The 112320-nt window shown below is 70.7% G+C and carries 103 protein-coding genes (2 of these 103 only partly in view); 39 read left to right on the forward strand and 64 right to left on the reverse strand.

What is annotated here, in order from left to right; translation table 11 throughout:
* A protein-coding gene (locus ACEZHJ_RS07955) for an XdhC family protein (protein WP_018719607.1) crosses the window boundary here: on the forward strand, positions 1–620 show its 3' portion. Its footprint begins 163 nt before the window's first position; 620 of the gene's 783 nt are visible here — the last part of the coding sequence; the start codon falls outside the window, past its left edge; its stop codon occupies positions 618–620.
* A 249-nt stretch (positions 621–869) separates the two neighbouring features.
* Here the strand turns inward: ACEZHJ_RS07955 and purL are convergent, their stop codons facing one another.
* The 3 genes from purL to dapA form a co-directional block, all read right to left on the reverse strand.
* Positions 870–4766 (reverse strand): phosphoribosylformylglycinamidine synthase, encoded by a 3897-nt coding sequence (gene purL, locus ACEZHJ_RS07960; protein ID WP_375036409.1) that lies wholly within the window; start codon positions 4764–4766, stop codon positions 870–872.
* Between the two features lie 114 nt (positions 4767–4880).
* Complete coding sequence (bamC, locus tag ACEZHJ_RS07965; protein ID WP_163140323.1) at positions 4881–5933, reverse strand: outer membrane protein assembly factor BamC; 1053 nt, start codon at positions 5931–5933, stop codon at positions 4881–4883.
* Positions 5934–5938: 5 nt separating this feature from the next.
* Positions 5939–6814 carry a 4-hydroxy-tetrahydrodipicolinate synthase gene (gene dapA / locus ACEZHJ_RS07970; protein ID WP_018719413.1) on the reverse strand — a complete coding sequence of 292 codons (876 nt, stop codon included), beginning with the start codon at positions 6812–6814 and terminating at the stop codon, positions 5939–5941.
* Between the two features lie 132 nt (positions 6815–6946).
* Here dapA and ACEZHJ_RS07975 point away from each other — a divergent pair, with 132 nt between their 5' ends.
* The 3 genes from ACEZHJ_RS07975 to ACEZHJ_RS07985 all read left to right on the forward strand — a co-directional run bounded on the left by ACEZHJ_RS07975 (position 6947) and on the right by ACEZHJ_RS07985 (position 9354).
* Positions 6947–7480, forward strand: coding sequence for a glycine cleavage system protein R (locus ACEZHJ_RS07975; protein WP_018719412.1), 534 nt, complete (start codon positions 6947–6949; stop codon positions 7478–7480).
* A 91-nt stretch (positions 7481–7571) separates the two neighbouring features.
* Positions 7572–8051, forward strand: a complete 480-nt coding sequence (locus ACEZHJ_RS07980; RefSeq protein WP_163140327.1) for a peroxiredoxin — start codon at positions 7572–7574, stop codon at positions 8049–8051.
* On the forward strand, positions 8038–9354 hold the full coding sequence (locus tag ACEZHJ_RS07985) for a PhoH family protein (RefSeq protein ID WP_163140328.1): 1317 nt from the start codon (positions 8038–8040) through the stop codon (positions 9352–9354). The genes ACEZHJ_RS07980 and ACEZHJ_RS07985 overlap by 14 nt, the downstream gene beginning before the upstream one ends.
* A gap of 376 nt (positions 9355–9730) precedes the next feature.
* On the opposite strand, the gene ACEZHJ_RS07990 is transcribed toward ACEZHJ_RS07985, so the two are convergent.
* Positions 9731–10603 carry an ATP-binding protein gene (locus ACEZHJ_RS07990; RefSeq protein ID WP_018719409.1) on the reverse strand — a complete coding sequence of 291 codons (873 nt, stop codon included), beginning with the start codon at positions 10601–10603 and terminating at the stop codon, positions 9731–9733.
* 97 nt (positions 10604–10700) lie between these two features.
* Between ACEZHJ_RS07990 and ACEZHJ_RS07995 the strand changes: the two genes are divergently transcribed.
* Both ACEZHJ_RS07995 and ACEZHJ_RS08000 read left to right on the forward strand, forming a co-directional pair.
* Positions 10701–11261: a gamma-glutamylcyclotransferase family protein gene (locus ACEZHJ_RS07995; protein WP_018719408.1), complete on the forward strand. Its 561-nt coding sequence runs from the start codon at positions 10701–10703 to the stop codon at positions 11259–11261.
* A 6-nt stretch (positions 11262–11267) separates the two neighbouring features.
* Positions 11268–11579: a DUF2007 domain-containing protein gene (locus tag ACEZHJ_RS08000; protein WP_018719407.1), complete on the forward strand. Its 312-nt coding sequence runs from the start codon at positions 11268–11270 to the stop codon at positions 11577–11579.
* Between the two features lie 18 nt (positions 11580–11597).
* On the opposite strand, the gene ACEZHJ_RS08005 is transcribed toward ACEZHJ_RS08000, so the two are convergent.
* Positions 11598–12470, reverse strand: coding sequence for a glycine betaine ABC transporter substrate-binding protein (locus ACEZHJ_RS08005; protein ID WP_018719406.1), 873 nt, complete (start codon positions 12468–12470; stop codon positions 11598–11600).
* Between the two features lie 145 nt (positions 12471–12615).
* On the opposite strand from ACEZHJ_RS08005, the gene ACEZHJ_RS08010 reads away from it, so the two are divergent.
* Together ACEZHJ_RS08010 and ACEZHJ_RS08015 are read left to right on the forward strand one after the other, a co-directional pair.
* Positions 12616–14523 (forward strand): ATP-binding cassette domain-containing protein, encoded by a 1908-nt coding sequence (locus ACEZHJ_RS08010; protein WP_018719405.1) that lies wholly within the window; start codon positions 12616–12618, stop codon positions 14521–14523.
* A complete protein-coding gene (locus ACEZHJ_RS08015) occupies positions 14520–15308 on the forward strand; it encodes a pseudouridine synthase (protein WP_375036410.1) in 789 nt (262 codons plus the stop codon). Before ACEZHJ_RS08010 ends, ACEZHJ_RS08015 begins: the two co-directional genes overlap by 4 nt.
* On the opposite strand, the gene ACEZHJ_RS08020 is transcribed toward ACEZHJ_RS08015, so the two are convergent.
* The 4 genes from ACEZHJ_RS08020 to ACEZHJ_RS08035 are packed head-to-tail and all read right to left on the reverse strand — an operon-like array spanning position 15272 to position 19657.
* Entirely contained in the window at positions 15272–16288 is a 1017-nt protein-coding gene (locus tag ACEZHJ_RS08020; RefSeq protein WP_375036411.1) for an ABC transporter ATP-binding protein, read from the reverse strand. The two genes, ACEZHJ_RS08015 and ACEZHJ_RS08020, sit on opposite strands and share 37 nt — an antisense overlap.
* Positions 16288–17808, reverse strand: a complete 1521-nt coding sequence (locus ACEZHJ_RS08025) for an iron ABC transporter permease (protein WP_375036412.1) — start codon at positions 17806–17808, stop codon at positions 16288–16290. Before ACEZHJ_RS08025 ends, ACEZHJ_RS08020 begins: the two co-directional genes overlap by 1 nt.
* On the reverse strand, positions 17805–18854 hold the full coding sequence (locus ACEZHJ_RS08030) for an ABC transporter substrate-binding protein (protein WP_375036413.1): 1050 nt from the start codon (positions 18852–18854) through the stop codon (positions 17805–17807). The genes ACEZHJ_RS08025 and ACEZHJ_RS08030 overlap by 4 nt, the downstream gene beginning before the upstream one ends.
* 2 nt (positions 18855–18856) lie before the next feature.
* Entirely contained in the window at positions 18857–19657 is an 801-nt protein-coding gene (locus ACEZHJ_RS08035) for a hypothetical protein (protein ID WP_163142931.1), read from the reverse strand.
* 156 nt (positions 19658–19813) lie between these two features.
* Here ACEZHJ_RS08035 and ACEZHJ_RS08040 point away from each other — a divergent pair, with 156 nt between their 5' ends.
* Positions 19814–20719 carry a CHAD domain-containing protein gene (locus ACEZHJ_RS08040; protein ID WP_163142935.1) on the forward strand — a complete coding sequence of 302 codons (906 nt, stop codon included), beginning with the start codon at positions 19814–19816 and terminating at the stop codon, positions 20717–20719.
* 152 nt (positions 20720–20871) lie between these two features.
* Entirely contained in the window at positions 20872–21618 is a 747-nt protein-coding gene (locus ACEZHJ_RS08045; protein ID WP_375036414.1) for a ParA family protein, read from the forward strand.
* Positions 21619–21634: 16 nt separating this feature from the next.
* On the opposite strand, the gene ACEZHJ_RS08050 is transcribed toward ACEZHJ_RS08045, so the two are convergent.
* Entirely contained in the window at positions 21635–24013 is a 2379-nt protein-coding gene (locus ACEZHJ_RS08050) for a YbcC family protein (RefSeq protein WP_375036415.1), read from the reverse strand.
* On the reverse strand, positions 24010–25566 hold the full coding sequence (locus ACEZHJ_RS08055) for an NADH-quinone oxidoreductase subunit L (RefSeq protein WP_375036416.1): 1557 nt from the start codon (positions 25564–25566) through the stop codon (positions 24010–24012). The genes ACEZHJ_RS08050 and ACEZHJ_RS08055 overlap by 4 nt, the downstream gene beginning before the upstream one ends.
* Before the next feature lie 99 nt (positions 25567–25665).
* On the opposite strand from ACEZHJ_RS08055, the gene ACEZHJ_RS08060 reads away from it, so the two are divergent.
* The 4 genes from ACEZHJ_RS08060 (at position 25666) to ACEZHJ_RS08075 (ending at position 28355) form a co-directional block, all read left to right on the forward strand.
* Positions 25666–26559 (forward strand): LysR family transcriptional regulator, encoded by an 894-nt coding sequence (locus ACEZHJ_RS08060; RefSeq protein ID WP_259201347.1) that lies wholly within the window; start codon positions 25666–25668, stop codon positions 26557–26559.
* 63 nt (positions 26560–26622) lie between these two features.
* The gene (gene can / locus ACEZHJ_RS08065) at positions 26623–27264 is read left to right on the forward strand and encodes a carbonate dehydratase (protein WP_163143671.1); all 642 of its coding nucleotides are present in this window, start codon (positions 26623–26625) and stop codon (positions 27262–27264) included.
* A gap of 90 nt (positions 27265–27354) precedes the next feature.
* On the forward strand, positions 27355–27867 hold the full coding sequence (locus ACEZHJ_RS08070; protein WP_259201357.1) for a Slp family lipoprotein: 513 nt from the start codon (positions 27355–27357) through the stop codon (positions 27865–27867).
* Positions 27828–28355, forward strand: coding sequence for a Slp/YeaY family lipoprotein (locus ACEZHJ_RS08075; RefSeq protein WP_163143432.1), 528 nt, complete (start codon positions 27828–27830; stop codon positions 28353–28355). Before ACEZHJ_RS08070 ends, ACEZHJ_RS08075 begins: the two co-directional genes overlap by 40 nt.
* Positions 28356–28579: 224 nt before the next feature.
* Here the strand turns inward: ACEZHJ_RS08075 and ACEZHJ_RS08080 are convergent, their stop codons facing one another.
* Together ACEZHJ_RS08080 and ACEZHJ_RS08085 are read right to left on the reverse strand one after the other, a co-directional pair.
* A complete protein-coding gene (locus ACEZHJ_RS08080; RefSeq protein ID WP_259201364.1) occupies positions 28580–29173 on the reverse strand; it encodes a LysE family translocator in 594 nt (197 codons plus the stop codon).
* Positions 29170–29892: an alanyl-tRNA editing protein gene (locus tag ACEZHJ_RS08085; protein ID WP_163143450.1), complete on the reverse strand. Its 723-nt coding sequence runs from the start codon at positions 29890–29892 to the stop codon at positions 29170–29172. The genes ACEZHJ_RS08080 and ACEZHJ_RS08085 overlap by 4 nt, the downstream gene beginning before the upstream one ends.
* A 118-nt stretch (positions 29893–30010) precedes the next feature.
* Between ACEZHJ_RS08085 and ACEZHJ_RS08090 the strand changes: the two genes are divergently transcribed.
* The 4 genes from ACEZHJ_RS08090 (at position 30011) to ACEZHJ_RS08105 (ending at position 36279) form a co-directional block, all read left to right on the forward strand.
* A complete protein-coding gene (locus ACEZHJ_RS08090) occupies positions 30011–31408 on the forward strand; it encodes a PLP-dependent aminotransferase family protein (protein WP_375036417.1) in 1398 nt (465 codons plus the stop codon).
* A 79-nt stretch (positions 31409–31487) separates the two neighbouring features.
* The gene (gene fadI, locus ACEZHJ_RS08095; RefSeq protein WP_018719388.1) at positions 31488–32804 is read left to right on the forward strand and encodes an acetyl-CoA C-acyltransferase FadI; all 1317 of its coding nucleotides are present in this window, start codon (positions 31488–31490) and stop codon (positions 32802–32804) included.
* Positions 32801–34954 (forward strand): fatty acid oxidation complex subunit alpha FadJ, encoded by a 2154-nt coding sequence (gene fadJ, locus ACEZHJ_RS08100; RefSeq protein ID WP_375036418.1) that lies wholly within the window; start codon positions 32801–32803, stop codon positions 34952–34954. The genes fadI and fadJ overlap by 4 nt, the downstream gene beginning before the upstream one ends.
* A gap of 110 nt (positions 34955–35064) precedes the next feature.
* A complete protein-coding gene (locus tag ACEZHJ_RS08105; RefSeq protein ID WP_163143258.1) occupies positions 35065–36279 on the forward strand; it encodes an ABC transporter substrate-binding protein in 1215 nt (404 codons plus the stop codon).
* A gap of 696 nt (positions 36280–36975) precedes the next feature.
* Here the strand turns inward: ACEZHJ_RS08105 and ACEZHJ_RS08110 are convergent.
* From ACEZHJ_RS08110 to ACEZHJ_RS08135, 6 genes are all read right to left on the reverse strand, one after another.
* Positions 36976–37302, reverse strand: coding sequence for a DUF190 domain-containing protein (locus ACEZHJ_RS08110; RefSeq protein ID WP_018719385.1), 327 nt, complete (start codon positions 37300–37302; stop codon positions 36976–36978).
* Positions 37303–37319: 17 nt separating this feature from the next.
* Positions 37320–37712 (reverse strand): fluoride efflux transporter CrcB, encoded by a 393-nt coding sequence (gene crcB, locus ACEZHJ_RS08115; protein ID WP_163142785.1) that lies wholly within the window; start codon positions 37710–37712, stop codon positions 37320–37322.
* 854 nt (positions 37713–38566) lie between these two features.
* The gene (locus ACEZHJ_RS08120; protein WP_163143710.1) at positions 38567–39520 is read right to left on the reverse strand and encodes a branched-chain amino acid ABC transporter permease; all 954 of its coding nucleotides are present in this window, start codon (positions 39518–39520) and stop codon (positions 38567–38569) included.
* Entirely contained in the window at positions 39520–40389 is an 870-nt protein-coding gene (locus ACEZHJ_RS08125; RefSeq protein ID WP_163141993.1) for a branched-chain amino acid ABC transporter permease, read from the reverse strand. Before ACEZHJ_RS08125 ends, ACEZHJ_RS08120 begins: the two co-directional genes overlap by 1 nt.
* 5 nt (positions 40390–40394) lie before the next feature.
* Positions 40395–41102 carry an ABC transporter ATP-binding protein gene (locus ACEZHJ_RS08130; protein WP_163141996.1) on the reverse strand — a complete coding sequence of 236 codons (708 nt, stop codon included), beginning with the start codon at positions 41100–41102 and terminating at the stop codon, positions 40395–40397.
* Positions 41102–41878: an ABC transporter ATP-binding protein gene (locus tag ACEZHJ_RS08135; protein WP_018719380.1), complete on the reverse strand. Its 777-nt coding sequence runs from the start codon at positions 41876–41878 to the stop codon at positions 41102–41104. The genes ACEZHJ_RS08130 and ACEZHJ_RS08135 overlap by 1 nt, the downstream gene beginning before the upstream one ends.
* A gap of 409 nt (positions 41879–42287) precedes the next feature.
* On the opposite strand from ACEZHJ_RS08135, the gene ACEZHJ_RS08140 reads away from it, so the two are divergent.
* On the forward strand, positions 42288–43340 hold the full coding sequence (locus ACEZHJ_RS08140) for an IS110 family transposase (protein WP_375036419.1): 1053 nt from the start codon (positions 42288–42290) through the stop codon (positions 43338–43340).
* 621 nt (positions 43341–43961) lie between these two features.
* Positions 43962–45101 carry a DcaP family trimeric outer membrane transporter gene (locus ACEZHJ_RS08145; RefSeq protein WP_163143142.1) on the forward strand — a complete coding sequence of 380 codons (1140 nt, stop codon included), beginning with the start codon at positions 43962–43964 and terminating at the stop codon, positions 45099–45101.
* Between the two features lie 1170 nt (positions 45102–46271).
* On the opposite strand, the gene ACEZHJ_RS08150 is transcribed toward ACEZHJ_RS08145, so the two are convergent.
* The gene (locus ACEZHJ_RS08150; protein WP_163142237.1) at positions 46272–47066 is read right to left on the reverse strand and encodes a DUF2189 domain-containing protein; all 795 of its coding nucleotides are present in this window, start codon (positions 47064–47066) and stop codon (positions 46272–46274) included.
* Between the two features lie 82 nt (positions 47067–47148).
* On the opposite strand from ACEZHJ_RS08150, the gene ACEZHJ_RS08155 reads away from it, so the two are divergent.
* From ACEZHJ_RS08155 to ACEZHJ_RS08175, 5 genes are all read left to right on the forward strand, one after another.
* The gene (locus ACEZHJ_RS08155; protein ID WP_163142234.1) at positions 47149–47568 is read left to right on the forward strand and encodes a PaaI family thioesterase; all 420 of its coding nucleotides are present in this window, start codon (positions 47149–47151) and stop codon (positions 47566–47568) included.
* Positions 47565–47804 (forward strand): DUF3565 domain-containing protein, encoded by a 240-nt coding sequence (locus tag ACEZHJ_RS08160; protein WP_163142231.1) that lies wholly within the window; start codon positions 47565–47567, stop codon positions 47802–47804. The genes ACEZHJ_RS08155 and ACEZHJ_RS08160 overlap by 4 nt, the downstream gene beginning before the upstream one ends.
* The gene (locus tag ACEZHJ_RS08165) at positions 47798–48343 is read left to right on the forward strand and encodes a hydrolase (RefSeq protein ID WP_163142228.1); all 546 of its coding nucleotides are present in this window, start codon (positions 47798–47800) and stop codon (positions 48341–48343) included. Before ACEZHJ_RS08160 ends, ACEZHJ_RS08165 begins: the two co-directional genes overlap by 7 nt.
* Positions 48340–48756 (forward strand): CBS domain-containing protein, encoded by a 417-nt coding sequence (locus ACEZHJ_RS08170; RefSeq protein WP_163142225.1) that lies wholly within the window; start codon positions 48340–48342, stop codon positions 48754–48756. Before ACEZHJ_RS08165 ends, ACEZHJ_RS08170 begins: the two co-directional genes overlap by 4 nt.
* Positions 48757–49156: 400 nt before the next feature.
* Entirely contained in the window at positions 49157–50365 is a 1209-nt protein-coding gene (locus ACEZHJ_RS08175; RefSeq protein ID WP_375036420.1) for an IS256 family transposase, read from the forward strand.
* A gap of 414 nt (positions 50366–50779) precedes the next feature.
* On the opposite strand, the gene ACEZHJ_RS08180 is transcribed toward ACEZHJ_RS08175, so the two are convergent.
* Both ACEZHJ_RS08180 and ACEZHJ_RS08185 read right to left on the reverse strand, forming a co-directional pair.
* Entirely contained in the window at positions 50780–51247 is a 468-nt protein-coding gene (locus ACEZHJ_RS08180) for a peptidylprolyl isomerase (protein WP_163143234.1), read from the reverse strand.
* A gap of 119 nt (positions 51248–51366) precedes the next feature.
* A complete protein-coding gene (locus ACEZHJ_RS08185; protein ID WP_163143237.1) occupies positions 51367–51711 on the reverse strand; it encodes a PilZ domain-containing protein in 345 nt (114 codons plus the stop codon).
* Positions 51712–51908: 197 nt separating this feature from the next.
* Here ACEZHJ_RS08185 and ACEZHJ_RS08190 point away from each other — a divergent pair, with 197 nt between their 5' ends.
* From ACEZHJ_RS08190 to ACEZHJ_RS08200, 3 genes are read left to right on the forward strand one after another with little or no spacing between them, the layout of a single operon-like run.
* The gene (locus ACEZHJ_RS08190) at positions 51909–53987 is read left to right on the forward strand and encodes a S9 family peptidase (protein ID WP_375036421.1); all 2079 of its coding nucleotides are present in this window, start codon (positions 51909–51911) and stop codon (positions 53985–53987) included.
* A gap of 6 nt (positions 53988–53993) precedes the next feature.
* On the forward strand, positions 53994–55466 hold the full coding sequence (locus ACEZHJ_RS08195; protein ID WP_375036422.1) for a GTPase: 1473 nt from the start codon (positions 53994–53996) through the stop codon (positions 55464–55466).
* 34 nt (positions 55467–55500) lie between these two features.
* On the forward strand, positions 55501–56793 hold the full coding sequence (locus ACEZHJ_RS08200; RefSeq protein ID WP_375036423.1) for a DUF697 domain-containing protein: 1293 nt from the start codon (positions 55501–55503) through the stop codon (positions 56791–56793).
* Between the two features lie 266 nt (positions 56794–57059).
* On the opposite strand, the gene ACEZHJ_RS08205 is transcribed toward ACEZHJ_RS08200, so the two are convergent.
* Complete coding sequence (locus ACEZHJ_RS08205) at positions 57060–59783, reverse strand: GNAT family N-acetyltransferase (protein WP_375036424.1); 2724 nt, start codon at positions 59781–59783, stop codon at positions 57060–57062.
* A 91-nt stretch (positions 59784–59874) separates the two neighbouring features.
* Between ACEZHJ_RS08205 and ACEZHJ_RS08210 the strand changes: the two genes are divergently transcribed.
* A complete protein-coding gene (locus ACEZHJ_RS08210) occupies positions 59875–61344 on the forward strand; it encodes an MFS transporter (RefSeq protein ID WP_205599822.1) in 1470 nt (489 codons plus the stop codon).
* Between the two features lie 11 nt (positions 61345–61355).
* Here the strand turns inward: ACEZHJ_RS08210 and ACEZHJ_RS08215 are convergent, their stop codons facing one another.
* Positions 61356–62288, reverse strand: a complete 933-nt coding sequence (locus ACEZHJ_RS08215; RefSeq protein ID WP_205599821.1) for an AEC family transporter — start codon at positions 62286–62288, stop codon at positions 61356–61358.
* Positions 62289–62500: 212 nt separating this feature from the next.
* Here ACEZHJ_RS08215 and ACEZHJ_RS08220 point away from each other — a divergent pair, with 212 nt between their 5' ends.
* On the forward strand, positions 62501–63511 hold the full coding sequence (locus tag ACEZHJ_RS08220) for a histone deacetylase family protein (RefSeq protein WP_018719250.1): 1011 nt from the start codon (positions 62501–62503) through the stop codon (positions 63509–63511).
* Between the two features lie 44 nt (positions 63512–63555).
* Here ACEZHJ_RS08220 and ACEZHJ_RS08225 read toward each other — a convergent pair whose 3' ends face one another.
* The 7 genes from ACEZHJ_RS08225 to ACEZHJ_RS08255 form a co-directional block, all read right to left on the reverse strand.
* Positions 63556–64938 carry a TRAP transporter large permease gene (locus ACEZHJ_RS08225; RefSeq protein WP_018719251.1) on the reverse strand — a complete coding sequence of 461 codons (1383 nt, stop codon included), beginning with the start codon at positions 64936–64938 and terminating at the stop codon, positions 63556–63558.
* Positions 64935–65486 carry a TRAP transporter small permease gene (locus ACEZHJ_RS08230; protein WP_163140313.1) on the reverse strand — a complete coding sequence of 184 codons (552 nt, stop codon included), beginning with the start codon at positions 65484–65486 and terminating at the stop codon, positions 64935–64937. The genes ACEZHJ_RS08225 and ACEZHJ_RS08230 overlap by 4 nt, the downstream gene beginning before the upstream one ends.
* A 13-nt stretch (positions 65487–65499) precedes the next feature.
* Entirely contained in the window at positions 65500–66480 is a 981-nt protein-coding gene (locus tag ACEZHJ_RS08235; protein WP_018719253.1) for a TRAP transporter substrate-binding protein, read from the reverse strand.
* A 359-nt stretch (positions 66481–66839) separates the two neighbouring features.
* Entirely contained in the window at positions 66840–68213 is a 1374-nt protein-coding gene (locus ACEZHJ_RS08240) for a sigma-54 dependent transcriptional regulator (protein WP_163140311.1), read from the reverse strand.
* On the reverse strand, positions 68206–70461 hold the full coding sequence (locus ACEZHJ_RS08245; protein ID WP_163140309.1) for an ATP-binding protein: 2256 nt from the start codon (positions 70459–70461) through the stop codon (positions 68206–68208). The genes ACEZHJ_RS08240 and ACEZHJ_RS08245 overlap by 8 nt, the downstream gene beginning before the upstream one ends.
* A gap of 94 nt (positions 70462–70555) precedes the next feature.
* Complete coding sequence (locus tag ACEZHJ_RS08250) at positions 70556–71893, reverse strand: ferric reductase-like transmembrane domain-containing protein (protein ID WP_375036425.1); 1338 nt, start codon at positions 71891–71893, stop codon at positions 70556–70558.
* Between the two features lie 117 nt (positions 71894–72010).
* Complete coding sequence (locus tag ACEZHJ_RS08255) at positions 72011–72553, reverse strand: cytochrome b (RefSeq protein ID WP_018719261.1); 543 nt, start codon at positions 72551–72553, stop codon at positions 72011–72013.
* A 182-nt stretch (positions 72554–72735) separates the two neighbouring features.
* Between ACEZHJ_RS08255 and ACEZHJ_RS08260 the strand changes: the two genes are divergently transcribed.
* The 3 genes from ACEZHJ_RS08260 (at position 72736) to ACEZHJ_RS08270 (ending at position 75603) form a co-directional block, all read left to right on the forward strand.
* Complete coding sequence (locus tag ACEZHJ_RS08260; RefSeq protein ID WP_375036426.1) at positions 72736–74259, forward strand: ATP-binding protein; 1524 nt, start codon at positions 72736–72738, stop codon at positions 74257–74259.
* Between the two features lie 37 nt (positions 74260–74296).
* Entirely contained in the window at positions 74297–74974 is a 678-nt protein-coding gene (locus ACEZHJ_RS08265; RefSeq protein WP_163142966.1) for a response regulator, read from the forward strand.
* A 134-nt stretch (positions 74975–75108) separates the two neighbouring features.
* Positions 75109–75603, forward strand: a complete 495-nt coding sequence (locus ACEZHJ_RS08270; protein ID WP_163142969.1) for an EF-hand domain-containing protein — start codon at positions 75109–75111, stop codon at positions 75601–75603.
* Positions 75604–75711: 108 nt separating this feature from the next.
* Here ACEZHJ_RS08270 and ACEZHJ_RS08275 read toward each other — a convergent pair whose 3' ends face one another.
* On the reverse strand, positions 75712–76038 hold the full coding sequence (locus ACEZHJ_RS08275) for a multidrug efflux SMR transporter (protein ID WP_163139884.1): 327 nt from the start codon (positions 76036–76038) through the stop codon (positions 75712–75714).
* Positions 76035–76586, reverse strand: coding sequence for a TetR/AcrR family transcriptional regulator (locus tag ACEZHJ_RS08280; protein WP_163139882.1), 552 nt, complete (start codon positions 76584–76586; stop codon positions 76035–76037). The genes ACEZHJ_RS08275 and ACEZHJ_RS08280 overlap by 4 nt, the downstream gene beginning before the upstream one ends.
* Positions 76587–76761: 175 nt before the next feature.
* Here ACEZHJ_RS08280 and ACEZHJ_RS08285 point away from each other — a divergent pair, with 175 nt between their 5' ends.
* Together ACEZHJ_RS08285 and ACEZHJ_RS08290 are read left to right on the forward strand one after the other, a co-directional pair.
* Complete coding sequence (locus ACEZHJ_RS08285; protein ID WP_163139880.1) at positions 76762–78417, forward strand: acyl-CoA dehydrogenase family protein; 1656 nt, start codon at positions 76762–76764, stop codon at positions 78415–78417.
* A 79-nt stretch (positions 78418–78496) separates the two neighbouring features.
* Positions 78497–79378 (forward strand): DMT family transporter, encoded by an 882-nt coding sequence (locus ACEZHJ_RS08290; protein WP_163139879.1) that lies wholly within the window; start codon positions 78497–78499, stop codon positions 79376–79378.
* Here the strand turns inward: ACEZHJ_RS08290 and ACEZHJ_RS08295 are convergent.
* Positions 79368–79919 carry a DUF2058 domain-containing protein gene (locus tag ACEZHJ_RS08295; protein ID WP_163139877.1) on the reverse strand — a complete coding sequence of 184 codons (552 nt, stop codon included), beginning with the start codon at positions 79917–79919 and terminating at the stop codon, positions 79368–79370. The two genes, ACEZHJ_RS08290 and ACEZHJ_RS08295, sit on opposite strands and share 11 nt — an antisense overlap.
* Positions 79920–80037: 118 nt before the next feature.
* Positions 80038–81492, reverse strand: coding sequence for a glyceraldehyde-3-phosphate dehydrogenase (locus ACEZHJ_RS08300; RefSeq protein WP_163139875.1), 1455 nt, complete (start codon positions 81490–81492; stop codon positions 80038–80040).
* 331 nt (positions 81493–81823) lie between these two features.
* Here ACEZHJ_RS08300 and rarD point away from each other — a divergent pair, with 331 nt between their 5' ends.
* On the forward strand, positions 81824–82750 hold the full coding sequence (gene rarD / locus ACEZHJ_RS08305; RefSeq protein ID WP_163139873.1) for an EamA family transporter RarD: 927 nt from the start codon (positions 81824–81826) through the stop codon (positions 82748–82750).
* On the opposite strand, the gene ACEZHJ_RS08310 is transcribed toward rarD, so the two are convergent.
* The 8 genes from ACEZHJ_RS08310 to ACEZHJ_RS08345 all read right to left on the reverse strand — a co-directional run bounded on the left by ACEZHJ_RS08310 (position 82723) and on the right by ACEZHJ_RS08345 (position 89987).
* Positions 82723–83976, reverse strand: a complete 1254-nt coding sequence (locus ACEZHJ_RS08310) for an inorganic phosphate transporter (RefSeq protein WP_018719274.1) — start codon at positions 83974–83976, stop codon at positions 82723–82725. The two genes, rarD and ACEZHJ_RS08310, sit on opposite strands and share 28 nt — an antisense overlap.
* Positions 83977–84020: 44 nt before the next feature.
* Entirely contained in the window at positions 84021–84698 is a 678-nt protein-coding gene (locus ACEZHJ_RS08315) for a TIGR00153 family protein (protein ID WP_018719275.1), read from the reverse strand.
* A 102-nt stretch (positions 84699–84800) separates the two neighbouring features.
* A complete protein-coding gene (locus tag ACEZHJ_RS08320; protein WP_018719276.1) occupies positions 84801–85430 on the reverse strand; it encodes an invasion associated locus B family protein in 630 nt (209 codons plus the stop codon).
* Between the two features lie 75 nt (positions 85431–85505).
* Positions 85506–85976: a hypothetical protein gene (locus tag ACEZHJ_RS08325; RefSeq protein WP_163139871.1), complete on the reverse strand. Its 471-nt coding sequence runs from the start codon at positions 85974–85976 to the stop codon at positions 85506–85508.
* A gap of 74 nt (positions 85977–86050) precedes the next feature.
* The gene (locus tag ACEZHJ_RS08330; protein WP_375036427.1) at positions 86051–87532 is read right to left on the reverse strand and encodes a YdiU family protein; all 1482 of its coding nucleotides are present in this window, start codon (positions 87530–87532) and stop codon (positions 86051–86053) included.
* A gap of 20 nt (positions 87533–87552) precedes the next feature.
* Entirely contained in the window at positions 87553–88185 is a 633-nt protein-coding gene (locus ACEZHJ_RS08335; RefSeq protein ID WP_018719279.1) for an ACP phosphodiesterase, read from the reverse strand.
* Positions 88182–88610, reverse strand: a complete 429-nt coding sequence (locus tag ACEZHJ_RS08340) for a thioesterase family protein (RefSeq protein ID WP_018719280.1) — start codon at positions 88608–88610, stop codon at positions 88182–88184. The genes ACEZHJ_RS08335 and ACEZHJ_RS08340 overlap by 4 nt, the downstream gene beginning before the upstream one ends.
* A gap of 90 nt (positions 88611–88700) precedes the next feature.
* Positions 88701–89987 carry a DEAD/DEAH box helicase gene (locus tag ACEZHJ_RS08345; protein ID WP_375036428.1) on the reverse strand — a complete coding sequence of 429 codons (1287 nt, stop codon included), beginning with the start codon at positions 89985–89987 and terminating at the stop codon, positions 88701–88703.
* 156 nt (positions 89988–90143) lie between these two features.
* On the opposite strand from ACEZHJ_RS08345, the gene grxD reads away from it, so the two are divergent.
* The gene (gene grxD, locus ACEZHJ_RS08350) at positions 90144–90470 is read left to right on the forward strand and encodes a Grx4 family monothiol glutaredoxin (protein WP_163139861.1); all 327 of its coding nucleotides are present in this window, start codon (positions 90144–90146) and stop codon (positions 90468–90470) included.
* Between the two features lie 75 nt (positions 90471–90545).
* Here the strand turns inward: grxD and ACEZHJ_RS08355 are convergent, their stop codons facing one another.
* The 3 genes from ACEZHJ_RS08355 to pyrC form a co-directional block, all read right to left on the reverse strand.
* Entirely contained in the window at positions 90546–91136 is a 591-nt protein-coding gene (locus tag ACEZHJ_RS08355; RefSeq protein ID WP_375036429.1) for an EF-hand domain-containing protein, read from the reverse strand.
* A 157-nt stretch (positions 91137–91293) separates the two neighbouring features.
* Complete coding sequence (gene rnt / locus ACEZHJ_RS08360) at positions 91294–91956, reverse strand: ribonuclease T (RefSeq protein WP_018719284.1); 663 nt, start codon at positions 91954–91956, stop codon at positions 91294–91296.
* 121 nt (positions 91957–92077) lie between these two features.
* Entirely contained in the window at positions 92078–93127 is a 1050-nt protein-coding gene (pyrC, locus tag ACEZHJ_RS08365; protein WP_375036430.1) for a dihydroorotase, read from the reverse strand.
* 98 nt (positions 93128–93225) lie between these two features.
* Here pyrC and ACEZHJ_RS08370 point away from each other — a divergent pair, with 98 nt between their 5' ends.
* Complete coding sequence (locus tag ACEZHJ_RS08370) at positions 93226–94524, forward strand: argininosuccinate synthase (protein WP_163139857.1); 1299 nt, start codon at positions 93226–93228, stop codon at positions 94522–94524.
* 61 nt (positions 94525–94585) lie between these two features.
* On the opposite strand, the gene ACEZHJ_RS08375 is transcribed toward ACEZHJ_RS08370, so the two are convergent.
* From ACEZHJ_RS08375 to ACEZHJ_RS08460, 18 genes are all read right to left on the reverse strand, one after another.
* The gene (locus ACEZHJ_RS08375) at positions 94586–96235 is read right to left on the reverse strand and encodes a methyl-accepting chemotaxis protein (protein ID WP_375036431.1); all 1650 of its coding nucleotides are present in this window, start codon (positions 96233–96235) and stop codon (positions 94586–94588) included.
* Positions 96236–96407: 172 nt separating this feature from the next.
* Positions 96408–96926 carry a DUF2478 domain-containing protein gene (locus ACEZHJ_RS08380; RefSeq protein WP_375036432.1) on the reverse strand — a complete coding sequence of 173 codons (519 nt, stop codon included), beginning with the start codon at positions 96924–96926 and terminating at the stop codon, positions 96408–96410.
* Positions 96927–96999: 73 nt separating this feature from the next.
* Entirely contained in the window at positions 97000–97446 is a 447-nt protein-coding gene (locus ACEZHJ_RS08385) for a DUF1841 family protein (protein ID WP_018719289.1), read from the reverse strand.
* Positions 97447–97483: 37 nt separating this feature from the next.
* Positions 97484–98128: an endonuclease III gene (gene nth, locus ACEZHJ_RS08390; protein ID WP_163142886.1), complete on the reverse strand. Its 645-nt coding sequence runs from the start codon at positions 98126–98128 to the stop codon at positions 97484–97486.
* Positions 98125–98817 carry an electron transport complex subunit E gene (locus tag ACEZHJ_RS08395; RefSeq protein WP_018719291.1) on the reverse strand — a complete coding sequence of 231 codons (693 nt, stop codon included), beginning with the start codon at positions 98815–98817 and terminating at the stop codon, positions 98125–98127. The genes nth and ACEZHJ_RS08395 overlap by 4 nt, the downstream gene beginning before the upstream one ends.
* A gap of 8 nt (positions 98818–98825) precedes the next feature.
* On the reverse strand, positions 98826–99455 hold the full coding sequence (gene rsxG / locus ACEZHJ_RS08400) for an electron transport complex subunit RsxG (RefSeq protein ID WP_240466337.1): 630 nt from the start codon (positions 99453–99455) through the stop codon (positions 98826–98828).
* Entirely contained in the window at positions 99448–100476 is a 1029-nt protein-coding gene (locus tag ACEZHJ_RS08405; RefSeq protein ID WP_018719293.1) for an RnfABCDGE type electron transport complex subunit D, read from the reverse strand. The genes rsxG and ACEZHJ_RS08405 overlap by 8 nt, the downstream gene beginning before the upstream one ends.
* On the reverse strand, positions 100473–102002 hold the full coding sequence (gene rsxC / locus ACEZHJ_RS08410) for an electron transport complex subunit RsxC (RefSeq protein ID WP_375036433.1): 1530 nt from the start codon (positions 102000–102002) through the stop codon (positions 100473–100475). The genes ACEZHJ_RS08405 and rsxC overlap by 4 nt, the downstream gene beginning before the upstream one ends.
* On the reverse strand, positions 101999–102553 hold the full coding sequence (gene rsxB, locus ACEZHJ_RS08415) for an electron transport complex subunit RsxB (protein WP_163144273.1): 555 nt from the start codon (positions 102551–102553) through the stop codon (positions 101999–102001). The genes rsxC and rsxB overlap by 4 nt, the downstream gene beginning before the upstream one ends.
* Positions 102550–103137 (reverse strand): electron transport complex subunit RsxA, encoded by a 588-nt coding sequence (gene rsxA / locus ACEZHJ_RS08420; RefSeq protein WP_259201446.1) that lies wholly within the window; start codon positions 103135–103137, stop codon positions 102550–102552. Before rsxA ends, rsxB begins: the two co-directional genes overlap by 4 nt.
* A 16-nt stretch (positions 103138–103153) precedes the next feature.
* On the reverse strand, positions 103154–105178 hold the full coding sequence (gene metG, locus ACEZHJ_RS08425; protein WP_374759151.1) for a methionine--tRNA ligase: 2025 nt from the start codon (positions 105176–105178) through the stop codon (positions 103154–103156).
* A 300-nt stretch (positions 105179–105478) separates the two neighbouring features.
* Entirely contained in the window at positions 105479–106282 is an 804-nt protein-coding gene (locus ACEZHJ_RS08430; protein WP_018719298.1) for an alpha/beta fold hydrolase, read from the reverse strand.
* 6 nt (positions 106283–106288) lie between these two features.
* Complete coding sequence (locus ACEZHJ_RS08435) at positions 106289–106933, reverse strand: glutathione S-transferase family protein (RefSeq protein ID WP_018719299.1); 645 nt, start codon at positions 106931–106933, stop codon at positions 106289–106291.
* Positions 106930–107382 carry a PaaI family thioesterase gene (locus tag ACEZHJ_RS08440; protein WP_018719300.1) on the reverse strand — a complete coding sequence of 151 codons (453 nt, stop codon included), beginning with the start codon at positions 107380–107382 and terminating at the stop codon, positions 106930–106932. Before ACEZHJ_RS08440 ends, ACEZHJ_RS08435 begins: the two co-directional genes overlap by 4 nt.
* A gap of 85 nt (positions 107383–107467) precedes the next feature.
* Complete coding sequence (locus ACEZHJ_RS08445; RefSeq protein WP_163140066.1) at positions 107468–107992, reverse strand: shikimate kinase; 525 nt, start codon at positions 107990–107992, stop codon at positions 107468–107470.
* Positions 107989–108504 (reverse strand): GNAT family N-acetyltransferase, encoded by a 516-nt coding sequence (locus ACEZHJ_RS08450; protein WP_163140068.1) that lies wholly within the window; start codon positions 108502–108504, stop codon positions 107989–107991. Before ACEZHJ_RS08450 ends, ACEZHJ_RS08445 begins: the two co-directional genes overlap by 4 nt.
* A 131-nt stretch (positions 108505–108635) precedes the next feature.
* Positions 108636–110126: a RimK family protein gene (locus ACEZHJ_RS08455; RefSeq protein ID WP_163140070.1), complete on the reverse strand. Its 1491-nt coding sequence runs from the start codon at positions 110124–110126 to the stop codon at positions 108636–108638.
* A complete protein-coding gene (locus tag ACEZHJ_RS08460) occupies positions 110123–111250 on the reverse strand; it encodes a peptidase C39 family protein (RefSeq protein ID WP_163140073.1) in 1128 nt (375 codons plus the stop codon). Before ACEZHJ_RS08460 ends, ACEZHJ_RS08455 begins: the two co-directional genes overlap by 4 nt.
* 131 nt (positions 111251–111381) lie before the next feature.
* On the opposite strand from ACEZHJ_RS08460, the gene apbC reads away from it, so the two are divergent.
* Positions 111382–112320 carry the 5' portion of an iron-sulfur cluster carrier protein ApbC gene (gene apbC / locus ACEZHJ_RS08465; RefSeq protein ID WP_163140075.1) on the forward strand. 153 nt of this gene lie beyond the right edge of the window, so 939 of the gene's 1092 nt are visible here — the first part of the coding sequence; it begins with the start codon at positions 111382–111384; its stop codon lies off the right edge, out of view.

Consider the following 112320-nt stretch of genomic DNA (forward strand, 5'->3'; position numbering starts at 1 on the left):
GCTGTGCCGAGTCCACCGTCTGCCAGACCGCCGTGGCCGCCCTGCGCGAGGGCGAGGGCCGGGTGGTGGACGTCAATCTCGACGACGAGGTCCTGGGCGTGGGCATGCCCTGCGGCGGGCACATGCGCGTGTTCGTGGAGCCGGTGCTGCCGCGTCCCGGGCTGTGGATCGTCGGCCACGGCCGGGTCGCCGAGACCCTGTGCGCCTTCGGCGACCGCTTGGGTCTGGCCGTGCGGGTGAGCGACCCTGGCGCCACCGCCGAGCATTTCCCCGAGGCCGCCGAGCGCATTACCGATGACGCGGGTTACCAGCGCCTGCGCCCGGCACCGGGAGACTTCGTCGTCATCGCCACCCAGCACAAGGGGGATCACCTCTCCCTGGACCGGGTGCTCGAGTCCGATGCCGGCTACATCGCCCTCATCGCCAGCCGCAAGCGTGCCGGACTGGTGATGGACTACCTCCGCGAGCGCGGCCGGGGCGAGGAGGACATCGCCCGCGTGCGCTCGCCGGCGGGCCTCGATATTGGCGCCCGCACCCCCGAGGAGATCGCCCTGAGCGTCATCGCCGAGATCGTGCAGCACCGCCGCGGCGGCTCCGGCGAGTCTCTGGCGTCGCCGTAGCGGAGACGTCGGCTGCCGGGAGCCGCCGATCTGCGATCGCGCCACGCCGATCTCCCCTTGCGGGACAGGGTTACCCCCGCGGCCGGCGGGCCTTGCGCAACCACGATGCAGGATGGGGGCATCACGTAGGTTGGCTGCTCCTGGCAGCCAACATCCCGGTGCCGTTACACCGGAGTGAAAACGTCGACTGCCGGGAGCAACCGATCTGCGATCGCGACAGGCACCTCCCCCATTGCGGGGGAAGGCACGCTATCCCAGCGCCCGGCGGGCGTTGCGGAACAGCCGCATCCAGGGGCCGTCCTCGCCCCAGCTCGTGGGGTGCCAGGCGTGCTGCACCGTCCGGAAGACCCGTTCGGGGTGGGGCATCATCACGGTCACCCGGCCGTCCCGGGTGGTGAAACCGGTGAGCCCCAGGGCGGAGCCGTTGGGGTTGACGGGGTAGGCCTCGGTGGTCTCGCCGTGGTTATCCACGTAGCGCAGCCCCGCGAGGCCGGCGCTCATCACCTTGCGCGGTCCGGAATCCGCGGCGTAGACGGTGCGCCCCTCGCCGTGGGCGACCGCGATGGGCAGCCGGGAGCCGGCCATGCCGGCGAGCACCAGCGATGGCGAGTCCATCACCTCCACCAGCGCCAGCCGGGCCTCGTACTGCTCCGAGCGGTTGCGCACGAACCGCGGCCAAAGCTCGCTGCCGGGGATGAGCTCGCGTAGCGCGGAGAGCATCTGGCAGCCGTTGCACACGCCCAGGGAGAGGGTGTCCGGGCGCTCGAAGAACGCCGCGAATGCCTCGCGCAGCTGCTCATTGAAGAGCACGGACTTGGCCCAGCCGCCGCCGGCACCGAGCACGTCGCCGTAGGAGAAGCCGCCGCAGGCGGCGAGGGCCTGGAAGGCCGCGAGGCGGTGGCGTCCGGCCATGAGGTCGCTCATGTGCACGTCGACGGCCTCGAAGCCGGCGCGGTCGAAGGCGGCGGCCATCTCGGTATGGCTGTTCACCCCCTGCTCGCGGAGCACCGCTACCCGGGGCCGGGTGCCCTCGTTGATATACGGCGCGGCGATGTCGTCCGCGGGGGCGAACGAGAGGCTGGCGTTCAGGCCCGGGTCGGTGTCGTCGTCCACCGTAGCGAGGGCCTCATCGGCGCAGGCCGGGTTGTCCCGCAGGCGCTGGATCTGGTGGCTGGTCTCCCGCCAGAGCCGTTCCAGCGTGGCCCGGGGCTCGTCGAGCAGCGTCTGGTCACCGGCGGTGACGCGCAGGTGCTGGTCATCGCGCAGGCGGCCCACGCGGTGGAGGTGGTGTCCCAGACCGGCCTCGTGGAAGGCGGCCTCAACGGCCTCGATCTCGCCGGCGGAGACCTGGAGCACCGCGCCGAGCTCCTCGCTGAACAGCGCCGCGAGCGGGTCCCGGTCGAGGCCGGCGACGTCGAGGTCCACACCGGTGCGCCCGGCGAAGGCCATCTCTGCGATGGTGGTGAAGAGCCCGCCGTCGGAGCGGTCGTGGTAGGCCAGCAGCCGGCCGTCCGTATTCAGGCGCTGGATGGTGGCGAAGAAGGCGGCCAGCCCGCGGGGATCGTCAAGGTCCGGGGTCTCATCACCGATACGGCCATAGACCTGGGCCAGCGCGGAGCCGCCGAGGCGGTTACGACCCTTGCCCAGGTCGACGAGCAGCAGCTCGCTGCCGTCCTCGTCCCGCCGCAGCTCGGGGGTGAGGGTCCGCCGTGCGTCGCCCACCGGGGCGAACGCGGAGATCACCAGCGTGAGCGGGGCGGTCACGCTGTGTTCGCCGTCCCGGTCGCTCCAGACGGTGCGCATGGACAGGGAGTCCTTGCCCACCGGAATGGTGACGCCGAGGCTGGTGCACAGCCGGCCGACGGCGCGGACGGTATCGTACAGCCGGGCGTCCTCGCCGGGGTGGCCGGCCGCGGCCATCCAGTTGGCGGAGAGATTGACGTCACGAAGGTCGTCGACCGGTGCGGCCGCGAGGTTGGTGAGGGCCTCGCCGACGGCGAGTCGGCCCGAGGCCGGCGCGTCCAGCACCGCCACCGGCGGGCGCTCACCCATGGCCATGGCCTCGCCGCTGTAGCCGTCGTAGTCGGCGAGGGTCACCGCGACGTCGGCCACCGGTACCTGCCAGGGCCCGACCATCTGGTCTCGCGCCACCAGGCCGGTGACGGAGCGGTCGCCGATGGTGATCAGAAACTCCTTGGAGGCTACCGTGGGCAGGCGCAGGAGCCGGGTCACGGCCTCGGCGACGTCGACGCCCTCGAGGCCGAGGGCGGGCTTCGCGAAGGGGTGGTGATGGACGTCGCGGAGCATCTTCGGCGGCTTACCGAGGAGCAGCTCCATGGGGATGTCCACCGGGGTGTTGTCGAAGTGGCCGTCGCCGACCACCAGCTGTGCGTCGTCGGTGGCCTCGCCCACCACTGCGAAGGGCGCGCGCTCGCGCTCGCAGATCGCCTCGAAGGCGGCCAGACGGTCCGGGTCCAGGGCCAGGACGTAGCGTTCCTGGGCCTCGTTGCACCACAGCTCCATGGGCGACATGCCGGGTTCGTCGTTGGGGACGGTGCGCAGCTCGATGCGCCCGCCGCGCCCGGAGTCGTCGAGGAGCTCGGGCAGGGCGTTGGACAGTCCGCCGGCGCCCACGTCGTGGATGGCGACGACGGGGTTGTCCCGGCCCAGGGCCCAGCAGGCGTCGATCACCTGCTGGCAGCGGCGCTCGACCTCGGGGTTGCTTCGCTGCACGGAGGCGAAGTCCAGCGCCTCTTCGCTCTCGCCGCTGGCCACCGACGAGGCGGCGCCGCCGCCGAGGCCGATGAGCATGGCGGGCCCGCCGAGCACCACCACCGGAGCGCCGGCCACGGCACGGCCCTTGTCGACGTGCATCCCGCGGATGTTGCCCATGCCGCCGGCGATCATTACCGGTTTGTGGTAGCCGCGGACCTCCTCGCCGTCCGGGCCGGGCACGCGCTGCTCGAAGCTGCGGAAGTAGCCGGCGAGCTGGGGGCGGCCGAACTCGTTGGCGTAGCTCGCCGCGCCGACCGGGCCGTCGATCATGATCGACAGCGCCGAGGCGATGCGCCCGGGCCGCGCGGGATCGTTCTCCCACGGGCGGGGGGCGTCTGGGAGGTGGAGATTGGAAACGGTGAAGCCGGCGAGCCCCGCCTTGGGCCGGGCACCGCGGCCGGTGGCGCCCTCGTCACGGATCTCGCCGCCCACGCCGGTCGCGGCGCCGGCATGGGGCGAGATCGCGGTGGGGTGGTTGTGGGTCTCCACCTTCATGACCAGATGGGCCGCCTCCTCGTGGCGGGCGTACGCGCCGGTCTCCGGGTCTGCGAAGAACCGTTGCGCCGGGTGTCCGGCAGCGACCGCGGCGTTGTCGCTGTAGGCGGAGAGTACGCCCTCGGGGCGGGCCTCGTGGGTCGCCCGGATCATGCTGAACAGCGACTGCGGCTGGCGCCGGCCGTCGATGACCCAGTCCGCGTTGAAGATCTTGTGGCGGCAGTGCTCCGAGTTCGCCTGGGCGAACATCATGAGCTCCATGTCCGTGGGGTTGCGGCCGAGCGCACCGTAGCTCTCCACGAGGTAGTCGATCTCGTCCTCGGCCAGGGCCAGGCCCAGCTCGGCGTCCGCGTGCACCAGCGCCTCCCGGCCGCCGCCGAGCAGGTCCACGGTGACCACGGGGCGCGGCTCGTGCCGGGTGAACAGCGCCGCCGCCTCGTCCGGGCCGGGGAGCACGGACTCGGTCATGCGGTCATGCAGCGCGGCGAGCAGCCGGGCGCGGGCGCCGGCGTCCAGCGTGGCGCCGTCGGCGAGCTGGATGTTCCAGAGCACGCCGCGCTCGATCCGCCGGATCCCGGTGAGCCCGCAGTTGTGGGCGATATCGGTCGCCTTGCTGGCCCATGGCGAGATGGTGCCCAGGCGCGGCACGACCAGCAGGATCTCGTCCGCCCGGGCGGTATCCGGGCCGGGCTCGCCGTAGTCGAGCAGCGCCTCCAGGACCGCGCGCTCCTGCTCGTCCAGTGCCGAATCGGTGTCGACGAAGTGCACGTGGCGTGCGGACAGGCCCGTAAGGGCTGGGGTCCCTGGAGCGAGGTCGCCGAGGAGGCGCTCGATGCGGAACTCGGAGAGGGCGGGGTTACCGGTAATTTGCAGCATGGGTGTGGCCCTGCAGGCGACAAAAGGGGGCACGATGGCCCCCCGGCTGTTGATCGGCTTGTCCTGCGCCGGGGCGTACCGGAAGGGTACGCCCCGGCGACGCGGGGCGCCGCGCTAGCGCAGCTGCTCCGCGATCAGGGAGAGCATCCGCTCGACGATCTCCGGATCAGCGGTGGTGTCCGCTTTGTCCGCCTCGACCCGCACCCGGGTCTCGCCGTCGGCGCTGTCGAGGACGACGCGGTAGGTCCGCACGGTATCCGGCACCGGCTCGTCCCGCCAGAAGGCGAAGGATTCCAGGAAGCCCTCCTCCGGCGGTTCCGCCCCGGTCTCCGCCTTGGTGTCGTAGCGGACGTAGTAGATGCCATCGCTGCGGTTGCGGTCGCTCACGGTGAAGCCGGCCCGATCGAGGGCGAGGCCGACGCGGCGCCATGCATTGAAGAAGTCATTGCCGAGCACCAGGCGCGGCTCGCCGTCGACGCGGGTCACGTTGGCCTGGGGCTGGGTCGCGCTCGCCGCGGCGACCGCCTCGTGGCTGCGTTCCTGCGCGTAACCGAAGTAGACGAGCATGCTGCGCAGGAACTCCGCTTCGAGGAACGGGTCGTTGCCGGCCAGCGTCCAGCCGTCGCCTTCGCGCCGTACCCGGCGGTGGGCGACGAATACCTCTGCGGAGTCCGCCTCGCGGCCGGGCTCGACGCGGATGAGGTAGCGATCCGCCACGGTGGCGTCCTCGGGGCCGGGCAGGGTCGGCGCGAATACGCCGCCGGTCACCGGCTTATTGGTGAACAGCCACTCGGTCTCGGCGATGCCGACGGCGGGCTGGCTGCGGGCCTTCTTCACGCCCTGGTGGTCGAGGAAGTCGGACACCCACTGCCAGACCTTCTTCGGCGGTGCGCTGACGTTGAGCCAGCGGTCGTCGCCGGCGCGCTGGACGGTGACCGAGTCCGGCTGGGGCAGGACGGCGTTGTTGCCGCCCCGGGCGGTCGCCACGCCGTCTTCGGGGATCAGCATGCTTCCGGAAGCCTGATCCCTGGTGAGATCCGGCGGCAGCTGGAGCTGCTCGATCCGGGACTGCGACGACGGGGCGTCATCGCCCCAGCCGAACCAGCTGCAGCCGGACAGGGTGACCGTCAGGGCAACGGCGGCGGTGAGGGCGAGGGAACGATTCATGTATTTCACAGGCAGCCCGCGAGCTTCATCGCTTGCAGCACCGTCTCGTGGTGCTGCTCGGAAAGCGGCGTCATGGGCAGACGGATGCCGGGCCCGATGAACCCGAGCTGCTGTACCGCCCACTTCACCGGAATGGGGTTGGTCTCGACGAACAGCGCCTTGTGCAGCGCCGCCAGCCGCGCGTCGATGCGCTCGGCCTCCTCGCGGTCGCCGCGCAGCGCCGCTGCGCACATCTCGTGCATCTGGCGCGGGGCGACGTTGGCCGTCACCGAGATCGCGCCCTTGGCGCCCACGAGCATGAGCGCGAGGTTCTTGGCGTCCTCGCCGCAGAACACGTCGATGCGGTCGCCACAGCGCTCCACCAGTTCCTGGGCGCGCTCGACGCTGCCGGTGGCCTCCTTGATGCCGACGATGTTGGAGATATCGGCCAGGCGGTCGACGGTGTCCGGCAGGATGTCGCAGGCGGTGCGCCCGGGGACGTTGTAGATGAGCTGCGGGATCGGGACGTCCTCGGCGACGGTGCGGAAGTGCTGGTAGAGCCCTTCCTGCGTCGGCTTGTTGTAGTACGGGGTCACCAGCAGGGCCGCGTCGCAGCCGCCCTCCATGGCGCAGCGGGTGAGCTTGACCGCCTCCCAGGTGGAGTTGGCGCCGGTGCCACCGATGACCACGGTGCGCCCCTGAACCATCTCCACCACCCGGCGCATCACGTAACAGTGCTCGTCGTAGTCGAGGGTGGCGGACTCACCGGTGGTGCCGACGGCGACGATTGCGTCGGTGCCGTTGGCGATATGAAACTCCACCAGCCGCTCCAGCGCCGCCTCGTCCACCGAGCCGTCGTCGTGCATCGGCGTGACCAGAGCCACCATGCTGCCGCGGAACATTTGCGCGATCTCCCCGCTGGAACCCGATAAAGGCCGCATAGTAGCGACGGTGCCGGGGTGTGACAAGCAAGCACCGGGCGCGTGCTACACTCGGACGCCGTTGTTCCACCGCGCACGGAAAATCCCAGCATCATGCACAACAGTCTCCTGGTTATCTCGGCGCTCGGTGAGGACCGTCCCGGCCTGGTGGATGAGCTGACCCGGCTGGTGGCGGACGCGGGCTGCAATATCGAGGACAGCCGCATGACCGTGCTCGGTGGCGAGTTCGCCGCGATCGTGCTGGTCTCGGGGCGCTGGAACCAGCTCGCCAAGCTGGAGGCGACGCTGCCGAGCCTCGAGCGGCGCCTGTCGCTGACCGTGCAGACGCGGCGCACCGCGCGCAGCCGCCGCGGCGGCGAGCTCCTGCCCTATGCGGTGGAGGTGGTGTGCATGGATCAGGGCGGGGTGGTGCACCAGCTCTCGAACTTCTTCTCGGTGCGCGAGATCGATATCCGCGATCTGGCGACGACGACCTACACCGCAGTGTATACCGGCACCCCCATGTTCTCCGTGCGCATGACCGTCGATGTGCCGGCACGCATGCAGATCGCGCGGCTGCGTGAGGAGTTCATGGACTTCTGTGACGAGCTCAACCTGGACGCGATCATCGAGCCGGCCAAGGCCTGAGCGGCGGCCGGTGGGCCGCCGGCGTGCTCCCCGCGGCGCGATTCCCTATGATCGGGATGGACGTGATAGCCAGGCGAAAGGAGGTTCCCGGATGTCCGAGATCGAGATTGACCGTCCCGTCCCCGACTTCGAGCGCCCGGCCACGGGCGACACAGCCTTCCGCCTGGCCGACTGCCGCGGCCGGCAGGTGCTGCTGTTCTTCTATCCCAAGGCCAACACTCCGGGCTGTACCCAGGAGGGCAAGGACTTCCGCGACCTTCACGATGCGTTCGCCGCGGCGAATACGCTGGTGGTCGGCGTCTCACGCGACGGCCCGAAGGCGCAGCAGAACTTCAGCGACAAGTACGACTTCCCCTTCCCGCTGCTCTCGGACAAGGACGAGGGCGTGTGCACCCTCTTCGGCGTGATCAAGGAGAAGAACATGTACGGCCGCCGGGTGATGGGCGTGGAGCGCAGCACCTTCCTCATCGACGCCGACGGCGTGCTCCGCCGCGAATGGCGCGGTGTGAAGGTGAAGGGGCACGCCGAGGAGGCACTGGCGGCGGCGAAGGCGCTCCATGACGGCGAGTGATCAGCCCCGGGCCTACGTGCTCGACACCTCGGTGCTGATGCACGACCCGGCGGCGCTGTTCCGTTTCGAGGAGCATGACCTCTACCTGCCGGTGGCGGTGCTGAGCGAACTGGACGACGCCAAGCGCGGGGTCTCGGAGGAGGCGCGCAACGTCCGCCAGGTCAGCCGTTTCCTGGACACGCTGCTCGCCGACGCCGGCCCCGCGGAGCTGGCCGAGGGGCTGGTGCTGGCGCAGGCCGCGGTGGGCGCGGCCCCGGCCGGGCGGCTGTTCTTCCTGCGCGACGGCACCGAGTCCGGCGACGAGGGCATCCTCGCCGCCGCGCTGGCGTTGCGCGAGCGCCTGGCCGGCCATACCGTCGTGCTGGTCAGCAAGGACATCAACCTGCGCATTCGCGCGACCGTCGCCGGCCTGCGCGCCGAGGACTATCACAGCGACCAGGTCCTGGACGACGTCGACCTGCTCTACACCGGCGTGCGCGGCCTCGACGAGTGGCCCGGCGAGGGCGGCACGGCGGTGGCGCCTTCCGGCGAGCCGCCGCTGGCGCCGCGGGAGTGCGTCCACACCGGCGAGCGCGAGGCGGTGGTCAGCACCGTGGACGAGGCCGGCCGCGCCACGCTGGCGCCGCTGAAGGACTACCGTGCCGGGGGTGAATCGGTGTGGGGCGTGCACGCCCGCAACCGCGAGCAGAACTTCGCCCTCAACCTGCTGCTCGATCCGGCAGTGGACTTCGTCACCCTGCTCGGGCCGGCGGGCACGGGCAAGACCCTGCTGGCGCTCGCCGCGGGCCTGGCTCAGACCTTCGACGATGCGCGCTACCGCGAGATCGTGATGACCCGCGCGACCGTGTCCATCGGCGAGGACATCGGCCACCTGCCGGGCACCGAGGAGGAGAAGATGACCCCCTGGATGGGGGCGCTGATGGACAACCTGGAGGTGCTCTCCGGGCCCGACGGCGGTGGCTGGCAGCAGGCCGCGACCCGGGACGTGCTCCAGAGCCGCATCCGCATCCGCTCGCTCAACTTCATGCGCGGGCGGACGTTCATCGACCGGTACCTGATCCTCGACGAGGCCCAGAATCTCACCGCCAAGCAGATGAAGACCCTGATCACCCGTGCCGGGCCGGGCACGAAGGTCGTCTGCCTGGGCAACATCGCCCAGATCGATACCCCTTACCTTACCGGCACCACCTCGGGGCTGACCTACGTGGTCGACCGCTTCCGCGGCTGGCCCCACGCCGGCCACATCACCCTGCAGCGCGGCGAGCGCTCGCGGCTGGCGGACTACGCGAGCGAGATGCTCTGAGTCCGGCAACCCTCGTCGTGGCAATGCGTGCCGGCTTGACGACGGTCCAGGGCTGACGCCGCCCCCTGCTCCCCGGGGCAGCGGCGCTGTCGCACACGGCCTGCGGCCGTGCACGACCTACCTGAAGGCGCGGGTAGGTCGTGCGCCGAAGGCGTGCGACGTCTCTGCCAGGAGCAGCCAGCCTACATGATCCGCCGCCGTGTCCCCCGCCACATGCAGCTGATGTCCCGCCATGACCGTGCAGGCGTGCGAGAGTTCGGGTAGGTCGTGCGCCGAAGGCGTGCGACGTCTCGCCGGCCGGTTCGTGCGCGCCTGAGACGCATTCAGCCGGACGGCGCACCGTAGTGAGAACTGCTGCCCTGAATCCGGGGTGCCTTCACTCGCCGCCGAGCGCCGTGCGCCCGGCGTGGTCGCGGGCGAACTGCCAGGCGACACGGCCGCTGCGTGAGCCACGGGCGAGGGCATAGCGCAGTGCCTCGGCGCGCACCGCCTCCTCGTCGCGGGTGTCGGCGCCCAGCGTCTCCAGCCAGGCGAAGCAGATGTCCAGGTAGCGCTGCTGGTCGAAGGGGTAGAACGACAGCCACAGGCCGAAGCGCTCGGACAGCGAGATGCGCTCCTCGACCGCCTCGCCGTGGTGAATCTCGCCGTCGACGTTGCGCGCCTGCTCGTTGTCGGCCATGTACTCCGGCAGCAGGTGGCGGCGGTTGGAGGTCGCGTACACCAGCACGTTCGCCGGGGCGGCGGCCAGCGAGCCGTCGAGCACCGCCTTGAGCGCCTTGTAGCTGGCGTCGTCCGCCTCGAAGGAGAGGTCGTCGCAGAAGATCACGAACCGCTCCGGGCGGTCGTGGAGCAGGGCCACGATGTCCGGCAGGTCCACCAGGTGGTGGGCGTCGACCTCGATCACCCGCAGCCCCTCGCCGGCGTGCTCGGTGAGCAGCGCCTTGACCAGCGACGACTTGCCCGTGCCCCGCGAGCCCCAGAGCAGGGCGTTATTGGCCGGCAGGCCGGCCAGGAACTGCCGCGTGTTGCGCTGGAGCTCGTCGCGCTGGCGGTCGATGTTGCGCAGGTTCCCCAGGCGCAGCTCCTGCGGATGGTCGATCGGCTCGAGGTAGCCGTGGCTATTGCGGTGACGCCAGCGGAACGCGACGCTCGCGTCCCAGTCGGGTGCCGCGGTGGCGGGCGGGAGGACGGGGTCGAGGCGTTCGAGCAGCTGCTCCAGGGCGTCGGCGAGGCGGGCGGTGGGGTCCATGTGGCTGCGTTCCTCGTGTTCTGTCAGACTCGACGGGCGATCCATTCTGGCACATCACGGCGGCCCTGGCGGCGGGCCTCCGGCATCCGGAGAGGGCATGAGCGAGCGCGGCACCAATCTTTACTTCGCCTACGGGTCGAACCTGCATCCCCTGCGCCTGGGGCTGCGCACGCCGCAGTGCCGGCAGCTCGGCACCGCGACCCTGTCCGGCTATCGCCTGCGCTTCCACAAGCGCAGCGACGGTGACGGCTCCGCCAAGGCGGACGCGCACCGCACCGGCGAGGCGGCGGATCGTGTGCACGGCGTGGTCTACGCCATGGCCGACGACGAGATCCCGGTGCTCGACGACATCGAGGGCCTGGGCCCCGGGGGCTACGAGGTCCGCACGGAGACGCTCACCCTGGGCGGCGAGCCCCGCATGGTCTTCCTCTACACCGCCGTGACCAGCCATGTCGATCCCCATGGCCGGCCGTTCGCCTGGTACCGCGACCTCGTCTGGCACGGGGCGCGATGGCAGGGCTTCCCCGGCGACTACGTCGCGGCGATCGGGGCCGTTGCCGCCGGCGACGACCCGGACCCGGCACGCCGGGCGAAAAACGAGCGCCTGCTCGAGGCGATGCCCGGGTGGCATCCGGATCATGGCTACCACCTGCCCTGAGTCGCCATGCAACGCGTCTATACCGACAGCGACCCGCTGATCGTCGGCCACCTTGCGGAGGTGCTCCGTGGGCGCGGCATCGTGTGCATGGTGCGCAACTATTACCTCGGCGGCGGGGTGGGCGACCTGCCGCCTACGGAGGTCTGGCCCCAGCTCTGGGTGGAGCGGGACGAGGACGAGGCCGTGGCCCGGCGGCTCATCGACGAGGTGCTGTCCAACCACGACTCGGACGGGCCGGCGTGGGTGTGTCCGGGCTGCGGTGAGCGTGTCGAGGGACAGTTCGCGGCGTGCTGGCGCTGCGGGAGCCCGGCCCCGTGACGGGGCCGGGCGCGCGGATCACTCCATCCGGCCGGTGATCCAGTAGTTCACCCGTTTGGGGTGGTTCTCCACGTACTTGGCGGCGGCTTCCTCGTAGGAGGTCTGGCGCGCCTCGTACATGGCGCTCTGCAGATCGTCGATGGGCATCCACACCCGCGCGAGCATCGAGGCGACCTCGGGGTTGTCCTGGTAGAAGCCCTTGCGCGCGATCTTGTGCACGCGCTCGTAGGAGCCGAGCACACCCTTCGGATCGTCGATGTAGCGGATGTCGAAGGCGCCGAACATCCAGTGCGGGCTCCAGCCGGTAGCCACGATCCACTCCTTGCGGTCGATGGCGCGCTTGAGCGCGGCGGTCATGCCGGCGCCGCTGGAGAGCTGGAGGTTGTAGTCGTCGAGGCCGTAGTCCTTGATCGCCTTCTTGGACAGGCGGGTGAGGCCGGCGCCCGGATCGATGCCCGTGATGGTGCCGTCGAGCTTGTCGCGCACCTCGGGGTCGGAGAGGTCGTCGATGGAGTCGATCTTGTCCTCCGGGACGTAGCTCGGCACGACCCAGCCCAGCTTGGCGTGGTCGTAGATGAACCCGAGGTTGACCACGTCATCGCGGACCTTGTCCATGTAGTCCGAGTGGGTGGAGGGCAGCCACACGACGGTCATCACGTCCACGTCGCCGTTGGCCACGCCCTGGTAGAGCGGCGCGATGTCGGTCTGCACCAGCTCCACGTCCTGGTCCATCTTCTCTTCGAGCACGTGAGCGATGATCTTGGTGGTCATCTCGTTGCTCGACCACGCGGCCCAGCCGATGGTGACCGGCTCGTCGGCGGCCGTCGCCGGTGCGGCGATCCCCGCGGCCATGGCCGTTGCGGCGGCAATGCCGGCAAGACGCTTCCACATGGTTTGGCTCCTTTCTAATGGGTTGTTATTGACGCCGTGGACGCCAATGCCCGGGAACCTAGCACGGGTTGCGCATCGCCCCGGTTTTCAGGTGTCATGTCCGGTTACTTTGAATCCGCGCCCAGCCCGGGTACATTGCCGCGCCATGATCAGCCTGCGTGACATCACCCTGCGTCGCGGCCCCGAGCCGCTGCTCGAGTACACCGGTGTGACCATCCACGCCGGCCACAAGATCGGGCTCGTCGGTGCCAACGGCACCGGCAAGTCCACGCTGTTCTCGCTGCTTCGTGGCGAGATGGGGCTGGACGCCGGCGAGATGTCGGTGCCGCGGGACTGGGTGATCGCCCACATGGCCCAGGAGACCCCGGCGCTGGAACGTCCGGCGCTGGAGTTCGTGCTCGACGGCGATACGGCCTTCCGGGCGGCGGAGCGTGCCGTGGCCGAGGCGGAGGTCGGTGACGACGGCGAGGCCATCGCACGCGCCCATGCGCGCTACGAGAACGCCTCCGGCTACACCGCCCACGCCCGCGCGGGCGAGCTGCTGGACGGCCTCGGCTTCCCCGCCGAGCAGCACGGCTGGCCCGTCGCGCGGTTCTCCGGCGGCTGGCGGGTGAGGCTCAACCTTGCCCAGGCGCTGATGAGCCGCAGCGACCTGCTGCTCCTCGACGAGCCCACCAACCACCTCGACCTGGAGGCGGTGCTGTGGCTGGAGCAGTGGCTGCGCGCCTACCCGGGCACGCTCATGCTCATCTCCCACGACCGCGATTTCCTCGACGCCGTCGTCGACGAGATCGTGCACATCGAGCACCGCCAGCTCACGCTCTACCGCGGCGGCTACAGCGATTTCGAGACCCAGCGCGCCGAGCGGCTGGCCCAGCAGCAGGCGCTCTACGAGAAGCAGCAGCGCGAGATCGCCCACCTCCAGCGTTTCATCGACCGCTTCCGCGCCCAGGCCAACAAGGCCCGCGCCGCCCAGAGCCGGGTCAAGGCGCTTGAGCGCATGGAGCGCATCGCGCCGGCCCACGTGGACTCGCCGTTCCATTTCGACTTCCCGGAGCCGCCGGCGGCGGCGAATCCTTTGCTGAGCATGGACGGCGTGAGCCTGGGCTACGGCGGGGCGCCGTTGCTCTCCGGTATCGACCTCGGCCTGCGTCCGGGCGGACGCATCGGTCTGCTCGGGCCCAACGGGGCGGGCAAGTCCACCCTGATCCGCGCCCTTGCCGGCGAGATGGCGCCCCTCGCCGGCCGCATGACCCGGGCGCGCAACCTCCGCGTGGGCTACTTCGCCCAGCACCAGCTCGAGCAGCTGGACCCGGAGGCCAGCCCGGTGCTGCACCTGGCTCGGCTGGCGCCGGATGCCCTGGAGCAGACCCTGCGGGACTTCCTCGGCGGGTTCGGCTTCCACGGCGACCAGGCCACCGAGCCGGTGGCGCCGCTCTCCGGTGGCGAGAAGGCGCGGCTGGTGCTGGCGCTGCTGGTTTGGCAGGCCCCGAACCTGCTGCTCCTCGACGAGCCCACCAACCACCTGGACCTGGAGATGCGCCACGCCCTGACCCTGGCACTCCAGGGCTTCGACGGCGCCGTGGTGACGGTTTCCCACGACCGCCACCTGCTCAACAGCACGGTGGACGACTTCCTCCTCGTCGCCGACGGCGGCGTGCGGCCCTTCGACGGCGGCCTCCAGGCCTACCAGGGCTGGCTGGCGGAGCGCCGCCGCGGCGGGCGGAGCCTCGCCGAGGAAACCCCGGCCGGCGGGCGCAGCGCCGCGGACCGCAAGGCCGAGCGCCAGCGTGCCGCCGAGCGCCGCCGCGCGATGAAGCCGCTGCGGGATCGCGTCCAGCGCCTGGTTCGGGAGATCGAGCGCGCCTCCGCGCGTCTCGCCGAGCTGGAGACGGCGCTGGCGGACCCGGCCCTCTACGAGGCGGATGGCAAGGAGCGGCTCAACGAGCTGCTGCGCGAGCAGGGGGATCTCCGCCGTCGCCACGACGAGCTCGAGGCCGAGTGGATGGAGGCCGAGTCCGAGCTGGAGGCCGCGGAAGCGGACGCGGGGTGAGCCTCGCCACCGCGGAGGCGTCCCGCGCCGTGACCATCCTCTACCGTGACGAGTCGCTGGTCGCGGTCAGCAAGCCCTCGGGCCTGCTGGTGCACCGCACCGAGCTCGACCGCGAGCGCGATGTCGCGCTCCAGCGCGTGCGCGATGCCCTCGGCCAGCGGGTCTACCCGGTGCACCGCCTGGACCGGGCGACCTCCGGGGTGCTGGTGTTCGCGTTGACCCCGGCGGTGGCGGGGTGTCTCGCGGCGTCGTTCCGCGGCCGCGACGTCGCCAAGGACTACCTCGCCGTGGTCCGCGGCTGGGCGCCGGAGGTCGGCGAGGTCGACCGGCCGGTCCCCCGGGAGAAGGGCGGCGAGAAGCGCCCGGCGCTGACCCGCTTCCGGCGCCTCGCCACTGTCGAGCTGCCCATTCCGGTGGACCGCTATCCCGCCGCGCGCTACTCGCTGGTGCGCGTCGTCCCGCTCACCGGGCGGCGGCACCAGATCCGTCGTCACATGGAGCGGGCGAACCACCCGCTGGTCGGCGACACCACCTACGGCCACGGGCCGCACAACCGGCTGTTCCGTGACCACCTGGACAGCCACCGCCTGCTCCTGCACGCGTGGCGTATCGCCTTCCCGCACCCGGTGGACGGCACGCCGTGCCAGATCACCGCGTCGCCGGCCGCGGACTTCGCGGACGTCTGTGCCGCGCTCGGCTGGCCGCTGTCCGGATTGCTGGCGGATACCGGCCCGGTGGGCGGCGGGGCTCAGGCGGACTCGCGGGGAAACGCGGCCAGGGGGTGACCGGCGGTGATCCGTGCGCTGACCCGCTCCCCCGGGGCCAGGTGGGTCTCGTGGTTGGTGCGGACCTTGAGCAGCGGGCCGTCGTCCAGGCGCGCCGCGTACAGCCGCGTGCCGCCCTCGTAGCGGGACCACTCGACCGCGGCATTGGTGTCGCCGTCGGCCGCCAGGGTGACGTCGTCGGGGCGCAGGAGTACGTCCACCGGGCCGTCCCCGCTGTCCCCGGCCCGGGCAGTGCCGGCGCCGAGCAGGGTCCGCAGCTCGTCGCCGCGGCGCTCGCCGGGCAGGAACACCGCCTCGCCGAGGAACTGCGCGACGAAACGGCTGGCGGGGGCGCTGAAGCACTGTTCCGGCGGGCCGAGCTGCTCCAGCCGGCCGGTGCGCATGATGCCCACGCGGTCGCCGATGGACAGGGCCTCGTCCTGGTCGTGGGTGACCCAAAGCGCCCCCACGCCGGCCTCCTTGAGTGCCGCCCGGATCTCCCAGCGCAGCTCCGCCTTCAGCGCCGCGTCGAGGTTGGAGAGGGGCTCGTCGAGGAGGATCAGCGACGGCTCGTGGGCGAGCGAGCGCGCCAGCGCGACGCGCTGCTTCTGCCCGCCCGAGAGGGTGTCCGGATAGGCGTCGGCGAGTGTCTCGATGCCGAGCACCCGCATCCAGTGCGTCACCCGGGCGCGGTCGCGCACGCGAAAGCCGATGTTCTCGGCCACGGACAGGTGGGGGAACAGCGCGAAGTCCTGGAACACCAGGCCGGTGCGGCGCTTCTCCGGGGGCACGAAGCGGTCGCGGTCGACGTGCACCCCGTCGATCTCCAGCGTCCCGGCACTTGGGCGCTCGAGCCCCGCGACCACGCGCAGCGTGGTGGTCTTGCCGCAGCCCGTGGGGCCGACCAGGGTGAGGATCTCGCCGTCATCGAGCTCGAAGCTCACGTCGTCGAGGACGGTGGTCCGCCCGTAGCGGACACACAGATTGCGAACCGCCAGCATCAGCGTTGCCTGTCTCTTGCCGGTGCGTTGTCGATGCGTTGCTCGCCCGCCGTCATGACCAGCAGCGCCAGCCCGGAGACCAGGACCAGCAGCAGCCCGGGCACCGCGGCGCGACCGAAGTAGCCGGCCTCGTAGACCCGCCACAGCTCCGTGGCGAGGGATTCGAACCCGGTGGGTCGCAGCAGGAGGGTGGCGGGGAGCTCACGCATGACCTCCAGGAACACCAGCGCCGCACCGGCGATGATTCCCCGCAGCGTCAGCGGCAGGGTGACGCGCCGGAACGCCTCCGCCGGCGTGGCGCCGAGGCTGCGCGCCGCGCCCACCAGGTTGCGGTCCAGGCGTTCGTTGGTCGAGCGCACGGCGCCGACCGCGAGCGGCAGGAATCGTAGCATATACGCGAGGATCAGCAGGGCCAGGGTCTGGTAGAGGAAGGGCACGCGCAGGCCGACGTAGACCAGCGCCGTGCCCATGACGATTCCGGGGATGCCGAAGCCCAGGTACGTGACCCGTTCGAGGCCGCGGCCGACGCGGCCGGCGGAGGCGGCGTAGGCGACCGGGAGGGCGATGATGACCGTCCCGGCGGCGGCCAGCGCGGCCGTGTAGGCGGAATTCAGGGCGATCGCCGGGTCGAAGCCGGCAGTGCCCTCGCGTGCGAGCCACGCCCCGAAGACCGCCAGCGGCAGACCGATGGCGGCGGCGAGCACCAGCGCGGCGGGTACCAGGACCGCCGTCGTGGGTAGCGCCCGCAGACGCAGGCTGAGCGCTCGACCCGGGCGCTCGCGCTCGCTGCCCACGCGGGATTCGAGGAACAGCACCACCGCGACCAGGGTCAGCAGCTGCAGTGACAGCAGGGCCGCGCGGGAGAGGCCGAAGGCGTTGTACTCGATGAAGATGACCCGGGTGAAGGTGTCGACCTGCATGATCGCCGGCGTGGCGAAGTCCGAGAGGGTGTACAGCGCCGAGAGCAGCGCCCCTGCGGCGATGCCGTTGCGCACCCGCGGCAGCACCACGCGCAGCAGTGCCATGGGCAGGGACAGGCCCAGGGTCCGGGCGGCGTCCACGAGCCCGGCGTCGAGCCCCCGCAGCGAGGCCCGCGTGGTCAGCAGCACGAACGGGTAGGTGTAGAGCGCCATGACCAGCGCCGCGCCCCACAGGCCCCGTACCGGCGGGGTGGTGAGACCCAGCAGGTGCTCGATCTCGCCCCCCGGGCCGAACGCGGCGAACAGCGCGAACGCGCCGATATAGCTCGGCATCGCCAGCGGGGCCGTGAGGGCGACGAGCCAGAACCGGCGCAGCGGCAGCTCGACGCAGGCGCTCGCCACCGCCAGCGGCACGCCGATGAGCACCGCGCCGGCGACGCTCAGACCGGTGAGCAGGGCGGTCTCGCCGAGGATGCCCAGCGCGCGGGGGCTCAGCGCCGGGCCGGCCCCCACGCCCAGATAGAGCAGTACCGCCACCGGCAGCAGCGCCGCCGCGGCGACCACTGCCGCCAGGGGATAGGAGAGTGGCGCCCGCCTCACAGCACCCCGACGTCACGCATCAGGGCGAGGGTGGGCTGGAGCTCCGAGAGCCGGGTGAGGTCCATGTCCGGCGGCTGGATCCGCGAGAGCGGCGGCAGGCCCTCGGGCATGTCCACGCCGGAGACCAGCGGGATCTCGTAGGCCTCGCGGGCGAGGTAGCCCTGGACCTCGCGTGTGAGCAGGTAGCGCACGAAGTTGAAGGCCGTCTCCCCGGGGTTCAGCACCATGGCGCCCGCGGCATTGAGCAGCGAGCCGGCGTCGCCGCGGGTGAACGCCAGCGCCACCGAGGCCTCCGGCATGCCCGCCTTCAGCCGCAGGGTGTAGTAGTGGTTGGCGAGCCCCAGGTCCACCTCGCCGCGCTCGGTGGCCATGACCACGCCGAGCTCGCCGGCGTAGCTGCTGGCCCTGGCCTGCATCCCCCGCAGCCATTCCCGGGTGCGGGCATCGCCCTCGGTCAGGCGCATGGCGGTGACGAACGACTGGAACGAGCCGTACGCCGGTGCCCAGCCAATGCGCAGGTCGGTCTCCGGCAGTGCCATGATGTCCTCGGGGATGGCGGCCGGGTCCACCCGCTCGGTGTTGTAGGGCAGGGTGCGGACCCGCCCGGTGACCGGGGCCCAGCCCGGATAGCGGAACGACGGGCGCAGGAAGGCGTGGATATCGTCGGGGATCGGACGGGCGGCGCCGGTATCCGCCACCAGTCCGAGTGAGCCCGAATCCACCGCCCAGAACACGTCGGCACGCTGGATGCCGGCCTCGTGCTCGGCGGTGATCGTGTTGGCGAGCGCCGCCGAGGGGCCGCGCCGGAGGTTCAGCGTCAGTGACGGGTTCCGTTTGCGGATGGCGTCCATCACGTTCTCGTAGAGCCCGCCCTCGCCGCGGCCGAGGTAGACGGTGAGCTCGCCCTCCAGCGGGGGCAGCTCGTCCACCGACACGGCGGTGCGGGCGGCACTGCCGGCCCCCGGCGTGGTGGCGGCGAGGGCCCGCAGGGGCCCGCCCATCACGCCCAGTGCCGTCAGGGCCTGGAGGAATCGCCGCCGCTGCATGCTCAGAACACCTTTTCCTTGTCGTCGCCCGCCTTGGCCGCGAGGCCCTCCGCGCGCTCGAGCTTCTCCTTCATCGCGTCCACCGCCCCACGGAGCTCGGAGAGCTCGGCGCCCTGGTCGATCAGCCGGGGCAGCGTCACGTTGAAGGCCTTCTCCAGCGCCTCGACGAGCTCGGCGTCCTGCTCGATGAGCAGTCCCTCGATGCCCTCGAAGCGCTCCATGTACGTGCTGTGCACGAGTTCCCTGGCCTCCTTCGTCTCGCCCTCGGCATACTCGGCGACAACGCGGTCGAGATTGTGTTCGATCTCCCCGATCGTTGCCACCGGCCCGGACGCGCCGTGCCCGTGTTCCTCCTGCCCGCCGCGCTTCTGCTGCATCGCGGCCAGGCGTACGGCGCCCACGCCCTGCCAGAGCGCGTGATCCAGTGCGTCCACCTGCTCGCGGACGGCCTCGTCCGGGCGCTCCTTCTCGATGGCCTCCTTGACGCCGTAGATGCCCTGCCAGATCGATGAGTAGATCGTGGCGGCGGTGGTCTCGACGGCGGCGTGCAGCTTCACGGACTCCCATTTGTCGATCAGGGCCTGGGGATCCGCTGCTTCGCCCCTGGCGTAGGCATCGGCGAGGCCGCTGGCGGTCTCGGTCATGGCGCGGGCGTCCGAGACATAGGTGTCGATGTGCTCGTGCATCGCCTTGACGTGTTCGCCGGCTTCACCGTCGGCCTGGACGGCGCTGCTGAACAGGGCGCCGGCGGCCAGCGCCGCGGTCGCGATGGTGCAGAGCGTGCGGCCGGTTCGGTTGGTCATCGGGGCGTCCTCCGTCAGTGGATCGTTAATCGCGTGATTGAGGATGATAACGATTCTGTTTCTCTGGAAGAAGCCCCCAGCGCTGCGCTGTAACAGTGCGCGCCACGTAAATGGTTAGAATGTGACGAGACGCATGACCGGAATGACGTACAGGCCATGAGCAGCGGATATCGCATCGATCCACGCCGCGGTGCCGACGACGAGGTCCGGCGGGTCGTCGCGGACCGAATCGAGCGTGCCGACGAGGCGCTTGCCCTGCCCGGGGACCGGCGCGCCGAGGGCGTGCACGAGGCGCGCAAGCGGCTGAAGGAGATACGCGCCGTTGTCCGCCTGCTGCGTCCGCATCTGGGCAGGCGTTTCCGTGGCGAAAACACCCGCTACCGTGACATCGCCCGGGGGCTGTCGGGCATGCGCGACGCCGCCGCCCTGGTGGAATGCTGGGACGCCCTCGCCGCCGACGAGCCCCGCCGGTTCTCCAGTACGGCGATGCAGCGCGTGCGCGAGCGGCTGGCGGCGCGCGCCGACGAGGCGGGGCAGGGCGCGGACGCCGACGCGATCGCCGCCGCCCGGCAATCCCTCGGCGATGCGCGCGCCGCGCTGACTGATTGGCCGTTGCCGCGGGGCGGCTTCGCGCTGTTTCGCGGCGGCCTTGCCCGGACCTTCGGCGACGGCGCACGCGCGCTGGCGGCGGTGGAGAAGGGGGTTACCGACGAGCGGCTGCACGAGTGGCGCAAGCGGGTGAAGGACCACTGGTACCACACCTGCCTGTTCGAGCGCTGCTGGCCGGAGATGCTCGAGGCCCGGCGCCGGTGCCTCAAGGGACTGTCCGACGCCCTTGGCGACGACCACGACCTCGCCGTGATGCATGCGCTGATGGCCGAGGAGCCGGCGCTGTTCGGTGCCGCCGCTACCCGTGCCGCCATCGTCCGGGCCGTCTCGCGGCGCCGTACCCGGCTGACGCGTCGGGCCGTGGCGTCCGGGCGGCGCCTCTACGCCGAGGAGAGCAATGTGCTGGTGGCGCGCTGGCGCGCCTACTGGCGTTTGACCCGCAAGGGCCGATGAATGTCCGCCTCCCGCGGGGTATTCGCCCGGAGGAGAGGGCGGCATGACCGGGGAACGCATGACCCGGGCATCGTTGCCGACAGGCCGCGACGCCCCGCCCGGGACGGTCGCGGGCACCCTGAACACACTCGTACGGGACGCCGCGGAGTGACATGAACATCCTGGCACTGCACAACCTCAAGGGCGGCGTCGGCAAGACCGCCGCCGCCGTCAATCTCGCCTGGGAGGCCGGGCGCGCCGGCTGGCCGACGCTGGTCTGGGACCTGGACGCCCAGGGCGCGGCGAGCTGGTATCTCGGTGCCGACGGCGGCTTCGAGCGCAAGGCCAAGAAGCTGCTCGGCGGCAAGTCGCCGCTGGGCCGGGAGGTGCGGCCCACCCCGCACGACAACGTGGACGTGCTGCCCGCCGACCAGGCGCTCCACGAGCTCGACGACCTGCTGCGCCGGACCGCGGATTCCCGCAAGCATCTGGGCACGCTGCTGGAGCCGTTCGCCGAGCAGTACGCGCTCGTGGTGCTGGACTGCCCGCCGGGGCTGTCCCGCTTCGCCGAGCAGGTCGCGCGGGCCGCGGACCGGGTGCTGGTGCCGGTGGTGCCGAGCCCGCTGTCGCTGCGGGCGTGGACGCAGATGCGCGAGCACCTGGGCGGCAAGAAGGCGGTGCGCCGGCGGCTCTCCCCGTTCTTCAGCCTGGTGGACCGTCGCCGCCGCCTGCACCGGGACTGGCTGGCGGAGCCGCCCGCGGCCTTCGAGGGCCTGATGGCCGGTTGGATCCCCTACGCCAGCGTGGTCGAGCGCATGGGCCTGGAGCAGGCCCCGGTGGGGACGTTCGCCCCGCGCAGCGCCGCCGCCAGGGCGTATGCCGGTCTCTGGACCGAGGTCGCCGCCGGGTTCGGACGCTGATCCCCGCCCGCGGGGATCAGCCGGCGGCCGCGACCGGTGCAGCGTCCCGCTCGCCCGTCCAGGGCGTCCAGTGTCCGGCGCGGTGGTAACGCCACGCGAGCTGTCCGGACTCGTCCAGTGCCAGCAGGTGTGCCCAGCGGTTGTCGAACATCGCGCGGACGTCGTCATGGCGCCGCAGGACCCGGTCTATGGCCTCCGTCGGGGCCTCGATGACCACCGTCAGCCTCAGGGGGTGGTGGGCGGGTCGGTCGCCGTCGTGTACCGACTGCCAGGGCAGTCCGGTACGCAGCGCACCACCGTTGCCCTCGACCACGCCGATACCCCCGGTGACGTTGTGCAGGACCTTGCTGCCCCCGCCGAACGTCTCCGGCGCCACCGTCGAGCCGTAATACTGCAGGTTGATCCAGCTCGCCACGACGACCGGTGCCGTCAGGATCTGCTCGAGGACGCGGAAGCCCTCGTCATCGCGCCATTCGTAGCTGTGCAGAAAGGCCCGGCCGCCGAGGTCACGGCCACGGGTGCGGTGCCTCGGCGCCACGATGAAGGCGCTGCAGCCGGCCAGGCCCCACTCCGGGCGCAGCTCGGCCCAGTTGCGGCCCCGGGCGGCCACGTCCGACCCGTGCCTGGCCCGGGGCAGCCGCCGCGCGCGTTCGTCGCGGGCGAGTTCGCCGGCGGTGTCGAACCGCTGCGCGAGCCTCGCCAGGTCATCCCGGTGCGCGGATGACGGGGCGTCACCGTCGAAGAGCATGACCCGGTCCGAGGTGGTGTCGTGGAGCGCGCCCACGAAGAGCGTGTCCGCGGGAACCGGTATGCCGCGCCCGGCCAGCCGCGCCCTGACATCCGGGTCGTTGAGCAGGCCGGCGAGCGCCCTGGCGTTGACGTCCCCGGCGTGTCCGCCGCAGGCGCCGCACTGCAGCGTGCCGGCGTGCGGATTGTTGGTGACCCCGGCGCCATGGCCGACGAAGACCACCAGTCGGGAGAAGTTGTTCGTGAGCGACATCGTCCGCAGGACGGACTCGGCGGTCTCCGCGCGTTCCTCCGGGCCGAGACCCGGAATGTCCGGGGCGGGGGCTGCGCTGCCCTGGTGGCGCCGGTGCAGACCGAGGCTGTCGCCCAGCAGCTTGCCGGCGTAGACGGGGCCCATCGACTCCACGAACGCGAAGGACGATACGGCTGCGAGCTTGAAGCGCTTCCACGCCCGTGACGCGCGCGCCCTGATCCAGTGCCCGGCGGTCCCGCCCGTCTCCGGTGTGCGGCTCTCCAGTGCCGGGGGCACGAGCCCCGGGCAGCGTGCCTCGCAGAGGTGCGAGCCGGCCTCCCGGTGTGCCAGCGGCAGACCGAAGAATCCCGCGAAGCCCAGCGTCTGTACCGACGGCGCGACCCGTTCCAGGCAGCGCCGGAAGACCTCCGAGCGGACATCGATGCAGAATACGGCCTGGGTGTCCGGCCGGTCGTCGTCGGCCTGACTGTCCGGCGTGAGCTGTTCGGGCAGCCGGCGCTGGGCACTGCGCTCCGCGGCGTCCTGCAGCAGCGCGTCGACGATGTGCCGTTCCTGCGGGGAAACCGGCCGGGCATGGCTGGCGCAGACGTCCCGCCAGTCGGCCTCGATCGCCTCGCGGTGGTGCCGGAACAGGGCCTGCTCCCACGCCATTCGTACCGCCAGCAGCCCCACCGCGGTGCGGTCCGTGTCGTCGTTCAGCTCGGCGCGCCAGAGGCGGTAACGTGCCAGCTGCGCCCATCCGCCGAGGTCCATGAGCAGCCGGTGGTAATAGGAGGTCACCGCCTGCTCCGGTACGGCGAGGTATTGTGTGGCCGCCGTGAGGAGGGTCTCCGCGGTCGCCGGACCTTCCGCGATCTCCCGTGCGAAGCCCTGCAGCCCCGCGATCTCCGGGGTGAGGTCGCGCGTGGCCGTCTCCCGCCAGGAGACGAACGGGTCCCGGGCCGGCGGCATGGGCCACAGCGCCTGTCCCTCGTCGAAGTAGGCGGACGCCCAGGCACCGACACGCTCCTCGATGAGGGCCGGCCAGTCCGTGCCGGAGGCCCTGGCGGCCAGCTCCGCAACGCTCGGCAGCGGCCGCGGCCGCGGCTGCTCGGTCGCGGCCTTCAGGAATTCGACCGTGACGGAGCGCCAGTGCGGCGGGGCCGCTGCGAGCGCGGCCTCGAGATCCCCGTTGGTGATGCGGCCGTCGCGGATCGCCTCCAGGTGCCACGACCTCGGGGGCGTGACCGCACAGCCCGCCACCCGTTCCAGCCGCGCTATGGCGGTGGCGAGGTCGTCCCCGGTGTGACCGGCGAAGGGGTTGACGGCGATCCACCCGGTCAGCGGCCAGGATGGCGGGACGGCCCTGACCGCGTCTTCCGCGGCGCGGTTGATGCTGCCGCTGTCCAGGTTCATGACGTCGTTCTCCGGTGTGCGTGGATGTCGTCGTTCACGCGCCAGGCGCCGAGCAGCCGGTCGAGCAGGGCATTGGCGTACAGGCCGTTGGCGAGGTGGACGCGCAGGCCGGTTGCGGCCGGGTGGCAGGCCCAGAGGGGGAACAGCGTCTGCGCCACCGCCACGGCGGCGAAGCTCATCAACGCCAGGGCCATGAGCGCCCACGCGAGCGGGCCGGGCGCGGGCGGCGGTGGCAGAGTGGTCCCGGTCGCCGCGGTGGTCAGCGCGTGCAGGGCGAAGTAACCCAGCGTGGTCGCCAGGGCGTAGAGCGATGTGCGCCGGGTGAGTGCCCGGGGTGCGTGATCGGCGAAGCCCTGCGCCAGCAGGTAGGCGACGCCGAGGATCAGGATCAGTCCGAGGGCGATCACCTGGGGTGGCTTGGATTCGAGTCCGAACAGCAGGCCAACACCGATGTAGGTCGCGAGCGCCGTGGCGAAGGCGCCGCCGACCGCAGTCAGTCCCGGTACCGCCACGGGGCCCGGCCGGCGCGCCGCGGTGACCTGATCGACGCCCGAGCCGGAGGCGAGGAACGCGTGCGCCTTGTACAGCGAGTGGGCGATCAGGTGCAGCAGGGCGAGGGGGAAGAGGCCCAGGCCGCACTGCATGACCATGAAGCCCATCTGTCCCACGGTGGACCAGGCGAGCGAGGTCTTCACCGCCGGCTGGGTGAGCATCACCATCGCCCCGAACAGGGCGGTGAAGCCCCCGAGGGCCACCAGTGCCGCCATGACCAGCGGCGCCTGCAGGATGACGTCGGCGAAGCGGATCAGCAGGAAGCCGCCGGCGTTGATCACCCCCGCATGCAGCAGCGCCGAGACCGGGGTAGGGGCCTCCATGACCTCCGTGAGCCAGCCGTGGGTCGGGAACTGGGCGGATTTGAGCGCGGCGGCGAGGGCGAGCAGGAGTGCCGCCCAGCGCATGGCCGTGGTGGCGGACTCAGTGCCTGCGGCGGCCAGGATCGCGGCGATGTCGCCGCTGCCGCAGGCGACAGCCAGGATCACGGCCGCCCCGCAGAGGGCGGCGTCCCCGAGACGGGCCATCACGAACTTCTTGCGTGCCGCCAGCCGGGCCCGGCGCCGTTGCGGATAGAACAGCAGCAGCCGGTGCAGGCAGACGCTGGTGGCGATCCACGCCGCCACGAGCAGGAGCAGGTGCCCGGAGATCACCAGCAGCATCACCGACGACAGCGTGGCGCAAAGCCACCCCGTGAACGCGCCCTCGCGGGCCTCGCCGTCCATGTAGCTCGCCGTGTAGCGCAGCACCACCCAGCCGACCAAGGTAACGAGGGCGAGGAGGGAGGCGCTCACCGCATCCAGCCGGATGCCGGTGACTGTCGTCGGCCCGGACCACGCGAGGACCCCGACGGCGACCGCCGCCGCGGCAACGGCGAGCAGTGCCGCCACCTGCGCGGCGCGCGCCACCCCGAGCGGGCGCCGGCCGGGGCGCAGCAGGCCGAAAGCGGCGGCGACGGCCAGGGCTATGGGGGCCAGGGCGGGCAGGGCTTGAATGGGCATGATGGACTCTCTCGCGTGAATGCCTGGGTGTTGTACCAAGCTCCGGGAGAGATAAAAAATTCATTGTTTGCCCGTTTTAGTTAAATAAAATAGAACGGTATGCAGCAGCTCAACTATCACCACCTGCGCTATTTCTGGGCGGTGGCACACGAGGGCAGCGTCGCGGCGGCCGCGTCGCGGCTCCATGTGTCGCAGTCGGCGCTGTCGGTGCAGATCCGACGGCTGGAGGAACAGCTCGGTCACGCCCTGTTCGAACGTGCGGGCAGGCGGCTCCAGCTGACGGAGGCCGGGCGCATCGCGCTCGACTACGCGGACACCGTCTTCGCGGCGGGTGCCGAGCTCGTGAGCACGCTGCGGGGTGGCGCCGGGACCCGCCGGCGTATCCTGCGGGTCGGCGCGCTGACGACGCTGTCACGCAACTTCCAGCTGGAGCTGCTCCGCCCGCTCATCCACCGGGACGACATCGAGCTCGTGATCCGCTCGGCGGGGCGCGACGAGCTGCTTGCCGGGCTGCAGACGCACGCCCTCGACCTGGTCCTGTCCAACGAGCCCGTGCCCCGCGATGCAGGGTCGGACTGGTACAGCCAGCTGGTGGACAGCCAGCCCATCAGCATCGTCGGTCCCGCCGCTTCGGGGACGGCGCAGCTGCGTTTCCCGGACGATCTGGACGGCCTGCCGCTGGTACTGCCGAGCCTCGAGAGCGGGGTCCGGGCAAGCTTCGACCGGCTGCTGGAGTTCGCGGGCGTGCGGCCCGTGGTGCTCGCCGAGGTGGACGACATGGCCATGCTGCGCCTGGTCGCCCGTGAGGGCACCGGCTATGCGCTGGTCCCGCCGGTGGTGATACGTGACGAGCTGAATTCGGGCAGGCTGGTCGAGCGTTGCCGTGTGCCGGAGGTGCGCGAGCGCTTTTACGCGATCTTCCAGCGCCGGCAGTTCCCGAACCCGCTCGTGCGCGAGCTGCTCGACACGCTTGCAACCCCTTCCGATCAATGAATACCCCGGTCCCCGGTCTGTTATCTTGCCGTAAATGACCGTGTCGTCACCGGAGCGGGTGCTTTGAGCGACATCCTCGATCTTCTCGAGAACAACCGACGCTGGTCGGAGCGGCTGTCCAGCGAGCGGCCGGACTTCTTCTCCCGGCTGGCGCGCCAGCAGAATCCGGACTACCTCTGGATCGGCTGTTCGGACAGCCGGGTGCCCGCCAACGACATCGTCGACCTGATGCCCGGGGAGCTGTTCGTGCACCGCAACGTCGGGAACGTGGTGGTCCACAGCGACATGAATGCCATGTCGGTGCTGCAGTTCGCCGTTGAGGTGCTGCACGTGCGCCACATCATCGTCACAGGCCATTACGGCTGTGGCGGGGTCCGTGTCGCCATGGGGCACCGTCAGTTCGGGCTGATCGACAACTGGCTGCGGCACATCAGGGACGTCTATCACCTCCACGAGACGGAGCTCGACGCGATCGAGGACGAGGAGCGGCGTACCGACCGGCTCTGCGAGCTCAATGTCGTCGAGCAGGTGCGCAACGTCTGCTACACGACCATCGTGCAGAATGCCTGGGCGCGCGGGCAGACCCTGGCGGTGCACGGCTGGGTCTACGGTCTTGTAGACGGGCGGGTGAACGACCTGTCGGTGAGCGTGCGCGGGCCGGGCGAGATCGACCGCATCTACCGCATGGATCCCATCGGCGACTGAGTCCGCCGCGGCGGCGCTATACTCGGGGAACGCGCCTGTTTCGTCCCGGGTCGAAGAGGACACAGGCGCCACTCAGGGAGGGGCGGGATCATGCGCCAGCTGTTCGCCATAGTCGTCGTATCCGCCGTCATGCTCGGTGGCTGCGCCAGTGTGCCGGAGTCCCTGCAGAGCGCGCCCGCCGCCTCGCCTACGCCGGCGGATGTCCGTGCGGAGGCCGGGCGGTATACCGGCACGCGGGTGCTCTGGGGCGGGGAGGTTGCGGAGGTGATCAACGGCGAGGATGCCACCCTCCTTGCGGTGGTCGAGCACCCGCTGGACGGCAGCGCCCGGCCGAAACCGGGGGCCGCGAGCCGCGGGCGTTTCCTCGCGCGTTTCGACGGCTTCCTCGACCCGGTGGTCTACGCCCCGGGCGAGGAGATTACCGTCACCGGCCGCGTCACGGGCATCGAGGTGCGCACGGTGGGGGACTATCCCTATCGTTATCCAGTGGTTGAGGTCGGCGGCCACGAGCTCTGGCCCGAGCGGCCGCCGCCGGCGCCGCCGCCGGGGTGGTACCCCGGCTGGTGGGACTGCCATTACCCCTGGGGCTGCCCTGCGTGGTGAAACGCGCGGCCGCCGCGGCCCTGCTCGCCGGCATGCTGGCGGGCTGCGCGGCGGGGCCGGTGCGCGAGACGGGGGCGACCCGTGAGCCGCTGCCCGCCGCACTGGTCGCCGGCGGTGACGCCGTCGGCCGCGATGTGGTCTGGGGCGGACGTGTCGTCGACCGGCGCCCGGACGGGGCAGGGACCCGCCTGGAGGTCCTCGCCTTTCCGCTCCGCGGCCGTCAGCAGCCCAACGTCTACTGGGGCGAGGCCGGCGGCCGTTTCCTGGCCGTCAGCGAGCGCGTCCTGTCCACCGATGCCTATGCACCGGGGCGGCGCGTGACCGTGCGCGGCACGGTCACCGGCCTCGTGGACGTGCGCATCGGCAACTGGCGGACCCGCTGGCCCCGGTTGGCCGCCGAGGCCGTCTACGCCTGGCCCCGGGAGCGCGATCCGCAGCGCGAGCCGATACAGTTCCACCTGCCCGGGCGACCCATGTTCAGCGACTGAGCCCCGTGGGGCACGCCCGCCCTGGATATGGCCTTCCGGCAGGTTGTGCACTCGGCACCTACCCCGAAGACTGGAGGTGTGAGCCGGACCACCCCGCCAGGAGAACCGGGTGACCAACCAGGTCTGTTGATCCGGGTCCCGGGCAGAGAATGGCGGCTCGGGTAGCTCGTGCGCCGCAGGCGTGCCCGACCTACCCGAGCCGATCTTCCGCGCGCCGCGCCGCGCTAGAACGCCACCAGCCCGACACAGGCGGCGGTCAGCCCGCCCATCACCCACTGGAACCGCCGGCGCGCGCGCAGGCTGCCGAGCCAGCGGCCGATCGCGGTACCGAAGCAGGCCCAAAGGGACACGCACGGCAGGTTGATCGCCATGCAGATGGCGATCACCACCGCCGCGGAGAGCGCGTAGCCGTCGCCCGGGGCGGTGAACAGCGCCACCGCGGTCATGCCCATCACCCATACCTTGGGGTTGGCGAACTGGAACGCGAACGCCTCCGTGAACCGGATCGGGCGGGCACGCGTGCTATCGCCGGCCGGGTCCGCCGTGGCGATGCGCCAGGCGAGGTAGAGCAGGTAGCCCGCGCCGATCCAGCGCAATGCCGTGTGCACGGCGGGGTAGTGCTCGAACAGCCCGCCCAGCCCCAGCGCCACCGCCGCGGTGAGCGCACCGAAGCCCGCGGTCACGCCGAGCAGGTGCGGCACCGTCCGGCGCAGGCCGAAGCGCGCGCCGGAGGCGGTGAGCATGACGTTGTTCGGCCCCGGCGTGGCGGACAGGGCGAAGGCGAACAGCGCAGCGGCGAGGGCGTTCTCCGGGGTCATTCCACCGCCTCCGGCGCGGTCTCGTCGATCAGCACCACGCGCCGGGCACGCCGGCTCTTCTTGTGGATCCGGGCGATGCGGATGCCCGCGAGCTCGCCGGTGGCCCGCACGTGGGTGCCGCCGCAGGGCTGGCGGTCGAGCCCGTCGATGGTCACCACGCGCAGCGTCTCCCCCTCGCCCGGGGCGGCGCGGAGCGTATATTCGCCGCCCCGCGCGCCGTCCTCCTCGCCGGCATGGACGGCGCGGTTATCGCCGATCACGCGCTGGAGAGCGGCGTCGAGGTCCTCCCGGCGCAGGCCTGATTCCGGCAGATCGAAGTCGATGCGCCCGCGCCCGGCATGGATAGCGCAGCCGGTGACCGGCGCGTCGACCAGGGCGCAGAGCACGTGCAGTGCGGTGTGCATGCGCATGTGCCGGTAGCGGCGGGGCCAGTCGATGGCGAGCGTGACCGTGTCCCCGGCCTGCAGGCCGCCCGGGTCCGGGACCTGGTGACCGATGCGCAGGCGGCCGGGGAGGTAGCGGGTGTCCGTCACCCATAGGGTCGCGCCCGTGGCGGTATGCAGGGCGCCGGTGTCACCCGGCTGGCCACCGCCCTCGGCGTAGAAGCAGGTCTCGTCCAGCACGATGCCCCGTTCGGTGACCGCGACGACCCGTGCCTGTCCGTCGCGGCGATAGGCGTTCTGCTCGAAGCGTCGGCGTGTCGGGGTCGGCGTGTTCATCCCGGTTCTCCTGCGCGAAATGGTGACAATTTCAAGAACAATGAATACAATTGCATCAATCTGATCGGTATAAACAGAGAATAATTGCCAACATTCTGATGTAAAGAAGATTTTTGTAATGGATACAATCTGGGTTCCCGATCTTTCCGTTCACGCCGGCCCCCGCTACCGGGCCATCGCCGAGGCCGTTGCCCGGGCAGTCGCGGCCGGCGAGCTGGCCGTCGGCGACCGGCTGCCCACCCATCGCGCGCTGGCCGATGCCCTTGGCGTGACCGTCGGCACGGTCACGCGGGGCTATGCGGAGGCGGAGCGGCGCGGACTGGTCAGTGCGCGGGTGGGCAGCGGGACGTACGTCCGCTCGCCGCAGGACGGCTCCGGGCAGGGGTTCAGCGTCGCCCCGGCGGCGGAGGACGGTGACATCGACTTCGGTCTCGCCTTCCCTGTGCCCATGGGCCGCACGCCGGCGCTGGCCGACGCCCTGCGCGACCTGGCCGGTGACGACGCGGCGCTCGCCGAGTGTCTCGGCTATCACCCGGAGGCCGGGCTGCCGCGTCACCGAACCGAGCTGGCCCGCTGGCTGCGGGGCTGGGGCTACGGCATCGATGCCGGGCACAGCCTGATCTGCCTCGGCGCGCTGCACGGGCTCAACATGGCGCTGCAGGCTGTCGCCCGGCCCGGCGAGACGGTGGCCTCGGCGGGCCTGGTCTATCCCGGGATGATCGCCGCCGCCCGCGGGCTGGGGCTGCGGCACCTGCCGCTGGCGAGCGATGGCGAGGGTGTACAGCCGGGCGCGCTGGAGGCCGCCTGCCGCCAGCACGCTGTGCGCGCGGTCTATCTCACGCCGGATCAGAACAACCCGACCGCCGAGGTGATCCCGGGGCACCGGCGTGACGAGCTGCTGGCGGTGGCCGGGCGCCACGACGTCGCCGTGATCGAGGACGCCGTGCACCTGGTGGCCGCGGCGGAGCGCCCGAGCGCGCTGGTGGACCGGGCGCCGGAGCGGGTCATCCATATCACCGGGGTCTCCAAGGTCCTCGCCGGCGGCCTGCGGGTGGGGCTGGTGCAGGCGCCGCCGCGCTGGTTCGACGACGTCGCCCAGGCCCTGCGGGGCAACTGCTGGATGGCGCCGCCGCTGAACGCGGAGGCGGCGTGCCGCTGGATCGACTCGGGCGCGGCCGACGAGCTGGCCCGGCGGCAGCGCGAGGAGATCGCCGCCCGCCAGGCCCTGGTCGCCGAGCACTTCCAGGGTCTGGCGTTTGCCGCGCAGCCGTATGGATTCAATGTCTGGCTCCACCTGCCCGAGCCCTGGCGGGCCGACGAGTTCGCCCGCGCGTGTGCTGCCGAGGGCGTGCGCCTGAAGACCGGTGAACCCTTCGCCGTGGGTCGCCATCCGGTACCGCAGGCGGTACGGTTGGCGATCAGTGCACCGGCCGCGCGCGAGCGGGTGGCCGAGGGGCTCGCCCGGGTGCGCCGCGTGCTCGAGCGCGGGCCCGGGCGGGGCGGCGCGACCCTGTAAGGCGGGGCGGAGTTGACACGCCGCCGGTGGGCGGCGAAGCTTTCCATACGCAAGCGTATGGGCGAATCGGGAGGCCAGTGTGGCAGCGAGCAGCAGTACGCGCAGACGCCGGCGCCGGGACGACCGCGTCGCCGTGGTGGACGGCTTGCGCACCCCCTTCGCGCGGCAGCTCACCGCGTATGCCGATACCGACGCCGTGGCCCTGGGGACGATGGTCGTCAACGAGCTGGTCACCCGCATGGACCTGGATCCGGCGGTGGTGGAGCGGCTGGTCTTCGGCCAGGTGATCATCCGCCCGGAGGCGCCGAACATCGCCCGCGAGGTGGTCCTCGGCGCAGGTCTGCCCGTGACCACGGACGCCTACAGCGTCTCCCGCGCCTGTGCCACCAGCTTCCAGACCACCGCCGACGTGGCCGCGGCCATCGCCCGCGGCGAGATCGAGGCCGGTATCGCCGGCGGGGCGGACTCGGCCTCGGTGCTGCCCATCGGCGTCAGCCGACGGCTCGCCGCGGCGCTGCTCCGCGCCTCGCGGGCGAAGGACTGGCGTGGCCGGCTCGGGGCCTTCTCGGGCGTGCGCCCGCGGGATCTGGCGCCGAAGCCGCCCGCCGTGCGGGACTACACCACCGGTCTCGGCATGGGCGAGATCGCCGAGCAGATGGCCAAGACCCATCGCGTCGGTCGCGAGGCCCAGGATGCCTTCGCGGTGCGCTCACACCAGCGCGCCCACGCCGCCTGGGAGGCCGGCAGGCTGGACGGCGAGGTCATGCACGCCTTCGCCGGGCGGGAGCAGGCGCATATCCACCGGGACAACACCATCCGCGCCGACGCCTCGGAGGCGAGCCTCGCCGGGCTGCGACCGGCCTTCGATCGCCGCCACGGTACGGTGACCGCCGGCAACTCGACCCCGCTCACCGACGGTGCCGCGGCGCTGGTGCTCATGCGTGCCGACCGCGCCCGGGCGCTCGGCTATGAGCCGCTGGGCTTCATCCGCACCTCCGCCTTCTGTGCCGTGGACCCGTTCCGCGACGCCCTCATCGGCCCGAGCCACGTGACGCCCCTGGCCCTGGACCGCGCCGGCCTGACGCTCGCGGACATGGACCTCGTCGACATCCACGAGGCCTTCGCCGCGCAGACCCTGGCGAACCTGCAGTACTGGGACGACCCGGATTTCGCCCGGGACTGGCTCGGGCGCGACGCCCCCATCGGCGAGGTGGACTGGGAGCGGGTCAACGTCAACGGCGGCTCCATCGCCTTCGGCCACCCCTTCGCCGCGACCGGGGCGCGAATGATCGTCCAGACCCTGCGGGAGCTGCGCCGCCGCGGCGGCGGCACCGCACTGACCACGGCCTGCGCCGCCGGCGGACTGGCGGCGGCGATGGTGCTGGAGGCGGCATGACGGAGACGATGGAACAGGCAACGGACACACCCGCCCCCCTGCGCCTGGAGCGCCGGGACGACGGTATCGCCCGGGTGTGGATCGACTGCCCCGGGCAGAGCCAGAACACCCTCGGCGGCGATGCCGTGAACGCCGCCGGGCATATCCTCGACGAGATCGCCGCCGACGGCGGCCTGCGCGGGCTGATCTTCATCAGCGCCAAGCCGGGCTCGTTCATCGCCGGCGCGGACATCGGCATGATCCGCGCCTGCGAGAGCGCCGAGGAGGCCACGGCGGTCTCGCACACCGCCCAGCGGGTGTTCGACCGGCTCGCCGGGCTGCGGGTGCCGGTGGTGGCGGCGATCGACGGCGTCTGCCTCGGTGGCGGGCTGGAGCTCGCCATGGCCTGCGATGCCCGCATCTGCACCGACGCCGGCCATACCCGGCTCGGCCTGCCCGAGGTCCAGCTCGGGCTGTTGCCGGGGGGCGGTGGCACCCAGCGGCTGCCGCGGCTGGTGGGGCTGCCGCTGGCGCTGGACATGATGCTCACCGGCCGCCAGGTGAGTGCGCGCTCCGCCGCCCGCAGCGGCCTGGTGGACGAGGCAGTGCCCGCCGACATCCTGGAGGACGTCGCCGTCGAGCGCATCGAGGCGCTGCATGCCGGCCGTGGCCGACGGCGCGCCGGGTGGCGCGCCCGGCTCCTGCATGCGGTGCAGGCGCGCAACCCCCTCGGGCGCGCCGTCGTCTGCTCCCGGGCGCAGGAGAGTGTCCGCCGGCGTACCCACGGCAACTATCCCGCGCCGCCGCGCATCATCGAGTGCGTGCGCACCGGTCTGGCCCGGGGCATGGCCGAGGGGCTGGCGGCGGAGGCGAGCGCCTTCGGCGAGCTGGCGATGACCCCCGAGGCCGGCGAGCTCGCCGGGATCCACTTCGCCACCACGGCGATGAAGAAGGACACCGGTGCCGAGGGGGAGCCACGCACCGTGGAGCGGACCGCCGTGCTCGGCGCCGGCCTGATGGGGGCGGGGATCGCGTTCGTGACCGCCTCCCGGGCCCGGCTGCCGGTGCGTCTCTACGACGTCTCCACCGAGGGGCTCGCCCGGGGCCTGCGCCACGTGCACGAGGAGGTCCGCCGGCGCCGCGGCCGCCTGAGCGCCTACGAGGCGGGACAGGTGGGCCGCCGGGTGACCGCGACCCCCGCGCTCACCGGCTTCGGCGGTGTGGGCCTGGTGGTGGAGGCGGTGCCGGAGGAACTCGCCATCAAGCACCGCACGGTGGAGGCGGTGGAGGCCGTGACCCCGCCGGAGACGATCATCGCGAGCAACACCTCGTCGCTGCCCATCGCCCGCATCGCCGAGGCGGCGCAGCGGCCCGGCAACGTCATCGGCATGCACTATTTCTCGCCGGTGGAGCGCATGCCGCTGCTGGAGGTGATCCCCCACGCCGGCACGGATGCGGCGGTCGTCGCCACCGCCGTCGCCGTCGGCCGGGCCCAGGGCAAGACGCCGGTGGTGGTCGGCGATACCCCGGGGTTCTACGTCAACCGCATCCTCGCGCCCTACATCAACGAGGCCATCCACCTGGTCACCGAGGGCGTGGCCATCCACCACGTGGACGGCGCGCTGGTGCGTTTCGGCTTCCCGGTGGGGCCGTTCAAGCTCCTCGACGAGGTGGGCCTGGACGTCAGCGCCCACGTCGCCACGGTGCTCCACGAGGCCTACGGCGAGCGCATGCGCCCCACCGACGCGGCGCAGCGGATGATCGACGACGGCCGGCTCGGGCGCAAGTCCGGGCGCGGCTTCTACCGCTACGGCGGCCGGCGCAGCGGCAGCGAGGTCGACGAGGACGTCTACGAGCTGCTCGGCGTGCACCGTCAGCGCCTCGCCGGCGACGACGAGATCGTCCAGCGCACCGTGGGCATGCTGCTCAACGAGGCCGTGCGCTGCCTCGACGAGGGGGTGCTCCGCAATGCGCGCGACGGTGACATCGCGGCGGTGTACGGAATCGGCTTTCCGCCTTTTCGCGGCGGCCCTTTCCGCTATATTGATAGTCTGGGGGCCGGCGGGGTGCACTGGTGGCTTGAGCGCTACCGCCCGCACGGGGCACGCTTCGAGCCGGCTCCGGGGCTGGAGGGCCGTGCCTCTCGGCAGCGGCCCTTCCACGCCGCGTAGGGCGTTTTGCACGCCCCCAGGTGCGTGGGTATGCTCCATAAAGGCCTCGCGCCGGGGCTACGGGCGGGGATCACAACGAAGACCGGCAGAAAAACAGGAGAGCTGTTGCCATGACGCTCAAGAAACAGATAATCGGCGCGGTCTCGGCGCTGGCACTCGTCGCGAGTGCCACGGCCATGGCCCAGCCGCTGAAGATCGGTGCGCTGGTGCCGCTGACCGGCGACCTGCAGTCCTACGGCGGGCCGTCGCTGAACGGCATCAAGCTGGCCGCCAAGGAGATCAACGCCGCCGGGGGCGTGCTCGGGGAGGACGTCGAGATCAAGTCGGGCGACACCCAGACCAGGCCGCAGGCCGGCGTGGATGCCGCCCAGAAGCTGGCCAGCATCGAGGGCGTGAGCGCCTTCGTCGGTGCGCTCTCCAGCGGCGTCACCATCCCGGTGGCCCAGAGCGTGTCCAAGTCGAACAAGATCCCGCAGATCAGCGGTGCGTCCACCTCGCCGGTGATCACCACCCTCGATGACGGCGACTACCTCTTCCGCACGGTACCCTCGGATGCCTTCCAGGGTGTTGCCCTCGCGCAGATCGCCCACGAGAAGGATTACGGCAGCGTCGGCGTCATCTACATCAACAACGACTACGGCAAGGGCCTGGCGGAGAACTTCAAGTCCGCGTTCGAGGACGGCGGCGGCAGCGTCACCGGGATGGTGGCCTACGAGCAGGGCCAGCCCGCCTACCGTGGTGAGCTCCAGCAGGCGGCCGCGGGTGGTGCCGATGCGCTGGTGCTGATCGGTTACCCGCAGAACGGCCAGACCATCCTGCGCCAGGCGCTGGAGGGCGGCTACTTCCAGAACTTCGTGTTCTCCGACGGCCTCAAGGCACCGGAGCTGGTCGAGAACCTCGGTGCGCAGTATCTCAACGGCGCCATCGGCACGGCGCCGCAGGCGCGCGAGGATGCCCCGGGGGCGAAGCACTTCGACTCCGCCTACCAGGAGGAGTTCGGCGAGCGTCCGCCCAAGCCGTACATGGACACCGCCTATGACGCGGTCTATGCCATTGCCCTGGCCGCCCAGAAGGCCGGTTCCGTGGACGGCACGGCGATTCGGGACAGCCTCCGCGACGTCGCCAACCCGCCCGGCGAGAAGGTCTATCCGGGTGAGTTCGACAAGGCCGTGAAGCTCCTGGAGCAGGGCAAGGAGATCGACTACGAGGGCGCCTCCGGGTCGATCAACTTCGACAAGAACGGCGATGTCCCCGGCACCTTCGCCCACTGGGCGTTCGAGGACGGCGAGATCGTGACCAAGAAGGTCTTCGAGCCCTCGATGTAATACACGCGCCGCCGCTGTGGCGGCCCGTGTCAGGGCTGGATCCGCACCGACAGACCCCGGCACATCGCCGGGGTCTTTTTCGTTCACGCCCCGATGTCATCGTAGATAAAGGCGAGCGTCCTGTCCGCGGACACCGGGTGGGAGCCCTCTCCCCAAACCCCTCTCCCGTGAAGGGAGAGGGGCTTAGCGAGCATCTGCCGGTGATGCGCGGTGCAATGGCGTGGTTTCGCGGGTTAGCCGGGACGGAGGAGTAGGCGCGGCCTTCCGTTCCCCTCTCCCCTTGCGGGAGAGGGGGCAGGGGAGAGGGGGAGCCCGCAGCAGATCCCGGCCCTCGCCAAGTAATGCGTCCAGCGCCTCGCCGCCCGCAGTAGCCTTTCGAGTGTGAGTGACCATGGCTTCGCCCTCCCAAGGGGATTCAGGTGGTCGGTTAACCAACCCGAATACCATGGCCGCTCACCTCGCTCTAGCGTCTGCACATAATTCCGCACACTACTTATCTGCCGGTGGTGAGCGGTGCAATGGCGTGGTTTCGCGGGGTAGCCGGGACGGAGGAGTAGGCGCGGCCTTCCGTTCCCCTCTCCCCTTGCGGGAGAGGGGGCAGGGGAGAGGGGGAAGCCCGCCGGGATCCCTGTCAGGCATCGGTCTGCCTGGTCCGGGCCGCGGGCCGCGGTGTGCCCCGGTCCCGTTCGTCCGGCGTTAGCCCTTGCCGCCGTTGATCACCCCGTACTCAGCGGGCGTGCGCATGTAGAACAGCGGCACGCCTTCGTCGGAGACCCGCGAAAGCAGGGCGTCGACCTGATCGGTGGACAGCGCGAACATCACCGCCACCGGCACGTCGCCGGCGAGTTCCAGGAAGTGCTGCTCATGCTGCACGCCGTGCCGGCCGAAGCCGGCGATTGCCCGGAATGCCGAGCCGCCGTGCAGCCCCATATCCTGCGCGGTGTCGAGGAGCCAGCGGTATAGCAGCTTGCCGTGAAGCCGGCGGTTTTCGTGCACAAAGAAGGTCAGTCGTTCACCGTTCATGGTTCCCTCCGTCGGATTCACGCGTTCACCCGGAACAGCCAGAAGACCAGCGCCATACCCATCGCGGTGACCAGCAGGCTGCCCAGCACATGGAGGCCCACCGCGGCGGAGGCCCAGAGATAATCGGCGCGGCGCAGCGCCGTGACCACTTCCGCAGAGAACGTCGAAAACGTGGTCAGCGCCCCAAGAAAGCCGGTCACCACCATCAGTCGGAACTCCGGTGGCACGGCCGTCGTGCGCGAGAACAGCTCCAGTGCCAGGCCGATGAGTAGGCCGCCGCACAGGTTCGCGGCGAGGGTGCCCAGGGGCAGCGAGGGGAAGTAGGGGTTGAGCCAGGCCCCGAGTGCCCAGCGGCACCACGCACCCAGCGCGGCGCCGCCGCCCACGGCGGCCATCGAAATCCACGGCATGAACAGGACCTCCTGTCGGCGACCCGGGACGGACGTGTGCCGTCACGGGGATTAACAGTGTTCAGGTCCCATCAGCTCCGCTGGAGCGGTTCGGGGAGGGGAGCCATCTCCGCGTGTGTCGTCGGAGGACAAGGATACCGTCGCGTGTGCGCCGGGGGAATCCCCGTCGCGGCGGGGCCCTCTCCCCAACCCCTCTCCCGTGAAGGGAGAGGGGCCCGGACGGGCGTTTGCCGGCGACAAACGATGTCACGGCGCTGTTCCGCCGGGTGCAGGGTGGGTCCCGTAGGTCGGCTGCTCCCGGCAGCCGACACGTGTCGTGGGGCCGGTGTTCTGCGTCTCCCGCCCCCCGCTCGAAAGCGGACGGACGTGGACGGGCATGGTCACGGCCCTTGGCGCGCGATGCCCCCGACGTTGTGGGCGGCCGTCGCACACGGCCTGCGGCCGTGCACGACCTACCCGAGGGGGCGTTGGCCGGCAGGAAGGTTGGGCGCGGAAGGCCTGCAACGTCCCCGGGCCGAACCGGGGAGGGGCCGGCGCAGTGAGCCGGGCCGCGGATGCGGTGTCACGGGGCCCTCTCACGTGAAGCCGGAGAAGCGTGGTGCGTGCCGGTCGGAGGACTCTTTGCGAATTGAATCGGGCGGTTCCGGGGATGTCGCACACGGCCCGTGGCCGTGCACGACCTACCCGCGTTCGCGCCTTGCGAGGGGGTGGCGACTCCCTGGTAGGTTGTGCGCCGAAGGCGTGCAACGTCCACGTGAGCCGAACGCCGGCTCAGCCTGAACCCATAGGGGCCGGGGGGTGCCGTCCGTGGCATTGTACGCCCCGCCCTCGGCCGCCTAACACGGCCCCCGCCTTTACTGTTTATCCCGCCGACGTGCAATGAGCCGTGGGGCCTTCTCCGGGAGGATGCCTTCCGGGCGGGTGACCAGGATCACCTGGAGCAGTGCCCCGATGAGCAGCACGCGCAGCGCCGCGGCCTGGGTCGAGTACTCGGAGGGCAGCATGCCCGTGAGCATCTCGGTGCCGGACCACAGGCCCCAGACGATGACCGCGCCGAGGATCGCGCCGCGGTTGTTGCCGCTGCCGCCGGCGATGAGCATGACCCAGATGAGGAAGGTCCCGTACAGCGGCCGGAACGCCTCGGGGCTGACGAAGCCGAAGAAGTGGGCGTACAGCCCGCCGCCGAGGCCCATGATCGCGGAGCCGGCCACGAAGGCCTGCAGCCGGAAGCGGGCGATGTCCTTGCCCGCCGCGGCGGAGGCCGGCTCGTTCTCGCGGATCGCGCGGAGCACCCGCCCCCAGGGGGAGACGTAGGCCCGCTCGACGAGGAAGTACACGCCCACCACGAACAGCGCCACGACCAGCAGGTAGGTCAGCGGCGAGTCCAGCGCCGTGCCGGCGAACGGCCGCTGCACCGCGGCGATGCCGCGCACGCCGTTGGTCAGCCAGTCCTCGTTCTTGAGGAACAGCCGGATGATCTCGGCGATACCGATGGTGGCGATGGCGAGGTAGTCCGTTCGCAGCCTCGCGGTGATCAGCCCGATGATGACGCCGATGATGCTGGAGGTGATCACCGCCCCCGCGAGACCCACCAGGAAGGGCATGCCGAAGCCGCCGAGATACGCCGGGCTGCCGGGGGTGGTGAGGATCGCCGTGGTGTAGGCGCCTACGGCGAAGAAGCCGGCGACACCGATGTTGAACTGCCCGGTGAACCCCCACTGCATGTTCAGGCCCAGCGCGAGCACCGCGTAGATGCCCGCGAAGGTGAGGAAGGAAACCAGATAGGCGGAAAGGCCGGAGAGTTCCATCACAGCGTCCCCTTGAACAGGCCCTGCGGGCGGAAGACGAGCATCACCACCATGATCGCGAAGGCGACGGCAGGCTTGTAGGCGGCGGGGATCACCAGCGTCGACATCTCCATGGCGATGCCGATGACCATGCCACCGGCGATGGCGCCGTAGGGCCGGCCGATGCCGCCGAGGATGGCAGCGGCGAACACCGGCAGCAGTGCCGTCCAGCCCATCACCGGGTAGAGCCGCGTGTCGATGCCGAGGAACACGCCCGCCGCCGCGGCGAGCCCGCCGCCGATGACCCACGTCCAGGTGATCACGCGCTCCGCCGGGATGCCGGTGATCAGCGCGAGGTCCATGTTGTCGGACATCGCGCGCATCGCCTTGCCCATCTTCGTGCGCGTGAGGAACAGGTGCACCGCCACCACCAGCGCGAAGGCGATGAGCACGATCCAGACGTGGTCCGGCTTGATCCGCAGCCCGCCGAGGATGTCCAGCCGCCAGGGGAACTGGATGCCCTGGGCGTAGGACTGGTTGTCCGAGCCCCAGATGAGCTGGACCGCGGCGCGGATCACCAGCGCCATGCCGAACGAGGAGATCAGCAGGATCACCGGCTGGGTGCGCCGTATGCGCTGGTAGAGGACCTTGTCGATGAGCACGGCCACGGCGGCCATGCCGATCATCCCCGAGGGCAGCGCCCACCAGGGCGAGAGCCCGAAGGCGGAAATGAACGCCAGGCCGATGTAGGCGCCCAGGGTCATGAAGTCGCCATGGGCGAAGTGGGCGAAGCGCAGGATGCCGAAGATCATGGACACGCCGATGGCACCCATGGTCAGGACGCTGCCCAGCACCACGCCGTAGATGAGCAGTTGGGCGATCTCGTTCATCGGGGTCAGCCTCCCAGGAACATCTCGGCCACTTCCTGGTTCGCCACGAGGTTCGGGCCGGTATCCTCGTAGCGATTGCGGCCGGTGGCCAGCACGTAGCCGCGGTCGGCGATGGCGAGCGCCTGCTTGGCGTTCTGCTCCACCATCAGCACCCCGATGCCGAGATCGCGGATCTCGCGGATCCGCTCGAAGGTCTCGTCGATGAGCAGCGGCGAGAGGCCCGCGGTGGGCTCGTCGAGCATCAGCAGGCTCGGCTCGATCATCAGCGCCCGGCCCATGGCGACCATCTGGCGCTCACCGCCGGACATCAGTCCCGCCTGCTGGTGGCGCCGCTCCTTGAGCTTGGGGAAGAGGGCGAAGACCCGCTCCATGCGCGCGCTGATATCGCCGGACATGAGGTAGGCCCCCATCTCCAGGTTCTCGCGCACGCTCATCGACGGGAAGACATTGTGTTCCTGGGGCACATAGGCGATGCCCCGGCGCACCATCTGCTCCGGGCGGGCGTTGGTGATGTCCTCGCCCCGGTAGCGCACATGCCCCTGGCGGACATGAAGCAGGCCGAAGACCGCCTTCATGGCCGTGGATTTGCCGGCCCCGTTGGGCCCGACGATCACCACGATCTCGTCGTCGCCGACGGTGAGGTTCGTCCCGTTGAGGATGTCGACACCGCCGTAGCCGCCGTACAGCCCGCTTGCCTCGAGAAGCATAGTCATTACTCGCCTGCCCTCCCGCTCACGCCGCCGCCGAGGTAGGCCTCGCGGACCTGTTCGTTCTGGCGCAGCTCCGCCATCGGCCCGGAGGCGATCAGCTCGCCGTTGGCCATGACGTGCACCGGCTCGCAGAGTGTGGAGATCAGGTCCATGTCGTGCTCGATGACGCAGAAGGTATAGCCGCGCTCGGTATTCAGTCGCTGGATCGCGGCGGAGATGCGCCCGAGCAGCGTGCGGTTGACGCCGGCGCCGGGCTCGTCGAGGAGCACCGCCTTGGCGTCGGTCATCATCGCCCGGCCCAGGTCCAGGAGCTTCTTCTGGCCGCCGGAGAGGTTGCCGGCGAGCTCGTCGGCGACGTGGCCGATCTCGAGGAAGTCCAGCACCTCCTCGACCTGCTCGAGCACCCGGCTGTCCTCGCGCCGCACCCGGGCCCAGCGGAACCAGGCGTTGAACAGGTTCTCCCCGGACTGGCCCGCCGGGACCACCATGAGGTTCTCGCGCACGGTCATGCGGGAGAACTCGTGGGGGATCTGGAAGGTGCGAACCAGCCCCATGTGGAAGAGGCGGTGCGGGGGGATGCCGGTGATGTCCGTGCCTTCGAGGGTGATCCGGCCGCTGTCCGGCGGGATGAGGCCGGCGACGATATTGAAGAGTGTGCTCTTGCCGGCGCCGTTCGGGCCTATCAGGCCGGTGATACTGCCGCGCTCGACCTCGAACGAGACATTCTGCACCGCCTTCAGGCCGCCGAAGGCCTTCGAGACGTTGTCGATGGTAATCAAGGGCGGAACCCCTCTAACACTGCCGTCTTAATCGTTATAGCCCATGGCCCCGCGCGCCATGCCTGGCGCCCGCCGGTCCGTGACGGTCCCGCCGGTCCTGGCCCCCGCGTGCCGCGGCACGCGCTCCCCCCGGCCGGAGCCAAACCCGTGATTCTAAACCCTGACGCCGATATCGCAATCCGTCCCGGCGGGAGGCAGCGATTCTCATTATGGCGCGCCGTCGGGTTGAATCGGTCGCAGGCCCGCATGAAACGGTCGAGACGTCGCACGCCTGCGGCGCACGACCTACCCACGTGTGCAGCCGAAGGTAATCACATGGACTCGCCCCCCTTCGAGGCGTCGAGGCGCCGGGGTGGCGGGTGTACCGTCCACTGAGAGACCGTGCAGGTCGAGAAAGGAGGGCGAGTCCGTGGAACAGGTTACGACATTGGCGGTGGATTTGGCCAAAGAGGTTTTCTTTGCGGTGGGCGAGGATGCGACGGGGCGAGTGTGCTTTGAACGCGAGTTTCGCTCGCGGCGAGCCTTTGAGCGTTTTCTCGAGGGGCTCTCGGGGCCGCTGGAGGTGGTGCTGGAGACGGGCTCGGGGGCGCACTACTGGGCGCGACGTCTGCATGCTCAGGGGGTGGAGGCGCGGTTGTTGCCGGCGCAACGCGTGTGCGAGCACCGCAGCGGCCACAAGAATGACCGCAAAGACGCGCGGGCGCTGCTGCGGGCGCGGCGCGATGAGGCGATTCACCCTGTGCCGGTGAAAAGCGCTGCGGCGCTCGAGCTCCAGGCCGTGCACCGGGTGCGCTCGGGGTGGTTGCAGCGGCGCACTGCGGTGGCGAACCAGCTGCGCGGTTTGCTTGCCGAGCACGGCGTGGTGATTGCCCGCGGCGAGGCGGCGCTGCGCCGGCGCCTGGAGGCGCTACTGGGCAGCCCGCCGGAGTGGCTCAATGGCGACTTCCATGCGCTGCTCGCCGAGCTGGAGGCGGAGTATCGGGCGCTGGGGGATCGGCTCGCGCGCGCGGATGCGCGACTCAAACGCCTCGCCGCCGAGGACCCGCAGTCAAGACGGCTGGCGACGCTCCGTGGGGTGGGGCCGATTGGCGCCACCGCCCTGGCCTGCAAGGCGCAACAGGCCAAGCGCTTTGCCAATGCGCGGCAATTCGCTGCCTACTTCGGGGTGGTGCCGCGCCAGCACAGCACCGGCGGAAAGACGCGCCTGGGGCGCATGAGCCGTCAGGGCGATGGCTATGTCCGCCGGGTGCTGGTCAGCGGCGCCCAGGCGGTGCTGCAGAAGCTGCCGGCCGAGCCGGGCGAGGCAGCGGACACGCGCCGACTGCAGCGCTGGCGCGCGCGCCATGGCACCAAGGGCGCGGCGGTGCGCCTGGCCAACCGCAATCTGCGCATCGCCTGGGTGCTGCTCACGCGCGGGGGCAGCTACGAGCCCGAGCCGCGCCGCGCATTGCCGGGCGGCTGAGCACTGAGAAGGTAACGGCTGGAGGGACAGCACCCATGTAGCGAGCACCCCATCCCCTGGCGCCTGCGGCGCCGACCCGCTGCTGACTGGCATGAACCATCAGGTAAGACCGTCGCGGATCCGATGCCCAACGACCTACCGGCCCCCGAGGCCTTTTTGTAATCGGCACTCCGCGAGCTCATTCGATGCCGGCCCGTGGTGCAGCGAAGTGCGCCACCTCGCTGAGGCCTGATACATAAGTGCAGCCGGGGTTCCTTCCACCAGCCAGCGGTTGACACGGGGGGCGAGTCCATACATAGGTCGTGCACGGCCGCAAGGCCGTGTGCGACATTGCTGCTGGCCGGGAGACAACGCCCGGAGCCCGGCACGGGCGTTGCGTTTTTGCAACAGGTGCCCAGGCGTCCGCCGCCAGCGCCCCGTGTAACGCGAGGTAACACTATTTGCCATTGTGGCAGGCGCACAACACGGGGCGATAAAGATTTGAAAAAAGATGTTGCAAAAAGGTGAACCTCTTAGTCTATACTCCCCTCTGTCGGGTGACGGACCTGGCGTGTTGCACGCAAACAACAGCAACACATCCGAACGGTTTTTGAACGCAATCCGCAGCAGGAGGGAGTCAGCATGGCTCGTCATATCATCAAGGGTGCCGCGATCGGTACCGTCTCCGCCCTGGCGCTGGCCGCCGCCGGCCAGGCCGCGGCCGTGGACTTCCAGGCCGGGGACACCACCGTGTCCATCTACGGCTACATGATCGGCAAGATGTCCTACGACATGGACGAGAACATGGGTAGTGCCACTGCCGGTAGCTTCGGTAATCTGGTCGACGACGAGCAGGTCGACGGCTACACCGACCTCGACGCGAACCAGAGCCGCATCGGCTTCCAGACCACCACTGACATGGGCGGCAGCGACCTGGTGACCCGTATGGAGGGAGACTTCCTCGGCGGCGGCGGTGGTCAGTTCCGCATGCGTCACGCCTACGGGTCCTGGAACGGCATCCTCGCCGGCCAGACTTGGTCGAACTGGAACAGCTTCGTCGGCACGACCCCGACGGTGGACTTCAACGGTCTCGCCGGCAACACCGGCTATCAGACCCGTGTGGCGCAGTTCCGTTACACCGTCGGCGACTTCTCCGTCGCGCTCGAGGATCCGAAGGCCCGTATTCTTGACGAGGGGGGCGAGAACGACGACGTCGCCAAGGATTCTCTCCCGGCCCTGAGCGCCCGTTACGAGGGATCCTCGGGGCCGATGGGTTACTCCGTCGCGGGTATCGTCCACCAGCTGGAGACCGCCGACGAGTCCGAGAGCGACGCCGGTTACGGCGCGTTCGCGGCGGCCTCGTATAACTTCGGTGCCGTCACCGTTCGCGGTGCCCTGGACTACACCGACGGCGCGACCAGCTACCTCTACCAGTCCGGTTTCGAGCACTTCTTCGCTGCCGACGGCTACATCGACGCCAACGGCGACCTCGAGACCGTAAAGGCCTGGGGTGGCACCATCGGCATCAGCGTCGATGCGGGCCCGGGTACGATGAACGTCTCCTATGGCCGCACCGATATTGACGAGGACGATGCCACGGCCCTCAACGGCTTTGAGACCCAGAGCGCGGTCAACCAGAATGTCTTCGTGAACTACATGTGGCAGCCGGTCGAGCGCGTCACCTACGGTATCGAGTACTCCTACTGGAAGGCCGAGAACGACGAGGCGGATTTCGATGCGGATGCCAACCGCGTCTCCGTGGCCGCGCAGTATGTCTTCTAAGACGGTCTAAGAACGACAATATCATTGTCGCTTTTCGCCCCGGCCTCGTGCCGGGGCGTTTTCATTGGGCACCAAGAAAATTGGCCGGGTGCCCATGGGGCTTCCCCGTGGCCGTCGTCGTCACCGGCAGCGCCTCCGCCGTATCATTCCCACCCGGCCCTTCGCCGATACCCGCCCCTGCGTGCCGGTTTGTCATCGCAGTCGAGTAGGTCGTGCATGGCCGCAGGCCGTGTGCGACATGGCTCCCCTCGACGCCCACCGGTACACATCGAAGACGTCGCACGCCTGCGGCGCCCGACCTACCCGCCGGCAACAGCCCCGATCCGGTAGGTCGTGCACGGCCGCAGGCCGTGTGCGACATGGCTCGCCCCGGCGCCCCACCGGCATACCGCCGAAGACGTCGCACGCCTGCGGCGCACGACCGACGCGAGCGCTCCGGCCGGCGGTGGGTGCGGTACGGGCGGCCACTGGGTGGCATCCCGTTGACCTGGATCAAGGCGGCGGTATCCCGGGGATGTTTCCATAATTCCCGGGAAGAGATCGGGGATTGGTGGCAGTTCGCCTCGACTCATCCCGCGCGCCCGCTGCTGACCTGGGTGGGTGTCCTTGCAGCGGGCGCGTCTCCTACTTCCCCGTAGCTCTCGTGCTGCCGGCCCTCACGGGCCGGCATTTTTTTGTCTGGCCTGTTTGTCCCTCTCCCCCGGGTTCCTCCCGTAAAGGGGCGGGGCTCGGTGATAGCGGTCACTCCCTTGGCATCCACCAGTGTGCCGGGTTCGCGGTCGTTCGGCCCGGGTTGTCGCACGCCCGCGGCGCACGAACTGCCCGTAGGTCGGCTGCTCCTGCCCACCGCCATTCCCGGTGCCGCAAGGCGGGGTGTTGGCGGCCAGGAGCAGCCAACCTGCAATACCGGCTCCCTTCTCGGGCATCCCGCAAGGGGTGCCTGCCGGGAAACCCGCTAACGCTGCAACGCCCGTAGGTCGGCTGCTCCTGGCAGCCGACAATCCGGTTGCCGGTGGGCAACGGACCTTCCCGTGACATCGAAACGCTGCAGGCCGTGTGCGTGTGCGACGTCGTCCGTGTTCTGTATCGGCATGGCCGACGCCCTTGGTGCTGTCTGCGGTGGCCCCGTCAGATGCCGGATATGTCCAGAGGGCGTTAACCGTGGCGCCGCTACGGCAGCGTTGCGCGATAGCCGTGCCATGTGGCATAGCCGAGCACCGGCACCGTCACCGCGAGTCCCACGAACGCGGTGGCAAAGCCGATCACCGTGCCGGCGACTATCAGGGCTGCCCAGACCGCCATCGTGGCGCGATTGGACAGCACCGCCCGAAAACTGGTGATCACTGCGCTGATCACGTCCGTGCCGCGGTCCATCATCATCGGCAGCGAGAACGCCGAGCCGGCGAACGCCAGTGCGGCGAATACCGCGCCCACGGCACTGCCGATGCCCAGGAACGGCACCCAGGAGCGCCAGCCGGGCTCGGCCATGGCGGGAAAGAACACGTGAACCATGGCCGCGGCGCGGGCCCAGAGCAGGAAGAGCACCAGCAGCACCAGCGCGAAGATCACGTGGTTGCTCAGGTTCGCCCGCATGCTGCGCAGGCAGGTGCGTACCGACGGGGGCCGGCCCTGCTCGAGCGCCCGGCTGGTGGCATACAGCGCGAAGGCGATCAGCGGGCCCACGAGCAGGAACCCCCCGGCAGTCACGTACAGGATCAGCAGGTTGCCGCTGATCCAGCTCCCTGCGGCGATGATCACCCCGATCAGGGTGACGATCAGGCCGAACGTCAGGCTCTCGAAGGGTGCGGCGCGGAAGTCGCGCCACCCGAGGCACACCCAGGTCAGCGGCGCGGTGGCCGCGAGCCGGTGCGGCTCCGGGATCCAGTCCTCGGTGGTGCCGGTGTCGTTATCGGTATGCTCGTCCATGGCGGGCTCCTCCTCCCGTCGTTGTTGTAGTGTTGTCATAGCACTCTCCGGCACGGCAGCGGAAGGCCTCGCGCGTGGCCGCGTCGGCGTCGTAACATGCCGGCAGAAGGAGGTGTAGACGATGGAGATGGACTTGCCGGCCGTGCAGGCCTTTCTCGCGGAGCATTTCCCCCAGGGATACGGTCGGGTGGAGGCGGTGGGGCCGCTTACGGCCCGGCTGCGCCTCGCCGTCGGCGACGAGCATCTGCGCCCCGGGGGGACGGTCTCCGGGCCGACCATGATGGGCCTGGCCGACACGGCGCTGTACGTGGCGATCCTGGCCAACCTGGGGCCGGTCGCCCAGGCGGTGACGACCAATCTCAACGCGAATTTCCTGCGCCGGCCGCCGGTACGCGATCTCATCGCCGAGGCGCGCATGCTCAAGCTCGGCAAGCGTCTGGCGGTGGGGGAGGTGACCGTATTCTCGGATGGTGACGATCAGGCCGTGGCCCACGTAACCGCCACCTACTCGATACCGCCGCGGGAGACGGCCACGGCATGAATCCCATGACCACGGTGCGCGGCTTCCGCCGGGACGCCGAGGGCCATTGGGTGATGGAGCTGGCCTGCGGTCATACCCAGCACGTGCGGCACCTGCCGCCGTGGCAGAACCGGCCGTGGGTGACGACCGGGACCGGCCGGCGCGCGATGCTCGGGCGCCGGGTCGAATGTGGCTGGTGCGCGCGGGCGAGGGCGCATGACGCCCGCGGCGAACGGGAGGAGAGAGGACGATGCTGATACACGCCCCCGAATCGGTGCTCCTGGTGGTCGACGTCCAGGAGCGCCTCGTGCCCGCCATCCATGACCACGGCAACGTGGTGGACGGGATCGAGTGGCTCATCGGCGTGGCCGGCGCGGTCGGTGTGCCGGTGCTGGCGACAGAGCAGTATCCCAGGGGGCTGGGGCGGACCGTCCCCCAGCTCGGGCGTTATTTCTCCCCGGAAGCGGTGGCGGAGAAGACCGCCTTCTCCGCGGCGGACGAGCCCGCCTGCCGCGATCTCGTCTCCGGCGCCGGCCGTAAGCAGGTGGTGATCTGCGGTATCGAGGCGCACGTTTGCGTACTGCAGACCGCCCTCGGCCTGCACGAGGCGGGCTACGAGGTCTTCGTGGCGGGGGACGCGGCGGGCTCGCGTAATCCGTGGGACCGCGACCTCGCCCTCGATCGCATCCGCGCCCTGGGGGTGCAGGTGGTCAGTCGGGAGATGGTTGCCTTCGAGTGGCTCCAGCGCGCGGGGACCGACGTCTTCCGCGAGGTCAGCCGCAATTTCCTGCGATGAGCGTTACCGCTGCCGACATCATGACCCGGCGCGTTTTCACGCTGACCGGCGACGATAGCGTCGAGCTCGCCCGGGATCTCTGCCAGGACCACCGCGTGCGGCATATCCCCGTTGTGGACCAGGACCACCGTCTGGTCGGGCTGGTCTCCGACGGTGACGTGCTGCGCAGCCTGAGCCCGTTCATGCACACGGCCGCCGAGCGGGATCGCGACCGTTTCACCCTGCGCCGGCCGATCCACCAGATCATGACCCGTGCGCCGGAGACGGTTACCGGTGCCGTCGACGTGCGCGAGTGCGCGCGGCGCATGAGCGCACACGGGGTGGGCAGCCTGCCGGTGCTGGATGACGAGGCGCTGGTGGGGATCCTGACCTGGCAGGACGTGCTCGCGGCGGTGGCGGACAGCCGGATCTGACGTCCCCCTTGCGAGTAGGCCGGCATCCGGATGGAGCGTTAGCGGGCTTGCCGGCAGGCACCCCTTGCAAGATGCCCGTGAAGGGGAGCCGGTGCTGTAGGTTGGCTGCTCCTGGCAGCCAACACCCCGCCTTGCGGCACCGTAAATGTCGGCTGCCCTGAGCAGCCGACCTACGGGAGTTACAGCGCTAGCGGGTTTCCCGGCCGGCACCCCTTGCGGGATGCCCGGGAAGGGAGCTGGTGCTGTAGGTTGGCTGCTCCTGGCAGCCAACATCCCGCCTTGCGGCACCGGCAATGTCGAGTAGTGTGCGGAATTATGTGCACAAGCTAGAGCGAGGTGAGCGGCCATGGTATTCGGGTTGGTTGACCGACCACCTGAATCCCCTTGGGAGGGCGAAGCCATGGCCACTCACACTCGAAAGGCTACTGCGAGCGGCGAGGCGCTGGAAGCATTACTTGGCGAGGATCGGGATCTGCTGCGGGCGCTGGTGCACGAGACGGTGCAGCAGGCGCTGGAGGCGCAGATGCAGGAGTGTCTCAAGGCCGCGCCTGGCGAGCGTACCGAGGCGCGCGAGGGCTACCGAGCCGGCTACTACGCGAGGACGCTGGTCACGCGGGTGGGCAAGCTCGAGCTTCGGGTGCCGCGCGATCGCGACGGGCAGTTCTCCACGAGTCTGTTTGAGCGCTACCAGCGCTCGGAGAAGGCGCTGGTCTCGGCGCTGATGGAGATGTACGTCCAGGGCGTTTCCACACGCAAAGTCAAGGCGATCACCGAGGAGCTGTGCGGGGTGAGCTTCTCGGCCTCCGCGATCTCAGCGATCAACCGCGGCCTGGATGGGCGCCTGGCGGAGTTTGCCACGCGTCGCCTCGTTGAGCCCTATCCTTATCTCATCCTCGATGCGCGCTACGAGAAGGTGCGCGAGGGTGGGGTGATTACCGCGCAAGCGGTGCTGATCGCCATCGGCATCAACTGGGAGGGGCGCCGCCAGATCCTCGGCGTTGAGCTCGCCAACCGCGAGAGCGCCACCAGTTGGCGCGAGTTCCTCCAGGGGCTTCGCGAGCGCGGGCTGCATGGCGTGGAGCTGGTGGTCAGCGACGAGCACGCGGGGTTGCGCCGCGCGGTCATGGAGATCTTCGCCGAGGCGGTCTGGCAGCGCTGCTACGTGCACTTCCTGCGCAACGCCCTCGATCACCTGCCCCGCAAGGCCGACGACGACTGCCTCCAGGAGCTGCGCTGGCTCTATGAGCGTCGCGACGCCAGCGAGGCCCAGCGTGATCTGGCCGCCTGGCTCGAGCGCTGGCAGCCCAAATACCCCAAGCTCTGCGACTGGGTGGAGGGCAACATCGGCGAGACGCTGACCTTCTACCGCCTGCCGCGCGCCCACCACAAGCATCTCAAGAGCACCAACATGCTCGAGCGGCTCAACGAGGAGATCCGGCGACGCACGCGCGTGGTGCGCATCTTCCCCAACGCCGCCAGTTGCCTTCGCCTGGTGCGCGCGCTCGCCGCCGAAACCCACGAGGGCTGGCTCGAGGACAACCGCTACCTGAACATGCAGCTACTCAAGGAGCACAAGAAGGACTTGCTCAGGCAAGCCAACGCCGCCTGAGACTCCCCAACCCGACCATGGCCGCTTTTGCACAACTTGACGCACAGAACCCAATGTCGGCTGCCCTGAGCAGCCGACCTACGGGAGTTACAGCGTTAGCGGGTTTCCCGGCAGGCACCCCTTGCGGGATGGCCGCCCTGGTCGTGGCCATGCGCAAACCCGTCCCCATCTGTCCCGGCGTCATCAGGCACCAGTCACCCTATACCCTGCAAATCGCCTTGGCTGGTCGTTTCGACGGTAGGCCGATGGCGCGAGGGCGACCGGCGATCGCCGGGGCGGGGAGGGCGTTTGCGGGCCGTGGCGCTGTTATGCCCGCTGCCGGCCCACGCGACGGCGGGGCCACAGGAGAAGCCAATAAAAAACCCGCCGGCATCGGCCGGCGGGTTTCGGTGTTCGGCCGGAGACGGCCTCGGCTCACTCCTCGTGGATGTGGCCGTGCTCGAGCTCCTCGTTGGTGGCCTCGCGCACCTCGGAGACCTTGACCTCGAAGTTGAGGGTCTGCCCGGCGAGGGGGTGGTTGGCATCAACGGTGACGGTCTCGCCGTCGACGGCGGCCACGGTGACGACCTGGGTGCCGGCCTGGGTCTGGGCCTGGAAGCGCATGCCCGGCTCAACCTTGTCGACGCCCTGGAACATCTCCATCGGGACTTCCTGCTGGAGGCGGTCGTCGCGCTCGCCGTACGCCTCGGCCGGCTCGACGGTCACGGAGACGTCGTCGCCCGCCGCCTTGCCCTCGAGGGCGTTCTCCAGCCCGGGGATGATGTTGCCGGCACCGTGGAGATACTGAAGCGGCTGCCCCTCGGGGGAGGCGTCAAGGACCTCGCCATCGTTGTCCTTCAGGGTGTAGTCGATGGCGACGACCTTGTCCTTGGAAATCTGCATATCAACCTCTGGGCATCGAGTGTGTTGACCGCACACTGTAACTGCCACGGAAGGTGCAGCCCAAATCGGGCCCTTTTCGTACCGACGAGTGGTGCGAGGCTACTGTTGGGCGGCGGTACCTACGGGTCGAGCCGGAAGCGTTCCGCCACGGCCCGCAGCTGCCGGCGCACGGTATCGTCTTCACTGACCAGCTCGAAGCCGACCCGGTGGAAAACCGCGTTGCGCTCCTTGTGCGCCCACACGCAGCGTGCGTCGAAGGCGATGCGGTCGGTGCCGTCCACCGGTGTCTCCAGCACCAGCTCGAGCGGATAGACCTCCCCGCTGTCCAGCGGTTCGTGGGCCTCCAGCATGCCGCCGTCGACGCTGACGTCCGTGAGGTAGCCCACCAGGGCCCCGGTTTCCCGATGATGGATCGGAAAGAACTGACCGACGACATCCCGGGGCCGTCGTCTGGCATCACGCATTCCCCGTCTCCATGCCATGCATTCCCAAATTAACTATGACCGCGGCTCATCGCTTTGTCCACAATTTCAGCGCCACCGGCCACAGTACCGTTCGGTTCCGCGGGATGGCCGTGCGCGGCCGGGGGCCGCACTATGAACGCCCCGGTTAGTGTTAATCTGAACAGCTGCCATTCATTTCCCCAGTCGAGGAGCCTGCCGTGCCCGACCGGCCCGTTCCGCCGGTGGCCCTGCGCCGCCCCGTAGAGATCACCCACCACGACCACACGCGCGTCGACGAGTACGCGTGGCTGCGTGACCCGGACTGGCGCGAGGCCATGCGCGACCCGGATCGCCTGGATCCGGCGATCCGCGAGTACCTGGTCGCCGAGAACGCCTATGCCGATGCCGTGACCGCGGACACCCGGGCGCTGGAGTCCGCGCTGTTCACCGAGCTGCGCGGGCGCATTCGCGAGGACGACGCCTCCGTGCCCCTGCGGGACGGCGCGTGGTACTACTACAGCCGTTACCGCGAGGGCGGGCAGCACCCGCTGCTGTGCCGGCGGGGCGCCGAGGGTGGCGAGCAGGTACTGCTCGACGGTGACGCAGAGGCCGCCGGTGCCGCGTATTTCCGCCTCGGCGGGGCGGAGCACAGCCCGGACCACCGCTATCTTGCCTATGCCGTCGACGCCGCCGGCGCCGAGGTCTTCGAGATCCGGGTGCGCGACCTCGAGACCGGCCAGGACCTCCCGGACCGTATCGGCGACTGCAATGCCAGCTTCGTGTGGGCCGCGGACTCGCGCACGGTGCTCTACACCCGCATCGACGGCGACCACCGCTCACGCTGGGTGCATCGCCATACCCTGGGCGAGCGCGGCCCGGACCCGCTGGTCTACGAGGAGCAGGACGCCGGCTTCTTTCTGGGCGTGGACAAGACCGAGAGCGGGCGCTATCTGCTCATCGACAGTCACGACCACACCACCTCGGAGGTCTATTACCTCCCGGCGGACGATCCTTCCGCCAGGCCCACGGTCTTCGCGCCGCGGCGCGCCGGCACGGAGTATGGCATCGCCGACCGGGGCGAGGCCTGGTACATCCTCACCAATGCCGGGGACGCCGAGGACTTCCGCATCTGCACCGCGCCGCTCGACGACCACGCGCCCTCGAGCTGGCGCACGCTGGTCGCCCACGAGCCCGGCCGGCTCATCCAGGGCATGCTGCTCTTCCGGGACTACCTGGTGCGCCAGGAGCTCCAGGATGCGGTGCCGCGGATTGTCGTCCGCCGCCTGGACGACGGCGTCGAGCACACCATCGAGTTCCCGGAGGCCTGCTACAGCGTGGGTCTGTCCGCAGGCTTCGAATTCGTCACGGACACGCTGCGCTTCGCCTACAGCTCGTTCACGACGCCCGCCGAGGTCTATGACTACGATATGGCTGCGCACACGCGCACCCTGCGCAAGCGCCAGGAGGTGCCCTCCGGGCACGATCCGGCGGCCTACGTCAGCGAGCGACTGACCGCCCGGGCGCCGGACGGCGAGGCCGTGCCGGTGTCGCTGTTCCATCGCCGCGACTGTCCGCCGGGGCCGGATACGCCGTTGCTGCTCTACGGTTACGGCGCCTACGGCATCAGCGATCTGCCCTCGTTCAGCCCCAACCGCCTGTCGCTGGTCAACCGCGGCGTGACCTATGCCATCGCCCACGTGCGCGGGGGCATGGAGCGCGGCTACCGCTGGTACCGCGAGGGCCGCATGGCGGACAAGCCCAACACTTTCAGCGACTACATCGCCTGTGCCGAGACGCTGATCGGCGAGGGCCGCACCGGCCGCGGCTGGCTGGTTGCCCACGGCGGCAGCGCCGGCGGCATGCTGGTGGGGGCCGTGCTCAATCAGCGCCCCGAGCTCTTCGGCGCGGCGGTGGCGGACGTGCCCTTCGTGGACGTGCTCAACACCATGCTCGACGAGACCCTGCCGCTCACGCCCCCGGAGTGGCCGGAGTGGGGCAATCCCCTGGACGACGAGACCGCGTACTTCCGCATCCTCTCGTACTCGCCCTACGACAACGTCGCCGGGCAGGCCTATCCGCCGCTGCTGGTGACCGCCGGCGTTTCCGACCCGCGGGTGACCTACTGGGAGCCCGCCAAGTGGGTGGCCCGGCTGCGTGCCCGGGCCACCGGCGATGCCCCGCTGGTGCTGCGCACCAACATGAGCGCCGGTCACGGCGGGCCCGGCGGGCGTTTCCAGTACCTGGAGGAGGTGGCGCAGCGCTATGCGTTCATCCTCCGGGCGCTGGGGATCGAGTAACCGGGGATGACGAGTCTCGCGACGGTCGTCGCACGCTGGCGGTGGCTGGTCCTCGCCGTCGTGCTGCTCGTCGTCGCCACCGTGCTGCTGCTCGCGGGCAATCAGCTCCTCGCGCTCAAGGCCCGGCTGGCCGACGAGCCCCTCGCCGTGCGCGCGGTGGTGATCGCAGTCGGGCTGGCCGTGCTCGCCGCGGCCGGCTGGGGGGTGTGGCGAACGCTGCGGATGCCGGCACGGCCGGCCCGGGACGAGGTGGTGCCGGACGAGGCCGGGCTGCGCGCCCGCGCGGCCACCTGGGCGGAGGCGGGCGCCGACGTGGCCGCCGTGCGCACGGAGCTGGACGAGCTGGACCGGCGCCGCGAGGCCGGCAGTGTGCACGTCGCGGTGTTCGGCACCGTGAGCAGCGGTAAGTCGGCCCTTATCCGTGCCCTGGCGCCGGGTGCGGCGGCGGACTCCGATGTGCTCGGCGGCACGACCCGCGACGTGGTCCACTACGAGTGGCAGGATGTCCGAGGCGACCGCCTCGTGCTCACCGACATGCCGGGCCTGTCCGACCCTGCTGCCGGCCTGGACCGGACAGCGACCGACGAGGCCGGCAGGGCGGACGTAGTGGTGTTCGTTGCCGAGGGCGACCTGACGCGCGAGGAATGGCGGGCCCTGGACGCCGTACGCGCCCTCGACAAGCCCCTGGTGGTGGCGCTGAACAAGGCGGACCGCTACGAGCCGTCGGACCGGGAAGCGATCCGCGCCCGCCTCGGCGAGCGTTTCGGCGCGTCGACGGAGATCGTACCGGTCATCGCCGGCGGCACCGAGACCGTGATTATCCGGGACAGTGACGGCCACGAGCGCGAGGAGGAACGCGAACGCCTGCCGGACGTGCGCCGGCTGCGCCGGGTGCTCCAGCGCGTGGTGGACCGTGACGGTCTGAGCGCCGGTCGGGACCGGGCCGTCCTGCTGCTCGCCGCGCGCAAGCTGGAGGGCGCCGTGCAGGCCCACCGCCGCGACGCCGCGGAGGCCCTGGTCAGCCGCTACGCCCGCCGCGCCGTGGTGGGTGCCATGGCCGCGGTGGCGCCGGGCAGCGACCTCGTCATCCAGGGCGGCCTGGCCGCGGGCATGGTCCGGGAGCTGTGCACCCTGTACGAGGCGGACTGGCGCGAGGTCGGTGTGGAGCGCTTCATCGCCGGGGTTCGCCGGCGTTCGCACACCGTGACACCACTGCTGCTCGGCGTCGCCGGCAACGCCCTCAAGGCCTTCCCCGGCGTGGGGACGCTGGCTGGCGGCGCGGTCCACGCGGTGGCCTACGGGCTGCTGTTCCGCACTGCCGGGCGGGCGCTGATCGTGTCCCTGGAGGACCGTGGCGAGCTCGCCGCCGACGACGCCCTGGCACGTTTCGAGGAGACCCTGCGTGAGGATATGGGAACGCCTGCGCGCTCGCTTGCCCGCGTGGCGCTGGACAGCGAGGCGCCGAAGCGGGACGGATGAGTCCGCCGACGCGGCCTCGCGGGAGGACACCGCGATGCCCCCGCCGGCGGGCGAGGATACCGCGCTGCTGCAGGTCCGCGAGAGCCTGGAGGCGCTGCTCGCCGACCGCCGTGTGCCCGAGGCGGTGCGCACCGAGCTCGACGGCGAGTACCGGGCCGTCGCCGAGATGCTCGAGCGCCTGGAGCACGGGCACATCTACATCGCCGCTGTCGGCCGGGTGAGCGCCGGCAAGTCCTCCCTGCTCAACGCCCTGCTGGGGCGTGCCGCGTTCACCACCAGCGCCCTCCACGGCGAGACCCTGGCCGCGGACCGGGCGATCTGGCGGGCCAGCGATGATGGCCACTGCTTCCTCTACGACACCCCGGGACTGGAAGAGATCGCCGGCGAGGACCGCGAGGCCACCGCGCTGCGTACGGCGGCCTCCGCGGACCTGGTGGTGTTCGTCGCCGACGGCGACCTCACCCGCGCGGAGCGCCGCGCCCTGGAGGTCGTCTGCGCCGAGCGCCGCCCGGTGATCCTGGTCCTCAACAAGGCCGACCGGTATACCGACGACGAGCGCGACCGACTGCTGGCCCGGCTGCGCGAGCACGCCGCCGGCCTGGTGGTGGCGGAGAACGTCATCGCCTGCGCGGCGGATCCGGCGCCACGGCGCGTCGTCATGATCGCCCCGGACGGCAGCGAGACGGAGCGCCGCGAGCGCCCGCCGGCGGCCGTATCCGACCTGGCGGACCGGCTCTGGGCGGTGGTCGAGGCGGAGGGCAAGGCCCTCGCGGCACTCAACGCGGGCCTGTTCGCCAGCCGGGTCAGCGACCGCGTGGCCGCGCGCATCACCGAGCTGCGCCGCAGTGTGGCTCGGCGGGTCACCGATGCCTACGCTCTGGGCAAGGGCGTCGCGGTGGCGGTCAATCCGGTGCCGGTGGCGGATCTGGCCGGCGCGGCGGCGCTGGACGTGACCCTGGTCTTCCACCTGGGCCGGGTCTACGGGCTTCCGGTGACCCGGCGGGAGGCGGGACGGCTGGTGGCGGTGATCATCGGTCAGCTCTCCGCCCTGCTGGGTGCGGTGTGGAGCGTCAACCTGTTCGCCTCTCTGGCCAAGCTCGGTACCGGCGGCGCGGCGACCGCGCTCACCGCCTCGGCCCAGGGCGCGGTGGGCTACGCCAGCACCTGGATCCTCGGACGCGTGGCGGAGGACTACTTCCGACGTGGCGGCAGCTGGGGCGAGGTCGGCCCCAAGCGTGCCGTGGAGGCGGTGATCGACGGCGTCGACACGGAGTCTCTTCTGGCCCAGGCCAGGGAGGACATCCGCCGGACGCTGCGCGGGGGGTAGCGGTCGTTTCCCCCTCTCCCCCGGCCCCTCTCCCGCAAGGGGAGAGGGGGGCAGGACGCTCCCCGACAGGCCGGCCGCTGTGGCAGCCGGCGACCGCCGCCCGCTCCCCGGCACACGGGGCACCATGCCGGCCGGCACGCATCGTGACGGCGGCCAGGGCATGGCGTAGGTCGTGCACCGAAGGCGTGCGACATCCCGGGTCGGTCACCGAAGACGTCGCACACGGCTTTCGGCCGTGCCCGACCTACGGGATGGATGTCCCGGCGCTACGCGGGCTCCGGCGGGGTGTCGGCGTGCTCGCGCAGGTCGAGGGTCACGCGGACCACGTCGGGCTCGTCGGGGTGGGCGCGGCGCCGGAAACCGAGCTCCTGGCACAGGCGCAGCATGATCTGGTTCTCCCGGAGCACGTCGCCGAAGATCTCCTGGATGCCGCGGCTGCGGGCGTACGCGATGATCCGTTCCATCATCAGCCGGCCCAGCCCGCGGCCGGTCAGCGAGCGGTGGATGATGATGGCGTATTCGGCGCGGGTGTTGTCCGGGTCGGCGTTGATGTGGACGACGCCGTGGATGGTGGCGTGCCCGGGCATGCCGGGCTCGGTGAGCACCAGCGCCATGTCCCGGTCGTAATCGATCTGGGTGAAGCGCGCGGCCTGCATGTGCGTCATGCGCTTCATGGGCATGAAGAAACGCAGGCGCACCTCCTCCGGGCTCAGCCGGGCGAAGGCGTCGCGCAGGGGCATCTCGTCCTCCGGGGTGATCGGGCGCAGGCGCAGCTCGTGGCCGTCCTCCCCGGGGATGGTCTCCTCCAGCTCCCGGGGGTAGGGGCGGATGGCGAGCCGGCCGGTCCCGCTGCCGCTGCCCCGGCCCACGCGCACGCGGGCGTCCAGCGCCATCACCCCGCGATGGTCGGCGAGCAGCGGGTTGATGTCCAGCTCGGCCACCTCGCCGAGGTCGGCGACGATCTGCGAGAGCCGCACCAGGGTGAGGGCGATGGCGTCGCGGTCGGCGGCGGGCACCCCGCGGTAGCCCCGGAGCTGCCGGTCGATGCGGGTGCGCTCCATCATGTCGTAGGCAAGCTTCATGTTCAGCGGCGGCAGGCCCAGGGCCTGGTCGCGGATCACCTCCACCGCCGTGCCGCCCTGGCCGAAGAGCACCACCGGCCCGAACTGGTCGTCCTCCGTGACGCCGGCGATGAGCTCCAGGGCGTCGGAGCGGATGATCATGGGCTGGATCGTGAACCCCTCCAGCCGCGCGTCGGGCTTGTGCCGGCGCACCCGGGTGAGGATGCTCTCGGCGGCATCGCGGACCTCGTCGGCGTCCGCCACGTCCAGGGCGACGCCGCCGACGTCGCTCTTGTGGGAGATGTCCGGCGAGAGGATCTTGATTGCGAACGGCCCCTCGAGGTCCCCGGCCACACGGGCGGCGTCCTCCGGGTCGCGGGCGATGCGGGTGGGCACCACGGGGACGCCGTAGGCGGCGAGCAGCTCCTTGGCCTCCGCCTCGCTGAGCCATTCGCGCCCCTCGTCCCGCGCGGCGGTGACCAGCGAGCGGGCGTGCTCGATGTTCGGCGTGAAGCTCTCGGGCACGGAGGGCGGTGTCTCCAGCAGGGCGAGCTGGTTGTGGTGGAACTCGACCACGTGCATGAACGCCCGCACGGCGCCCTCGGGGGTGGTGTACGTGGGGATGCCCGCGTCGGCGAACTGCCGCCGTGCCGGCACCGCCAGGAAGTCGCCCACCCAGCTCGTGAGCACCGGCTTGCGCCCGCGCCGGCGGTGGCGGCCGAGCGTGAAGACGATCGCCCCCGCCGCCTCGCCGGGGTCGGCGATGGCGGTGGGGCAGTTGAGGGCGAGCACCGCGTCCACCTCGCGGGCGGCCATCAGCGTCTCCAGGGCCTGGCTGTAGCGCTCGCCGGGGGCGTCGCCGATGATGTCCACGGGGTTGCCGCGGGACCAGGTCGCCGGCAGGTGCTCGTTGAGCTTCTCGACGGTCTCCTCGGAGAGCTCCGCGAGGTGACCGCCGCGCTCGATCAGGGCGTCGGTGGCGAGCACGCCCATGCCGCCGCCGTTGGTGAGGATGGCGAGGCGGTCGCCGTTCGGGGTGGGGGCCAGCGCCAGTGTCTCCACCGCGGCGAACAGCTCGCCGAGGGTGTCCACCCGGAGCATGCCGGCGCGCCGGAAGGCGGCGTCGTAGACCTTGTCCGAGCCCGCCAGCGCGCCGGTGTGCGAGGCCGCCGCCCGTGCGCCCTCGGCGTGGCGGCCGGATTTCACCACGATAACCGGCTTCATGCGCGAGGCCGCGCGGGCCGCGGACATGAACTTGCGGGCATCGGTGATGGCCTCGACGTAGAGGAGGATCGCGCCGGTGTCCGGGTCGTTGGCCAGGTAGTCGAGGAGGTCGCCGAAGTCCGCGTCCGCCATGTCCCCGAGGGAGATCATGTGCGAGAAGCCGATACTGTGGTTCTGGGCCCAGTCCAGGACCGCGGTGACGATCGCCCCGGACTGGGTGACGAAGGCGATGCGTCCGCGCGGCGGGCTCAGGTGTGCGAAACTGGCGTTCAGCCCGGCACCGGGGACGATCAGTCCCAGGCAGTTGGGGCCGAGAATCCGAAGCAGATGGGGGCGGGCGGCGTCGAGCATGGCCTGGCGCAGGGCCTGCCCGCGCTCGTCGTGGCCCTCGCCGAAGCCGGCGGTTATCACGATCGCCGCCTTGGTCCCGCGTGCGCCGAGCTCCTCGATGATGCCGGGGATGGTCTCCGGCGGAGTCGCGATCACCGCGAGGTCCGGCGTCATCGGCAGGCTCGCCACGTCCGGGTAGGCGAGCACGCCCTGTACCGCGCGGTGCTTGGGGTTGACCGGCATGATCGGCCCCTCGAACCCCGACTTGAACAGGTTCCGGGCGACCACGCTGCCCACGCTCCCCTCGCGGCGGCTCGCGCCGATGAGCGCAATGGAGCGCGGCTTGAACAGGTACTCCAGGTTGCGAACGGTCATAGGGCGTTTCCTTGGTGGTCGATTGCCAGTGACTCAGTCATCCGATAACCCGTCGCCGGATCGCGGCGCGGCCGCCGCCCGGGCGGGGCACGTGTCCACGGCCCGCCGCGGGTGGGTCCTTGCCTGCGTGATGCTGACGATGTTCCTTGCCGCGATCGAGGGCACCATCGTGGCCACCGCGATGCCCGACATCGTATCGTCCCTTGGGGGCGTGAGTCTTTATACGTGGGTCTTCAGCGGGTTTTTTCTCGCCCAGGCGGTGGCGACGCCGCTCGCCGGCAAGCTCGCGGACCTGTTCGGGCGCCGGCCCCTGATCCTCGGGGGCGTGGCGGTCTTCCTGGCGGCGTCGCTGGCCTGTGGCCTGGCCACCTCGATGCCGGCGCTGGTTGCCTGCCGTCTGGTGCAGGGGGCGGGGGCGGGCGCGGTCCAGCCCATTGCCATGACCCTGGTGGGCGATCTCTACACCCTCTCCGAGCGCGGCCGCATCCAGGGCTGGCTGTCGAGCACCTGGGGGATCTCGGCGCTGCTGGGACCGCTGGTCGGCGGGGCCATCGTTGACCACGGTCACTGGCCCTGGATCTTCTGGCTGCACCTGCCCTTCGGCGTGCTGGCGATGGTCGGGCTGGCCGTTTTCCTGCGCGAGCGGCCGGTGCACCGCCACGACGGCGTGGACTATCCCGGCGCCGGCTGGTTCCTGCTCGGATGCTCCACGCTGATGCTGCTGCTGGTCCAGGGCGGCGTTGCCTTCGCGTGGGACTCGGCGGCGGCGTTCGGCCTTGCGGCGACCGCCGCGGTCGGGGGTGCGGCGTTCCTGCGCCGCGAGCGCCGGGCCCCGGAGCCGCTGATGGACTTCGGTCTGTGGCGTTATCCGCTGATCCGCATCGCCAACGGTGCGGCGCTGACGGCGGGGATGATGATCATCGGGCTGACGAGCTTCCTCCCCGCCTACGTCCAGGGCGTGCTCGGCACCTCGGCGACGGTGGCCGGCTTCGCCCTCACCGCCGTCTCCGTGGGCTGGCCGGTTGCAGCGGTGATCTGCGGGCGGATGCTGCCCCACGTCGGCCCCCGGGTGACCGCGCGGATCGGCGGCGTTTGCCTGTGTCTCGGTGGCGTGCTGTTCGTCTCCCCGGGCATGGCACTGGGGGCGTGGTGGCCGGCGCTGGGCTCGTTCGCCACCGGGCTCGGTATGGGCTTCACCAACACCACCTTCGTCGTCAGCATCCAGAGCGTGGTGGGGTACCGCCAGCGGGGCGCTGCCACCGCCGGGAATCTGTTCATGCGGCTGTTCGGCAGTGCCCTTGGCGCCGCGGTGCTCGGCGGGGTGCTCAACCAGCGGCTGCAGGCCGGGCTGTCGGGATCGTCCGCCGACCTGAACGAGGTGCGCGGCCTGCTCGGTCGCGGCGGCGAGGCCATGGCGTCGCTGGCGCCGTCGCTCCAGGCCGCGCTGGCGGACGCCCTCGGCTGGGTGTTCGCCGGTGTGCTGCTCTTTGGTGTGTTGACGGCGGTGCAGTCGTTCCGCCTCCCGGCGCTCGCGCCGGGCCACGCCGGTGAGCGGCGCTGAGTGCGGCCCGCTCAGGGGTGACCCGCCAGTATCAATACGGCCGGCAGGGTGAGCGCGGAGATCATCGTCTGCACCGTGAGCAGGGTGGCGACCAGGGTGTGGTCGCCGCCGAGCTGGCGGGCGAGGATGAACGCGGAGGTCGCCGTGGGCAGGGCGGCAAAGAGCACCAGCACCCGGGTCTCCAGCGGGGTGAGAGTGAGCGCTGTCGCCGCGGCCCAGGCGAGCGCCGGCATCACCGCGAGCTTGAGGATCACGCCGGCGGCGAGGACGGTCTTGTTGCCGCTGGCCGTGCGCAGCTGCAGCCCCGCACCGACGGTCATCAGGCCCAGGGGCAGGGCGGCGCGGCCGATGATCTCCAGCACGCCCTCGCTGCCCAGCGGCAGGCCGATGCCCGTGCGGTTGAGTGCCAGGCCCGCGACGCAGGCGAGCACCAGCGGGTTGCGTGCGATCCCGCGCAGGGTCGCGCCCAGCGAGCCGTGGCCGCCGGCGTAGCGCAGCAGCACGCTCACGCAGATCACGTTCACCAGCGGGATGAGCATCGCCATCACCAGCGCCGCCACCGCCGCGCCGTTGCTGCCGTAGACGGCCAGGGCGGTGGCCACCCCCAGGTAGGTGTTGAAGCGTATCCCCGCCTGGAACACCGACGTGAACCCGGGGCCGTCCACAGGCAGCGCCCGGCGCAGGGCGAGCAGCACCGCGCTCATCGCCGCCAGGGTCAGCGCCACGGCGGTGGCCACCGGGGCGATGCGCGCGCCGTCGATGCTGGCGGTGGCGAGCTTGTCCACCAGGAGTGCGGGGAAGAGCACGAAGTAGACCAGGCGCTCGAGCTGCGGCCAGAACCCCTCGCCCGGGAAACCCCCGCGGCGCATGAGGTGTCCCAGGGCAATGAGGGCGAAGATCGGTACGAGAGCGCCGGCGACGGTCTGCAGGCTGGATACGGGCATGTCAGTGGCTGCGGTCTGTCGGTGGCGCCGCCGCACCGGCGGCATCGGCCCGCCGGCGCGGGGCTGCTAACCTGTAGGGATTGCCCCGCCGGGTGTGCCTGCCGGCGGGGGCCGTCGTGACGCCGGGTCTTCGGGCTTGACGCCGCCGGCCATTGTAAGGCGTGTTAGTTAGTGTGACATCAATCATCCAACTGATCCCGGAGGCCAGCAGAATGAAGGCGTTCTTCCACCCATCCCAGGACGGTCATCACCCGCAGACGTATTTTTCGCGGGGTCAGATGCGCGCCCCCCAGGAGCTGCCGGAGCGCACCCAGCGCATCCGTGAGGGGCTCGACGCGCTCGACATCCCGGTGGTGGAGCCCGCGGACTACGGTATGCGTCCCATCAACGCCGTGCATGACCTGGGATATCTGCGCTTTCTGGAATCGGCTCACCGGCGTTGGCCCGAGGACTGGGGCAACGAGGTCATGTCGAACGTGTTCATGCGCTCGCCGAATCCGATGCGCGGTATCCTCGCCGAGGCGGCGCGCTACCTTGCCGACGGCAGCTGCCCCGTGGGCGAGCTGACCTGGAATGCGGCCTACCATTCGGCGCAGTCGGCGGTCTCCGCGGCCTCCACGATGCTGGACGGTGAGCAGTACGCGTACGCGTTGAGCCGTCCGCCGGGGCACCACGCGCGCATCGATGCGGCCGGGGGGTTCTGCTATCTCAACAACGCCGCCATCGCCGCGAGGGTGCTGCAGTCCCGCTATCCGCGGGTGGCGATCCTGGACCCGGACATGCATCACGGCCAGGGTATCCAGGAGGTCTTCTACGACCGCAGCGACGTGCTCTATGTCTCCATCCATGGCGACCCCACCAACTTCTACCCGGTGGTAAGCGGTTTCGAGGAGGAGCGCGGCGAGGGCGCCGGCTACGGCTACAACCTCAACCTGCCCATCCCCCATGGTTCGCCGGAGTCCGCGTTCTTCGACCGGTTCGACGAGGCCATGCAGGCGATCCGGCTGTTCGCGCCGGACGTGATCGTGTGCACCCTCGGCTACGACATCTACAAAGACGACCCCCAGGCGAAGGTCGCCGTCACCTCCGAGGGCTTCAACCGCATGGGCGCGACGCTGAACGATACCGGCGTGCCGGTGCTCGTCGTCCAGGAGGGTGGCTATTTCCTCGAGGCGCTCGCCGAGAACACCCGCCAGTTCTTCTCCGGCCTGCTCGGCCGCTGACGACCGGCCGCCCGGGCCGGTGGCCCGGGCGGCCCTCGCCTCCGCTATCCCAGGATCTCCGGCAGGAACAGCGAGATCTGCGGGATGTAGGTGATCAGGAGCAGGAAGATCAGCATCAGTCCCAGCCACGGCAGGGCCGCGGACATGGCCCAGCCCAGGCTGCGGTTGGTGATGCCGGCGGTAACGAACAGGTTCAGCCCCACCGGCGGGGTGATCATCCCGATCTCCATGTTCACCACCATGATCACGCCCAGGTGGATCGGGTCGATGCCGAGCTGCATGGCGATGGGGAAGAGGATCGGCGCCATGATCAGCAGGATCGCCGACGGCTCCATGAAGTTGCCCGCCACCAGCAGCAGGATGTTGACCACGATCAGGAAGCCCCATGCCGGCAGGCCCCAGCTCACGATCGCCTCGGCGATGTGATGCGGGATGCGCTCGGTGGTCAGCACGTGGGCGAACAGCATCGCGTTGGCGATGATGAACAGCAGCATGATGCTGGTCTTGGCCGCGCTCAGCACCGTCTCGCGCATGTCCGGATGCCAGGCGCTGCGCGGTACCGCAACGAGCATCTGCACGGCATTGCGGGCCACCGCGGTCGCGTTGGACTCGCCCTCGTGGCGCCACGGTGTCGCCTTCAGCGGACCGATGTCCCGGTAGACCAGCGCGGAGACCAGGAACGCGTAGATCGCCGAGACCGCCGCCGCTTCCGTGGGGCTGGCGACACCGCCGTAGATCGCGCCGAGCACGATCACTATCAGCATCAGCCCGCCGGAGGCCCGTGCCGCCGAACCGAACAGGGTACGGAAGCCGGGGAACGGCAGACGCGGCAGGTCCATGACCCGGGCGGCGATGTAGATCGCGAGCATCAGGATGCCGCCCATCATGATCCCCGGGATCAGCCCGGCCATGAACATCTTCGCCGCCGAGGTCTGGGTCGCGGCGGAGTAGACGAGCATGACGATGGACGGCGGGATCAGGATGCCCAGCGTGCCGGCGTTGGCGATCGCCCCGGCGGCGAACTTCTCCGGATACCCCGCCTTGGCCATGCCGGCGATCACCAGGCTGCCGATGGCCGCCACGGTGGCCGGCGAGCTGCCGGAGACCGCGGCGAAGAGCATGCACGCCAGCACCGAGGCCATGGCGAGGCCGCCCTTGATGTGGCCCACGCAGTTGTTGGCGAAGTCGATCAGCCGCTCCGCCACGCCCCCCGTGGAGAGGAAGGCGGAGGAGAGGATGAAGAACGGGATCGCCAGCAGCGTGTAGTGATCCGATGCCGCTGAGAAGAACTTCAGCGCGATCGAGGCCAGCGAGTCGTTGGAGAACAGCAGGATCGTGACGATGCTGGACAGCCCCAGCGACAGCGCCACCGGGATGCCGATCAGCATCGCCCCGAACAGCAGGATGAACAGGAATGCGGTGGTCACGACCGGCCCCCCTCGTCGGCGTGCGTGGCCTCGAAGTGCTCCATGGTCTCGTCCGCCTCGTTGGCGAACGGAAAGCCGTCGGCCCGGCCGCGGACGATGTTCACCAGCAGGATCACCAGCCGCAGCGTGATCAGGCCGAAGCCGATGAGCATCACGCTGTGCGCCGCCCATGTGGGCATGGGCAGGTCCTCCATTGGCAGCCCGAGCATCCACATCTTGTCGAGGTAGACCCAGGAGCCGTAGAGGAACAGGCCCGCGTAGCCGAGGCAGGCGACGACCGCGACGACCGCGACCGCGCGCCTGGCCCGGCCCGGCAGCGCCCGGGTGAAGAGGTCCACGCCGATGTGCGTGCCCTCCTTGATCCCGTGCGAGGCGCCGAAGAGCACGAACCAGCCGGCCAGGGTCAGCGAGCCCTCTTCGGCCCAGTCGATGGTCGCGCCGAAGCCGAAGCGCATGACGGTCTCGACGAACACGAGCAGCGTCAGGACCACCAGGAGGAGGGCGATAATGTCCTCCTCCAGGCGGTTGAGCAGTCGAATGATGCTCATCGTGGGCCTACCCTCAGCCGTCGCACGCCTCGGCGGCGTCGATGAGGTCGCCACCGATCTGCGAGCGGAACTGGTTCCAGACCGGCTTCATCGCCTTGACCCACTGCTCGCGCTGATCGTCGGAGAGGTCGATCACCTCGCTCTCACCGGAGTCGATGACCTTCTGCTTGGCCTCCTGGTTGAGCTCATTGGCGAGGCTGTTGCCGTACTCCAGCGCCTCGTTCATGGACTCGCGGATCACCTTGCGGCTCTCCTCGTCGAGGCTGTTCCAGAAGCTGGTGGAGGTCACCACCATGTAGCCGAGATAGCCGTGGTTGGACTCGGTGATGTAGGGCTGCACCTCGTAGAACTTCTGGGTGTAGATGTTCGACCAGGTGTTCTCCTGACCATCGATGGCCTCGGTCTGCAGCAGGGTGAAGACCTCAGAGAAGGGCTTCTTCACCGGGGCGGCGTCAACAGCCTTGAACTGCGCGGCCAGCACGTCGGAGGACATGATCCGGAACTTCTTGCCGGCGGCGTCCCCGGGGGTGCGCAGCGGATCGCTCGCGGAGAGCTGCTTCATGCCGTTGTGCTGGTAGCCGAGGCCGATGATGCCCTTGTCCTTCATGTGGTCGAGCAGCATCCGGCCCTTGTCGCTCTTCTGGAAGCAGCTCACGGCATCGATGTTCTCGAACAGGAACGGCAGGTCGAAGACCTGGAGGCGGTCGGTGTAGCGGGAGAACTTCGACAGCGCCGGCGCGGCCATCTGCACGTCGCCGAGCTGCATGGCCTGCAGCACCTTGTTGTCGTTGTAGAGCTGCGAGTTCGGGTAGACCTCGACCTGCACCTTGTCGCCGATGCGCTCCTCGACGAGCTTCTCGAAGCGCTGGGCCATCTTGCCCTTGGGGGTGTTCTCCGCGACCACGTGGGAGAACTTCAGGGTCACCGGCGCGGCGAAGGCGCTGGCGGAGGTCAGGGCGAGGGCGGCACCGATTGCCAGGGCGGAAAGTCGCATGGGGATGCTCCTCCGTCGTTGTGTCGTGTCGATTTCATATGTGACGCAGCCTCACAGGGCTGGTGCCTGTGCGGAAGCAGAAACCGTGCCAAGCTTAAAGACTGCCCCTGCACATCCGCTGAGAACGTCGGCGTGACGCTGCGCGGGTATTGTCGCCCGTGTCTGCCAGTCACCGGTAACATCCTGTTATTAAAAAGGGTTTCTGGGCGGGGTGACGGTCGCTGCGGGCATCGGGACGATGACGCGCGAGCGGGGCGCTGGGAGGTCGCCGTGACCCCGCCCGGCCGGGGTACCGGTGGCGGGTTCCCGCACACTTCGGTGCGTTCTGGGTGGCGGTTTTCCGCACACCCGTGGGATGGCTATTCGGTGAACTGCTCCCGGGTGAGCCCGTACTTCTGCATCTTGTCGTAGAGGGTCTTGCGCGGGAGACCGAGCGCGTCGGTGGCGCGGCTGATGTTGCCGTGCTCGGCGCGCAGCGCGCTCTCGATGAGGGCACGCTCGAATCCCTCCACCTGCTCGCGCAGGCTCATGGCCGCAGCGGTGCCGTCGCCGGTCTTGTCCAGCACCCGGTCGAGGTCGAAGGCGTAGTGCTCGCCGAGGAGCACGTAGCGCTCGGCGACGTTGCGCAGCTCGCGCACGTTGCCGGGCCACTGGTGCGCGAGCAGGGCGCTGCGCTGCTCCGGCGAGACCGCCGGCACCTCGCGCTGGTAGCGGTGGTAGCCCGCCACCAGCATGAAGTGCTGGAACAGCAGCGGGATGTCGTCGCGGCGCTCGCGCAGCGGCGGGACCTCGAGACTGACGACGTTGAGCCGGTAGTAGAGGTCGTCGCGGAAACGGCCCTCGTCCGCGGCCTGGCGCAGGTCCACCTTGGTGGCCGCGACCACCCGCAGGTCCAGCGGGACCGGCGTGTTGGCACCGACCCGGATGACGCTGCGCTCCTGCAGCGCGCGCAGGAGCTGGACCTGCTGGGCCAGCGGCATGCTCTCGATTTCGTCGAGGAACAGCGTGCCGCCGCTGGCGTGCTCCAGCTTGCCGATGCGCCGCGTGCGCGCCCCCGTGAAGGCACCGGCCTCGTGGCCGAAGAGTTCGCTCTCGATGAGCTCGTCGGGTACCGCCCCGCAGTTCACGGCCACGAAGTTGCCCTCCCGGCGGCTGCTGTGCTCGTGCAGCGAGCGCGCGACCAGTTCCTTGCCGGTACCGGTCTCGCCGTGGACGAGCACGTCCGCGCCGGTGTCGGCGACCTGGTGGATCAGCGAACGCAGCCGCTGGATCGCCGGGGTGTTGCCGATGATACGCGGCCCCGGGGCGCTCTGGGCGGCGAGCTCCTCGCGCAGGCTGCGGTTCTCCAGGGTGAGCCGGCGCTTCTCCAGCGCCCGGCGCACGACCTCGGTGAGGGTCTCCGGGGCGTAGGGCTTTTCGACGAAGTCGTAGGCCCCGTCGCGCATGGCGCCGACGGCCATGGCGATGTCGCCGTGACCGGTGACCAGGATCACCGGCAGGTCCTCGTCGATGGCGAGCGCCTCGCGCATGAACGCGAGTCCGTCCATCTGCGGCATCTTGATGTCGCAGACGACCACTCCCGGGAACTCCCGGCTGATCCGCGCCAGCGCCGGTGCCGCCCGGTCGTAGGCGGTCACCGACAGGCCCGCGAGCTCCAGGGTCTGGGTCGCGGCGAGCCGGATATGGGCCTCGTCGTCTATGAACACTACCGGCGCCGTCGCCGCCTCACTCACCGTTGGCGTCCTCCGTGGTTCGTGGCAGCGTCACCGTGAAGACCGCGCCGCCCTCCGGGTCGTTGTCAGCATGCATCGTGCCACCCATCTCCTCGATGATCCGCGCGGAGATCGACAGGCCGAGGCCGAGGCCCTGACCGGTGTCCTTGGTGGTGAAGAAGGTCTCGAAGATCTGGGCGAGGTGCTCGTCGTCTATCCCCGGGCCGGTGTCGCGCACCCGCACCTCGATCCAGTCGCCGTCGGCATGCAGGGTGACGTGCACCTCGCGCCGTTCGGCCTCCGACATCGCCTGGGCCGCGTTGCCGATGAGGTTAACGAACACCTGCTCCAGGCGGACGGTGTCGCCCAGACAGTACAGCGGCGCGGCGTCCCAGTGGCGGAAAACCGCCACCCCTTCCCGGGAGAGCTGCGGGTCGAGCAGCGCGAGCGCGTCGTCCACCGCTGCGGGGACGGAAACCGCCACCGGCGTGCCGGTGCTCTTGCGCGAGAAGAGCTTGAGCTGGTTGACGATGCGTGCCATCCGCCCGGTGAGGTCGGAGATCAGCGACAGGTTGCCGCGGGCGTCGTCCTCACGGTCGTGGTCCAGCAGCAGCCGGGCGTTGTCGGCGTAGGCACGGATCGCGGTCAGCGGCTGGTTGATCTCGTGGTTGATGCCGGCGGCGAGCTGGCCGATGGCGGCGAGCTTGGCGGCCTGCACGAGCTCGTCACGGGTGCGGGTCAGGGCCGCCTCGGTGCGCTGGTGCTCCTCGATCTCGCGGCTGAGGCGCCGGTTGGTGGTGAGCAGATCCCGGGTGCGCTCGCTGACGCGCTGCTCGAGCTGGTCGTGGGCCTCGCGCAGGGCGCGCTCGCCGGCCTTGCGCTCGCTGAGGTCGTGGAGGGTGACCAGGTAGCGCCGGCCCTCGGGCAGGTCCATCGCGGAGACGGCGACCTCCAGCGGCAGGTCCGAGCCGTCGCCGTGGTGGGCGGAGACCTCCAGCAGCGGTGGGGTCGCGGTCTCCGCCGCCATCCGCAGGCCCTGCTCCAGGGTGCGCCGGTCGCCGCCGTCGAACAGTCCGGTCAGCGGGTCCCCGGACACGGAGTCGCTGCTGCGGCCGAGAAGCGTCTCGGCGGTGGGGTTGAGCGAGGCGATGCGCCCGTCCGCGGTGAGGGTCACCAGCCCGGCGCGGGTGTTGTCGATGATGGCGCGTACGCGCTCGGCGTTGGCGGCCGCGGCCTCCATGCTGGCCTGCTCGAAGCGCCGGCGCTCGGCGAGCCGTGCCCGCCGCTGGGCGAATACGCCCGCGGCCAGGGCGATGGCGAACAGGCTCGCCGCGGCGAGCAGCACCGAGCGTACGATCTGCTCGTAGACCGGTGCGGTATCCGCCATCACGTGGACACGCCAGCCCGCCGTGGGCATACCGCGCTCCTGGCGCAGGAAGCTCCCGCCGTCGCCCAGGTCCACGAGCGTCCCGCCGTCGGCGAGCGCGGTGGTGGACTCGCGTTGCAGCGGCGAGGGCGAGCGCCCGGGGTAGCGCTGGGTCGACTCGATGCGCCGGCGCTGGGGGGCGGTGAGCGGGTGCAGCGTCTTGAACCGCCAGCTCGGCTCGGTGGAGAGGAAGATAACGCCGGCCGGGTCGGTGACGATGAACTCCCGGCCGCTGCCGCCGCGCTCGCGCTCCAGCGGGGCCAGCGGCACCTTCACCACCACCACGCCCAGGATCTCGTCGCCGCGGCCCACCGGCGAGGCGAAATAGTAGCCGCGCCGGTTCGAGGTGATCCCCAGCGCGTAGAAACGCCCCAGTCTGCCTTTCGCGGCCTGCTGGTAGTACGGCCGGAAGCTGTAATTGTCGCCGATGAAGGAATCGGCGTCGTCGAAGTTGCTGGCCGCCACTGTGAGCCCGTCGTCGTCGAGCAGGTAGATGGCGGCGGCGTTGGAGACGTTCGCGGCGAGCTGGAGGTAGCGGTTGACCGAGCGCCAGGCGAGCGCGTCCGCGGGGTTGCGGAGCAGGCGCTGGAGCCGGCTGTCGTCGGCGAGCAGCGAGGGGAGGTACTCGAACTTCTCGAGCTCGCGGCGGACGTTGGCGATGTAGAGCCGCAGGTCGTTGGCGCTCTGCGTGCGCAGCCCGGCGTAGGCGGATTCCCGCGCGAGCCACCAGGTGCCGGCGAGCACCACGGCGGCCACGGCGATCGCCGCCGCGGCCACCAGGGCGCGCGCCCGCCAGCGGCGGGTGCGGGGCACCGGTTCGGGGATTGCGGCTCGGCTCGTCACGGTCACCCGGCACAGTGTACTAGCCTTGCCGACCGTATTGTCAGGCGTCAGCCGCCCTGGGTACGGGGCACGGCGACGGCGATCGTACCGGCGCTCAGCGCATCCGGAAGAGCTCCTGGTGGAAGGCGTCCGCGGGCAGGCCGTGGGCGGTGAAGTCCCGTCGCAGTGCCCGGCCGAAGGCCACCGGGCCGCAGAACCAGAGGCCGGCCTCGCGCCACTCCGGCACTGTCCGGCGGATGTCGTCCGGCGTGAGCCGGCCGTCGCGCGGGGTAATGGTGACGTGCAGGCGCACGCCAGCGGCGCGGGCGTCCCGGGTCAGGCGTTCGATCGCGGCGGGATCGTGATCCGTGGTCGGGTGGAACAGGTCGACGGGCGCTCCGCCCGGGTGACGGGCGAGATACTGCATGCGTGCGATGAAGGGTGTGATGCCGATGCCGGCACCGACCCAGATCTGGCGCGGGCGTGCGTCGTCGAAATCGAAGCAGCCGTAGGGCCCCTCCACGGTCACTGCCGTCCCCTCGCACAGCTGCTGTTGCAGCTGCGCGGTGTGGTCGCCGAGTCCCTTGACCACGAATTCCACGCAGCGCTCCTTCGGGTCCCAGGCCGAGGCAATGGTGTAGGGGTGCGCCCCCTCGTTACGGTCAACGGTCACGAAGGCGAACTGCCCGGGGACGTGGCCCGGCCAGTCCGGCGCGAGTGCGACGGTGGCGGCCACCACCCGCAACGGGTCGAACCGGGTGACCGAGCAGACGGTGCCGCTGACCCGGCGTGAACGGCCGATGCGGCCGCTGAGCGAGAGCGCCGCGGCGATGCTGCCTGCGGCGAGGAGTAACGCCAGCACCCAGCCGACCGGCTGCGCCCAGTAGTCTGTGCTGGTCAGCACAATCGCGTGAAAGACGAGGGCGAGGTAGCCCACCGCCAGCCACTTGTGGGTCCAGCGGAAGACGCGGTAGGGGACGCGCTGAAGCAGGGCGACCACGATCAGTGCGGCGACGGCGTAGAAGGTCCACTCGCCTACTGTCTCGGCGATCCCGCGCAGCATGTGCCCGAGCGATTCCCCGCCGGCTCCGCCGCCGTGGGCCGGGCCGGGTCCACGGCCGGGACGGGATAGCCATCCCCAGCCGACCATCCACTTCGTCCCCAGCGCCCACCACCAGTGAACGACCGCCACGGTCAGGGCGGCGATGCCCAGCCACCGGTGCAGGCGGTACATCTTGTCGAGGCCGTTGAGCCGGCGTTCCGCCCGGGCGGGCCGGGTGGCCAGGACCATGGCCAGGCTCATGGTGCCGATCGCGAGTACGCCAGTGTACTGAACGAACGCGTGCCGGAACGAGAAGTAGTTGAGCGGCTCAGGCAGGAGTGTATCCGCGAGCAGCCAGAGCAGGGTCAGCCCGGCCAGGAAGGACCAGAGCGTGAGTTTGATGGCGCGCATCGCCTCGTGCCCCTTTTGTGCGTCGTTGTCGTGTTACCCGGTTGACGGGCAGGAGGACACCTTGTCGCGCCGGCGGGCATGACGCGGGTCAACGCCCGCCGGCGGCGCGCGTGCCGGCTACTGGGGCGTGCCCCGCACCATGCGCTGCAGGGTCGCGTCCCGGTCGACGTAGTGGTGCTTGAGGGCCCCGAGGATGTGGAGGGCCAGCACGCCCACCAGGATCCAGGGCAGGATCTCGTGCGCCTCCTCGCCGAACTCGTGGAGCGCCTCGTTCTCGGCGACCAGCGGCGGCAGGGAGAACAGCCCGAAGAAGCCGGGCGTGTGTCCGCCGGCCGAAGCCATGAACCAGCCGGACAGCGGGATGATGACCAGCAGCGCGATCAGTGCCCACTGCATCAGTGTTGCGAGCCGGCCGGGGAAGTCGGCGTCCCGCGGCGGGCGTTTACGGTTGGTGGTCCGCCAGAGCACCCGGAGGATGCCGAGCCCGAGCACGCCCACACCGAGGCTGACGTGGAATCCCATCAGGGTGTGTTCGGTGGACTCCGGGAGGTAACCCGCGAACCAGCCGATGGCAAGCATCAACACGATGGCTGCGGCGGTAAGCCAGTGGAGCCAGCGGGTGACCGTGCCGTAATCAAACGGTGTGTCGCGCAGTTGCATTGGAAGAACTCCTTGGTCGTGTCGGTTCACTCGCAATGGTGCGATGCGATAGTGGGCGGAATATGAAGATACCGGGGAGTCGGCGTGGTTGTGCTTGCGTCGTGCGTCCCGCGCGGGATACTTGGCGCACGCAACGTGGCCTGCCATGACGGAGGTCAAGTCGAGAGGGTGGGCAGAAATTGATGAGACGACCGGGCATCACCGCGAAGCTGTTTCTCGCCATTCTGGGCGTCACGCTGTGCGTGGTCGTGCTCATGACCTTTGCGGTACAGATGACCTTTCGCAGCGATTTCCTCGACTACGTGCGAGAGCGCGAGGGCGAGCGTATCGACATGCTGGCGTCGGTGCTCGCCGATTATTATCGCGAGGCCGGCGACTGGCACGATCTGTCCGAAGACGGGCACTGGCGGCGCCTGCTCCGGGAGGCGCTGTGGCGCCAGCGAGAGGCGGAGGCCCATCACCGCGAGCGCGACGACGGCGAGGACCACGACGAACACCGGGAGCGGGATCACGGGGACGACGATGGCCGCGATGACCGCCACCGCGAGCGCGACGATGATGGCCACGGCGGGTCCCGGCGTGCGGTTGCCGGTCCTCCCGGGGACGTGCCGTCCATGCAGGGCCCGGTCCGTTTCGGCCCGGCCCTGCTGAATGCGGAGCGGCAGCACATTGCCGGGCCTAAGGCGGTGCCGGGTCAGTCGGAGTCGCGGCCGGTCATGGTGGATGGCGTAACCGTGGGCTGGCTTGTCTATCGCCCCCCGGGGCGTATCACCGACCATCTGGCCCTGCGTTTCCAGGAGAAACAGTTCGACGCCGCCTGGATGACCGCGCTGGTCGTGGTCGTGCTGGCCACAGTGGTGAGCCTGCTGCTCGCCCGTGGCTTTCTGGCACCGGTGCGCCGGCTGGCGGGCGCGACCCGGGCGCTCACCGCCGGGCGGTTCGACACACGGGTGGACGAGCCCCGCCGCGACGAGCTCGGCCAGCTGGCCAACGACTTCAACCGCCTGGCCGAGACCCTGGAGCGCAACGAGCGCCTGCGCCGCGCATTCATGGCGGATATCTCCCATGAGCTGCGCACGCCACTGTCGGTGCTGCGGGCCGAGCTGGAGGCCATGGAGGACGGCGTGCGCCCGCTCACCCGTGAGTCCCTGACGGGCCTGCAGGGCAGTGTCGCCACGCTGAGCAAGCTCGTCGACGACCTCTACGAGCTCTCGCTCTCCGACGCCGGCGCGCTCAACTACCGCATGGAGGTGCTGGACCTCGCCGAACTGGCGAGAACGGCCGCAGGGCAGTGGCGTGCGCGGATGGCCGATGCCGGTCTCAGGCTGGCGCTGACGGTGCCCGGGCAGCCGGTGACGGTTACCGCCGACCGTGGCCGTATCGGTCAGCTCCTGGGCAATCTGCTTTACAACAGCCTGTCCTATACGGACCGCGGCGGCGAGGTGCACCTGTCCCTGGCCACGGAGGGTGGCGAGGCCGTGCTGCGGCTGGAGGATTCCGCGCCGGGCGTGCCCGCCGAGGCCCTGGAGCGGCTGTTCGAGCGGCTCTACCGGGTCGAGGGCTCACGCAGCCGCTCCAGCGGCGGCGCCGGCCTGGGGCTTGCGATATGCCGTAACATAGCTGTGGCCCACGGTGGTCGAATCGAGGCCTATGCAGCGCCCGCCGGCGGTGTCGGCATACGGCTGACGTTGCCGCTGGCGGGCTGAACGACGGGACATGACTCAACCAGGAGGGTACCGGGGCATGAGTGGATGCATCCTCATCGTCGAGGACGAGCCCCAGCTGGCGGGGCTGCTGGCCGACTACCTGCGTGCGGCGGACTACGAGCCGCACGTGCTGGGCGACGGCCGCGAGGTCGTCCCGTGGGTCCGCGCCAATCAGCCCGATCTCGTGCTCTTGGACCTCATGCTCCCCGGCGAGGACGGCATGAGCGTGTGCCGCGCGATCCGCGGCTTCAGCGACGTGCCGGTGGTCATGGTCACCGCCCGGGTGGAGGAGATCGACCGTCTCCTCGGCCTGGAGCTCGGCGCCGACGACTACATCTGCAAGCCCTTCAGTCCCCGCGAGGTGGTCGCCCGGGTCAAGGCCATCCTGCGCCGGACCCGCAGCGACGCGCCTGCCGGTGCGGGGCGGGGGCTGGTCGTGGACGAGGCCGGCTACCGTGCCAGCCTCGACGGCGAGCCGCTGTCGCTGACACCGGTGGAGTTCCGCCTGCTCGCCACCCTCGCCGGGCACCCGGGCCGGGTGTTCTCGCGGGACCAGCTCCTCGATCACCTCTACGACGATCACCGCGTGGTGACCGACCGCACCGTGGACACCCACGTCAAGAACCTGCGCCGCAAGATGGCCGTTATCCGCGGCGACCAGGAGCTGATCCGCTCCGTCTACGGCGTGGGCTACCGCCTCGAGGCCCTGGGCTGAGGTTCGGGCCCGGCGGCGTTTCACATTCTCTCCCCGATTCGCGCATATTCCCTCCACGGCCCGTGCCCAGAATCGTCTGCGAGGTCGCGGTGAATCGCGGCCGTGAAAGTCGCAGCAAGTACGGGAGATGACTCATGCACAAGGGCAAGTTTCTGATCGGTGCCGCCGTCCTCACCGTTGCCGTGGCGGGTCTGGCCAACGCCGGCCCGGATCGCCGCGGGCATTTCGGTGCGCCGGGAATGATGGGGATGGGGCCGGACGACCTGCCGATGAGTGTCCAGGCGCTCAAGGAGCGCCAGGCCGGGCGCTTCTCCGAGGCGGACGTCAACGGCGACGGCCGGCTCGACGCCGACGAGATGCAGGCGCTGATGATGCGCATGCGCGCCGAGCGCCGCATCCAGCGGCTCGACAGCGACGGCGACGGCGCCGTCAGTCAGGAGGAATTCGCCTATCCCATGGAACGGCGTCTGATGCGCATGGACCGCAACGGCGACGGGCGCATCGACGAAACCGAGGCGGCGTCAGGGCGCCGTGGCTGGCATGGCGACCACGATCGCCGAGGCGACTGCCGGGACGACGACCGTCGCCCCCGCCGTGGTGACAGCCGCTGGGACGACGACCGCGACTGATGCCGTCCGAATCGCCGGTGGCGGTCCCGGCCCCGTCACCGGCGTCCTTTTCCACCCGGACTGTGTGGGTGTCGGCCGGGCTGTCGCGGCGGGGGGCTGTATTGCGGGTCAGCCCCTCGCCGCCGGCAGGTTCAGCATCACCACGCCGGCGACGATCAGGGCGATCCCGCCGGCCTTGGCGAGGGGAAAGGCCTCGCCGAAGACCATGGCCCCGGTGATCGCCACGCCGACCATCCCGAGCCCCGCCCATAGGGCGTAGACGTAGCCCACCGGCAGGTGTTTGAGGCTCATCGACAGCAGCACGAAGGCGAGGGCATAGCCCGCGACGACGATCACCGACGGACCCAGACGGGAGAAGCCGTTGGAGGCCTTGAGTGCGGTGGTAGCGATCACCTCGCTGGTGATCGCGATGGTGAGCCAGATCAGAGCATTCATGTCCCTGCCTCCGTCATCGCCGCCAGCCGGGCCATGACCGCGGCCCGTTCGTCTGCGTCCAGTGCCGGCAGTGCGAAGAGGTCGTTCATCCACAGTCCGTCCGCCGCCAGGCGCACCACCATGGCGTCCACGGCATCGATGCCGTCGTCCGCCAGTGCCGCACGCCACGCCGGCTGGCGCTCGCGGATCGGGTCGAGCAGTGCCGGCGCGCCCGCGCCGGCGGCGAGGACTGCGGCCGCCATGCGGTTGTCGGGGTGCTCGCCGCGCTCCGGCGGTGAGCACGTGGCGAGGTAGCCGCGGGTCCAGCTCCCGGCGCCGGTATCGGTTTCGCGGTGTGCGTCAATGCCCGCCTCGGTGACGGTGAGCAGGTGCGCCACCATGGCACCGAGCAGCGCCTCCTTGGACGGGAAGTGATAGATCAGCCCGCCCTTGCTCACGCCGGCCTCACGGGCCACGGCGGCCAGGGTGAGATGGCGTACACCCTGCTCCCGGACAAGCCGCGCCGCGGCGAGGAGGAGACGTTCCCGTGTGGAATCCCGTTCGCCCATCGTCGTTGCCTCTGTCGATCACGATACCGCCGAACTATACCGACTGGACGGTATAGTTTCCACCTGGGAGCCCGGTGACTGCTACGCTGAATCTGCAGGTCCGAGGGCGCCCGGCGGCGCCGCCGCCCCGCCCCGACCGCAGCGATAATCACTACCCCGCGGCAGGAGGCCGGCCATGCGTTTCCACCGTCCCCGTACCCGGCTCGGCACCCACGAGGTCGACAACCAGCCGTTTCCCCCGGACGACTACGATGCGTGGGCCACGGACCGGCCCCTGCGCGAGCAGGTCACCCGGCTGGCACCGGAGTGGACGGCCTCCTGGCTCGCGGCGCTGGGCGAGGAGACCGGCCGCGGACACTGGTTCGAGCAGGCGCAGCAGGCTGAGCGCCATCCCCCGGAACTCGTCGCCTTCGACACCGGCGGCCGTCGTGTGGATGAGGTCCACTATCATCCCGCCTACCACGCCCTCATGGCGCTCGCCATCGGCCACGACCTGCACGGGGTCGCATGGCGGCGGAATGCAGCGGGTGGCCACATCGCCCATGTCGCCGGGCTGTACCTCTTCACCCAGCCCGAGCAGGGCGTGTGCTGTCCGGTGACGATGACCCACGCCGCCGTGCCCGCGTTGCTCGCCGAACCGGCGGTGGCCGACGACTGGCTGCCATGGCTGATGAGCACCCGCTATGATGCCCGTTCGCTGCCGGCGGGGGAGAAGGCCGGCGCGACCTTCGGCATGGCCATGACCGAGAAGCAGGGCGGTTCGGACGTGCGCGCCAACACCACCCGTGCCGTCGCCGCCGGTGGTGACGGCGAATACGTGCTCACCGGCCACAAGTGGTTCTGCTCCGCGCCGATGTCCGATGCCTTCCTCACCCTGGCCCAGGCCGACGAGGGGCTGACCTGCTTTCTCGTGCCCCGCTGGCGGCCGGACGGCGCGCGCAACGGTATCCGGCTGCAGCGGCTCAAGGACAAGTGCGGTAACCGTAGCAACGCCTCCGCGGAGATCGAGTACGACGATGCCTGGGCACGCCGCGTGGGTCCACCGGGTCGGGGCGTGCGCACCATCATCGAAATGGTGCAGCAGACCCGCCTCGACGCGGCCACCGCGCCGGTGGGCATGATGCGCCAGGCGCTGGTCCAGGCGTGGCATTTCTGTCGGGCCCGGCGCGCGTTCGGTGCGACGCTCGCCGAGCAGCCGCTGATGCGGGAGGTCCTGGCCGATCTGGCCCTGGAGGTTGAGGCGGGGCTGACGATGGTCCTGCGTCTGGCCGCGGCGTTCGAGGCCCCGGCCGACGCGGCCGGCGAGCGCCGGCTCGCCCGCCTGGGCACGGCGGCGGCGAAGTACTGGACCAACAAGCGCGCGCCGGCGGTGATCGCCGAGGCCATGGAGTGTCTCGGCGGCAACGGTTATGTGGAGACCGGGCCGCTGGCGCGTCTCTACCGGGAGGCACCGGTGAACGGTATCTGGGAGGGGGCCGGCAACGTGATCTGTCTCGACGTCCGCCGGGCGCTGGTGGACGATCCGGAGGTGGAGGCGGCGTTCCTCGCCGAACTGGCACTGGCCCGGGGCGCCGACTCACGCCTGGACGCCGCGATCGAGGCGCTGCCGGGCGAGCTCGCCTCGGTGCGCGAGGACCCGGCGGCGGCCCGCCGGGCGACCGGGGCGCTTGCCCTGGCGCTGCAGGCGAGCCTGCTCGTGCGCCACGCCCCGGCACCGGTGGCGGAGGCGTTCTGCGCCAGCCGGCTCGGCGGAGGGGGCGGCTATACCCTGGGGTGCCTGCCCGCGGGGGTGGACCGCGACGCCATCCTGGCGCGGATCTGGCCGGAGTGAGCCGACGCGGCACGGTACCGTGATCGGCCCCGGTGGGCTATCCTTGCCGCCTTCGTTTCAGGGATCAGGGGAGGGGGCATTGGAGAGCGCGACCACGGTTCACCGCCGGGGCATGCTGATCGCCGCCGCGGGGGCGCTGGTGCTGAGCTTCGACGCGGTGCTCGTGCGCCTCGCCGCGACGGACGGCTGGAACGTGGCGTTCTGGCGCGGCTGGGGGATCGCGTTGTCGATGGGGCTGCTCGCGCTGGTCCATCGTGAGCGCTGGCGGCCGGCCAACCGCCGGGAGGTGTTCGCGGCACTGGCGGCGGCGGGGCTGTACGGCATGAACACCGCATTGTTCGTGCTCTCCGTCTCCCTCACCCGGGCGGCGAACACGGTGGTGATCCTGAGCTGTGCGCCGTTCTTCGCGGCGCTGTTCTCCTGGCTGTTCCTCGGCGAGCGCGTTCGCCCGCGGACCCTGGCGGCCATCGTCGTGAGCATCGCCGGCGTGGCGGTCGTGTTCTCCGGCTCCGTCGGCGGCGGCACACTGCTCGGCGACGCCCTGGCGATGGCGCTGTGCGTCTCGCTGGGCGGGGCGTTCACGGTGCTCCGCCGCTGCCCGGCGGTACCGCGTATCCCGCTGACCTGCGGCTCGGGCGTGGTGGCGGGGCTGATCGCGTGGCCGTTCGCCGATCCGCTCACGCTGTCGGCGTCGAGCTACGGCTGGCTGGCGGTCATGGGGCTCGCGCAGATGCCGCTGGCGTCGGTGCTGCTGATGACGTCCACGCGCTATCTGCCGTCCCCGGAGGTGAGCCTGTTCCTGCTCATCGAGACCGTGCTGGCCCCGGTGTGGGTGTGGGGCGCGGTGGGCGAGGAGCCCCCGGCGCTGACCCTCGCGGGGGCCGTGCTCGTGCTCGGCGCCATCGCGGTGCATTCGTGGCTGTCACTGCGCCGGGTGGCGCCGCTGCGCACTACCACATGAGGTCGTCCGGGATCGGGTGCTCCTCGTAGGCGGGATCGTCCTCGCCCTCGACGGGCCCGCCGCGGAAGGCGATCAGGAACGGCGCCACCGGCTCGACCCGGTCGGCGACCTCCGCTGGGATCAGCCGGTAGTGCCCGCGGGTGCGCGCGATAGCCAGTTCGCCCCGGGCGAGCTGCGTCTGCTGGGCGCCGGTGACGTACAGCCGTTTGATGCGCTCACCGTGGGTGAAATGGAATGCCACGTCCGCGTCGCGCTCGCTGCGGCGGATCTCGGAGTCGAGCACCATTTTGCGCGCGGCCTTCTCGTCCGCCTGACGCTTGCGCTCGGCCTCACGCTCACGGTTGAGGTCGCGGTCGCGGGCCCGCTTGGCCTGGTCGTAGAGCTCGGCGTGGGAGGCGGCATCGCTCTTCGGGGCCTGGCGCTGGGATTTCTTCTTCTTTGGGCCCTTTTTCCTGCCCTTTTTCTGGGACTCGACCCGCTTGACGTCCTCTTCTGAGGCGAGCCCGGATTTCAGCATCTGCTCGCGCAGGGAGTTGCTCATGGCGGGACTCTCTCGCTCCGGTGACGGTAATGCGCACAGGTTACTAAGCCGGTGATCGGTGACGCCAGCCCGGGGCGCCTGCGGGCGGCGCCGGAACAGCGCCGCCCGCCGCCGGCGGTCAGCTTCGCGGCAGGCGCGGGAAGTGCAGGCCCGCCATCTCCTGGGCGATGCGCATGACCTGGCAGCTGTAGCCCATCTCGTTGTCGTACCAGACGTAGACCACGCAGTGGCGGTCCTGGGCGATCAGCGAGGCCGAGTCGATGACGCCGGCGTGACGCGAGCCGACCAGATCGGTGGAGACTGCCTCGGTGGAGGCGGTGTAGTCGATCTGCTCGGCGACGTCCGAGTACAGCGCGGCGTCGCGGAGGAATTCGCGCAGGCTCTCCTCGTCCACCGAGTCGTTGAGGGTGAGGTTCATCACCGCGAGCGACACGTTCGGGGTGGGGACGCGGATGGCGTTGCCGGTGAGCTTGCCGGAGAGCTCGGGCAGGGCCTTGGCCACCGCCTTGGCCGCGCCGGTCTCGGTGAGAACCATGTTCAGCGGCGCGCTGCGGCCGCGGCGCGAGCCCTTGTGGTAGTTGTCGGTGAGGTTCTGGTCGTTGGTGTAGGCGTGCACCGTCTCGACGTGACCGTACTCGATACCGTAGCGCTCGTTGATCACCTTGAGCACGGGGGTGATGGCGTTGGTGGTGCAGCTCGCCGCCGAGAGGATGCGGTCCTCGGGGGCCATGTCGCGGTGATTCACACCGAAGACGATGTTCTTGAGATCGCCCTTGCCGGGCGCGGTCAGGAGCACGCGGCCGGCGCCGGTGGCCTCGAGGTGGCGGGAGAGGCCGGCCTCATCGCGCCACTTGCCGGTGTTGTCGAGGATCAGCGCGTCCTTGATGCCGTACTCGGTGTAGTCGATCTCCGCCGGGTCGTTGGCGTAGATGACCTTGATGTAGTTGCCGTTCGCGACGATGGCGTTCTCTTCCGGCACGGTGAAGATCGAGCCGTTGAAGGGGCCGTGTACGGAGTCGCGGCGCAGCAGGCTCGCGCGCTTGTCGAGGTCGTCGTCATTGTTGTTGGGGCGTACGACGACGGCGCGCAGGCGCATCTTGTTGCCGGCGCCGGTCTTCTCGATGAGCAGCCGGGCGAGCAGGCGTCCGATGCGGCCGAAACCGTAGAGCACGACGTCCTGGGGTTCGTTGAGCAGCGGGCCCTCGCGGTCGACGATGTCGGCGAGCTCCTCGCGCAGCCAGTCGGTAAGCGCCGGACGGGGCTCCTCGAGGCGGCCGTAGGCGACGGCGAGGCGGCCCAGGTCCAGTCGTGCCGGGGCCAGGCGCAGGGCGGTCAGCGCCTCCAGTACGGCGAAGCTGTCGCGGATGTCCAGCGCTTCGCCTTCGTACTGCTTGACGAAGCGGTGCGCCTTGAGGATGTCGACCGTGTTGACGTTGTTGAGCGGGCGGCCGTAGATGCGCAGGACCAGACCGCGATCGCGGTAGAGGCGGCCGATCATCGGCAGCATCTGCTCGGCGAGCTCCTGGGCCTGTTTCCACTGCTGGAGGTAGAGGTCGCGCTCGGTAATCGACATGGATCGTTCCCCTGGGTTGACTGGTGCATCCGCGGCGGCCGCAGTCTACCGACCCTGCCCGGGCGTGTTCGCCCAACCGCCTGACTGACCGGGTTAAGCATCGATCTGCGGCGCGGCGAATCCTACGATAAATCGACGCGTTTGTCCCGCCCCCGGAGGCGATTATCCGACGACGGGAATGGGGGCGCGAAGTCGGGACCACGGAGGCTGGCGGGGTCGCAAAACGTTCGCCGGGCAACTATCCTGACGGCTCCATGTCCATGGGGCGTCCACGGCGGTGCCTGCTGCACGCCGGAAGACCGCCCGCCACATCCACTCGAGGAATCGCGACGTGTCCGATACCCACCCGTCGGCCGGCGGCGTCGCGGCGGCACTGGGGGCGTTCGGCCTCTGGGGGCTGCTGCCGCTGTATTTCCACCTCATCGGCCCCAGCGTCTCGCCCTGGGAGATCCTGGTGCAGCGCGTGATCTGGGCGGCGGTGCTGCTCGCGCTGGTGCTCGCCGCCGCCGGACGCTGGACCCGGGTGCGGGCGGTGCTCGCGCAGCCGCACCTGCGCCGGCCGCTGATGGCAAGTACCGCGCTCATCGTCGCCAACTGGGGGGTGTTCATCTGGGCCGTCACCAACGGCCACGTGCTCGAGAGCAGCCTGGGCTATTACATCAATCCGCTGCTCAATGTCTTCCTCGGTTTCGCGTTCCTCGGTGAGCGGCTGCGGCGCTGGCAGATGCTGGCGGTCGGTGTGGCCGCGGCGGGCGTGATCCTGCGCGTGATCGCCTTCGGCTCGGTGCCCTGGATCGCGCTGGTGCTCGCCGGCTGCTTCGGCGGTTACGGGCTGATCCGCAAGCAGCTCGCCGTCGACAGTGCCACGGGCCTGTTCCTGGAGACGCTGATGGCCCTGCCCGCGGCGCTGATCGGTCTGGCCTGGATGTATGCCGAAGGACGCGCGCAGCTGTTCATCGCCTCGCCCGTCATCGACGTATTGCTGATCGGGGCCGGCGCGGCGACGGTGGTGCCGCTGGTGCTGTTCACGGCGGCGGCGCAGCGCCTCCGGCTGGCGACGCTGGGGCTGTTCCAGTACATCACGCCGACCATGCACCTGCTTACCGGCGTGCTCGTACTCGGCGAGCCTTTCACCGGGGCCGACGGCGTCACCTTCGCCGCAATCTGGACGGGTCTGGCGGTCTACACTGCCGATACCTGGTCCGCCCAGCGCGCCGCCCGGCGGCGGCTTCAGCCGAGCAGCGCCTCGAGCAGGTAGAAGAACATCACCGAGAGGATCGCGCCGGCGGGCAGGGTGACGATCCAGGACATGAAGATGTGGCCGATCATGCGCAGGTTGAGCGCGGCCATGCCCCGGGCGAGGCCCACGCCGAGTACGCCGCCCACCAGCGTGTGGGTCGTCGAGATCGGCAGTCCGGTGCCGGAGGCGAGGACCACGGTGGTCGCCGCGGCGATGGTGGCGGCGAAGCCGCGGCTCGGCGACAGCGAGGTGATGCCCTGGCCGACGGTCTGGATCACGCGCTGGCCATAGGTGATCAGGCCGATCACGATGCCGCCCCCGCCGAGCAGCAGGATCCACACGTTGAGGCTGGCCTTGGCGCCGACCTCACCGCTGTTGGTGACGATGCTCACCACCGCCGCCACCGGTCCCACGGCGTTGGCGACGTCGTTGGAGCCGTGGGCGAAGGCCATGGCGCAGGCGGTGATCACCATGAGCACGCCGAAGATCCGCTCGACGTTGGTGTAGTGAAAGTCGAGGTCCGCGTCCGGATCGATGTCCAGACGACGGATACCGGCAATGCCCACGAGCGTGACGACGATGCCGGCGGCGGCCGCGATCAGCACCGCGAGTGTCGGCGGGAAGGTGACCCCCACGTGCTTGAGGCCCTTGGTGATGGTCACCAGTGCGACCACGAAGCCCACGCCGAACATGTACACCGGTACGTAGCGCCGGGCGTTCGCGAGCGGCGTGTGCGAGTCGAGTATCAGCCGTTGCACGGACAGGAACAGCAGGAACGCGATGGTGCCTGACAGCAGTGGCGAGACCACCCAGCTCGCCGCGATGGACACGATTTTGCCCCACTGCACGGCGTCCGGGCCGACGCCCACCGCGGCGAAGCCCACCACCGCGCCGACGATGGAGTGGGTCGTGGACACGGGCCAGCCGAAGTACGAGGCCACCAGCAGCCATACCGCCGCGGCGAGCAGGGCGGCGAGCATCCCGAAGACCAGGAGCTGGGGGTGATCGGCGAACACCGCCGGATTGACGATGCCCTTGCGCACCGTGTCAGTCACCGAGCCGCCGGCGAGCAGCGCGCCGGCGAACTCGAACACGGCGGCGATGACCACCGCCTGGCCGATGGTCATCGCGCGCGACCCGACCGATGTGCCCATGGCGTTGGCGACGTCGTTGGCGCCGATGCCCCACGCCATGAACAGTCCGAACACGGCCGCCAGCACGAGCAGTGTGATACCGAATTCCATTGGGCCCCCGGGGATGGAAAGAGAAAACGGGTAGTTGGTTTCTTCTATCGAGCGAGCATGAGCTGCAGCCGGCTGCCGACCCGCTGGGAGCGGTCGGCGAGGCTGCCGATCCAGTCGATGATCCGGTAGATGAACATCACGTGGACCGGCGGCAGCTCGTCCTCCAGGGCGAACACGGCGCGCCGCGTGGTCACCTGGAGGCGGTCGGTGTCGCTCTCGATGCGGTCGAGCTCGGTGAGCATGCCGTTGACGATGTCCACCTCGTGGCCGCGGAAGCCGGTCTCGAAGAGGTCGTCGAGCTCGTCGATGGCCTTGCGGGCCTGGCGGGTGGCGTCCACGGAGCGCTGCAGGAAGGCCTCCATGGGCTCGGCGACGGATTCGGGGAAGGTCATGCGCCGGCCGAGGATCAGCCCGGCGATGTCCTTGGCGCGGTTGGCGACCTTGTCCTGCATGGCCAGGACCTCGAGGAGGTCGCGGCGGGCGACGGGTAGCATCAGGCCCTTGGGCAGCTGCAGGCGCAGCTCGTGCTTGAGGCGGTCCGCATCGCTCTCGATACGGCCGATGCGCTGCTGATGGGCCTCGGCGGTCGCCCAGTCCCCGGCCCGGACCGCGGCGAGGAACGGTGGGAGCTCCTCGACACAGGCGCTGACCTCCGCCATGTGTCGCTGCAGGGGGCTCACGGGGGATTTGCCGAAGAGCTGCGAGAAGAAGTTCGGCGCCATGTGCGTTCCCATCCCGGCTTGTTCAGGGGAGGGTATGGTAACGCCGGTGCCATCGATTTGTAACATTCGCGGCCCGGCCGGCGGCCGGGCCGCGGGGCGGGCTCAGGGGCTGATGCGGTCGAGCGCCGCCGTGAAGCCCATCAGCGAGAGCGGCAGGTTGACCGTCTTGCCGTTGGGTACGCGGATACTGACCTGGGCCTTGGTGCCGCCCTTGAGCTTGGCGAGGAGCTCATCCTTGAGTGGCAGGTCCGCCCGGCAGCCCGCCTGGAAGCAGATCTGTACGGGGAAGCGGATCGGCTCGCCGCCGTCGATGCTCATCTGCACGCCCGGGGGCAGGTGGATGCCCAGGGGCAGCTGGAAGACCGCCACGGGGCCGTCGACCTGCTCCTGGGGTGGATAGGCCACCGCCACCCGCATGACGAGCTTGTCGTTGTCGCTGCGGGTCACGCCCTGGAACATCTCGCAGCCGTTGCGCGGGCCGTTGTCCCCGAGTCCGCAGCGCACGCCCCAGTCCTCGAAGCGCTCGACGTTCTCCGAGTCGCCCTGCTGGCCCTGCGGCTGGCCCTGGGTGGTCTGCTGCGCGGTCTGGCCGCCGTTCTCGGCGGGTTTGAGGAAGTCGCTCTCGCCGCCGCGGCCGCCGTTGTCCAGCAGTCCGCCGCTCCCGCTCTGGGCCTGGGCCGCGCCGACCACGAGGATCAGTGCCAGGCCGATGCATCGTTTGAGATAGCGCATGGTGCTCCGTTCGCTAGCTGAAGGTGATCGGTGGCCCTCCAGTGTAGGGCCTGCACTCCGGCCTGGCGAGGCCGGTCACTCCCGGGACATGTCGGGCTTGGGGGTTTCCTTCTCGGTCGCCTGGAAGTGCTCGCGCAGCTGGCGGTAGCTGTCTACGAAGCCCGTCTTCACGTCGTCCCAGGTCTCCGCCGAGCTTTCGCCCAGGCGGTCGAACGCGCGGCCGAGGTCCTCGCGCTCGTCCTCCAGGGCGCGCAGGCTTGCCTGCGTCTTCTCCCGTGTCGCCTCGCTCATCTCGGACCACTGCTCGTCGGCGCGCTCGCGCAGGTTCGCAATGCGTTTGTCCAGCGCGTCCATGAGCTCATGGGCCTTGGTCACCGCCTGGTCGCGCTTTTCCGCGGAGTAGCGCTGCAGCGCCTCCAGGTTGGATTCGCCGCCCTGCTCCATGGTGGTCTCCGCACCGTTGCCGGCGCCGCTGCCCTCCGCTGCGGCCAGCGGCGCGGACAGGATCAGTCCGGTGAGCAGGCAGGTGAACAGCACGTATCGCATGGTCACTCTCTCTTGGCGTTGGGCGATGTCTTCAGCGTTGGGGGCGGGCGGCGCGAATGCAAGCCGTCCGCGGCTCACGAGGAGCACGAGAGCACGATGCCCCGTCCCCAGTCCGGCGGCGGCGCCGCGTATTCCGCGTATCCCGGTTGGTCGTCGAACGGCCGGCGCAGGCAGTCGAGCAGGCGCTGCGTCTCGCCCATGTCGCCGTCCTCCGCGCGGTCGATGGCCTGCTGGGCCATCCAGCTGCGCAGCACGTAGCGCGGGTTGACGCCGTGCATCGCCTGGCGGCGCGCGGCGTCGTTGCGCCCCTCCGTTGCCAGCCGGCGACGCCAGCGCCCGAGCCATTCCGTTGCGGCGTCGCGGTCGGCGAACTCGTCCAGGAAGTCCTCGTCCCCGCCGTCGGTGGCCGAGTGGAGTTCGCCGAGGGCGCGGAAGGTGCGGGTGAAATCGGCACCGCCGTCGGCCATGCGGGCGAGCAGGTCGCCGATCAGCCGCTCGTCGCCGGCCTGTGGCTCGGCGATGCCGAGCTTGTCGGTAAAGGCCTCGAGCCAGGCCGCGTCGAAGGCGCCCTCGTAGCCCGCGACGATGTCCCGGCCGATCTCCACCGCCGCCTCCGGCGTGTCCGCGAGCAGCGGCAGGCAGGCCTGCACCAGCTGGGTGACGTTCCACTCGCCGATGGCAGGCTGCATGCGGTAGCTGTAGCGCCCGCCCATGTCGGTGTGGTTCGGGGTGAAGGTGTCGCTGAACGCATCCATGAACGCGAACGGCCCGTAATCGATGGTCTCGCCGAGCACGGACATGTTGTCGGTGTTCATCACCCCGTGGACGAAGCCCACCGCCTGCCAGCGGGCGATCAGTGACGCCGTCGCCCGGACGACCCGCTCCAGCCAGAGGCGGTACCGGGCGGTGTGGCCGACGAGGTCCGGGTGGGCGTCGGCGATGACGTGATCGGCCAGGACGGGCAGGGCGTCGAAGCGTTCGCGGTAGTAGAAATACTCGAAGTGTCCGAAGCGCACGTGCCCGCGGGAGACGCGCAGCATCGCCGCGCCGGGCTCGACGCGTTCGCGCTGCACGGCGAGCGACGTGCCCACCAGCGCCAGCGCCCGGGTGGTGGGGATGCCCAGGTGATGCAGCGCCTCGCTGGCGAGGAACTCCCGCAGGCATGAGCGCAGCACCGCGCGTCCGTCGGCGCCGCGGGAGTAGGGGGTGGGACCGGCACCCTTGAGGTGGAGGTCGTAGAGTTGGCCGTCGTTGCCACGGGCCTGGCCGAGCAGCACGGCGCGGCCGTCACCGAGGCGGGGTACGTACTGCCCGAATTGGTGGCCGGCGTAGACCATGGCCAGGGGGGCCCCGCCGGGCAGGGGGACGTTGCCCGCGAGGATGTCGGCGTCCGCGGCCACGGCGCCGGGGTCGAGGCCGAGCAGCGCCGCCGTCTCCGGGCTCACGGCCAGTACCCGTGGCTCCGGCAGTCCGCCGGGTGCCAGGCGGGTGTGGAATTCGCCCGGCAGGCGGGCGAACCGGTTGTCCAGGCGTAGCGATGCCAGGCCTGCGGTCATGGTGGCTCCCGTGCTCGATGTTATCGGGTGAGGTCGCTCTCCACTGGTTGACCGTCCTGAACCCCGCCGGGTTTCCCGGCGTCGCGGACGAAATCCACCAGCGCCGGGAAGAACGCGTGGAAATCCGCCTCCAGCGCCGGATACAGGGCGGTCAGGGTGGGGCCGGCGCCGCGCAGCATTTCCCGGCGCCGGGACAGCCGTGCGGCCATGCGCTCCAGTGCAGCCACGGTGCTGTCGAAGTCCGCGTAGGCGGCGAGCCAGTCGTCGTCGCGCATCCGCGGCAGGATTGCGGCGAGGCGTGGCGGGAGGTGCCGGCCCTGGCGTTCCAGTGCGGTGTACGCGCCGCGGGTGAAGGTGGGCAGCGCCGTGGGGTGGTGGCTGGCCCAGTCCCGGGCGAGGAAGTGATCGAAGGCCATGTCCAGGATGATTCCGGCGGCCCGGCGATGGGGCGGCGGGAAGCGCCGCCGGGCGTCGCGCACGACCGGGTGCCGGTCGGTGAAGACGTCCACACGGCGGTGCAGCCGGATACCGGCACGCACGGCGTCCGGCAGTGCCGGGTCCGGCGTGCCGCGCACGAAATCGCCCATGAGGTTGCCCGCCAGGAATGCCGGATCGTCGTCGCCGGCGAGATAGGCGTGGGCGAGGAAGTTCACGAGCCCGGCAGCAGCGCCCGGACGTCTGCAGGTACGGCGACCGCGCGCCCCGCGTGGTGGTCCACCCACACCACCCGGGCTGAGCCGGTGGCGTAGACGACCCCGCCGTCGCCGGCGTCGCGGATCTCGTAGCGGGTGTCGAAGCTGCTGCGCCGGGGGGTGTCGCCGAACATGCGCACGTTGAGCGTGGCGGGGTAGACGATGGCGCGGCGGAACTCGCAGAAGGCGTTGACCACCACCGGCCCCAGTGCGGTGCCGCCGCCGACGCTCTCGCCGACGCCGATCTGCTGCAGCCACTCGATGCGGACCTGCTCGAAGTAGCGGAAGTAGATGGTGTTGTTCACGTGGCCGAGGGCGTCCATGTCGCCCCAGCGCACGGGGATTTCGGCCTCGGCCAGCAGGGTGGTGTCGGTGTTCTGGTTCACGCCGCCTCCGGTGTCTGCCTAGATCGGCCGCGCGCCGCGCGCGGCCCGTCGAAGGGGCATTGTAGCGCGCCGGCGCGGGCGCCGGCGCCGTCAGCGTCGGCGCGAGCCGCCGCCACCACCGCCACCGCTACCGCCGCGGCGGTTGTTGCGCTGCGGCGGGCGGCCGTTGCCGCGGCGCGGCGAGCTCACCCGCTTGGGCGGCTTGATGTCCTCGACGATGAGCTCCGGCGGGGCGAGCTCGGAGGGGATCTTCTGGTCGATGTAGGCCTCGATATCCGGCAGCGAGTAGACGTAGCTCTCGCAGGCGAAGCTGATCGCGTCGCCGCGCTCACCGGCCCGGGCCGTGCGCCCGATACGGTGGACGTAGTCCTCGGCGTCCTGCGGCAGGTCGTAGTTGACGACGTGGGAGACGCCGGGGATGTGCAGGCCGCGCGCGGCCACGTCTGTGGCGACCAGCACCGGCAGCTCGCCCTTCTGGAACTCGCCGAGCAGCTGCTCGCGCTTGTTCTGGGGGATGTCGCCGGAGAGCACCGCGGTCTTGATGTCGTTGCCCAGCAGGTAGCCGGTGACCTGCTCGGCGGCCCGCTTGGTGTTGACGAACACCATCGTGCGGGTGACGTCCTGGTGGCGCAGCACGCCGAGCAGCAGGCCGATCTTCTGGTTGTTCTCGACGTGGTAGAGCTTCTGGTTGACCTTCTCGGCGGTGATCTGCTCGGGCTCGATCTCCACCGTCTCCGGGTCGTTCATGTGCTCCCAGGCGAGCTCCTTGACGCGCTCGGACAGCGTCGCCGAGAAGAGCATGTTGATGCGCTTGTTCGGCGGGGGCATGCGCCGCAGGAGGTAGCGGATGTCCGAGATGAAGCCCATGTCGAACATGCGGTCCGCCTCGTCGAGGACGGCGACCTCCACGTTGTCCAGGGTGAACACCCGCTGCTTGTAGAAGTCGATGATCCGCCCGGGGGTGCCGATGAGCACGTCCACGCCGCGCTCGAGCTGGCGGCGCTGCTTGTCGTAGCCCGTGCCGCCGTAGATACAGGCGAACTCCATGCCCGTGAAGTAGCCGAGCTTCTCCGCGTCCCGGTGGATCTGCAGTGCGAGCTCGCGCGTCGGCGCGAGGATCGCCGCCCACGGCCCGGATTTGCCCTCGGCCACCGGTGTGGTCATGAGGTAGTGCATGGTCGCCAGCAGGAAGGCCGCGGACTTGCCGGTGCCGGTCTGTGCCTGGCCCGCGACGTCCTTGCCCGCGAGCGCCAGCGGCAGCGTGGCCTCCTGGATGGGCATGCAGCGCGTGAACCCCGCCTCGTCCAGGCCGGTCAGCAGCGATTCGTGGAGTCCCAGGGACTTGAAAGTGGTCTGAGTCAGATGGTCTTTGTCCATGGCGCGGCAGGATAACGGATTTCTCGCCGGTAGGGGAGGCCGCGTTACTAAAACCGCGTTTGGGGTCAGTGTATTGGCCGGGGCAATAGCGGTAGAATGCGCGCTACATTCACGGGCGGCCCACCCCCCGGCGCCCGGACAGACGAGGGAGTAGGCATGAGCGACATCCAGGACACCATCCGTCAGCAGGTGCAGGACAACCCGATCATCCTGTACATGAAGGGCACCCCGCAGTTCCCGCAGTGCGGCTTCTCCATGCGCGCGTCCCAGGCGCTCGCCGGCTGCGGTCAGGAGTTCGCCTACGTCAACGTGCTCGAGGACGAGGCGGTCCGTCAGGGCATCAAGGAGTTCGGTGACTGGCCGACCATCCCCCAGCTCTACGTCAACGGCGAGCTCGTCGGCGGCTGCGACATCATCCTCGAGATGTACGAGTCCGGCGAGCTGCAGAAGACGGTCGAGTCGGCCACCGCCAAGGACGCGTAACCGCGCCAGCGCCCATCCCGCGGGCGCCGCCGGTAGAGGCGGCGCCCGTTCACGGGGTGTCCACGGCAATCCCCGTCAGCGGTTCCCGGCCGGCGCCCGGCGGGCGGCGAACTCCTCCGGACTGATCCAGCCGTTGCCGTCGGCGTCGATATCGCCGAATCCCGGGGCGTTGCCGGCGTTACGCACCGGGTAGCCGTCCTGTGCCCGCTCGCCCATCCGGGTCGCACGGGCCCGGCTGAACTCCGCCTTGCCGATACGTCCGTCACCGTCCAGGTCGAAATCCGCGAACGTGGGCCGTCCGCCCTGCATGCCGGCGCCGGGCCCCTGGCCACCGCCGCGTTTCTCCTCCATGCGGACGCGCTGGCCGGCACGGAACTCCTCCCGTGTCAGCCGGCCGTCGCCGTCGCGATCGAATGACGAGAACGGCGGTGCGTTCGCCGCCCGGCGCCTCCCGGACATGCCGGTCTCGTCGCGTTGCGCCATGCGCCGCTCACGCACGGCGGCGAATTCCGCCTCGCTGATGAACCCGTCGCCGTTACTGTCGTACGTGGCGAAAGGCACGGGGCCGCGGGAGGGGAGGTCGGCCGCCGCGCTGCCGGCGGAGGCGAACATACCGGCGAGGGCGATCGTCACGACGAGGGAGCGGGTGCGTTCACGTGTTGCCATGATGGCCTCCGGAGACACAGTCGAATGACCGTCCGGCCGCCGGCTGTGGCGCGGTGGCCGGTCCCTGTCCCGGGTGGGTGCAGGAGTCAGTATCCGCCTGTCAGGCCCGGCTCACAAGCGGCCTTCGTCGCACCGGGACGATCGCCATGCTGCCGTGTCAGCGCCGGGCGAGGACGGCGTAGTCCGGGAAGCCGTTGAGCTCGTCCCAGCGATTGACGATGGTGCAGAACAGCTCCGCGGTCTTCTCGGCGTCGTAGATCGCCGAGTGGGCCTCGCGCCCGTCCCAGTCCTCGCCGGAGGCCTTCACGGCGCGGGCGAGCACGGTCTGGCCGAAGGCCAGACCGGCGAGGGTCGCGGTGTCGAAGCAGGAGAACGGATGGAAGGGGTTGCGCTTGACGTCCACGCGCTTGACCGCGGCGTTGAGGAAGCCGAGGTCGAACCAGGCGTTGTGCCCCACCAGCACGGCGCGGGTACAGCCGGTCTCGCGGATCTCCTGGCGCACCGGACGGAAGATCTGGCGCAACGCCTCGTCCTCCGGTTTGGCCATGCGCAGCGGATGATCCGGGTCGATGCCGTTGAACTCCAGCGACTTGGGGTCGAGATTCGCGCCCTCGAAGGGTTCGACGTGGGTGGTGTGGGTCTCCGCTGGGTAGAGACGGCCGTCTTCACCCGCGCGCACGATCACCGCGGCGATCTGGAGCACGGCGTCCGTGGCCGCGTTGAGGCCGCCCGTCTCGATGTCCACGACCACGGGCAGAAAGGATCGGAATCGGTTGGCGATGGGGCGGTCACCCTCGCCGGGGAAGTCGGGCTCGTTCACGCTCGCGGCTCACTCCAGTCACTGTGGCAGTTCGGCAGCCCGCGCGCGGACCGCCGGTGCGGGGAACATCATACACGGCCGGCGGCACCGCCCGCAGGCGTCGTCCGTCGCCGTTCCGTGGCTACCCGGCGTCGTCTGCGTCCTCGACCCGCCAGGCCACCGTGGCACCGGCGCGCAGCGGCACGATCTCCCCGCCCGCCAGCGGCAGCGTCGCCGGCACCGGCGTGTCCTCGCGCACCAGGCGGATGCGCGAATCGTTGCGCGGCAGGCCGTAGAAGTCGGCGCCGTGGTGGCTGGCGAAGCCCTCGAGCCGGTCCAGCGCGCCGGCCGCCTCGAAGGCCTCGGCGTACAGCGCCATCGCGAACGGGGCGCTGTAGACGCCGGCGCAGCCGCACGCGTTCTCCTTGGCGGTACGCGGGTGCGGGGCGGAGTCCGTGCCCAGGAAGAAGCGCGGGTCCCCGGAGGTGGCCGCCTCCAGCAGCGCCTCCCGGTCGCGTTCGCGCTTGAGGATGGGCAGACAGTAATGGTGCGGGCGGATGCCGCCGACGAGCAGGTCGTTGCGGTTGAGCAGCAGGTGGTGCGCCGTGAGTGTGGCGCCCAGTCGGTCCGGGCCCTGGCGGACGAACTCGATCCCGGCGGCGGTGGTGACGTGTTCCAGCACCACCCGCAGCTGCGGGTGGCGCCCGATCAGCGGTGCCAGGCGTTCCCCGAGAAAGGCCCGCTCGCGGTCGAAGATGTCCACCCCGGGGGTGGTGACCTCGCCGTGGACGAGCAGCGGCAGGCCCGCCTCGGCCATGGCGGCCAGGGCGTCGTCGCAGCGGTCGAGGTCGGTGACGCCGGAGTCCGAGTTGGTGGTGGCGCCCGCCGGGTAGAGCTTGACCGCGTGCACGATGCCGCTCGCCGCGGCGGCCTCGATGTCCGCCGGCGTGGTGTTGTCGGTGAGATAGAGCGTCATCAGTGGCGTGAAGCCGGAGCCCGGCGGTATATGGCGCAGGATGCGCTCGCGGTAGGCCGCGGCCTTGCCTGCGCCGGTCACCGGCGGTGTCAGGTTGGGCATGATGATGGCGCGGCCGAACTGCCGTGCCGAGGCCGGGACGACATCGGCGAGCACGTTGCCGTCGCGCAGGTGCAGGTGCCAGTCGTCGGGGCGGGTGAGGGTGATCGTCTCCAAGGTCAGCTCCGTCGGGCTCGCTGAGAGGCGGCAGTGCGAATGGCCGTATCAGTATACAGACACGCGGGCGGTTGATTTGTCCCGGCGCGCGTTCGATCATGTCCGGTTTACGGTGCGGACGCGCGCGAGCGGGATGCGCGCACGGCCGATTCAGGTTCAGCGATTCTAGGGACGACTGCGCGATGAGTGACGTGAAAAAGGTCGTGCTCGCCTACTCCGGCGGGCTGGACACCTCCGTGATCCTGCAATGGCTGCGGGATACCTACAACTGCGAGGTGGTGACGTTCACCGCCGATCTCGGCCAGGGTGAGGAGCTCGAGCCCGCCCGCGAGAAGGCCGAGCGCTTCGGTGTCAACGAGATCTATATCGACGACCTGCGCGAGGAGTTCGTCCGCGACTTCGTCTTCCCCATGTTCCGCGCCAATGCGCTCTACGAGGGCGAGTACCTGCTCGGCACCTCCATCGCGCGCCCGCTCATCGCCAAGCGCCAGATCGAGATCGCCCGCGAGACCGGCGCGGACGCTGTCTGCCACGGCGCCACCGGCAAGGGCAACGACCAGGTGCGCTTCGAGCTCGGCTATTACGGCCTGGAGCCCGGAATCAAGGTGATCGCGCCCTGGCGCGAGTGGGACCTCAATTCCCGCGAGCGGCTGCTGGCGTACGCCGAAAGCCACGGCATCCCGATCGAGGGCAAGACCGAGGACGGCGGCTCGCCGTACTCCATGGACGCGAACCTGCTGCACATCTCCTATGAGGGTGGCGTGCTGGAGGACCCGTGGACGCCGAGCGAGGAGTCCATGTGGCGCTGGAGCGTCGCCCCGGAGCGCGCCCCGGACGAGGGTATGGAGCTGGACATCACCTTCGAGAACGGTGATCCGGTGGCCATCGACGACGAGCGCCTGAGTCCGGCGGAGCTGCTCTCGCGGCTGAACAAGCTCGGCGGCATGAACGGTGTCGGCCGCATCGACATCGTCGAGAACCGCTACGTCGGCATGAAGTCCCGGGGCTGCTATGAGACCCCCGGCGGCACCATCCTGCTGCGCGCCCACCGCGCGATCGAGTCGATCACTCTCGACCGCGAGTCCGCGCACCTCAAGGACGAGATCATGCCGAAGTACGCCGAGGCCATCTATAACGGCTACTGGTGGAGCCCGGAGCGCCGCGCCATGCAGGCGCTGATCGATGAGACCCAGCGTACCGTCAACGGCGTCGTGCGGATCCGCCTCTACAAGGGCAACGTCATCGTGGTGGGCCGCCAGTCGGAGACCGACAGTCTCTTCGACGGCAGTATCGCCACCTTCGAGGACGACGCGGGCGCCTACGACCAGAAGGACGCGGAGGGCTTCATCAAGCTTAACGCCCTGCGCCTGCGGGTGGCCGCCAAGCGCCGCGACTGAGGTCGGCACCGCCCGCCGGATGGCGGGCGGGTCCTTCCGCCACGGCCGCGGGATACCGCGCCTAGAATTGTAGCTTCGCGAGCTCGTCGGCCAGCTCCGAGACCAGTCCCCGCTGGCGTCGTGCCGCCTCCCGGATCCGCTCGACACCCTCGCGGGTCTCGCCGGCGACGTCCCGGATGCGCACCACCCCGCGATTGATCTCCTCCGCGGTGGACGCCTGCTCTTCGGCGGCGCTGGCGATCTGGGTGTCCATGTCACTGATGGTGTCCACCGAGCGGGTTATGGCGTTGAGGCTCTCGCCGGCCTCGGCGGAGCGGTTCACGGCGTTGTCCGCCTGGTTGCTGCTCTCGCCCATGCGCGCGGTGGCCTCGCGGGCGCCGCACTGGAAGCGCTCGGTGATGGTGCGTATGTGCTCGGTGGATTCCTGGGTGCTCGCCGACAGCCGCCGGACCTCCTCGGCGACTACCGCGAATCCCCGGCCCTGATCGCCGGCCCGGGCCGCCTCGATGGCGGCATTGAGTGCCAGCAGGTTGGTCTGCTCGGCGATGCCGTTGATGGCCTCGAGCACGCCGGCGATGTCGTCGGACTCGCTGGCGAGCCGTTCCACGGCGCTGCGCGTGTGCGCCAGCTCCCCGGCAAGGGCCTGGATGGCGTCCACCGTCGATTCCACCACCCGGCGGCCGTTGCTGGTCTCGCGGCTCGCCTCGGCGGCCGCGTCGGCTGCGGTTGCGGTGTTGTGGGCAACCTCCTGAACGGTGGCGACCATCTCGTTCATCGCCGTGGCGAGCTGCTCGGCATCCGCCTCCTGGGCGGCCATGCCGTTGCCGGCGGCGTCCGTGACCTCGTTGAGGGTGGCGGCGGAACGCTCGAGCTCGTCGCGCACGCCGGCCGCCTTCTGCAGGGCGCCGCGACAGGTGTCGGTGAGGGCGTTGACACTGCGCGCCAGCGCCGTGAACTCGTCGCCGCCGCGGGTATCCAGCCGCGGCGTGAGATCGACGGTCTCGCCGGTCATGGACCGGATGCCCGCCACCGCGCGGTCGAGGGGACGCACGATGCTGCCGATGGCGATGGCCACGACGCCGGCGAGCAGTGCCAGAACGAGCCCGACCTGCCACGCCAGGTCCAGCGCAAGGGCCGTGACGGCACCGTCGACGCGGTCCAGGTACACCCCGGAGCCCACCACCCAGCCCCAGGGCTGGTAGAGACGTACGTAGGAGACCTTCTCCACCGGCTGGTCGCTGCCGGGCATGGGCCAGCGGTAGGTCACGAAGCCGGCACCGGCGGTCTGGGCGGTGTCGACGAAGGCCTTGAAGATGTGTTTGCCGCCCGCGTCGGTGAGGGCCGACATGTCGCGCCCTTCGAGCGATGGCCTGGCCGGGTGGACGACGACCCGCGCGTCGAGGTCGTTGATCCAGATGTACTCCCGGGAGCCGTCGTCATACTCGTGGTAGCGCATGTTACGCACTGCCGCGGCGGCCAGCGACTTCGCCCGGGCCTCGCTGATGCGTCCCTCCGTGGCCTGCTGGTGGTAGTGATCGATGACGCCGGTGGCCGCCTCCACCACCTGGCTGACGCCTTCCCGGCGCTCGTCAAGCGCCATCTGCCGGGCGGCCATCAGCGCGAGCAGGGCCACGGCCGCGAACCCGATCACGGCCCAAAGCAGGATCGACCAGATGCGCGTGCTCACGCGGAAATTACGGAACGCTTCCATGTCACCCCCGGGGAAACGGGATTGTCGTTGTGGCCGCCGATCGGTCCCCTTCGGCTTCAGGCCGTCTCCCGGTGTCTCCCTGTGGCGGCATCCGGACGGCCTGGGGCGGGCCGGGCGTCCCGTTTGCGCGCGCCGGCGGTCCCGCCGGCGGGATCGCGCGGCGAGACGGCGTTCACTCGAGGGTCGCGGCCCGGCACCAGGCCGTGATCGCGGCCGGATCCGACGGCAGCTGCTCGGCGAGGCCGCCGGTAAAGCCTTCCCAGGCCTCCGATTCCGCCGGGCGTACCGAGGTGAGCAGGGGAATGCCGTCGGTGACGATGGCGAGTATTTCGTCCGCGAACCCGCGGCCCTTCGCCTCCAGCGGGCCGAAGCGGTCGATGATGATCAGCCCCGGACGTTCGGCACGGAAGCGCTGCAGCCAGGCGGCGGCGTCGGCCAGGGCGGCGGTGTCCAGACTGCAGGCCCGGGAGCCGGCCCCGAGGGCCTGGGAAATGCCGAAACCGCGGTCGCTGCCGATTACCGTCAGGCGCCGGCTCAGTGCGCCGGCGGCGTTATATCTCCGCTGCTGGACGAGGCCGCGCACGGCGACGCCCTTCGCCTGAAGGTCGTCGGCGAGGCCGGCGAAGGTGTCGGAGAGGTCCTCGTCGTCGCCGCGGCGTATCGCGGCGATGTGCACCGTGTCGTTCTGCATGGCCGCGTCCCGGAATGTTGCACTCTACCGGGCCCAGTAAAGCACGGTGCGTGCCCCCATGACTTGACCCGGGTCAGACCTGTGGACCGCGCCCCGCGGCGAGCCCCTCCAGGCAGGTCAGGTAGGCGGCCTCGTCGGGCATGCCGCCCTGGCGCTGGGCCTGCCACAGGGCCTCGGCGAGGCAGTCCATCATGCGGTGCTCCGCGGCCATGCGCTCGCCGTGGGCGCGGGTCAGCGTCTCGTGGATGCGCCGTATCCCCGGTGGGCGGTCGTTCGCCACCTGCTCGCGCAGGGCGATGTGCAGGCCCATGTGCAGGAAGGGATTGGTCTCGCCGTCCTCGGGCAGGTACTCCCGGCCGAGGGCGCGTTCGCCGTCGGCGAGCACGCCGTGGTATTCCGGGTGCTCGGCGACGACCTCCGCGACCAGCCGTTCCATGGGGTCCATGGGCTCGCCGTCCTGTGCCTTGCGCCAGCTCTCCAGGTAGAAACGGCGCATCTGGTTGCGGTCCTGACCCAGCATGAATGCACTCTCCCGGGTGGTGTGTCGGTGGTGGCGGTCACTCGCCGGCGTAATCGGTCTTGTCGTCGAACTCGCAGAGGTCGTGGATCACGCAGGCCCCGCAGCGCGGGCGGCGCGCCGTGCACACGTAGCGCCCGTGGAGGATGAGCCAGTGATGGGCGTCGCGAAGGAACGCCTTCGGCGTCCAGCGCGTCAGCCGGTCCTCCACCTCGCGCACGGTGCGGCCCGGCGCCAGCCCGGTGCGGTTGGCGACGCGGAAGATGTGCGTGTCCACGGCGATGGTGGGCTCGCCGAAGGCGGTGTTGAGGATCACGTTGGCGGTCTTGCGCCCGACCCCGGGCAGCGCCTCCAGTGCCCGGCGCTCCCGCGGGACCTCGCCGCCGTGCTCCTCGATGAGGATGCGGCAGGTGGCGATGATGTTCCGCGCCTTGGCGTTGTAGAGCCCGATGGAGTTGATGTAGCCCTTCAGCCCCTCCTCGCCGAGGGTGAGGATCGCCTGCGGTGTGTTTGCCGCCGGGAACAGCTGCGCGGTTGCCCTGTTCACGCCGCGGTCGGTGGCCTGGGCGGAGAGGATCACCGCCACCAGCAGCTCGAAGGGCGTGGTGTAGTTGAGCTCGGTGGTCGGCGCCGGGTTCTCCGCCGCCAGCCGCCGGAATATCCCGGCACGGCGCTCGCGGTTCATGCGGCCGCCTCCCCGCCGGCCGGGGCGCCGGCGCGGGCGTGCCGGCGGCGGCGCTGGCGCGCGTCGATGGCGTTGCGCCCGGCGAGCAGCAGCCCCAGGCCGATGAAGGCGCCCGGGGGCAGGGCGGCGAGAAGGAAGCCGTCGTAGCCCGGCAGCACCGCGATCTCCCAGCCGCGGGCCCAGTCGCCGAGGATCAGGTGCGCGTTGTGGAACAGCGTGCCCCGGCCGAGTACCTCGCGGCCGGCGCCGAGGACGACGAGCACCGCGGTGAAGCCGGCGCCGGTGGCGAGCCCGTCCAGCGCCGCCGGCCCGGCCGGGTGACGGGAGGCGAAGGCCTCGGCCCGGCCGAGGATCGCGCAGTTGGTCACGATCAGCGGGATGAAGATGCCGAGGATGCCGTAGAGGGCGTGGAAATAGGCGTTCATGAGCATGCCGATGACGGTCACGAACGTCGCGATCACCAGCACGTACACCGGGATGCGGACCTCCGCGGGGACCTGGCGGCGCAGCAGCGAGACCGTGGTGTTGGAGGCGAGCAGGGTAAGCGTCGTGGCGAGGCCCAGGCCCAGGGCGTTGACCACGGTCGCGCTCACCGCCAGCAGCGGGCACAGGCCGAGGAGCTGGACCAGGCCGGCGTTGTTGTGCCACAGCCCGTCCGCGAGGATGCGTTGCGCGCCGGGGGTTGCCATGGTCGTCGTCATCCGTCCGTCGTGAGGAGTCGCTCGCGATGCGCGCGGAAGTATACCAGTGCCCGCCGCACCGCGCCGGTCACCGCCCGCGAGGTGATGGTCGCGCCGGTGATGGCGTCGAAGGCGCCGCCGTCGGCGGCCACCCGCCAGGCCTCCGCCGGCGGGGCGCCGAGGCGCCGGCCGTGGAACTGGCGGATCCAGTCGGAGCGGTCCGCCTCGATGGCGTCGCCGAGCCCGGGGGTCTCCTGGTGGGCGATCACCCGCACCCCGGTGATGCCGCCGTCGCGCTGCACGCCGGCCAGCAGCCGGATCGCGCCGCCGTAGCCGTCCGGGGCGACGGCGGTGAAGACCACGGCGATGACCTTGCCGTCGCGCACCGCACGATAGACCGGCAGGGCGTCGCGGCTGCCCAGCGCCGCCGGCGCCCGCACCTGCAGCGGCGCCTGCGCCGGGGAGCGGTCGAAGGGCCCGGGCGGCAGCACCGCGGTGAGGCGCTCGCGCACCGCGCTCTCGCGGTTGGCGGCGATCGCCGGGGCCGTGTCCCGGTGGGTGAGGGCCACCAGCGCCGCCCCCACCAGCGCGCAGGCGGTGAGCACGGCGGCGGCGATGACCGTCCCGCGGGCGGTGCCCTCAGTCATGGCCGCCCCCGCGGGGGTGGCCATAGATCCGCGGCGGGGTGTAGCGGTCGATCAGCGGTACGGCCATGTTCATCAGCAGCACCGCGAAGGCGATCGCGTCGGGGTAGCCGCCCCAGGTCCGGATCAGCCAGGTCAGCACGCCGATGCCGGCACCGAAGATCAGCCGGCCCCGGGGGGTAGTCGCCGCGGATACCGGGTCGGTGGCGATGAAGAAGGCACCGAGCATGGTCGCGCCGCTGGCCCAGTGGAACCACAGCCCCGGGTGGAGGCTGGGGTCGATGGCCCAGAGGAAGGCCGCGGGCACGCCGATGCCGGCGAGCACGCCGGCGGGGATGCGCCAGTCGGCGGTGCGCGTCGCCACCAGCACGGCGCCGCCGGCGAGGTACAGGCCGTTGATCGCCGCCCAGCCCCGTCCGCCGAGTGCGCCCCACAGCGGTCCCTGGCGGATCTCCGGGAGGGTCAGGGCCTGACCGAGCTGGGTGCGCACGGCGTCCAGCGGCGTCGCCGCGGTCACCGCGTCCACCCCGCCGCCGAAGATGGCGTGGGCGGCGGCGATCGGTCCGGGTGCCCCGCCGGCGAGCCCCGCCGGTGCCGGCCACTGGCTCATCAGCCGGGGGAAGGCCACCAGCAGCACCACGTAGCCCACCATCGCCGGATTGAACGGGTTGTGGCCGAGGCCGCCGTACAGGTGTTTGGCGAACACCAGCCCGAAGGCGGTGCCCAGCACGGCCATCCACCAGGGCGCCAGTCCCGGCAGGCTCACCGCCAGGAGCACGGCGGTGACCACCGCCGACCAGTCGCGCAGGAACAGCGCCAGCGGCCGGCCGCGCAGGTGGAGCATGGCGGCCTCGGTGGCCACCGCGGTGGCCGTGGCCAGGCCGATCTGCCAGAGCACGCCGGCGCCGAAGAACCACAGCTGGCCGAGCACGCCGGGTACCAGCGCGTAGAGGACCAGGCGCATGGTGCCGCCGACGGTACGCGGCGGGCGCAGGTGCGGGGAGACGGCCTGGCGCAGGGTCATGGGCGTCCCCCGTCGTCGCCGTCGGATTCCGTCGTTCCGCGGCGGCGGCGCCGTTTCTCCAGCGCGGCCGCGACCGCGGCCTTGCGGGCGTCGCCGCCGCTGCGCGCCTGTGCCTTCTTCTGCTCGCGGCGCTGGCGGCGCTCCTCCGCCTCGCGGGCGAGCCGTGCCTGGCGGGCCTCGTAGCGCTCGCGGGCGCGCTCGGCGATGGTCCGGGCCTGGCGGGCGTCCGCCATCTCCGCCTTGCCGTGGCGGAAGTACTGGATCAGCGGGATGTGGCTGGGGCAGACGTAGGCGCAGGCGCCGCACTCGATGCAGTCGCCGAGACCGAGTGCCGCCAGCGTGTCCACCTCGCCGCCGCGTGCGTGCCAGTAGAGCTGCTGGGGCTGGAGCGAGGCGGGGCAGGCGTCAGCGCAGGCGCCGCATCGGATGCACGGCAGCGCCGGCTGCGGTGGCGGGCACAGCGCGGTGGTGGCGGCGAGGATGCAGTTGGTGGCGGCCACGACGGGCACCGCCGGGTCGGCGACGGTGAAGCCCATCATCGGCCCGCCCATGATCAGCCGGTCGAGGCCCGGCGTCGCCCCGCCGGCCGCAGCGAGGAGGTCGGAGAACGGTGCGCCCAGGGGGGCGAGCATCACCCGCGGGTCGGCGACCGCGTCGCCGGTGACGGTGACGTGGCGGTGGGTGAGCGGCCGGCCCTCGATCGCCGCCCGGTGGACGGCCTCGGCGGTGCCCACGTTCTGGCAGAGGATGCCGAGCGTGGTGGGCAGGTCGCCGGCGGGGACCTCCTCGCCGGTGAGCGCCTGGACCAGCTGGCGCTCACCCCCGGCCGGGTAGCGGGCCGGGACGGTGATCACCTCGATTGCGTCGTCCGCCGCGGCGGTCACGGCCTCGAGGGCCGCCTCCGCGTCCGCCTCCAGGGCCACGACGATGCGCCCGGCACCGACGGCCCGGGCCAGCAGCCGGCCGCCGGAGAGCACGGCCGCGGCGCGGGTGCGCATGAGCATGTCGTCGCAGCTGATCCAGGGCTCGCACTCCGCGCCGTTGAGGACCAGCGTGTGCACCCGCCCGGCGGCGTCCGCGAGCTTCGCGGCGGTGGGGAAGCCCGCGCCGCCGAGGCCGGTGATGCCCGCGGCGTGGATGCGCGCGCGCAGCGCCGCCGGGTCGGCGCCGGCGTCCAGCGCGGGCCACGGCGGCTCGGCCGCCGCGTCGGGGTCCGTCTCCAGGACCAGGCTCGTTACGGCCAGGTTCGAGGGGTGGGGGGCAGGATGCGCGGTAATGGCCGCGACCCGTCCGCCCGCCGGGGCGTGCAGCGGTGGCACGGCCGGGTCCTCGCCCTCGGCCACGCACTGGCCGGCACGTACGCGCTCGCCCTCGCTCACGCAGGGCTGCGCGGGGGCGCCGAGGGCCGCGCCCAGCGGGAGGATCAGGCGCCCGGGCAGCGGCACCGCGGTGACCGGGTGGCGGGTGGAGATCGCGCGGTTGGGTTCGAGCGTCAGCCCGCCCGGGAAGCGGTGGGGGGCGTTCACGGCCGCCCCGGCTCCGCCGGCAGCGGCCAGCGCCAGGCGCGCACGCCGGTCTCCCGCGGCGCCATGTGGATGCAGTCCACCGGACAGGGTTCGATGCAGAGCTCGCAGCCGGTGCACTCGTCGCGGATGACGGTGTGCATGTGCTGAGGCGCGCCGACGATGGCGTCCACCGGGCAGGCCTGGATGCACTTGGTGCAGCCGATGCACACGGACTCGTCGATCCAGGCGACCGTGGCCTCGGTCTTGGCCTCGCCGTTGTCCGGGTTCAGCGGCTTGGGCTCGCGGCCGAGGAGCTCGGCGAGGGCCTGCACGCCGGCCTCGCCGCCGGGTGGGCACTGGTTGATATCCGCCTCGCCGCTGGCGACGGCCTCGGCGTAGGGCCGGCAGCCGGGGTAGCCGCACTGGGCGCACTGGGTCTGGGGCAGGACCGCGTCGATGCGCTCGACCAGCGGGTCGTCGTCGTCACGCAGCCGCCGCGCGCTGAAGCCGAGCAGCGCGCCAAAGGCGAGGCCGAGGCCGCCGAGCACGAGCAGCGCCGCCCACATGGTCAGCCCCCCGCGGTGACCAGGCCGCTGAAGCCCATGAACGCCAGCGACATCAGCCCGGCGGTGACCAGCGCGATGGCACCGCCGCGGAACGGCGCGGGCACGTCCGCGCCGTCCAGGCGCTCGCGCAGCCCGGCGAAGAGCACCAGCACCAGCGAGAAGCCCATCGCCGCGCCGAAGCCGTACAGCGCCGAGGCAACCAGGTCGTGGGCCTGCTGGACGTTGAGCAGGGCGACGCCGAGCACGGCGCAGTTGGTGGTGATCAGCGGCAGGAAGATCCCGAGCACCTGGTGGAGCACCGGGCTGGTGTGGCGCACCACCATCTCGGTGAACTGCACCACCGCGGCGATCACCAGGATGAAGGCGATTATGCGCAGGTACCCCAGCCCGAGCGGGGCCAGCAGGTAGGTGCCCACGAGGTAGCTCGCCACCGAGGAGAGCGTGAGCACGAAGCTCGTCGCGAGCGCCATGCCGATGGCCGCGTCCAGGCTGCGCGACACCCCCATGAAGGGGCACAGCCCCAGGAACTTCACCAGCACGAAGTTGTTCACCAGCACGGTGGACACCAGGATGAGGGCGAGCTCCGTCATGGGCGCGCTCCGCGGCCTACTTCACGCGCATCCCCGCACGGGCGCCGCTGTCCGGCGAGAGCAGCCACAGCTCCTCGCCGCCCGGGCCCGCGGCGAGGACCATGCCCTCGGAGACGCCGAAACGCATCTTCCGGGGCTTGAGGTTCGCCACCATCACGGTGAGCCGGCCGATGAGGGTCTCCGGCCGGTAGGCGCCCTTGATCCCGGCGAAGACCGTGCGCTGCTCGCCGCCGAGGTCCAGGGTCAGGCGCAGGAGCTTGTCGGCGCCGTCCACGTGCTCGGCGTTGACGATCTCCGCGACGCGCAGGTCCACCCCGGAGAAGGTGTCGAAGTCGATCTGTTCGGCGATGGGCTCGCCCGGGGCCTGCGCCGGCGCTGGCTTGGTCTGCCCCCTGGGCGCGAGGCTCTCGCGGGATTCGTCGATCATCGCCTGGATGCGGTCGGGATCGACCCGGGTCATCAGCGGCTTGAACCGGTTGATGGTGTGCCCGAGCAGCGGCTGGCGCGCGTCCGCCCAGCGCTGGGGCTCCAGGGCGAGGAACGCCTCCGCGTCCGCGGCCATCTTCGGCAGCACTGCCTTGAGGTAGATGGTGAGCACGCGGAAGAGGTTAATCCCCTGGGTGCAGATCGCCTGCAGCCGGGCCTCGTCCTCGCCGGACTTGGCGATGACCCAGGGCTTCTGCTCGTCGATGTACTGGTTGGCCTCGTCGGCGAGGGCCATGATCTCGCGCACCGCCCGGGAGAACTCCCGGCGCTCGTAGAGCTCGGCGATCTGCTCGCCGGCCTGGGTGAACTTGCGGAACAGCTCCGGCGCGTCGAGGGTGTCGGCGAGGCGGCCGTCGAAGCGCTTGGTGATGAAGCCCGCGCAGCGGCTGGCGATGTTCACCAGCTTGCCGACCAGGTCGGCGTTCACGCGCTGGGCGAAGTCGTCCAGGTTGAGGTCCAGGTCGTGGACGCTGCCGCCGAGCTTTGCCGCGAAGTAGTAGCGCAGGTACTCCGGGTTGAGGTGGCGGAGGTAGGTGTCCGCCATGATGAATGTGCCCCGGGACTTGGACATCTTCTGCCCGTCCACGGTGAGGAAGCCGTGGGCGGTCACCATGGTCGGCTTGCGGAACCCCGCGCCGTGGAGCATCGCCGGCCAGAACAGGGCGTGGAAGTAGAGGATGTCCTTGCCGATGAAGTGGTAGAGCTCGGCCTCGGAGTCCGCCTTCCAGAAGCTGTCGAAGTCCAGCCCGCGCCGCTCGCAGAGGTTCTGGAAGCTCGCCATGTAGCCGATCGGCGCGTCGAGCCAGACGTAGAAGTACTTGCCCGGCGCGTCCGGGATCTCGAAGCCGAAGTAGGGCTCGTCCCGGGAGATGTCCCAGGCGCGCAGGCCCTCGTCGAACCACTCCTGGAGCTTGTTGGCCATCTCCTCCTGGAGCCGGCCGGCGGAGGCCCACTCCCGGAGCATTTCCTCGAAGTCCTGCAGCCGGAAGAAGTAGTGCTCGGACTCGCGCTCCACCGGGCGCTCGCCGGAGATCACCGAGACCGGATCGCGCAGCTCGTCCGGCGAGTAGCTCGCCCCGCAGACCTCGCAGTTGTCGCCATACTGGTCCTCGGCACCGCAGCGCGGGCAGGTGCCCTTGATGTAGCGGTCCGGCAGGAACATCCCCTCCTTGGGGTCGTAGGCCTGGGTGATGGTCTGGCGCTCGATGTGGCCGGCGTCGCGCAGCCGGGTGTAGATCAGCTCGGAGAACTGGCGGTTCTCCTCGCTGTGGGTCGAATAGTAGTTGTCGAAGGCTACCCCGAAGCCGGCGAAGTCCCGCTGGTGCTCCGCGCTCATGCGCTCGATCAGCGTCTCCGGCGTCACTCCCTGCTCGCGGGCCTTGAGCATGATCGGGGTGCCGTGGGCGTCGTCGGCGCAGACGTAGTAGCACTCGTTGCCCTGCAGCTTCTGGAAGCGCACCCAGATGTCGGTCTGGATGTACTCCACCAGGTGGCCGAGGTGGATCGGCCCGTTGGCGTACGGCAGGGCGCTGGTGACGAGGATCTTTCGCGTCATAGGGGGCGTGTTCGCTGACTTCGACAGGAACACCGCATTATGCCAGATGCCGCGGTGGGCATGTTACTGGACGGGAGTGCGCCGGCCATTCTCAGTGTGCAAAGCGCGCCGGTTCGACGACGGTCCAGGGCCAGCGTCGCCCCGTTCCCGAGTGCGGTGTCGCCCCGGCCGTGCATGCGTGCCCGCGACCGGCGGAGGCGTCAGCCCGGTCGGGTAGGTCGTGCGCCGTAGGCGTGCGACGTCCCCGGTGGTGACCCGGTGGGCGTTGCGAAGCCCCGTCGCACACGGCCGGCGGAGGCGTCAGCGCGGACCGGGGATATCGTGGCGGTTCAGGAACGCCTCGATCTCCGCGATCACGGTCTCGGGCGCCTCCCGGTAGGGGGTATGGCCGCAGCCGGGGAGCAAGGCCTGTTCGGCGGGGCCGCTGCAGGCCGCGGCGATGCGACGGACCTGCTCGGAGGTGCCGTACTCGTCGTCCGCTCCCTGCATCACCAGTGTGGGGGCGTGGATGCCCGCAAGGTCGGCCTCGATATTCCAGTCCCGGAAGTCCGGCGCCTGCCAGGTCTGCGTCCACGCGCGGAATATCGTCTCGGTCTTGTCCCCGTGATAGCGCGCGAGCTTCGCCGGCAGGTCGGTCTCGGCGAAGGCGCGTTCGGCGGCGGCGATGCCGGCGAGGGTGTGAGGCTCGACGAAGGCGTGGGCCGCCATGGTCACGCAGGCGCGGACCGGGTGCCGGGCCGCGTACAGCAGGGCGACGCTGCCTCCGTCGCTGTGGCTGACCAGGATGACGTCCGACAGGCCGGCGGCGTCCAGTGCCGCCGGCATCCAGTCGTGGGCCTCGTGGTGCAGGTAGGCCGGCGTGCGGGTGTAGTCGAGGGGATCGGAGCCGCCGTAGCCGAGGCGGTCCCAGGCGAAGGCGTCCAGCCCCAGCGTCTGTCCCAGGCGTGCCGGGAAGTCCCGCCAGAACTCGATGCAGCCGAGCCCCTCGTGGAGGAAGACCAGCACCGGACGCCCGGGCTGCCAGCGTCCGTCACGGCGCCAGGCTGCCGCGCGCAGGCGATGGCCGAGGACATCGAGGTGGAAGTATTCCGGCGTCGCGGCCATCGTCGCCTAGCCCTCCTGCTGCCGGCTCTCCAGGGCCGACTGCTCCCGTGCCCGGGCCCGCGCCAACGCCGGCCGGCCGAGCTGGTGCTCGGCATAGGCCGCGAGGGCGGGCTGTTCCATCGGTGCCTTCGCCGCCCGGGCCCAGGCCAGGGTGTGCGCGGCGAGGATGTCGGCGATGCTGAACCGTCCGCCCACCAGGTGGTCGCGGCCGTCCAGGGCGTCGGCGAGCAGGTCCGCTGCCATCGTGAATTCCCGGCGTGCCGTGGGGATGACGTCCGGCACCCGCAGTTTCTCCGGCAGGGCGAAGCGATGCTTGGCCATGGTCCACAGCGGCTGCTCCAGCTCCGTGGCGATGAAGAACAGCCAGCGCATCAGCTCGGTGCGCCCCTGCGGGTCCGTGGGGGCGAGCCCGGCGTCGGGGTAGGTTTCCGCCACCCACAGGCAGATCGCCGGCGACTCGGTCAGCAGCGCGTCGCCGGTACGGAGGGCCGGGAGCTTGCCCGCGGGGTTGAGCGCACGGAAGCGCTCGCCGCGGTGCTCGCCACGGCCCAGGTCGACCAGGGTGTAGTCGTACGCCGCGCCGGCCTCCTCCAGGGCCCAGACCACGCGGGTGCTGCGGCTGTTCGGGTAGCCGAACACCTCGATCGTCATCGCGTCTCCTCCGTTCCGGTGGGTACGGCCATTACCGAGAGTGTCACCGTGGCCTTGGCCACGAGTCGTTCGTCGCCCGCCGGGGCCGCGCAGTGGACCTCCGATTCGGCCACGATCAGCGTGCGTCCCGGCTTGAGCACCGTGGCCACGCAGCGCAGGGTCTCGCCCCGCGCGGCGCGCAGCAGGTTGATCTTGAACTCGGCGGTGAGCACCCGGAAACCGGGCGCGAGCAGCGTGCCGGCGGCGGCCCCGGCCGTGTGGTCCGCCATGGCGGCCTGGACACCGGCGTGGACGAATCCGTCCTGCTGCAGGTGGCGTTCGCCGAGGCGGATGCGGCTCTCGCAGCGGCCGGCGGCGATGTCCACGGCTTCCAGACCCAGGGTGCGGGCGAACGGCGCCTCATCGAAGATCCGCGCCGTCTCCTCGCGGTTGTATGTCTGCTCGTCCACGTGCCGGTCACCTCGCTGCCGTCACTGCCGGGGAGTGCAGAGCATAGCCGGATGACGTCGCGGCAGGGCAAGCCCGCCGGGGGTGTTAGTCGGGCGCGCCGCGCGCGGCGAGCCCTGATGCCACCTGTTCCATGCACTCGTGCTGACCGAGGCCCGTGCAGTCCACGCAGAGGTCGGCGGCGGCGCGGTAGAGCGGCACCCGCTCGTCGTAGACCGCGCGCAGGCTCTGGGCCGGATCGCGGGCGATGCCCCGGCTGTCCAGATTGTGGATGCGCCGCTCGATCTCCGGCCAGGGTACGGACAGGTAGACGATGACCCCGCTGCGGCGCAGGTGTGTCATGGCGCTGTCGCTGTAGACCGCGCTGCCCCCGGTGGCGATGACGTGATCATGCACCTCGAGCCCGGCGAGGGTATCGCCCTCGATGCGGCGCAGATCGGCGGCGCCGCCGGCGTCCACGATCGCCTGCAGGGAGCGGCCCTCGCGCTGCTGGATGAGCACGTCGGTATCGACGAAGGCCTTGCCCAGGCGCTTGGCCAGGAGCACGCCCACGGTGCTCTTGCCGGCGCCGGGCATGCCGATGAGCACGACGTTGTCGCGTGTCCCGGTCACGGCGCCTCCACGGCGGCGAGCCCGCGCAGGGCGTCGCCGGTGAGGCGGTAGCCGACCCACTCATCCTGGGCGCGGGCGCCGAGGCGCTCGTAGAAGCCGATGGCCGGGGCGTTCCAGTCCAGCACCGACCACTCCAGCCGGCCGCAGCCGCGCGCCACCGCCAGCCGGGCGAGGGCGGTGAGCAGGGCCTGGCCGATGCCGTGGCCGCGGGCCACGGGGCGTACGTAGAGGTCCTCCAGGTAGATCCCCGGGGCGGCGAGGAAGGTGCTGTAGTTGTGGAAGAACAGTGCGAAGCCGACGGCCTCGCCATCGAGCTCGGCGATGATGACCTCGGCGTACGGGTGATCGCCGAACAGCGTGTCCATGAGCCGGGATTCGTCGGCCACGACCTCGTGGCTGAGGCGCTCGTAGTCCGCGAGCTCGCGGATGAACGCGAGGATGGTGGGGCAGTCCCCGGGGCCGGCGAAGCGCAGGGCGAGTGCCGGCGTGTCGGTGGCGAGTGCGTTGTCCATGTCGGTCCGTCGTCCGCTGCGGGTGGGTGGTGTCCGGGTATCGGCCGTCCGCGCGGGGGCACCCTCTGCAACGGCACCATCGCGCACGACATCCGCGGCCCCGCAGTCTACTACGCCGCGGCCCCTGCGGGTCAGGCCGGGCCGCGGTGGCGTGCCTCCAGTCGGCGGATGAACGACTCCAGCACCCGGCGGTAGAGGGTGTCGCCGAGGCAGGCGTCCTCCACCCCGGCGTCCAGGTTGGGGTTGTCGTTGACCTCGATGACCAGCGCACGCCGGCCGGCCTGCTTGACGTCCACGCCGTAGAGCCCCCGGCCGATGAGGTTGGCGGCGCGCACCGCCAGGTGCACCACCTGCTGCGGTGCCTCCGCCACCGGGAAGGTCCGTGCGTCGCCCTCGTCCACGGTGCCGCCCGGGCCGTGGCGCACGATCTGCCAGTGGCCCCGGGGGAAGAAGTACTGGCAGGCGAAGATCGCCTCGCCGTCGAGCACGCCGATGCGCCAGTCGAAGTCGCTGACCACGAACTGCTGGGCGATGATCAGATCCGAGTGTGCGAACAGCCCCGCCGCCGCGTCGCTCAGTGTCTCCGGCGCGGCGACCCGGACCACGCCGCGGGAGAACGAGCCGTCCGGGATCTTGAGCACCAGCGGGAAGCCCAGCGCGTCGCCGGCGGCGGCCAGGTCGTCGCGCCGGCCGCGGTGGAGGATGCGTCCGGCGGGCCGCGGGATGCCGTGGGTCTCCAGCAGGTCCGCGAGATAGACCTTGTTGGTGCAGCGCAGGATGGAGGCCGCGTCGTCGATCACGGGCATGCCCTCCGCCTCGGCGCGCTTGGCGAAGCGGTACGTGTGATCCGATACCGCGGTGGTCTCGCGGATGAACAGCGCGTCGTATTCCGCCAGCCGGCCGTAGTCCCGGCGGGTGATGAGGTCCACGGTCACGCCGAGACCCCGGCCCACGCGCTGGAAGTGGCGCAGGGCGCGGGCGTTCGACGGGGGCAGGCGCTCGTCCGGGTCGTGGAGGATGGCCAGGTCATAGCGCGGCGTGCGCCGGTGCCGCGGCCGCCGCCAGACGTGATGGCTGAAGCGCTCCAGCGCTGCCGCGAAGGCCGTTTCCTGGGCGTCGTCCAGGCGGTTCAGGGACAGGGTGCGCAGCCGTGCGATACGCCAGCGCCCGTCCTGGCGATGCAGCTCCAGGTGCAGCAGCGGCGCGGCGAAGGTCTCGAAGACCTGGCGGGCGAGCTCGCGGAAGCGCGGGTCGGAGGCGGTGCCGAAGAATACGTCCACCTTTATCGGGCCGTCCCCGTCGCCGCTCTCCGCCGTCAGCGGTCCGCGCAGGCGCTCGTCCAGCACCGCGGTGTCGAGGCTGTAGATCGCGCGACGGGAGAGATCGCTGATGGTGCGCACGCTGGGGATCACGCGGTGGCCGCGGGCCTCGGCGAGCAGCGAGCAGTAGTAGCCGGTGGAGAGGTAGCGGTAGCCGCGGCAGAGATTGATCACCCGCGTGCCGGGGCCGGCGCCCCGGCAGGCCGGGTCGAAGAGGTAGTCGTCGGCGGTGATCACCTCGCTGGTGGCGGCGTAGGGCGCCCAGTCGCGGCGGTGCTCGACGACGATGAGGGTGCGGGTCACGGTGCCGCCTCCCGCAGGGCCCCGGCAGCGATCACCACCGCCGCACGTTGGCCGCCCCGGCCATAGCGTGCCATGCGCTCGAAGTCGCCGCGCAGTACCGGCAGGTTGATGCAGTCCGTGGCGGTGCGGCCGTCCGCGACGTCGATCCACGGGTCGTTGAGGTAGACATAGCGGGCGTCCGTGCCGGTGACCACGACCCAGTGCGGCGCCCGCTCGCCGTAGAAGCGGTAGAGGCTGATCAGCACCAGCGCCAGCGCGCCGCCGGTGAGCGCCGTGTCCAGGCCCGCGAGGTCCAGGCCGCCGGGGTGCACGGGGATGCCGGCGTCGGCGGCCTCGGCCACGAAGTCCTCGTGCACCAGGCGCAGCACCTCGCGCTTGGCCGGGGTGCGCACGGACTCGACGAACAGCGGCCCGGTGGTGCTGACGTGCACCGCCGCCGCGAACCCGCGCCGGTGGGCGGCCAGGGCCAGGCCGTAGGGGCCGCAGCCGCCGTGGCCGGAGGTCATGAAGATGGTGGTCGCCTCGCGCCAGAGCCGCAGCTCCAGGCGCCGCCCGGGGACGAGGGTCGGGCGGAGCGCGTGCATGGCCATGATCAGCGCGGCCGGCCCGCAGGTGAACTCCAGGGTCTGGGCATAATAGGGCACGGACCGCGGCGGTCGGGCCGTGCTGTCGGTGAGCCGGCGCTCGTAGCGCAGGGCCGGGGCGTGGTCCTCGTAATAGTCCGGCAGCACACCGAAGCGGCGGTAGCCGAGATGCTCGAACAGTGTCCGCGAGGCGGTGTTGTCGGGCCGGATCTCCAGGCGCAGGGCGGCGCAGCCGGCGTCCAGCGCGGCCGCCTCCGCGCCGGCCACCAGCCGCCGGCCGAGGCCCTGGCCGTGGTGGCCGGGGGCCACTGCAATGGAGTACAGCCGGGCGAGCGATGTGCCGCGGCGGTAGAGCACGGCGGCGTAGCCGGCCACCCCGGTACCCGTGACCGCCACCAGGACATCCGCGTGCGCGCGGGTGAGCAGGTGGCGGAGGCTGCGGCGGCTGAGGCGGTCGCCGGTGAACGCGGCGGTCTCGATACGCTCCAGTGCAGCGAGGTCCGGTGTCTCGGCGGTGCGCAGCTCGAAGGGCTCAGGCATGGCGACATCCCTGTTTTGCCGGAGTCTAGCAGCCTGCCGGACCCGGATGGGCTCGCGCGGGGCTTTCGCCCTGCCCGGGGCGGCGGATGTAGAATCCCCGCCATCAGCGGAATCGACAATGGAGCGGGATCATGGCGGAACTGACACGCGAGGCGCTGGAGGCGGCGCTCGGCGGGTGGACGGAGCCCAACCTCGGCACGGACCTGGTGAGCGCCGGCGCGCTGGCCGGCCTGGAGGTGGACGGAGACGCGGTGAACGTCACCCTGCGGCTGGGTTTCCCCGCCGCGCACTACCGCGAGGCGCTGACCGCCTCCGTCACCCGGGTGCTGGAGCAGGCGGGGGCGTCGCGGGTCACCGTGACCGTGGACTGGTCCGTGTCCCCGCGCCAGGTGCAGGCCTCGCTCGAGCCCATGGAGGGGGTGAAGAACATCATCGCCGTCGCCTCCGCCAAGGGCGGCGTGGGCAAGTCCACCACGGCGGCGAACCTGGCCCTGGCGCTGGCGGAGGAGGGCGCCAAGGTCGGGCTGCTCGATGCCGACATCTACGGCCCGAGCCAGCCGCGGATGATGGGGCTCGACGGCCGCCGCCCCGAGAGCCCGGACAACAAGTCGATCCTCCCGCTCATGGCCCACGGCGTCGCGGTCATGTCCATCGGCGTGCTGGTCAAGCAGGAGGACGCCATGGTCTGGCGCGGGCCGATGGTCACCCAGGCCCTCACCCAGCTGCTCAACGACACCCGCTGGGGCGATCTGGATTACCTGCTCATCGACCTGCCGCCGGGGACCGGCGACATCCAGCTCACCCTCGCCCAGCGCGTGCCGGTGGCCGGTGCGGTGATCGTGACCACGCCCCAGGAGATCGCCACCCTCGATGCGCGCCGCGGCATCCGCATGTTCCAGAAGGTGAAGGTGCCGGTGCTCGGCGTGGTGGAGAACATGGCGCTGCACGTGTGCTCGCACTGCGGCCACGAGGAGCACATCTTCGGCGCCGGCGGCGGCGAGCAGCTGGCATCCTCCGAGGGCGTTCCGCTGCTGGGCTCGCTGCCGCTGTCCATCGGCATCCGCGAGCAG

This window comes from Arhodomonas sp. KWT2 (genome assembly GCF_041949875.1).
GTDB lineage: Bacteria > Pseudomonadota > Gammaproteobacteria > Nitrococcales > Nitrococcaceae > Arhodomonas > Arhodomonas aquaeolei.

Bases quoted from the DNA above. Each gene is read 5' to 3' on its own strand.
- purL (WP_375036409.1), bottom strand. From the start codon at position 4,766: ATGCTGCAAATTACCGGTAACCCCGCCCTCTCCGAGTTCCGCATCGAG.
- bamC (WP_163140323.1), bottom strand. From the start codon at position 5,933: ATGAATCGTTCCCTCGCCCTCACCGCCGCCGTTGCCCTGACGGTCACC.
- dapA (WP_018719413.1), bottom strand. From the start codon at position 6,814: ATGTTCCGCGGCAGCATGGTGGCTCTGGTCACGCCGATGCACGACGAC.
- ACEZHJ_RS07975 (WP_018719412.1), top strand. From the start codon at position 6,947: ATGCACAACAGTCTCCTGGTTATCTCGGCGCTCGGTGAGGACCGTCCC.
- ACEZHJ_RS07980 (WP_163140327.1), top strand. From the start codon at position 7,572: ATGTCCGAGATCGAGATTGACCGTCCCGTCCCCGACTTCGAGCGCCCG.
- ACEZHJ_RS07985 (WP_163140328.1), top strand. From the start codon at position 8,038: ATGACGGCGAGTGATCAGCCCCGGGCCTACGTGCTCGACACCTCGGTG.
- ACEZHJ_RS07990 (WP_018719409.1), bottom strand. From the start codon at position 10,603: ATGGACCCCACCGCCCGCCTCGCCGACGCCCTGGAGCAGCTGCTCGAA.
- ACEZHJ_RS07995 (WP_018719408.1), top strand. From the start codon at position 10,701: ATGAGCGAGCGCGGCACCAATCTTTACTTCGCCTACGGGTCGAACCTG.
- ACEZHJ_RS08000 (WP_018719407.1), top strand. From the start codon at position 11,268: ATGCAACGCGTCTATACCGACAGCGACCCGCTGATCGTCGGCCACCTT.
- ACEZHJ_RS08005 (WP_018719406.1), bottom strand. From the start codon at position 12,470: ATGTGGAAGCGTCTTGCCGGCATTGCCGCCGCAACGGCCATGGCCGCG.
- ACEZHJ_RS08010 (WP_018719405.1), top strand. From the start codon at position 12,616: ATGATCAGCCTGCGTGACATCACCCTGCGTCGCGGCCCCGAGCCGCTG.
- ACEZHJ_RS08020 (WP_375036411.1), bottom strand. From the start codon at position 16,288: ATGCTGGCGGTTCGCAATCTGTGTGTCCGCTACGGGCGGACCACCGTC.
- ACEZHJ_RS08030 (WP_375036413.1), bottom strand. From the start codon at position 18,854: ATGCAGCGGCGGCGATTCCTCCAGGCCCTGACGGCACTGGGCGTGATG.
- ACEZHJ_RS08035 (WP_163142931.1), bottom strand. From the start codon at position 19,657: ATGACCAACCGAACCGGCCGCACGCTCTGCACCATCGCGACCGCGGCG.
- ACEZHJ_RS08040 (WP_163142935.1), top strand. From the start codon at position 19,814: ATGAGCAGCGGATATCGCATCGATCCACGCCGCGGTGCCGACGACGAG.
- ACEZHJ_RS08045 (WP_375036414.1), top strand. From the start codon at position 20,872: ATGAACATCCTGGCACTGCACAACCTCAAGGGCGGCGTCGGCAAGACC.
- ACEZHJ_RS08050 (WP_375036415.1), bottom strand. From the start codon at position 24,013: ATGAACCTGGACAGCGGCAGCATCAACCGCGCCGCGGAAGACGCGGTC.
- ACEZHJ_RS08055 (WP_375036416.1), bottom strand. From the start codon at position 25,566: ATGCCCATTCAAGCCCTGCCCGCCCTGGCCCCCATAGCCCTGGCCGTC.
- ACEZHJ_RS08060 (WP_259201347.1), top strand. From the start codon at position 25,666: ATGCAGCAGCTCAACTATCACCACCTGCGCTATTTCTGGGCGGTGGCA.
- ACEZHJ_RS08070 (WP_259201357.1), top strand. From the start codon at position 27,355: ATGCGCCAGCTGTTCGCCATAGTCGTCGTATCCGCCGTCATGCTCGGT.
- ACEZHJ_RS08080 (WP_259201364.1), bottom strand. From the start codon at position 29,173: ATGACCCCGGAGAACGCCCTCGCCGCTGCGCTGTTCGCCTTCGCCCTG.
- ACEZHJ_RS08085 (WP_163143450.1), bottom strand. From the start codon at position 29,892: ATGAACACGCCGACCCCGACACGCCGACGCTTCGAGCAGAACGCCTAT.
- ACEZHJ_RS08090 (WP_375036417.1), top strand. From the start codon at position 30,011: ATGGATACAATCTGGGTTCCCGATCTTTCCGTTCACGCCGGCCCCCGC.
- fadJ (WP_375036418.1), top strand. From the start codon at position 32,801: ATGACGGAGACGATGGAACAGGCAACGGACACACCCGCCCCCCTGCGC.
- ACEZHJ_RS08105 (WP_163143258.1), top strand. From the start codon at position 35,065: ATGACGCTCAAGAAACAGATAATCGGCGCGGTCTCGGCGCTGGCACTC.
- ACEZHJ_RS08110 (WP_018719385.1), bottom strand. From the start codon at position 37,302: ATGAACGGTGAACGACTGACCTTCTTTGTGCACGAAAACCGCCGGCTT.
- crcB (WP_163142785.1), bottom strand. From the start codon at position 37,712: ATGCCGTGGATTTCGATGGCCGCCGTGGGCGGCGGCGCCGCGCTGGGT.
- ACEZHJ_RS08120 (WP_163143710.1), bottom strand. From the start codon at position 39,520: ATGGAACTCTCCGGCCTTTCCGCCTATCTGGTTTCCTTCCTCACCTTC.
- ACEZHJ_RS08125 (WP_163141993.1), bottom strand. From the start codon at position 40,389: ATGAACGAGATCGCCCAACTGCTCATCTACGGCGTGGTGCTGGGCAGC.
- ACEZHJ_RS08130 (WP_163141996.1), bottom strand. From the start codon at position 41,102: ATGACTATGCTTCTCGAGGCAAGCGGGCTGTACGGCGGCTACGGCGGT.
- ACEZHJ_RS08145 (WP_163143142.1), top strand. From the start codon at position 43,962: ATGGCTCGTCATATCATCAAGGGTGCCGCGATCGGTACCGTCTCCGCC.
- ACEZHJ_RS08150 (WP_163142237.1), bottom strand. From the start codon at position 47,066: ATGACAACACTACAACAACGACGGGAGGAGGAGCCCGCCATGGACGAG.
- ACEZHJ_RS08155 (WP_163142234.1), top strand. From the start codon at position 47,149: ATGGAGATGGACTTGCCGGCCGTGCAGGCCTTTCTCGCGGAGCATTTC.
- ACEZHJ_RS08160 (WP_163142231.1), top strand. From the start codon at position 47,565: ATGAATCCCATGACCACGGTGCGCGGCTTCCGCCGGGACGCCGAGGGC.
- ACEZHJ_RS08165 (WP_163142228.1), top strand. From the start codon at position 47,798: ATGCTGATACACGCCCCCGAATCGGTGCTCCTGGTGGTCGACGTCCAG.
- ACEZHJ_RS08170 (WP_163142225.1), top strand. From the start codon at position 48,340: ATGAGCGTTACCGCTGCCGACATCATGACCCGGCGCGTTTTCACGCTG.
- ACEZHJ_RS08175 (WP_375036420.1), top strand. From the start codon at position 49,157: ATGGCCACTCACACTCGAAAGGCTACTGCGAGCGGCGAGGCGCTGGAA.
- ACEZHJ_RS08180 (WP_163143234.1), bottom strand. From the start codon at position 51,247: ATGCAGATTTCCAAGGACAAGGTCGTCGCCATCGACTACACCCTGAAG.
- ACEZHJ_RS08185 (WP_163143237.1), bottom strand. From the start codon at position 51,711: ATGCGTGATGCCAGACGACGGCCCCGGGATGTCGTCGGTCAGTTCTTT.
- ACEZHJ_RS08195 (WP_375036422.1), top strand. From the start codon at position 53,994: ATGACGAGTCTCGCGACGGTCGTCGCACGCTGGCGGTGGCTGGTCCTC.
- ACEZHJ_RS08200 (WP_375036423.1), top strand. From the start codon at position 55,501: ATGCCCCCGCCGGCGGGCGAGGATACCGCGCTGCTGCAGGTCCGCGAG.
- ACEZHJ_RS08205 (WP_375036424.1), bottom strand. From the start codon at position 59,783: ATGACCGTTCGCAACCTGGAGTACCTGTTCAAGCCGCGCTCCATTGCG.
- ACEZHJ_RS08215 (WP_205599821.1), bottom strand. From the start codon at position 62,288: ATGCCCGTATCCAGCCTGCAGACCGTCGCCGGCGCTCTCGTACCGATC.
- ACEZHJ_RS08220 (WP_018719250.1), top strand. From the start codon at position 62,501: ATGAAGGCGTTCTTCCACCCATCCCAGGACGGTCATCACCCGCAGACG.
- ACEZHJ_RS08230 (WP_163140313.1), bottom strand. From the start codon at position 65,486: ATGAGCATCATTCGACTGCTCAACCGCCTGGAGGAGGACATTATCGCC.
- ACEZHJ_RS08235 (WP_018719253.1), bottom strand. From the start codon at position 66,480: ATGCGACTTTCCGCCCTGGCAATCGGTGCCGCCCTCGCCCTGACCTCC.
- ACEZHJ_RS08250 (WP_375036425.1), bottom strand. From the start codon at position 71,893: ATGCGCGCCATCAAACTCACGCTCTGGTCCTTCCTGGCCGGGCTGACC.
- ACEZHJ_RS08255 (WP_018719261.1), bottom strand. From the start codon at position 72,553: ATGCAACTGCGCGACACACCGTTTGATTACGGCACGGTCACCCGCTGG.
- ACEZHJ_RS08260 (WP_375036426.1), top strand. From the start codon at position 72,736: ATGAGACGACCGGGCATCACCGCGAAGCTGTTTCTCGCCATTCTGGGC.
- ACEZHJ_RS08265 (WP_163142966.1), top strand. From the start codon at position 74,297: ATGAGTGGATGCATCCTCATCGTCGAGGACGAGCCCCAGCTGGCGGGG.
- ACEZHJ_RS08270 (WP_163142969.1), top strand. From the start codon at position 75,109: ATGCACAAGGGCAAGTTTCTGATCGGTGCCGCCGTCCTCACCGTTGCC.
- ACEZHJ_RS08275 (WP_163139884.1), bottom strand. From the start codon at position 76,038: ATGAATGCTCTGATCTGGCTCACCATCGCGATCACCAGCGAGGTGATC.
- ACEZHJ_RS08280 (WP_163139882.1), bottom strand. From the start codon at position 76,586: ATGGGCGAACGGGATTCCACACGGGAACGTCTCCTCCTCGCCGCGGCG.
- ACEZHJ_RS08285 (WP_163139880.1), top strand. From the start codon at position 76,762: ATGCGTTTCCACCGTCCCCGTACCCGGCTCGGCACCCACGAGGTCGAC.
- ACEZHJ_RS08295 (WP_163139877.1), bottom strand. From the start codon at position 79,919: ATGAGCAACTCCCTGCGCGAGCAGATGCTGAAATCCGGGCTCGCCTCA.
- ACEZHJ_RS08300 (WP_163139875.1), bottom strand. From the start codon at position 81,492: ATGTCGATTACCGAGCGCGACCTCTACCTCCAGCAGTGGAAACAGGCC.
- ACEZHJ_RS08310 (WP_018719274.1), bottom strand. From the start codon at position 83,976: ATGGAATTCGGTATCACACTGCTCGTGCTGGCGGCCGTGTTCGGACTG.
- ACEZHJ_RS08315 (WP_018719275.1), bottom strand. From the start codon at position 84,698: ATGGCGCCGAACTTCTTCTCGCAGCTCTTCGGCAAATCCCCCGTGAGC.
- ACEZHJ_RS08320 (WP_018719276.1), bottom strand. From the start codon at position 85,430: ATGCGCTATCTCAAACGATGCATCGGCCTGGCACTGATCCTCGTGGTC.
- ACEZHJ_RS08325 (WP_163139871.1), bottom strand. From the start codon at position 85,976: ATGCGATACGTGCTGTTCACCTGCCTGCTCACCGGACTGATCCTGTCC.
- ACEZHJ_RS08330 (WP_375036427.1), bottom strand. From the start codon at position 87,532: ATGACCGCAGGCCTGGCATCGCTACGCCTGGACAACCGGTTCGCCCGC.
- ACEZHJ_RS08345 (WP_375036428.1), bottom strand. From the start codon at position 89,987: ATGGACAAAGACCATCTGACTCAGACCACTTTCAAGTCCCTGGGACTC.
- grxD (WP_163139861.1), top strand. From the start codon at position 90,144: ATGAGCGACATCCAGGACACCATCCGTCAGCAGGTGCAGGACAACCCG.
- ACEZHJ_RS08355 (WP_375036429.1), bottom strand. From the start codon at position 91,136: ATGGCAACACGTGAACGCACCCGCTCCCTCGTCGTGACGATCGCCCTC.
- ACEZHJ_RS08370 (WP_163139857.1), top strand. From the start codon at position 93,226: ATGTCCGGTTTACGGTGCGGACGCGCGCGAGCGGGATGCGCGCACGGC.
- ACEZHJ_RS08375 (WP_375036431.1), bottom strand. From the start codon at position 96,235: ATGGAAGCGTTCCGTAATTTCCGCGTGAGCACGCGCATCTGGTCGATC.
- ACEZHJ_RS08380 (WP_375036432.1), bottom strand. From the start codon at position 96,926: ATGCAGAACGACACGGTGCACATCGCCGCGATACGCCGCGGCGACGAC.
- ACEZHJ_RS08385 (WP_018719289.1), bottom strand. From the start codon at position 97,446: ATGCTGGGTCAGGACCGCAACCAGATGCGCCGTTTCTACCTGGAGAGC.
- nth (WP_163142886.1), bottom strand. From the start codon at position 98,128: ATGAACCGCGAGCGCCGTGCCGGGATATTCCGGCGGCTGGCGGCGGAG.
- ACEZHJ_RS08395 (WP_018719291.1), bottom strand. From the start codon at position 98,817: ATGGCAACCCCCGGCGCGCAACGCATCCTCGCGGACGGGCTGTGGCAC.
- rsxG (WP_240466337.1), bottom strand. From the start codon at position 99,455: ATGACTGAGGGCACCGCCCGCGGGACGGTCATCGCCGCCGCCGTGCTC.
- ACEZHJ_RS08405 (WP_018719293.1), bottom strand. From the start codon at position 100,476: ATGACCCTGCGCCAGGCCGTCTCCCCGCACCTGCGCCCGCCGCGTACC.
- rsxA (WP_259201446.1), bottom strand. From the start codon at position 103,137: ATGACGGAGCTCGCCCTCATCCTGGTGTCCACCGTGCTGGTGAACAAC.
- metG (WP_374759151.1), bottom strand. From the start codon at position 105,178: ATGACGCGAAAGATCCTCGTCACCAGCGCCCTGCCGTACGCCAACGGG.
- ACEZHJ_RS08430 (WP_018719298.1), bottom strand. From the start codon at position 106,282: ATGGCCGCGACGCCGGAATACTTCCACCTCGATGTCCTCGGCCATCGC.
- ACEZHJ_RS08435 (WP_018719299.1), bottom strand. From the start codon at position 106,933: ATGACGATCGAGGTGTTCGGCTACCCGAACAGCCGCAGCACCCGCGTG.
- ACEZHJ_RS08450 (WP_163140068.1), bottom strand. From the start codon at position 108,504: ATGGACAACGCACTCGCCACCGACACGCCGGCACTCGCCCTGCGCTTC.
- ACEZHJ_RS08460 (WP_163140073.1), bottom strand. From the start codon at position 111,250: ATGCCTGAGCCCTTCGAGCTGCGCACCGCCGAGACACCGGACCTCGCT.